The 115,343-nt window shown below is 59.9% G+C and carries 96 protein-coding genes and 5 pseudogenes (2 of these 101 cut by a window edge); 38 read left to right on the top strand and 63 right to left on the bottom strand.

What is annotated here, in order from left to right:
• The 8 genes from AAEZ06_RS13825 to AAEZ06_RS13860 form a co-directional block, all read left to right on the top strand.
• Positions 1–143: the final stretch of a DUF58 domain-containing protein gene (locus tag AAEZ06_RS13825; RefSeq protein ID WP_149412612.1), read on the top strand. It extends 790 nt beyond the left edge of the window; only the last 143 of its 933 coding nucleotides appear in the window; its start codon lies off the left edge, out of view; it ends in the stop codon at positions 141–143.
• On the top strand, positions 140–634 hold the full coding sequence (locus AAEZ06_RS13830) for a DUF4381 domain-containing protein (protein WP_149412613.1): 495 nt from the start codon (positions 140–142) through the stop codon (positions 632–634). Before AAEZ06_RS13825 ends, AAEZ06_RS13830 begins: the two co-directional genes overlap by 4 nt.
• Positions 627–1,727 (top strand): vWA domain-containing protein, encoded by a 1,101-nt coding sequence (locus AAEZ06_RS13835; protein ID WP_350614806.1) that lies wholly within the window; start codon positions 627–629, stop codon positions 1,725–1,727. Before AAEZ06_RS13830 ends, AAEZ06_RS13835 begins: the two co-directional genes overlap by 8 nt.
• Positions 1,724–3,463 carry a VWA domain-containing protein gene (locus AAEZ06_RS13840; RefSeq protein ID WP_350614808.1) on the top strand — a complete coding sequence of 580 codons (1,740 nt, stop codon included), beginning with the start codon at positions 1,724–1,726 and terminating at the stop codon, positions 3,461–3,463. Before AAEZ06_RS13835 ends, AAEZ06_RS13840 begins: the two co-directional genes overlap by 4 nt.
• Complete coding sequence (locus tag AAEZ06_RS13845; RefSeq protein ID WP_149412616.1) at positions 3,460–5,100, top strand: BatD family protein; 1,641 nt, start codon at positions 3,460–3,462, stop codon at positions 5,098–5,100. Before AAEZ06_RS13840 ends, AAEZ06_RS13845 begins: the two co-directional genes overlap by 4 nt.
• A gap of 128 nt (positions 5,101–5,228) precedes the next feature.
• Positions 5,229–6,470 (top strand): exonuclease SbcCD subunit D C-terminal domain-containing protein, encoded by a 1,242-nt coding sequence (locus tag AAEZ06_RS13850; RefSeq protein WP_350614810.1) that lies wholly within the window; start codon positions 5,229–5,231, stop codon positions 6,468–6,470.
• Positions 6,467–10,105, top strand: coding sequence for an SbcC/MukB-like Walker B domain-containing protein (locus AAEZ06_RS13855; protein WP_350614812.1), 3,639 nt, complete (start codon positions 6,467–6,469; stop codon positions 10,103–10,105). The genes AAEZ06_RS13850 and AAEZ06_RS13855 overlap by 4 nt, the downstream gene beginning before the upstream one ends.
• On the top strand, positions 10,102–10,710 hold the full coding sequence (locus AAEZ06_RS13860; RefSeq protein WP_149412619.1) for a glutathione S-transferase: 609 nt from the start codon (positions 10,102–10,104) through the stop codon (positions 10,708–10,710). Before AAEZ06_RS13855 ends, AAEZ06_RS13860 begins: the two co-directional genes overlap by 4 nt.
• A 292-nt stretch (positions 10,711–11,002) precedes the next feature.
• Here the strand turns inward: AAEZ06_RS13860 and AAEZ06_RS13865 are convergent, their stop codons facing one another.
• From AAEZ06_RS13865 to AAEZ06_RS13885, 5 genes are all read right to left on the bottom strand, one after another.
• Positions 11,003–11,182: a hypothetical protein gene (locus tag AAEZ06_RS13865; protein WP_149412620.1), complete on the bottom strand. Its 180-nt coding sequence runs from the start codon at positions 11,180–11,182 to the stop codon at positions 11,003–11,005.
• Between the two features lie 155 nt (positions 11,183–11,337).
• Positions 11,338–12,513, bottom strand: coding sequence for a lactonase family protein (locus tag AAEZ06_RS13870; RefSeq protein ID WP_149412621.1), 1,176 nt, complete (start codon positions 12,511–12,513; stop codon positions 11,338–11,340).
• Positions 12,500–12,796, bottom strand: coding sequence for a DUF5629 family protein (locus AAEZ06_RS13875; protein WP_149412622.1), 297 nt, complete (start codon positions 12,794–12,796; stop codon positions 12,500–12,502). Before AAEZ06_RS13875 ends, AAEZ06_RS13870 begins: the two co-directional genes overlap by 14 nt.
• A gap of 118 nt (positions 12,797–12,914) precedes the next feature.
• The gene (locus AAEZ06_RS13880; RefSeq protein WP_149412623.1) at positions 12,915–15,290 is read right to left on the bottom strand and encodes an efflux RND transporter permease subunit; all 2,376 of its coding nucleotides are present in this window, start codon (positions 15,288–15,290) and stop codon (positions 12,915–12,917) included.
• A 19-nt stretch (positions 15,291–15,309) separates the two neighbouring features.
• Complete coding sequence (locus AAEZ06_RS13885; RefSeq protein WP_350614975.1) at positions 15,310–16,362, bottom strand: WD40/YVTN/BNR-like repeat-containing protein; 1,053 nt, start codon at positions 16,360–16,362, stop codon at positions 15,310–15,312.
• Between the two features lie 358 nt (positions 16,363–16,720).
• Here AAEZ06_RS13885 and AAEZ06_RS13890 point away from each other — a divergent pair, with 358 nt between their 5' ends.
• The gene (locus AAEZ06_RS13890; RefSeq protein ID WP_350614816.1) at positions 16,721–17,836 is read left to right on the top strand and encodes a Gfo/Idh/MocA family protein; all 1,116 of its coding nucleotides are present in this window, start codon (positions 16,721–16,723) and stop codon (positions 17,834–17,836) included.
• 53 nt (positions 17,837–17,889) lie between these two features.
• Here AAEZ06_RS13890 and AAEZ06_RS13895 read toward each other — a convergent pair.
• A pseudogene (locus tag AAEZ06_RS13895) lies at positions 17,890–18,927 on the bottom strand (AMP-binding protein); the annotation flags it as partial.
• Between AAEZ06_RS13895 and AAEZ06_RS13900 the strand changes: the two are divergent.
• Positions 18,883–20,088: a serine hydrolase domain-containing protein gene (locus AAEZ06_RS13900; protein WP_350614818.1), complete on the top strand. Its 1,206-nt coding sequence runs from the start codon at positions 18,883–18,885 to the stop codon at positions 20,086–20,088. The pseudogene AAEZ06_RS13895 and the gene AAEZ06_RS13900 sit on opposite strands and share 45 nt — an antisense overlap.
• 463 nt (positions 20,089–20,551) lie before the next feature.
• Positions 20,552–20,881, top strand: a complete 330-nt coding sequence (locus AAEZ06_RS13905; RefSeq protein WP_149412626.1) for a DUF6388 family protein — start codon at positions 20,552–20,554, stop codon at positions 20,879–20,881.
• A gap of 5 nt (positions 20,882–20,886) precedes the next feature.
• Here AAEZ06_RS13905 and AAEZ06_RS13910 read toward each other — a convergent pair.
• From AAEZ06_RS13910 to tssA, 17 genes and pseudogenes are all read right to left on the bottom strand, one after another.
• Positions 20,887–21,335: pseudogene (locus AAEZ06_RS13910) on the bottom strand (protein kinase domain-containing protein); the annotation flags it as partial.
• Between the two features lie 230 nt (positions 21,336–21,565).
• The gene (locus AAEZ06_RS13915) at positions 21,566–22,573 is read right to left on the bottom strand and encodes a serine/threonine-protein kinase (RefSeq protein ID WP_350614820.1); all 1,008 of its coding nucleotides are present in this window, start codon (positions 22,571–22,573) and stop codon (positions 21,566–21,568) included.
• Positions 22,570–23,298 carry a PP2C family protein-serine/threonine phosphatase gene (locus AAEZ06_RS13920; RefSeq protein ID WP_149412720.1) on the bottom strand — a complete coding sequence of 243 codons (729 nt, stop codon included), beginning with the start codon at positions 23,296–23,298 and terminating at the stop codon, positions 22,570–22,572. Before AAEZ06_RS13920 ends, AAEZ06_RS13915 begins: the two co-directional genes overlap by 4 nt.
• Positions 23,298–26,825, bottom strand: coding sequence for a type VI secretion system membrane subunit TssM (gene tssM, locus AAEZ06_RS13925; RefSeq protein ID WP_178114415.1), 3,528 nt, complete (start codon positions 26,823–26,825; stop codon positions 23,298–23,300). The genes AAEZ06_RS13920 and tssM overlap by 1 nt, the downstream gene beginning before the upstream one ends.
• 13 nt (positions 26,826–26,838) lie before the next feature.
• The gene (gene icmH, locus AAEZ06_RS13930) at positions 26,839–27,714 is read right to left on the bottom strand and encodes a type IVB secretion system protein IcmH/DotU (RefSeq protein ID WP_149412628.1); all 876 of its coding nucleotides are present in this window, start codon (positions 27,712–27,714) and stop codon (positions 26,839–26,841) included.
• 5 nt (positions 27,715–27,719) lie between these two features.
• Positions 27,720–29,051: a type VI secretion system baseplate subunit TssK gene (gene tssK / locus AAEZ06_RS13935; protein ID WP_149412629.1), complete on the bottom strand. Its 1,332-nt coding sequence runs from the start codon at positions 29,049–29,051 to the stop codon at positions 27,720–27,722.
• 2 nt (positions 29,052–29,053) lie between these two features.
• Positions 29,054–29,554, bottom strand: coding sequence for a type VI secretion system lipoprotein TssJ (gene tssJ, locus AAEZ06_RS13940; RefSeq protein WP_149412630.1), 501 nt, complete (start codon positions 29,552–29,554; stop codon positions 29,054–29,056).
• Between the two features lie 5 nt (positions 29,555–29,559).
• Positions 29,560–30,756 (bottom strand): type VI secretion system-associated FHA domain protein TagH, encoded by a 1,197-nt coding sequence (tagH, locus tag AAEZ06_RS13945; protein ID WP_350614824.1) that lies wholly within the window; start codon positions 30,754–30,756, stop codon positions 29,560–29,562.
• Between the two features lie 17 nt (positions 30,757–30,773).
• A complete protein-coding gene (locus tag AAEZ06_RS13950) occupies positions 30,774–30,914 on the bottom strand; it encodes a type VI secretion protein (RefSeq protein WP_149412632.1) in 141 nt (46 codons plus the stop codon).
• An 87-nt stretch (positions 30,915–31,001) separates the two neighbouring features.
• The gene (locus tag AAEZ06_RS13955; RefSeq protein WP_350614826.1) at positions 31,002–32,519 is read right to left on the bottom strand and encodes a sigma-54 interaction domain-containing protein; all 1,518 of its coding nucleotides are present in this window, start codon (positions 32,517–32,519) and stop codon (positions 31,002–31,004) included.
• A 10-nt stretch (positions 32,520–32,529) separates the two neighbouring features.
• On the bottom strand, positions 32,530–35,142 hold the full coding sequence (gene tssH / locus AAEZ06_RS13960; protein WP_350614828.1) for a type VI secretion system ATPase TssH: 2,613 nt from the start codon (positions 35,140–35,142) through the stop codon (positions 32,530–32,532).
• Positions 35,143–35,155: 13 nt separating this feature from the next.
• On the bottom strand, positions 35,156–36,163 hold the full coding sequence (gene tssG / locus AAEZ06_RS13965; protein WP_149412635.1) for a type VI secretion system baseplate subunit TssG: 1,008 nt from the start codon (positions 36,161–36,163) through the stop codon (positions 35,156–35,158).
• Complete coding sequence (gene tssF, locus AAEZ06_RS13970) at positions 36,127–37,914, bottom strand: type VI secretion system baseplate subunit TssF (RefSeq protein ID WP_149412636.1); 1,788 nt, start codon at positions 37,912–37,914, stop codon at positions 36,127–36,129. The genes tssG and tssF overlap by 37 nt, the downstream gene beginning before the upstream one ends.
• Before the next feature lie 161 nt (positions 37,915–38,075).
• Positions 38,076–38,483, bottom strand: coding sequence for a type VI secretion system baseplate subunit TssE (tssE, locus tag AAEZ06_RS13975; protein ID WP_149412637.1), 408 nt, complete (start codon positions 38,481–38,483; stop codon positions 38,076–38,078).
• Between the two features lie 14 nt (positions 38,484–38,497).
• Positions 38,498–39,973 (bottom strand): type VI secretion system contractile sheath large subunit, encoded by a 1,476-nt coding sequence (tssC, locus tag AAEZ06_RS13980; protein ID WP_149412638.1) that lies wholly within the window; start codon positions 39,971–39,973, stop codon positions 38,498–38,500.
• 28 nt (positions 39,974–40,001) lie between these two features.
• The gene (gene tssB / locus AAEZ06_RS13985; RefSeq protein WP_350614831.1) at positions 40,002–40,505 is read right to left on the bottom strand and encodes a type VI secretion system contractile sheath small subunit; all 504 of its coding nucleotides are present in this window, start codon (positions 40,503–40,505) and stop codon (positions 40,002–40,004) included.
• A gap of 32 nt (positions 40,506–40,537) precedes the next feature.
• The gene (gene tssA / locus AAEZ06_RS13990) at positions 40,538–42,094 is read right to left on the bottom strand and encodes a type VI secretion system protein TssA (RefSeq protein ID WP_350614833.1); all 1,557 of its coding nucleotides are present in this window, start codon (positions 42,092–42,094) and stop codon (positions 40,538–40,540) included.
• Positions 42,095–42,816: 722 nt separating this feature from the next.
• Between tssA and AAEZ06_RS13995 the strand changes: the two genes are divergently transcribed.
• The 6 genes from AAEZ06_RS13995 (at position 42,817) to AAEZ06_RS14020 (ending at position 49,987) form a co-directional block, all read left to right on the top strand.
• A complete protein-coding gene (locus tag AAEZ06_RS13995; RefSeq protein ID WP_019824892.1) occupies positions 42,817–43,335 on the top strand; it encodes an Hcp family type VI secretion system effector in 519 nt (172 codons plus the stop codon).
• A 108-nt stretch (positions 43,336–43,443) separates the two neighbouring features.
• On the top strand, positions 43,444–45,519 hold the full coding sequence (locus AAEZ06_RS14000) for a type VI secretion system Vgr family protein (RefSeq protein ID WP_350614836.1): 2,076 nt from the start codon (positions 43,444–43,446) through the stop codon (positions 45,517–45,519).
• On the top strand, positions 45,516–46,364 hold the full coding sequence (locus AAEZ06_RS14005; protein WP_350614838.1) for a DUF4123 domain-containing protein: 849 nt from the start codon (positions 45,516–45,518) through the stop codon (positions 46,362–46,364). Before AAEZ06_RS14000 ends, AAEZ06_RS14005 begins: the two co-directional genes overlap by 4 nt.
• Positions 46,361–47,155: a hypothetical protein gene (locus tag AAEZ06_RS14010; protein ID WP_350614840.1), complete on the top strand. Its 795-nt coding sequence runs from the start codon at positions 46,361–46,363 to the stop codon at positions 47,153–47,155. The genes AAEZ06_RS14005 and AAEZ06_RS14010 overlap by 4 nt, the downstream gene beginning before the upstream one ends.
• The gene (locus AAEZ06_RS14015) at positions 47,152–49,473 is read left to right on the top strand and encodes a lipase family protein (protein ID WP_350614842.1); all 2,322 of its coding nucleotides are present in this window, start codon (positions 47,152–47,154) and stop codon (positions 49,471–49,473) included. Before AAEZ06_RS14010 ends, AAEZ06_RS14015 begins: the two co-directional genes overlap by 4 nt.
• Positions 49,474–49,489: 16 nt before the next feature.
• The gene (locus AAEZ06_RS14020; RefSeq protein ID WP_350614977.1) at positions 49,490–49,987 is read left to right on the top strand and encodes an Hcp family type VI secretion system effector; all 498 of its coding nucleotides are present in this window, start codon (positions 49,490–49,492) and stop codon (positions 49,985–49,987) included.
• 56 nt (positions 49,988–50,043) lie between these two features.
• Here AAEZ06_RS14020 and AAEZ06_RS14025 read toward each other — a convergent pair whose 3' ends face one another.
• The 12 genes from AAEZ06_RS14025 to AAEZ06_RS14080 form a co-directional block, all read right to left on the bottom strand.
• The gene (locus AAEZ06_RS14025; RefSeq protein WP_149412647.1) at positions 50,044–50,865 is read right to left on the bottom strand and encodes an aldo/keto reductase; all 822 of its coding nucleotides are present in this window, start codon (positions 50,863–50,865) and stop codon (positions 50,044–50,046) included.
• Positions 50,866–51,022: 157 nt separating this feature from the next.
• Positions 51,023–51,721 carry an NAD(P)H-dependent oxidoreductase gene (locus AAEZ06_RS14030; RefSeq protein WP_149412648.1) on the bottom strand — a complete coding sequence of 233 codons (699 nt, stop codon included), beginning with the start codon at positions 51,719–51,721 and terminating at the stop codon, positions 51,023–51,025.
• A gap of 9 nt (positions 51,722–51,730) precedes the next feature.
• Positions 51,731–53,359 (bottom strand): ABC transporter ATP-binding protein, encoded by a 1,629-nt coding sequence (locus tag AAEZ06_RS14035; protein ID WP_178114414.1) that lies wholly within the window; start codon positions 53,357–53,359, stop codon positions 51,731–51,733.
• Positions 53,360–53,361: 2 nt separating this feature from the next.
• Positions 53,362–54,189, bottom strand: coding sequence for an ABC transporter permease (locus AAEZ06_RS14040; protein WP_149412650.1), 828 nt, complete (start codon positions 54,187–54,189; stop codon positions 53,362–53,364).
• A gap of 3 nt (positions 54,190–54,192) precedes the next feature.
• A complete protein-coding gene (locus tag AAEZ06_RS14045) occupies positions 54,193–55,152 on the bottom strand; it encodes an ABC transporter permease (RefSeq protein ID WP_149412651.1) in 960 nt (319 codons plus the stop codon).
• A 70-nt stretch (positions 55,153–55,222) separates the two neighbouring features.
• The gene (locus AAEZ06_RS14050) at positions 55,223–56,809 is read right to left on the bottom strand and encodes an ABC transporter substrate-binding protein (protein ID WP_350614846.1); all 1,587 of its coding nucleotides are present in this window, start codon (positions 56,807–56,809) and stop codon (positions 55,223–55,225) included.
• A gap of 22 nt (positions 56,810–56,831) precedes the next feature.
• Positions 56,832–58,442, bottom strand: a complete 1,611-nt coding sequence (locus AAEZ06_RS14055) for a 5-guanidino-2-oxopentanoate decarboxylase (RefSeq protein ID WP_502948031.1) — start codon at positions 58,440–58,442, stop codon at positions 56,832–56,834.
• A gap of 8 nt (positions 58,443–58,450) precedes the next feature.
• Positions 58,451–60,550, bottom strand: a complete 2,100-nt coding sequence (locus tag AAEZ06_RS14060; protein WP_149412654.1) for an acetate--CoA ligase family protein — start codon at positions 60,548–60,550, stop codon at positions 58,451–58,453.
• 18 nt (positions 60,551–60,568) lie between these two features.
• The gene (locus AAEZ06_RS14065; RefSeq protein ID WP_350614850.1) at positions 60,569–61,729 is read right to left on the bottom strand and encodes an acyl-CoA dehydrogenase family protein; all 1,161 of its coding nucleotides are present in this window, start codon (positions 61,727–61,729) and stop codon (positions 60,569–60,571) included.
• A gap of 66 nt (positions 61,730–61,795) precedes the next feature.
• Positions 61,796–62,587 (bottom strand): enoyl-CoA hydratase/isomerase family protein, encoded by a 792-nt coding sequence (locus AAEZ06_RS14070; protein ID WP_350614852.1) that lies wholly within the window; start codon positions 62,585–62,587, stop codon positions 61,796–61,798.
• A gap of 157 nt (positions 62,588–62,744) precedes the next feature.
• The gene (locus AAEZ06_RS14075) at positions 62,745–63,383 is read right to left on the bottom strand and encodes a TetR family transcriptional regulator C-terminal domain-containing protein (protein WP_149412657.1); all 639 of its coding nucleotides are present in this window, start codon (positions 63,381–63,383) and stop codon (positions 62,745–62,747) included.
• Positions 63,384–63,470: 87 nt separating this feature from the next.
• On the bottom strand, positions 63,471–64,241 hold the full coding sequence (locus tag AAEZ06_RS14080; RefSeq protein WP_350614854.1) for a class II aldolase/adducin family protein: 771 nt from the start codon (positions 64,239–64,241) through the stop codon (positions 63,471–63,473).
• A gap of 131 nt (positions 64,242–64,372) precedes the next feature.
• On the opposite strand from AAEZ06_RS14080, the gene AAEZ06_RS14085 reads away from it, so the two are divergent.
• Both AAEZ06_RS14085 and AAEZ06_RS14090 read left to right on the top strand, forming a co-directional pair.
• On the top strand, positions 64,373–66,328 hold the full coding sequence (locus AAEZ06_RS14085) for an oxidoreductase (protein ID WP_350614856.1): 1,956 nt from the start codon (positions 64,373–64,375) through the stop codon (positions 66,326–66,328).
• Positions 66,329–66,901 carry a cupin domain-containing protein gene (locus tag AAEZ06_RS14090; RefSeq protein ID WP_350614858.1) on the top strand — a complete coding sequence of 191 codons (573 nt, stop codon included), beginning with the start codon at positions 66,329–66,331 and terminating at the stop codon, positions 66,899–66,901.
• Between the two features lie 70 nt (positions 66,902–66,971).
• On the opposite strand, the gene AAEZ06_RS14095 is transcribed toward AAEZ06_RS14090, so the two are convergent.
• Positions 66,972–68,009, bottom strand: a complete 1,038-nt coding sequence (locus tag AAEZ06_RS14095) for an AraC family transcriptional regulator (RefSeq protein WP_350614860.1) — start codon at positions 68,007–68,009, stop codon at positions 66,972–66,974.
• Positions 68,010–68,267: 258 nt separating this feature from the next.
• On the opposite strand from AAEZ06_RS14095, the gene AAEZ06_RS14100 reads away from it, so the two are divergent.
• Entirely contained in the window at positions 68,268–69,167 is a 900-nt protein-coding gene (locus AAEZ06_RS14100; RefSeq protein WP_350614979.1) for a SphA family protein, read from the top strand.
• 124 nt (positions 69,168–69,291) lie between these two features.
• On the opposite strand, the gene AAEZ06_RS14105 is transcribed toward AAEZ06_RS14100, so the two are convergent.
• The 6 genes from AAEZ06_RS14105 to AAEZ06_RS14130 all read right to left on the bottom strand — a co-directional run bounded on the left by AAEZ06_RS14105 (position 69,292) and on the right by AAEZ06_RS14130 (position 73,830).
• Positions 69,292–70,500 carry a DSD1 family PLP-dependent enzyme gene (locus AAEZ06_RS14105; protein WP_178114419.1) on the bottom strand — a complete coding sequence of 403 codons (1,209 nt, stop codon included), beginning with the start codon at positions 70,498–70,500 and terminating at the stop codon, positions 69,292–69,294.
• A 68-nt stretch (positions 70,501–70,568) separates the two neighbouring features.
• Positions 70,569–71,897: a D-arabinono-1,4-lactone oxidase gene (locus AAEZ06_RS14110; RefSeq protein ID WP_350614981.1), complete on the bottom strand. Its 1,329-nt coding sequence runs from the start codon at positions 71,895–71,897 to the stop codon at positions 70,569–70,571.
• Between the two features lie 85 nt (positions 71,898–71,982).
• Complete coding sequence (locus AAEZ06_RS14115; RefSeq protein WP_350614862.1) at positions 71,983–72,348, bottom strand: c-type cytochrome; 366 nt, start codon at positions 72,346–72,348, stop codon at positions 71,983–71,985.
• A 126-nt stretch (positions 72,349–72,474) separates the two neighbouring features.
• Positions 72,475–73,308 carry an arylamine N-acetyltransferase family protein gene (locus tag AAEZ06_RS14120; RefSeq protein WP_149412666.1) on the bottom strand — a complete coding sequence of 278 codons (834 nt, stop codon included), beginning with the start codon at positions 73,306–73,308 and terminating at the stop codon, positions 72,475–72,477.
• Between the two features lie 118 nt (positions 73,309–73,426).
• On the bottom strand, positions 73,427–73,630 hold the full coding sequence (locus AAEZ06_RS14125) for a DUF6021 family protein (RefSeq protein WP_149412667.1): 204 nt from the start codon (positions 73,628–73,630) through the stop codon (positions 73,427–73,429).
• A gap of 23 nt (positions 73,631–73,653) precedes the next feature.
• Complete coding sequence (locus tag AAEZ06_RS14130) at positions 73,654–73,830, bottom strand: hypothetical protein (RefSeq protein WP_178114413.1); 177 nt, start codon at positions 73,828–73,830, stop codon at positions 73,654–73,656.
• A 150-nt stretch (positions 73,831–73,980) separates the two neighbouring features.
• On the opposite strand from AAEZ06_RS14130, the gene AAEZ06_RS14135 reads away from it, so the two are divergent.
• Positions 73,981–74,502, top strand: coding sequence for a DUF3087 family protein (locus AAEZ06_RS14135; protein ID WP_350614865.1), 522 nt, complete (start codon positions 73,981–73,983; stop codon positions 74,500–74,502).
• Between the two features lie 9 nt (positions 74,503–74,511).
• On the opposite strand, the gene AAEZ06_RS14140 is transcribed toward AAEZ06_RS14135, so the two are convergent.
• Entirely contained in the window at positions 74,512–75,654 is a 1,143-nt protein-coding gene (locus AAEZ06_RS14140; protein WP_350614867.1) for an MFS transporter, read from the bottom strand.
• 319 nt (positions 75,655–75,973) lie between these two features.
• Positions 75,974–76,837, bottom strand: coding sequence for a Dyp-type peroxidase (locus AAEZ06_RS14145; protein WP_149412670.1), 864 nt, complete (start codon positions 76,835–76,837; stop codon positions 75,974–75,976).
• A 139-nt stretch (positions 76,838–76,976) separates the two neighbouring features.
• On the opposite strand from AAEZ06_RS14145, the gene AAEZ06_RS14150 reads away from it, so the two are divergent.
• Entirely contained in the window at positions 76,977–78,602 is a 1,626-nt protein-coding gene (locus tag AAEZ06_RS14150) for an NADP-dependent glyceraldehyde-3-phosphate dehydrogenase (RefSeq protein WP_149412671.1), read from the top strand.
• 140 nt (positions 78,603–78,742) lie between these two features.
• A complete protein-coding gene (locus tag AAEZ06_RS14155; protein ID WP_149412672.1) occupies positions 78,743–79,822 on the top strand; it encodes an FUSC family protein in 1,080 nt (359 codons plus the stop codon).
• Between the two features lie 74 nt (positions 79,823–79,896).
• Here AAEZ06_RS14155 and AAEZ06_RS14160 read toward each other — a convergent pair whose 3' ends face one another.
• Entirely contained in the window at positions 79,897–83,610 is a 3,714-nt protein-coding gene (locus AAEZ06_RS14160) for an Ig-like domain-containing protein (RefSeq protein WP_350614870.1), read from the bottom strand.
• A gap of 468 nt (positions 83,611–84,078) precedes the next feature.
• A complete protein-coding gene (locus AAEZ06_RS14165) occupies positions 84,079–84,834 on the bottom strand; it encodes a TetR/AcrR family transcriptional regulator (RefSeq protein WP_149412674.1) in 756 nt (251 codons plus the stop codon).
• Between the two features lie 357 nt (positions 84,835–85,191).
• Here AAEZ06_RS14165 and AAEZ06_RS14170 point away from each other — a divergent pair.
• The 4 genes and pseudogenes from AAEZ06_RS14170 (at position 85,192) to AAEZ06_RS14185 (ending at position 89,625) form a co-directional block, all read left to right on the top strand.
• Positions 85,192–85,892: pseudogene (locus AAEZ06_RS14170) on the top strand (ABC transporter ATP-binding protein).
• On the top strand, positions 85,889–87,088 hold the full coding sequence (locus tag AAEZ06_RS14175) for an ABC transporter permease (protein ID WP_149412675.1): 1,200 nt from the start codon (positions 85,889–85,891) through the stop codon (positions 87,086–87,088). Before AAEZ06_RS14170 ends, AAEZ06_RS14175 begins: the two are co-directional and overlap by 4 nt.
• Positions 87,081–88,355 (top strand): annotated as a pseudogene (locus AAEZ06_RS14180) (TolC family protein). Before AAEZ06_RS14175 ends, AAEZ06_RS14180 begins: the two are co-directional and overlap by 8 nt.
• Positions 88,345–89,625 (top strand): annotated as a pseudogene (locus AAEZ06_RS14185) (efflux RND transporter periplasmic adaptor subunit). The pseudogenes AAEZ06_RS14180 and AAEZ06_RS14185 overlap by 11 nt, the downstream one beginning before the upstream one ends.
• On the opposite strand, the gene AAEZ06_RS14190 reads toward AAEZ06_RS14185, so the two are convergent.
• The 11 genes from AAEZ06_RS14190 to AAEZ06_RS14240 all read right to left on the bottom strand — a co-directional run bounded on the left by AAEZ06_RS14190 (position 89,612) and on the right by AAEZ06_RS14240 (position 100,663).
• Positions 89,612–91,051, bottom strand: coding sequence for an FAD/NAD(P)-binding protein (locus AAEZ06_RS14190; RefSeq protein ID WP_149412676.1), 1,440 nt, complete (start codon positions 91,049–91,051; stop codon positions 89,612–89,614). The pseudogene AAEZ06_RS14185 and the gene AAEZ06_RS14190 sit on opposite strands and share 14 nt — an antisense overlap.
• 11 nt (positions 91,052–91,062) lie before the next feature.
• Complete coding sequence (locus AAEZ06_RS14195) at positions 91,063–91,830, bottom strand: ABC transporter ATP-binding protein (RefSeq protein ID WP_149412677.1); 768 nt, start codon at positions 91,828–91,830, stop codon at positions 91,063–91,065.
• A 3-nt stretch (positions 91,831–91,833) separates the two neighbouring features.
• Positions 91,834–93,174: an ABC transporter substrate-binding protein gene (locus AAEZ06_RS14200; RefSeq protein ID WP_149412678.1), complete on the bottom strand. Its 1,341-nt coding sequence runs from the start codon at positions 93,172–93,174 to the stop codon at positions 91,834–91,836.
• 24 nt (positions 93,175–93,198) lie between these two features.
• Positions 93,199–94,248, bottom strand: a complete 1,050-nt coding sequence (locus tag AAEZ06_RS14205; protein WP_350614874.1) for a branched-chain amino acid ABC transporter permease — start codon at positions 94,246–94,248, stop codon at positions 93,199–93,201.
• 4 nt (positions 94,249–94,252) lie between these two features.
• Positions 94,253–95,134: a branched-chain amino acid ABC transporter permease gene (locus AAEZ06_RS14210; RefSeq protein ID WP_350614876.1), complete on the bottom strand. Its 882-nt coding sequence runs from the start codon at positions 95,132–95,134 to the stop codon at positions 94,253–94,255.
• Entirely contained in the window at positions 95,131–95,904 is a 774-nt protein-coding gene (locus AAEZ06_RS14215; RefSeq protein WP_350614878.1) for an ABC transporter ATP-binding protein, read from the bottom strand. The genes AAEZ06_RS14210 and AAEZ06_RS14215 overlap by 4 nt, the downstream gene beginning before the upstream one ends.
• On the bottom strand, positions 95,901–96,869 hold the full coding sequence (locus tag AAEZ06_RS14220) for an acyl-CoA synthetase (protein WP_350614880.1): 969 nt from the start codon (positions 96,867–96,869) through the stop codon (positions 95,901–95,903). The genes AAEZ06_RS14215 and AAEZ06_RS14220 overlap by 4 nt, the downstream gene beginning before the upstream one ends.
• A 95-nt stretch (positions 96,870–96,964) precedes the next feature.
• The gene (locus AAEZ06_RS14225; RefSeq protein ID WP_149412683.1) at positions 96,965–98,344 is read right to left on the bottom strand and encodes an LLM class flavin-dependent oxidoreductase; all 1,380 of its coding nucleotides are present in this window, start codon (positions 98,342–98,344) and stop codon (positions 96,965–96,967) included.
• On the bottom strand, positions 98,344–98,736 hold the full coding sequence (locus AAEZ06_RS14230) for an acyl-CoA dehydrogenase (RefSeq protein WP_350614882.1): 393 nt from the start codon (positions 98,734–98,736) through the stop codon (positions 98,344–98,346). Before AAEZ06_RS14230 ends, AAEZ06_RS14225 begins: the two co-directional genes overlap by 1 nt.
• Before the next feature lie 12 nt (positions 98,737–98,748).
• Entirely contained in the window at positions 98,749–99,945 is a 1,197-nt protein-coding gene (locus tag AAEZ06_RS14235) for an SfnB family sulfur acquisition oxidoreductase (protein ID WP_149412685.1), read from the bottom strand.
• A 154-nt stretch (positions 99,946–100,099) separates the two neighbouring features.
• A complete protein-coding gene (locus tag AAEZ06_RS14240; protein ID WP_149412686.1) occupies positions 100,100–100,663 on the bottom strand; it encodes a helix-turn-helix domain-containing protein in 564 nt (187 codons plus the stop codon).
• A gap of 92 nt (positions 100,664–100,755) precedes the next feature.
• Between AAEZ06_RS14240 and AAEZ06_RS14245 the strand changes: the two genes are divergently transcribed.
• From AAEZ06_RS14245 to AAEZ06_RS14275, 7 genes are all read left to right on the top strand, one after another.
• Positions 100,756–101,685 carry a DMT family transporter gene (locus AAEZ06_RS14245; RefSeq protein WP_149412687.1) on the top strand — a complete coding sequence of 310 codons (930 nt, stop codon included), beginning with the start codon at positions 100,756–100,758 and terminating at the stop codon, positions 101,683–101,685.
• A gap of 181 nt (positions 101,686–101,866) precedes the next feature.
• Complete coding sequence (locus AAEZ06_RS14250; protein ID WP_350614885.1) at positions 101,867–104,788, top strand: monovalent cation/H+ antiporter subunit A; 2,922 nt, start codon at positions 101,867–101,869, stop codon at positions 104,786–104,788.
• A complete protein-coding gene (locus AAEZ06_RS14255; RefSeq protein ID WP_149412689.1) occupies positions 104,788–105,132 on the top strand; it encodes a Na+/H+ antiporter subunit C in 345 nt (114 codons plus the stop codon). Before AAEZ06_RS14250 ends, AAEZ06_RS14255 begins: the two co-directional genes overlap by 1 nt.
• Positions 105,129–106,811: a monovalent cation/H+ antiporter subunit D gene (locus tag AAEZ06_RS14260; RefSeq protein ID WP_149412690.1), complete on the top strand. Its 1,683-nt coding sequence runs from the start codon at positions 105,129–105,131 to the stop codon at positions 106,809–106,811. Before AAEZ06_RS14255 ends, AAEZ06_RS14260 begins: the two co-directional genes overlap by 4 nt.
• Positions 106,808–107,296: a Na+/H+ antiporter subunit E gene (locus AAEZ06_RS14265; RefSeq protein WP_149412691.1), complete on the top strand. Its 489-nt coding sequence runs from the start codon at positions 106,808–106,810 to the stop codon at positions 107,294–107,296. Before AAEZ06_RS14260 ends, AAEZ06_RS14265 begins: the two co-directional genes overlap by 4 nt.
• Positions 107,293–107,571 (top strand): K+/H+ antiporter subunit F, encoded by a 279-nt coding sequence (locus AAEZ06_RS14270; RefSeq protein ID WP_038846025.1) that lies wholly within the window; start codon positions 107,293–107,295, stop codon positions 107,569–107,571. Before AAEZ06_RS14265 ends, AAEZ06_RS14270 begins: the two co-directional genes overlap by 4 nt.
• Entirely contained in the window at positions 107,568–107,936 is a 369-nt protein-coding gene (locus tag AAEZ06_RS14275) for a Na+/H+ antiporter subunit G (protein WP_350614888.1), read from the top strand. The genes AAEZ06_RS14270 and AAEZ06_RS14275 overlap by 4 nt, the downstream gene beginning before the upstream one ends.
• A gap of 329 nt (positions 107,937–108,265) precedes the next feature.
• On the opposite strand, the gene AAEZ06_RS14280 is transcribed toward AAEZ06_RS14275, so the two are convergent.
• Positions 108,266–108,703, bottom strand: a complete 438-nt coding sequence (locus AAEZ06_RS14280) for a DUF3995 domain-containing protein (RefSeq protein WP_149412694.1) — start codon at positions 108,701–108,703, stop codon at positions 108,266–108,268.
• A 93-nt stretch (positions 108,704–108,796) separates the two neighbouring features.
• Here AAEZ06_RS14280 and AAEZ06_RS14285 point away from each other — a divergent pair, with 93 nt between their 5' ends.
• Complete coding sequence (locus AAEZ06_RS14285; protein WP_149412695.1) at positions 108,797–109,186, top strand: DUF2946 domain-containing protein; 390 nt, start codon at positions 108,797–108,799, stop codon at positions 109,184–109,186.
• Between the two features lie 93 nt (positions 109,187–109,279).
• Positions 109,280–111,406: a TonB-dependent receptor gene (locus AAEZ06_RS14290; RefSeq protein ID WP_350614891.1), complete on the top strand. Its 2,127-nt coding sequence runs from the start codon at positions 109,280–109,282 to the stop codon at positions 111,404–111,406.
• Positions 111,407–111,451: 45 nt separating this feature from the next.
• Here AAEZ06_RS14290 and AAEZ06_RS14295 read toward each other — a convergent pair whose 3' ends face one another.
• From AAEZ06_RS14295 to AAEZ06_RS14305, 3 genes are all read right to left on the bottom strand, one after another.
• Positions 111,452–112,468 carry an ABC transporter substrate-binding protein gene (locus AAEZ06_RS14295; protein WP_149412696.1) on the bottom strand — a complete coding sequence of 339 codons (1,017 nt, stop codon included), beginning with the start codon at positions 112,466–112,468 and terminating at the stop codon, positions 111,452–111,454.
• A gap of 126 nt (positions 112,469–112,594) precedes the next feature.
• Entirely contained in the window at positions 112,595–112,792 is a 198-nt protein-coding gene (locus tag AAEZ06_RS14300; RefSeq protein WP_149412697.1) for a hypothetical protein, read from the bottom strand.
• Complete coding sequence (locus AAEZ06_RS14305) at positions 112,792–113,241, bottom strand: hypothetical protein (RefSeq protein WP_178114417.1); 450 nt, start codon at positions 113,239–113,241, stop codon at positions 112,792–112,794. The genes AAEZ06_RS14300 and AAEZ06_RS14305 overlap by 1 nt, the downstream gene beginning before the upstream one ends.
• 796 nt (positions 113,242–114,037) lie before the next feature.
• Between AAEZ06_RS14305 and AAEZ06_RS14310 the strand changes: the two genes are divergently transcribed.
• Together AAEZ06_RS14310 and AAEZ06_RS14315 are read left to right on the top strand one after the other, a co-directional pair.
• Positions 114,038–114,268: a hypothetical protein gene (locus AAEZ06_RS14310; RefSeq protein ID WP_149412699.1), complete on the top strand. Its 231-nt coding sequence runs from the start codon at positions 114,038–114,040 to the stop codon at positions 114,266–114,268.
• 84 nt (positions 114,269–114,352) lie between these two features.
• Positions 114,353–114,586: a DUF2789 domain-containing protein gene (locus AAEZ06_RS14315; protein ID WP_149412700.1), complete on the top strand. Its 234-nt coding sequence runs from the start codon at positions 114,353–114,355 to the stop codon at positions 114,584–114,586.
• A 10-nt stretch (positions 114,587–114,596) separates the two neighbouring features.
• Here AAEZ06_RS14315 and AAEZ06_RS14320 read toward each other — a convergent pair whose 3' ends face one another.
• Positions 114,597–114,800: a hypothetical protein gene (locus tag AAEZ06_RS14320; RefSeq protein ID WP_149412701.1), complete on the bottom strand. Its 204-nt coding sequence runs from the start codon at positions 114,798–114,800 to the stop codon at positions 114,597–114,599.
• 122 nt (positions 114,801–114,922) lie between these two features.
• On the bottom strand, positions 114,923–115,343 hold the end of the coding sequence (locus tag AAEZ06_RS14325; RefSeq protein WP_149412702.1) for a methyl-accepting chemotaxis protein. 1,184 nt of this gene lie beyond the right edge of the window; the window shows 421 of its 1,605 coding nt (coding positions 1,185–1,605); its start codon lies off the right edge, out of view — the gene reads right to left on this strand; its stop codon occupies positions 114,923–114,925.

The raw sequence follows: 115,343 nt of genomic DNA on the forward strand, positions 1-115,343 counted from the left end.
CCCAGGCCGAAGCACGTAGCGCGCGCTGGGAGTTGCTCGCGCAAAAGCTGCGGATATTGCTCATGCCTTTGAGCACCCAGAGCGAAATGATCGAGCAGTTGCGCGAATACCTTAACCCGCAACGTCCGGGCAAAAAGCAATGAACGGCCTTGAACAGCTGCAACCGCTGATCGCCCCGCCGCCCATCGGCTTCTGGCCGCCAGCGCCAGGCTGGTGGCTGTTGCTGCTGCTCATCCTGCTCGCCGCCTGGGGCCTGTGGACGCTGCGCCGCTTCCTGCCGACCAAGCGCCCGCTGGCCCGTGCCGAACAGCCCCTCGACCCGCTGCGCATCGCCGCCCTGGCGGAACTGGCGCTGATGCCCAAACCCTACGACGGCGCCCCGGCCGGTGCCTGGCTGCAGCAACTCAACGGCCTGCTCAAGCGCCTGTGTCGCAACGACTACCCCTATAGCCAGAGCCACACCCTCAACGGTCGCAAATGGCTGGCGTTCCTCGACAACCGTTGCCCGGCCGCCGGGCTTACACGCTGGATGGTACTGGTGGAAGGCGCCTACAAGCCAGAATGCAAACTCGACGACAAGGCCATCGCCGGCCTGACCCAGGCCGTCGACACCTGGATTCGCAAACATGTTTGAGTTCGCCTGGCCGTGGATCTTCACCCTGCTGCCATTGCCCTGGTTGCTGCGAATCATCCTGCCAACGGCCGACAGCGGCGAGCCCGCCCTGAAAGTCAGTTTCCTCGGCGACCTGGAAGGCCTAGCGCGCCGCCGTGCCCGAGTGAATCTGCCAGGCTGGCGCCAGCAAGCGCCGTTCGTGGTCCTGTGGCTGCTGCTGTTGACCGCCGCCGCACGCCCGGAATGGCTCGGCGAACCCTTGCCGATAGCCGCCAGCGGTCGCGACTTGCTCGTGGCGGTGGACGTGTCCGGTTCAATGGACTTCCCCGATATGCAGTGGCAGGACGAAGATGTCAGCCGCCTGAGCCTGGTCAAGCACCTGCTTGGCGACTTCCTTGAAGGCCGCGAAGGCGACCGCGTCGGCCTGATCCTGTTCGGCAGCCAGGCCTACCTGCAAGCGCCGCTGACCTTTGACCGACGTACCGTGCGCACCTGGCTGGATGAGGCCCGCATTGGTATAGCCGGGAAAAACACCGCCATCGGTGATGCTATTGGCCTGGCCCTCAAACGCCTGCGCCAGCGGCCGGCACAAAGCCGGGTGCTGATCCTGGTAACCGACGGCGCCAACAACGGTGGCCAAATCGACCCGCTGACTGCTGCCCGCCTGGCCGCCGAAGAAGGCGTGAAGATCTACCCCATCGGCATTGGCGCCGACCCCGAACAAACCGGCACCCTGGGCATGCTCGGCCTCAACCCGAGCCTGGACCTCGACGAGCCGGCCCTCAAGGCCATTGCCGAGGACACTGGTGGCCGCTACTTCCGGGCCCGCGACAGTGAGGAACTGCAAGCAATCAAGGAAACCCTCGACCAGCTTGAGCCAGTGACTCAGCAACCCACCCAGGCCCGCCCGGCCCAGGCGCTCTACAGCGGCCCACTGGCCCTGGCGCTGATCCTCAGCATGCTGCTGGTCATCCACGAACGCTGGCCGGACAACGCCCTGCAACGGCTTTTCAACCGACTTGTACAAAAAATATTCAGCAAGCGCCACTTTCTGCAACAGCACCCTGAATGGCGTCAGCGCCTCAAACGCTTGCGTTTGCGGAGGCGTCGATGATCACTTTGTGGCCGCACTGGTTCCATCCCTGGTGGCTGTTGCTGCTGCCGGTGCTCGGCTGGTTACTGTGGCAGTTATGGCATCGACAAAAGCGCGCCGGGCGCTGGCAGATGATTCTGCCGCCGGCCTTTCACGCGGCGTTGCTCAGTGGCGGCAATGGCCGAGAAAGTAAATCACCGTGGCTGTTGCTGGGCCTGGCCTGGCTGCTGGCGGTGCTGGCCTTGCTCGGCCCCAGTTGGCAGCGTGTGGAGCTGACCAGCCAAAAACCCGCGGACCCGCTGGTGGTACTGCTGGAGCTGACCCCGGAAATGCTCGCCACCGACAGCCCACCCAATCGCCTGGAACAGGCGCGGCGCAAGTTGTTCGACCTGCTTCAGGCCCGCAGCGACGCGCAGACCGCCATCGTCGTCTATGCCGGCAGCGCCCACACCCTGGTGCCGCTGTCGGATGACCTGGCCACCAGCCACAATCTGCTGGAAGCCCTGCGTCCCTCGATCATGCCCGAGGCCGGCCACCGCGCCGACCTGGCCGTGGAAAAAGCCTTGAGCCTGCTTAAGCACGGCGGACTGGGCCAGGGGCGCTTGCTGCTGATTGGCTCGTCGCTGTCCAAACAAGAACGCCAGGGCATTCGCCTGCTACTGCAAGGCAGTCAAGCACCGAGCCTGTCGGTCCTCGGCATCGGCAGCCGTGAAGGCACCCCGGTGACTCAAGAGAGCGGCGAGTTCCTCAAGGACGATCAGGGCGCAATCCTGATACCACGCCTCGACAGTCCGACCCTCAAGGCCTTCGCCAGCGAAATGGGCGGTCGCTACCGGCAAGCGCGCCTGGACGACAAGGACCTGCGCAACCTCGGCCTGCTCGACGGCCCGCAAGCCTTGCGCAACGACGGCCAGCTACTGCAACTGGACACCTGGGCCGACCAGGGTTACTGGCTACTCCTTCCGCTATTGCTGCTCGCCGCCTGCGCTGGCCGTCGTGGCTGGCTGTTCTTCCTGCCCTTGCTGTTGCTGGGCGCACCGCAGCCAAGCTACGCCTTCGACTTCCAGGACCTGTGGCTGCGCCCGGACCAACAGGGCCAGTACCTGCTCAAGAAAAAACGCCCCAGCGAGGCCGCCGAACACTTCGAAAACCCGCAATGGCAAGGCGTGGCGCTGTACGAAGCCGGTGACTATGCCGGCGCCGCCAAGCGTTTTGCCGAAGGCAGCGACGCCTATTCCCATTACAATCGCGGCAATGCCCTGGCCAGGAGCGGTGAGCTGGAAGCGGCCCTGGACGCCTATGAACAGGCTCTGGAAGCCCGACCGGACTTACAACCGGCGCTGAAGAACAAGGCCCTGATCGAAAAACTGCTACAGGAAGAACCAGAGCCCGAACCCGACAAGCCCTCCAAGAACGAGGATGACGAAACCACCCAACCCGGCCAGACTGCGCAACCGGGCACCAGTGGCCAGAGCGCATCCGGCGGCGAACAATCCACACCCGGCAGCGGCCAGGCCGGCAGCAGCGATACGCCGCCCGGCGATACGCCGCCTGCCGGCGGCAACGAAGTACCGGGCAGCGAACTGGGTGACGAACAAACCACCACCCCACCCTTGCACCCTACCGGCAACCCGCTTGACGGCGAGCACCGCCAGGCCCTGGAACAATGGCTGCGGCAGATCCCGGACAACCCCGGCGAGCTGCTGCGACGTAAATTCTGGTACGAACAGCAACAACATCAGGACAAGACTCGATGAGCCGCTGCACCGCCCTTCTCCTCTCACTCGCGCTGTGGGCCTGCCAGGCCCAGGCTTCGGACCTAGTCGCCAGTGTCGACCGCAGCCGCCTGAACTCCGGGGAGACGGTGGAGCTGACCGTGGAATCCAACGACGTCACCCTGTTCGGCAAGCCGGACCTGTCGCCCCTGGAGCTGCTGTTCGAAGTACGCGGCACCCGCCAGGTCAACCAGCTCACCACCTTGGGCACCGACAATCATGCGACCACCCGTTGGATCATCACCCTGTTACCCAAGGTCAACGGCACCGTAGTGATTCCATCGTTGCAGCTCGGTGAGGTCAAGACCCAGCCGATCACCCTGCAAGTCATCGAAACTGCCAGCCAGAACACCAAGACCCAACTGGCGCCGATCTTCATTGACGCCAGCCTCGACCAGAGCTCGGTGTACGTCCAGGCCCAGGCCCTGCTGACCTTGCGCATCTACCATTCGGTGTCGCTGTACGACGACAGCAACCTGACCCCGTTGCAGATTCCCGATGCCCGTACCGAGCAACTCGGAGAGTCGCGCACCTACGAAAAAGTCATCAATGGCATTCGCCATGGGGTGATCGAGATGCGCTATGCCATCTACCCGCAGCACAGTGGCGAGTTGCTGATTCCGGCGCAGATATTCAGTGCAACTCTGGTGGAGCCGCGCCCCACCCAGGACGCCAGGCCCCAGGGGCCGAAACCCGGCAAGCTGATGCATGTCAGCTCATCCGAAATCCCCCTGAAGGTCAAGGCCAAGCCCGCCCTGTACCCGGCCGATGCACCGTGGTTGCCGGCCAGCAGTTTGAGCCTGAGCGAAAGCTGGAACCCGGAACCGGACCACGCCCAGGTCGCTGATTCCCTGACCCGCAGCCTGACCCTCAAGGCCGAAGGCCTGTCCAGCTCGCAACTGCCACCGCTGCCAGTCACCGAGATCAACGGTTTGCGCCGCTACCCGGACCAGCCAGTGCTGAGCAACCAGAACAGCGAGCGTGGCGTGATCGGCAGCCGTGAAGACCGTGAAGCCCTGGTGCCCAACCGGGTCGGCTCCCTGGAGCTGCCGGCAGTGGAAGTGGTGTGGTGGAACACCCACGAAGACCACCTGGAACGCACCAGCCTGCCGGCTCGCACCGTACAGGTGGCGAACAACCCGAGCCTGGTGGTGGACACCCCGGCCACCCCGACGGTGATCACCGCACCGGACAATGAGTCACTGTGGATCTGGCAACTGAGCAGCCTGATCCTGGCCTGCACCACTCTGCTGGGCTTCGGCCTGTGGTGGCGTGCCCGCTGGCAGCCGGCGATCCTGCGCGCCGCACAAACTGGACCGAGCCCGCGCACCCTGCTGGACGATCTCAAGCGTACCAGCCAGGCCAACGATCCTCAGGCTACTCGTCAGGCTTTGGATGCCTGGGCCCGGCAACAGCCGGAAACCCTGGCGGACATGGCGGCGCGGTTTGTACCGTTGTCTGATGCTTTGGATGGCTTGAACGGCGCCCTCTACAGCGAGACTGGCCAGTATTGGCAGGGTGAGGAATTGTGGCGGGCGGTGAAGGCAATTCCGATGGCCGAGCGGGCGCAGGACCCGGTGACGGACAACACCAGCTTGCCGCCGTTGTATCCCAAGTAGTGCCTGGCTTTAGAACCAGATGCCGCCTGGGACGCTCCGCGCAAGGCTTGAGTACTGCGCATGGGTGCAAGCGTGCAGGCATTTACGGGTAAACTCCCCTCCTTTTCATCTTCTTCACGGAGTTCGCCTTGCGTCTGTTCCACACCTCCGACTGGCACCTTGGCCAAAACCTCCACGGCCAGGAACGCGACTTCGAACACGCCTGTTTCTTCGACTGGCTGCTGGGCCAACTGGGCCAGCACCGCCCCGACGTGCTGCTGATCGCCGGCGATATCTTTGATACGGTTAACCCGCCGCTCAAGGCCCAGGAGCGTCTGTATGACTTCATCATCAGCGCCCACGAACAAAACCCCGCGCTGACCATCGTGATGATCGCCGGCAACCATGATTCCGGCTCGCGCATCGAGCTGCCCGCGCCGTTGATGCGCCGCCTGCGCACCCATGCGCTGGGCCAGGTGCTGTGGCTGGATGATGGGCAGCTGGATGTGGAGCGGCTGCTGATTCCCTTACCTGCAGCAGACGGCACGATTGCCGGATGGTGCCTGGCCCTGCCCTTCCTGCGTCCGGCGCAAGTCACCGGCGCTCACTTGGGTGACGATTACCTGCGCGGCATTGGCCAGGTCCATGAATGGCTGATCGCCGCAGCCAACGCCAAGCGCCAGCCGGGCCAGGCGCTGGTCGCCATCAGCCATGCGCACATGGCCGGTGGCTCGGTCTCGGAAGACTCCGAGCGCAGCCTGATCATCGGCAATGCCGAAGCACTGCCGGCCAGTCTGTTCGATGCCAGTGTCAGCTATGTCGCCCTCGGTCATTTGCACAAGCCCCAGCGGGTCAATGGCGAGGAGCGCATTCGTTATTGCGGCTCGCCGATTCCGCTGTCGTTTTCCGAAATCGGCTATCAGCACCAGATTCTCGATGTGCAACTGGACGGCGAGACGCTGGTCAGCGTCGAATCCCGCCTGATTCCCCGGGCAGTCAACCTGCAACGCCTGGAAGCCGCGCCCTTGGCCGACATCCTCAAGCAACTGGCGGACTTGCCCGACATCGATCTGCTGGCCGAAACCCAACGCCAGCCCTGGCTGGAAGTGCGCGTGCGCCTCGACGAGCCCCAGCCCGACCTGCGCCAGCAAGTGGAAAACGCCCTGCAAGGCAAGGCCGTGCGCCTGGTGCGTATCGCCGCCGAATACGCAGGCTCAGGTAATTGCGAAGACAGTCATGAGGATCGCCTGATCGAACTGGACCAGCTCACGCCCCAGGAGTTGTTCAGCCGCGCCTGGCTGGAAAGCTACGGCAATGAAGTAGACGAACAGACCTTGAAGGATTTCGCCGTGCTGCTCCAGGAAGTGCAACAGGCGGGTGAACAACCATGAAGATCCTCGCCATTCGCCTGAAAAACCTTGCCTCCCTGGCCGGCCCCTTTGAAATCGACTTCACCGCCGAGCCCCTGGCCAGTGCCGGGTTGTTCGCCATTACCGGGCCTACAGGCGCCGGTAAAAGCACCTTACTCGACGCCTTGTGCCTGGCGCTGTTTGGCGCGGTGCCAAGACTGGGAGATACCGGACAGGCGAAAATGCCCGATGCCGATTCGGATATTTCCATCGGTGATCCGCGCACGCTGATTCGTCGCGGTACTGGTGGCGGCTATGCCGAAGTGGATTTTGTCGGCGTCAGCGGTCGGCGCTACCGCGCGCGCTGGGAAGCCAACCGCGCCCGTGACAAGGCCAGCGGAAAACTGCAAAACAGCCGGCAAAGCCTGATCGACCTGGACAGCGAGCAACTGCTGGCCAGTCAGAAAACCGAATACAAAACCCAGCTGGAACTGGCCCTGGGCTTGAACTTCGAGCAATTCACCCGCGCCGTGCTGCTGGCGCAAAGTGAGTTCAGCGCCTTCCTCAAGGCCAATGACAACGAACGCAGCGAGCTGTTGGAAAAGCTCACCGACACCGCGCTTTACACCCAACTGGGCCGGCGCGCCTTCGACAAGGCCAAGGACGCCAAGGACGCCCACAAGCTGCTGCTCGACCAAGCTACCGGTGTCACGCCGCTGCCTGCCGAAGCTCGCGTCGAACTGGATCAATGCTTCAACGAAGCCCAGCAGCAACTCAAGACCCAACAGGCTCAGCTCAAGCAGCTTGAGCTGCAACACACCTGGCTCAAGGAATTGCGCGAATGGCAGGAACGCCAACAACACGCCGTTGAGCAACTGCAACAGGCCGAACAGGACTGGCTGGGGCAAAACCAGCAACGCCTGGACTTGAGCCGCCTGGAACAACTCGCGCCGCAGCGTCACCACTTCGCCCGGCAAACTGAGCTGACCACCCAACTCAACCCACTGGCGCTACAGATTGCGCAGCACCTTGAACAACAGAGCACTCTGCACTCCCGCCAGGATCAGTTGCAACAGCAGCAAGCCGCTGCGCAAGCGGCGTTGACCCAAGCGCTGAAACAGCAAAGCGACGCCGTGCCACTGCTGCGCCAGGCCTTCGACGAACAGAGCACCCTCGCCCGACTGACCAACGACTTAAGCCAAAGCGAGGCGCACAAGCAGCATACCGAAGCCGCCTTCACCCAGGGCCAGGCCACGGTAAACAGCCTGCTCGACCAACAAAAAAAGGTCGTCACACGCCTGCAACAGCTCGCGGCACAGTTGGAGCGCAGCGCCACCCTCGCCTCCCTGGGCAACGCCTGGACTGCCTACCGCGACAGCCTGCAAAAGCTCATGCTGACCGGCAATCGCCTCAACAAAGGCCAGGCCGAACTGCCGCAACTGGAACAACGCGCAACCACGCTCGCCGACAAACTGGCAGAACAACGCAACACCCTGGACCTGCTGTACCACGAAGCCGGCGCCGAGCCCCATGCCGTGGCCGAGCAGATTCAGTTGCTGGGCAGCCTGTTGCAGGACAACCGCAAGCAACAGCGGGCCTTCGAGGATTTGGCGCGGCTGTGGGACAGCCATCAAAGACTGGAAAAGCGTGCAGACGACCTGAATGCTAACCAATTGGCAGCCAAGCAACAGCGCGAAGAATTCAACCGGGTAGGCATCCAGGCCAAGGCTGATCTTGCCGTCGCGGAGCAAACTCTTACCGTCATCCTGCAGCTGTTGGAGCGCCAGCGCTTGGCTCGGGATGTCAACGTTCAGACATTGCGTGAACAATTGGAGTCTGATCAACCCTGCCCGGTCTGTGGCAGCATCGATCATCCCTATCACTCATCTGACGTCTTGCTCAGCAGTCTTGAACGCCACGACGAAGATGAAGTGAGCAACGCCCGTCAATCGGTTGATGTGCTCAAAGAAAAAGTAGACGCGTTGCGCACAGAGCTGGGAGAACTGATCGCCCGGCAAAAGGAGCTTTTACGCCAGCAACAGGATGTCGCGACAGAACAGCAAGCCCTGGCCCCCAGCATCGAAGCCCATCCGCTCTCGGCGGCACTGCTCAATCAGGACGCCGCCAAACGCGATGCCTGGCTGAGCCAGCAGTTAAGCCAACTCAGCCAAAGCATCACCCAGGACGAACAGCGCCAGGGCGCCCTGCTCAACCTGCAACAAAACGCCGGGCGTATGCAGCAACAACTGCAAGCCGCCCAGGACGCCAGCCAGCAGGCCCGCCAACAGCTAGTGGACCAGCAACGGGAACTGGCCAATGACCGCGAACGCCTGGACGAAGAACTCAGTGCCTTCGCCAGCCTACTCCCGGCCGAGACCCTCGAAGGCCTGCGCAGCGAGCCTGCGGCCACGTTCATGCAGCTTGATCAGCAGATCAGCCAACGCCTGGAACAACTGGACCACCAGCGCGAAGAACTCGCCGAACAGCAACAGCGTCAACAGACCCTGGAAAAGGAACAGGTCCAACAGACGCACCGTCAGCAACAGTTGGACGTGGCTCAACAACAATTGGTCGACCTCAGCGCCCAGCAGCAAATCGCCCAGGAAAAACTCACTCAACTGCTGGGCGAACATACCCGCGCCGAGCACTGGCAACAGCATCTGGACCAGGCTGTCGAACACGCGCGGCGCAGCGACAGCCAAGCCAATCAGCAACTGCAAGACACCGCCAGCCAACTGATCCAATTGGCCGCCGATCTCAAGGCCCAGCGGGAGCGCCAACAGGCGTTGGAGGCCGAGCAGCAGGCACTGAGCGCAAGAGTCGCCGACTGGCGCGCCCTGCACCCGGAACTGAATGACGACGGTTTGGCGCAGTTATTGAAGGTGGATGATCAACAGTTCACGCAACTGCGCCAGCAGCTGCAACAGAGCGAAAAAGCCGTCGAACAAGCCAAGGTGTTGCTGCAAGAACGCGAACAACGACTCAAGGATCACCAGGCCCTGCATAACGACAACCTTGATGTAGCCCAGCTCGACAGCGCCCTGAACGAACTCAACAGCCAGCTCTCCACGGGCGAAAAGCACTGCGCCGAACTACGCGCCCAGCAAGCCGAAGACCAGCGCCGCCAGGACGCCAACCAAGCCCTGGCGCTTACGACAGCCAAAGCCTATGACGAATGGCAGCGCTGGGCTCGGCTTGAGACGCTGATCGGTTCAGCCACCGGCGACAAGTTCCGCAAGATCGCCCAGGCCTACAACCTCGACCTGCTGGTACACCACGCCAACGTGCAACTGCGCCAACTGGTGCGCCGCTACCGCCTCAAGCGCGGTGGCAGCATGCTCGGCCTGTTGGTGCTGGACACGGAAATGGGCGACGAAACCCGCTCGGTGCATTCACTGTCCGGGGGCGAGACGTTCCTGGTGTCGTTGGCCCTGGCGTTAGGGCTGGCGTCGATGGCATCCAGCACCTTGAAGATCGAATCGCTGTTTATCGACGAGGGCTTCGGCAGCCTTGATCCCGAGTCGCTGCAATTGGCGATGGATGCCCTGGATGGCTTGCAGGCTCAGGGGCGCAAGGTGGCGGTAATTTCCCATGTGCAGGAAATGCATGAGCGAATTCCGGTGCAAATCCAGGTCAAGCGTCAGGGCAATGGCTTGAGCACCCTGGAGGTCAAGTGATCGGGGCTGCGCTGTATTCGTTTCGCCGCTGCCCCTATGCCATGCGCGCGCGGATGGCATTGCGTTACTCGGGGCTGGCGGTGCGGATTGTCGAGGTCAGCCTCAAGGCCAAACCAGCCGAGATGCTGGCGCTGTCGCCCAAGGGCACGGTTCCGGTGTTGTGCATCGACGGCCGAGTGATTGATGAAAGCCTGGCGATCATGGGGTGGGCCCTCGCGCAGAATGACCCTGATGATTGGTTGCTCAAGGACGATCCGGTGGCACGGGCGCTTATGGCTGAGCTGATTGAAGAGAATGACCAGGGGTTCAAGGTTCACTTGAATCGCTACAAATACTCCGAGCGCTACCCGGATCAGCCAATGGAGCACTACCGGGCCGAAGGTGAAGTGTTTTTGTTGAAGCTGGAGGCCTTGCTGGCCGGGCGGGAATACTTGCTGGCCGGGCACTTGAGCCTGGCGGATGTGGCACTGGCGCCGTTTGTGCGGCAGTTCGCGCATGTGGATCGGGAGTGGTTTGCCCAGGCGCCCTATCCGCGGTTGCAAGCTTGGTTACAGCGGTTCCTTGAGTCACCGTTGTTCATCGCCGTAATGGCAAAACCCCTGTAGGAGCGCAATGCTGTTCACTTAAGAAAATCTTGAGGTGAGCAAGAAACCTGTGGCGAGGGGGTTTACCCCCGTTGGGTCGCGAAGCGGCCCCAAAATGGGACTGCTGCGCAGTCCAACGGGGGCGAGCCCCCTCGCCACAAATGCGGATGTACCTGAAGCGCTGTAGGAGCGAGCTTGCTCGCGAAGGTCGTCAACGATAACGCGTGCAGTCTGAATCAACGCGGCGTCCTTGAGTTCTTCGCGAGCAAGAACTAGGCGTCCCCCTCGCTCCTACAGGAGTCAGGAAAAGCGCTCAGTTCTGGATTTTGTGGTCCAGCGCTGCGTAGAAGTTGGCGCTTTGTTGCAGGTATTTTTGGGTGTAGGTATTGGTACTGGATTTTTTGCCGCTGATTTCAACACTGGCGCTGGCAGGCAGGGCCACGCTAGCGGAGATAGCAGAAGCGGCAATGATCGAGAATAGATTGAAGTTCATGTCGGTAACCCTTGTGTTCGGTTGGCTTGGTGGCCTGTGAAGGCCTTGAAGCAAACTTACGCCCGGGGGCTTACGCGCAGAAACTCTTTGAAACAGTAGCTGTTATCACTGACATTAATAGAAGGAGGCAGGCCCCGCATGGCGGGGCCTGTGGCTTATTGTCGCACCAGAAACTTGATGTCGCTGGGGGCGTCGATCGGCAATTTCTGCACGGTTTTACCCAATAGGCCGGTCTTGGCATCACGCTCGACCACCACGATTTCATTACTTTTCTGGTTGGCGATCAGCAAGAACTTGCCGCTGGGGTCCAGGGCGAACTCCCGGGGATGATCGCCTTCCACCGAGCGTCGCTGGATTTCCTTCAACTGCGCAGTGGCCAGGTCGATGGCAAATACCAGCATCTGGTTGGCGGTGCCACGGTTGCTCACGTAAAGGAACTTGCCGTCGCTTGAAGTGTGCAACGCTGCACCGGCCTTGTCCGAGACCGGTTGCCCGGCAGCGAAGTCGACCAATTGCTTCTGGGTCAGCTTGCCATCCTTGTAGTCGAACACGGCCACTTGCGCGCTCATCTCGGTGGTCAGCCAGGCGTGCTTGCCGTCTGCGGAGAACAGCAGGTGACGCGGGCCGCTGCCCGGTGGCAGTTGCACAAACGCAGGGTCGGCCGGGGTCAGTGGCAGTTCATGGTTGGCCTTGGGATCGTAGTGGTAGGCAAAAATCTTGTCCGCACCCAGGTCCTGAACAAACACGTACTTGCCATCCGGCGAGGACACCACCGAATGCACATGGTTGGACGCCTGGCGCTCAGGATTGACCCGGCTGGCCGGGTGCGCGCTCAGTTGAACAGGTGGCGACAGCTTGCCGTCTGCGTCCACCGGCAGGATGGCGAGGCTGCCACCCGGATCTTCCAGTACCGAATAGTTGGCGACAAACAGAAAACGGCCATCCGCAGCAAGGCTGGAATGGGTCGGCTCGTTGCCCAGGCTCTGCACCTGATTAATCAGGGTCAACGAATGGTTTTTCGGATCAATGCTGTAGCTACTGACACGACCGACCAGATCTTTCTGGCCGGGGCCGTTTTCATTGACCACAAACAGGCGCTTCTGGTCCTTGGACAAGGTCAGCCAGGACGGGTTGGCCGCCTTGGCGGCCAGCACCGGTTTGCCGTTGAGCTGGCCGGTGCGGCTGTCGAACTGCAGGCGGTAGATCCCTTCGCTGGTGCCTGCGGTGTAGGTGCCCACCAGCAACTCAAAGGTGTCGACCGGCGCGGCCTGCACCGACATCGCGCCGACACTGCCGGCCATCAGCAAGGGCCAGAATTTACGCATCATCATCCGCTTCATCCTCGTCGTTATTATTGCCAGTGAAGGCGCTCAGGCAGACCAGGCGGTGCTCACCTGTATCACCCGTGATGGTCCAGCTTTGCAAGGTCTGATCAAAGGTCGCGGCGTTGATCTGCTCCAGGCTGAAATTCCAGCGTTTGTTAACCCGACCGTCCATGCACTCGATCAGCAAGTGCTGGTCATCCAATGTGAAATCAAAGGCGTGCAGGCCGTCGATTTCCAGCATGTCGCTGGTGGAAAGGGTTTTCAGCAAGGTGGCAGTGTCGGCAGTCATAACCATCAATCATCAAGAGGAAAGACCTCATGATAGGTCAAATTGTTGCATCGACCTAAGATGGCGCAATGCAAAACGCCGTGGCACAGGCCACGGCGTTTTGGGTGACGGCAATGTATCAGTGGGCAAACAACGAATTGCCCTTCTGCCCCGCCAGCTTCTCCGGCTTGATCAGGAACCGCGCCAGCGCCGGCAACAGCCACAGCGCGCCGAACATGTTCCACAGCAGCATGAAGGTCAGCATCAGGCCCATGTCAGCCTGGAACTTGATGGCCGAGAAAATCCAGGTTGCCACGCCAATCGCCAGGCACAGGCCGGTAAACAGCACGGCTTTACCGGTGGACTTGAGGGTCTGGTAATAGGCTTCCTGCAATGGCAACCCGGCCCGCAGGAAACTTTCCAGGCGGCTGTAGATGTAGATGCCGTAGTCCACGCCAATCCCCACGCCCAGGGCCACCACCGGCAGGGTCGCAACCTTGACGCCGATACCCATGAACGCCATCAGCGCGTTGCCCAGCACCGAGGTCAATACCAGCGGCAGCACGATGCACAGGGTCGCCGCCCAGGAGCGGAAGGTGATCATGCACATGGTTGCCACGCACAGGTAGACCAGGATCAGGATGGTCAGCTCGGATTCCTTGATCACCTCGTTGGTGGCCGCCTCGATCCCGGCGTTACCGGCGGCGAGGATGAATTCCAGGCCGTCCTTGTTGTTCTCCTTGGCGAAGTCCTGCACCGCATGCACCGCGCGGTCGAGGGTTTCGGCCTTGTGGTCGTTGAGGAACACCAGCACGGGCGCAAGCGAGCACGTGTTGTTGTACAGGCCGTCGGCGCGGGCAATGGAATTGTTCAGCACGTCGGGGTTACGCGACAGGGTTTCCCATTTCAGGTTGCCCTCGTTCATGCCCTTGATCATCTGCTTGGATACGGTCACCAGGGAGATCGCCGACTGCACGCCCTCGGTGTTCTGCATCTTCCACATCAACTGGTCGATGGGCGCCATGGCTTCATAGCGCGAACAGCCCTCAGCCTTGGTCTTGACCATTACCACCAGCACATCGGAGCTGGTGGAATAGTTGCTGATGATGAAGTTGTTGTCCTTGTTGTAGCGCGAATCCGGACGCAGCTCCGGTGCGCCCTGGTCGAGGTCGCCGATTTTCAGGTTCTGGCTGTACCAGAGGCCGCCACCAAAAGCGATCAGTGCCAGGAAGATCGACACTGGGGCCACTTTGGGGCTGGCGAATTTCGACAGCAGGCGCCAGAAACTATGCTCGCGGACCGCATCCTTCTTGCTGCGCTCGATGGCGCGCTTGCTGATGCCAACGTAGGAAATCGCTACCGGCAGCAGGATCAAGTTGGTGAACACGATTACCGCCACACCGACGGACGCGCCAATGGCCAGTTCGCGAATCACCCCGATATCAATGATCAGCAAGGTGATAAAGCCCACCGCATCGGCGAGGATCGCGATCATCCCCGGCAGGAACAACTGGCGGAACGTACGGCGGGCGGCGGTCAGGGCGTTGTCGGCATCGCTCGATTGCAGGGCGATACCGTTGATCTTCTGCACACCGTGGGAAATGCCGATGGCGAAAATCAGGAACGGCACCAGCATCGAGTAGGGATCAAGCCCGAAACCCAGGGCATGCATCAGCCCCAGTTGCCAGACCACCGCCACCAACGTGGTGATCAATACCGCGATGGTGCTGCGGATACACCAGGTGAACCAGTACAACAGCACCAGGGTGATGACGAAGGCGATGCCGAAGAACAGCACCACCATGATCAGGCCATCGATCAGGTCGCCGACTTTCTTGGCGAAGCCGACGATATGGATTTGGACGTTGGGGTTCTGTTCCTGGAACTTGGTGCGGATCTTGTCTTCAAGCTCGTGGGAAAACTTCTGGTAGTCCAGGGCCAGCAGCTTGCCCTGATCAGCCGGGTCCGGGTAGGACTCCATCAACGGTATATCCACGATGCTCGACTTAAAATCGTTGGACACCAGGCGCCCGACTTGGCCGGACTTGAGCACGTTATTGCGCAACTGGTCGAGGCTTTGGGGGGAGCCGTTGTAGCTTTGCGGGATCACTTCGCCGCCGGCAAAACCCTCTTCGGTCACTTCGGTCCAGCGTACGCTGGGGCTCCACAGGGACTTGAGGCCGGAGCGGTCGACGCCGGAGATGTAGAACACCTCGTCGTTGATCTGACGCAGGGTCTCCATGTACTCCTTGGAGAAGATGTCGCCGTCCTTGGCCTCCACCGAGATCCGTACCGTGTTGCCCAGGTTCGCCAGGTCGTTACGGTGCTCCATCATCTTCTCGATGAAGGGGTGTTTGAGGGGGATCATTTTTTCGAAGCTGGTGGACGGCCGGATTAGCGTCGCCTGCCAGAACAGGAAGATGCTGACCAGCAGGCAGATGACGATCACTGCCGGGCGGTTGTTGAAAATCAGGCGTTCCAGAAACGTCGCCTTGTCGTTGTGATGACTGCTCATGTAGATCCCCGCCTTCTTATTATTTTGCCTGGGCTTGCTGGGTCAGCTCAGCGCCGGTTGCCGTGGCCGCGCGAACGCCGCCCTGCCCCACCAGAATCAAGTTGCCATTGCCCGCCGCCGTAACCGCCGATAACGAAATGCGGTCCGGGCGATTGAATACGCTGAAGGTCAGGCCATCGTCGTGGCTCACCACTACGCTGCCACCGTTGCCGACCACCACCAATGAGCCATCGTCCAGCAGGGTCGCGCCTGACAAGCCGAACTCCAGGGCGCCACGGGCGGCCTGCAACTCCACCGGCTCCCAGGTGCTGCCAAAATCCGTGGACCGAAACAGATTGCCGCGCAAGCCGTAGGCCAGCAGGGTTTGCGGCTGCGCGGTGCCGATCACACCAAACAGCGAGCCCTCATAGGGGCCTTCAAGTTTTTCCCAGGTTTGCCCGTCGTCGCTGGAGCGGAACATGCTGCCCTGCTCGCCGACGATAAACAGGCCGGCGTCTTTGACGAACGCGATGGCGTTGAGGTGGTACTGGTCTTCGTTGTCCAGGCGGTCACTGACGTCGTGCCAACCCTTGCCGCCATCGGTGGTCTCGATCAGCGCGCCATAGGCGCCCACGGCAAAACCGTGATTGGCGTCGTTGAACCAGACATCCAGCAACGGTGCTTCACGGGTCAGGTCTTCAAATTGTTGGGTCCAGGTCGCACCGGCGTCGGTCGTGGCGAGGATCTTGGCGTCATGACCGACTGCCCAGCCGTGCTGGTCATCGGCAAAAAATACCGCGGTGAGCAATTGGCGGGTCGGCACCTTGGCCTGGGTCCAGGTGGCACCCTTGTCGTCGGAATAGAGAATGTGCCCGCGATCACCCACCGCCACCAGGCGCTTGCCTGCGTGGACGACGTCAATCATCAGGCCTTTGGCGGCCTTGGCCGATTCAATGGCAAACACCGCCGGGGCGGCGGTGTCGGTTGCAGCCTGGGCGACGGTCGACAACGCGACTACCCCCAGCAGCGAGAGCGCTGTGGCCAGCAACGCGACCTTTCGCGACGCTCGCGGGCGGCAAAAAACCTCACCCATGACAGGCTCACTCATAGACCTTTCTCCCATTTATTATTGTTAGGTCGTATCGCCTTCCGGGGCTTCCTGGGCCAGGACATCGTCCTGAAACCTGCAATCTAGAGCCACTTGAGGAAGCAGGGGTCATCCTAGCGGGCTTTCGAATCGTCTGACAATCGGCGCTACGTTATGTTTTGTTAACTAAAGGCCTTTTGCCTGCGAGCTGAATATAGCTGCATTCGCAGCAATGATGCGCCCCCCTTGCCACAGAGGATATTTTTGCAGCAGAAAATGAATTTTTATTCCATGTATTGATATTTAGGAATATTTATTCCATTAATAACCTCCCTGAAAACAATAATCCAAAAGGACCACGGCTATGCGCGAGCTCGGAATCGGCCTGATCGGCACAGGCTTTATGGGCCGTGCCCACGCATTAGCGTTCAACAACGCTCGCGCGGTATTTGACTTGCCGGTCACCCTCAGGCTTGCAGCCCTGGCCGATGCCGACACCGACCGCGCCCAGCGTTGCGCCACGGCTTGGGGATTTGCCCAGGCACACGGCGACTGGCAGCAGTTGATCAATGATCCAAAAGTGGACGTGGTCGCCATCACCACCCCCAATCACCTGCACTACCCCATGGCCATGGCCGCCTTGGCGGCGGGCAAGACTGTGTATTGCGAAAAGCCCCTGGCGGTCAGCCTGGAACAAGCCGATGCCATGCGCCGTGCCGCCAACCAGGCCGCCGTGGTGACGCGGGTGGGCTACAACTATCAGCACAACCCGATGATCGCCCTGGCGCGGCAGATGATCGACAACGGCGAGTTGGGGGAGATCATCAGCTTCCAGGGCGAATTTTGCGAAGACTTCATGGCCGACCCGGCGTCGCCCTGGTCATGGCGCTGCGAAGTGGAACATGCCGGTGGCGCCCTGGCGGACCTGGGCAGTCATTTGCTGGCGATGGCGCGGTACTTGGTGGGCGAGGTGCAAAGCGTCTGTGCCGACACCCATACCGTGCATGCTCGACGTCCAGCCAGTGCCGGTAGCGCAGACCTGCGCCAGATTGCGGTAGACGATCAGGTCCACGCCCTGCTGCGCTTTGCCAATGGCGCTCGTGGGACGATCAGCAGCAGCTGGCTCAAGCACGGCTACAAGAACCACTTGAGTTTCGAGATCAGCGGCACCCGAGGAACATTGGTGTTTGATCAAGAACGGTTGAATGAACTGCAGCTGTTTCGTATCGGTCAAGAAGGTTTCCAGCGTTTATTGGCCGGCCCTTCCCTGCCCGGCTATGCGGCGTTCAGCCCGGCGGCGGGGCATCAGCTGGGGTACAACGAGCTCAAGACGCTGGAAGTGCATGAGTTGATTATGGCGCTGGCAGGCCAAGGCGCTGCCGGCACTGACTTTGAAGCAGCGTGGCAAGTGGAGCGGCTGGCGACGGCGATTCGGTTGGCGGCGCGGGAAGAACGCTGGGTCAGGATTGATGAAGTTTGATTGATCGTTCCCTCTGCATGGGAACGATCAACGGGGTCGTTGCCGTGTTGTGTTTAGCGCAGCGCCCTGCGCAACACCTTCCCCACCGTGGTCTTGGGTAACTCCTCGGTGCGAAACTCCACATACCGTGGCACCTTGTACCCCGTCAGGTATTCCCGGCAATGGGTGAGGAGTTGTTCCTGGGTCAGGGTCGGGTCCTTGCGCACCACGATGATTTTCACTCGCTCGCCCGTCACGGCGTCTTCAACCCCAATCGCCGCCACTTCGCCTACGCCTGGGTGCAAGGCCACGACGTCCTCGATTTCATTGGGGTACACATTGAAGCCCGAGACCAGGATCATGTCCTTCTTGCGGTCCACCAGGCGAATGTAGCCCTGTTCATTCATCACCCCGATATCACCGGTGGACAACCAACCCTCGGCATCCAGCACCTCGGCGGTTTCCTTGGGGCGTTGCCAGTAGCCCTTCATCACCTGCGGGCCGCGTACTTGCAACTCGCCCTGCTCGCCGATGTCGGCCAGTTCGCCGTCTTCACGCAGAAAACGCACCCAGGTCGAGGGCAGTGGCACGCCGATGCTGCCGGTAAATTCCATCTCGCGCATCCGTGAGATGTCGATGGGGCTGATGCTCACCACTGGCGAGCATTCCGTCAGGCCGTAGCCTTCGATGATCGCCAGCCCGGTGACTTCCTTCCAGCGCTTGGCAACCGCCGTGTGGGTCGCCATGCCGCCAGCGATCACCATGCGCAAGTCGGAGAAGTCCCGGGCGCAAAACTCCTTGTTCTCCAGCAAACCATTGAACAGCGTGTTGACCCCGGCGATGCCGTTGAAGCGTTCCTTGCGCAGGATCATCTGCACCCGTTTCACGTCCCGTGGGTTGGCAATCAAGATGTTGCGCCCGCCCAGGCACATGAACATCAGGCAGTTCACTGTCAGGGAAAAGATGTGGTACAGCGGCAACAGGGTGACATTGGTTTCCTGCTGGTCCTAGTCCAGTTGATCGCCTACCCACGCCTTGGCCTGTAATAGGTTGGCGATGATGTTGCGGTGGCTGAGCATCACGCCCTTGGCGTCCCCGGTGGTACCCTGCGTTTTGAAGACGGCAGCTATTTTCGCTTCCCGGCGATGCGTTGGAGCGTCGCCAACTTTCGCCAATTGATGCCCACCGTTAACGTCTCCCGGGGTCTCGGTGCCCCCCTGACGCTGGCGGAACAACTCGATCCGCAGATCGACGCCTTGGCTGTTCTGCCTCTGGGCGCCAGCCGCACGCTGACCTGGCGGCAGACACTCGACGCCACCTACACCGACGGCATTGTGGTCCTGCATCGCGGGGCCATCGTCTATGAACGCTACTTCGGGGTACTCAGGGCTGAAGGGCAACATGCGGCCATGTCGGTCACCAAATCGGTGATCGGCACCCTGGGCGCCATGTTGGTGGCAGATGGCAGTCTCAGTGCCGAGAAAAAGATCGTCGACTATATTCCCGAGTTGGCCCATTCGGCCTTTGGCAGCGCCACCCTGCGCCAGGTGCTGGACTTGACCACCGACCTGGACTACAGCGAAGACTATGCCGACCCCAACGCCCAAGTCTGGGCCCATGCGCAGGCCGGCAACCCGTTGCCAAAACCCAAGGACTATACCGGGCCGCGCAGCTATTACGAGTCCCTGCAGACGGTTCAATTGGGCGGCAAACATAGTCGTGCCTTCGGCTACAAGACAGTCAATACCGACGTGCTCGGCTGGGTGATCGCCCGAACCACCGGGCGCAATGTCGCGCAACTGCTCAGCGAACGTATCTGGAGTCGCCTCGGCGCTGAACAGGACGCCTACTTCACCGTCGACTCCATCGGCACCCCCTTCGCTGGCGGCGGTCTGAACACCGGGCTGCGAGACCTCGCACGGTTTGGCGAAATGCTACGTAACGGCGGGCGTTTCAATGGCCAACAGATCGTCCCTGAAGACGTGGTCACGGATATCCAGCGAGGCGGCGACAAACAGGCGTTTGCCCAGGCAGGTTATGAGCAGTTGAAAGGCTGGAGTTATCGCTCCATGTGGTGGGTGAGCCACAACCCGAATGGCGCCTTCATGGCACGGGGCGTCCATGGCCAGAGCATTTATATCGATCCCAAGGCCGAGATGGTCATTGTCCGCTACGCCTCCCACCCCATCGCCGGCAATGCCGCCAACGATGGCGTGACCTTGCCTGCCTTTGAAGGGATGGCGCGCTTCTTGATGGCGCAGCCCCGATATTGAGAGCATATAATGGCTTTTTGGAGCCAAATCCCACCCGATCAGGTCATGAGCTTCACAGCCCCATAAACCAACAGGCCTCCGTCTAAATGAATCGAGTCGGCGACCAACCATAGATTTTCGGGAGGTGGCATGCCAGCCTCCCCTGCGCCCTCAAGGAGATGTATTAATCATGCAAGGCAGGCTTTCAAATCGTGCACGACCGCTGTGTCTCACTGCGGTGCTATGGTTGTGTGGGGTGGCGTTACTGTTTTTGATCAAGGCCGTTATCGAGTCGGTAGACGGGCCCATCGGCGAAACCTGGATTGACTTGACTCTGGTGCTGACTGCCTACCTGTTTTTCTTTTTACTCGCTCCCCTGCAAAACTGGATTTCGCACCGGTCACGCAAACGCGAAAGACGCAAAAGCCGCTCACATCAAACCTCGGAATAAGGTTTAACAACCTGTTAATCCTGGAGTAGATCCTTGTCCCAACCTGGCGAAAACCACCAGCGTGCCCTGGATATTTTTTTGGACGCGCGACCCGAACTACGCACCGAACTGGACACCTTGAATCCGCTGGCCGCCCAGGCCAAGAAGGAAACAATGGCGCAGTACCGCGCCGAGCGCTTGCATGAGGCATTTGAAGCAGAGGCAGAACGCCAGGGCCTGTTTTCCTGGGAACTGACGCTGCAACTGGTCGCACACTCACCCCAGGAATTCGAGGCCCAGCGTCTGGAAGTCCACAGGGAAGTCGCCCAGATGGCAGGCCTGAGCTGGGATGAATACTGCCAACTCCACGGGTTTGCTGGTTGACAGGCTCAGCTGGCATGGCTGTTAAACCAGCGACGAATCCGGGAGAAATCGCGGCGCATGACCTCTCGCAACTCGGCAACGGTCATGGTTCTTTGGTGTGGGTCAACCGCCAACGCCGCACGCAATGCCGGCCAACAGTACCGGGGGAGTTGGCCTGGGTACAGGCAATCGCTCGCTGGAGCACTGAGTCAACACGCCTTGAAAAGGCCGCAACCCCTGCGCCAGCTCATAGAGTAAGCACGCCACCGCGTAGAGGTCGGCACTCGCACTCCGGCGCGGCATAGGCCGGCGTCCAGGCATTGAAACGACTGCGACTCAAGCCAGGCAAACCTGCCGACACCTGCGCGGCGGCCTGGCCGAGGCCAAAGTCAAACAGTCGCAGCCCCTCCTCCCCGACCATGACATTGCCCGGTTTCACATCGCCATGTAACACGCCTTGCTGGTGGGTCAAGGCTGGCATTTACGGTCACACGCCGCCGGGCAACCGGGGACCGCTTCCAATTGCCCGACGTCACGCACAAAACCACTCATCTCTTTGACTCGGCGACTGCGTAGCCAGGTAATCCATTGGGTTAGATCACTGTGAAGTTCGATAGATAAGTAATGCATCGCATAGTCGTCTAGGGACAGGCTGAAGTGCATTTAGTTAGAACTGTTGAACATTGTTTGCTCCCTGTTCGGTAGTCATCCGTTACGCCAATGCATCAAGCGTTGCAGCCAAGACGGAGTGACGGTGAAAGCGTCACGCAATTGTTTGGCAGTGATCGTTCGACCCGCCACGTCGAAAGCCAACGCTGTACGCAAGGCTGGCCAGCAATGTTTTGGCAAGTTCTCAGGTGCTAGCAGCTCGCGCTCCAGATGCTCGTCGCGGTCCTGGATCGAGGGCAAGCGGCGGAACGGGGGGTTGCCTCCCGCCAGCTCGTAGATCACACAAGCCACGCTGTAGATGTCGGCGCTGGCGGACAGTGGCTGGCCTTCCAGTAACTCCGGAGCGGCGTAGCCGGGAGTCCAACCGTTGAAACGTTCGCGGCTCAGGTGCGGCAGACCGGGCAGGATGCCTTCCTCCGCTTGGCCAAGGCCGAAGTCAAACAGGCGCACGCCTTCTTCGCTGAGCATAACGTTGCTGGGTTTCATATCACCATGCAGCACGCCGCGTGCATGGGCGTAGGCCAGTGCATCGAGCAACGGCAGCGTGATGTCGCGCAACTCTTCCCATGGCAGACCCTGGGGCCGCCCGCAGAGTAAGTTGTCCAGGGTCAACCCACGCATGAGCTCCATGGTAATAAAGGCGCGCAGGCAATGGGTGTCCACTTCAAAGGTGTGAAAACGCAGAACGTTGTCGTGACGCAGCCGTCGGGTCAGGGCGAACTCGTTGTACAGCAACGCGCTGGCGTCCGGCGACTCGGCAAATTCTTCGCTGAGAACTTTCAGCGCGACGTAAGGGTCGGGATCGCCGAACTGTTCGCTCAGCAAGTCCCGTGCACGGTAAACCGCGCCCATACCACCGGCACCGAGCAGTCTCTCGATGCGGTAGCGGCCTGCCAGTACGTCAGGCATTTCACCGATGCTGGCCTTGGCGGGCATCAGCGCAACCTCTGCCTTGTGCGACTTGGCGAACGCAAAGTAGGTCAGGTTGCGGTCCTGTTCTTCGCTCACCAGCAGGTCGTCAATCGGGCGCATAAGTTCAGTCATTGGCGGATGACCACAGCTGTCAGGTTGTCCCGGGCCGAGCCACGCAGTGCACCGTCAAACAAACGCTTCAGTGCAACCTGCGGCGCGGTCAGGCTCAAGGCGTTGCCGAGTGCATCGCTACTGAGCCCTTGATACAAACCATCGCTGCAGAGCAAAAATGCATCGCCGGGATAGACCTCAAGCTCCAGCACATCCAGGGTCAATTGCTCGGCTGCCCCGACCGCGCGGGTCAAGGCATATGCGGCAGGATGGGCCTTGGCCTGCTCGACGCTCATTTGTTGTGCGTCGATCAGTTGTTGTTGCAGTGAATGATCTTTGGACAGCTGATACAAACGCTGGCCACGCCACAGATAGCAGCGGCTATCGCCGGCCCAGATGCAGGCCGCGCGATTGCCTTCCACCAGCAACGCCACCACAGTGCTGCCCATGATGCTGTCGTGGCGCCCGGTGGTGACGGTCAACTCCTGACCCAAACGACGGTTGAGCCAGTGCAGGCACTGGCGGATGCCTTTGAGTCGTTCGTCGAAATCATCCTGTACCGGCAATTCCGCCAGGCTGGCGACGATCAACTGGCTGGCGATATCGCCCCCCTGATGACCGCCCATACCGTCTGCGACCACCCACAGCCCCTGCTGTGGAGCGTCCAGGAAAGCATCTTCGTTGCGCGCCCGAACCTTGCCGGCATGGGTGCGCGCAGCGCTACGCCAGGGACTGGCCACCAGTATCAAAGCTGCACCGGCATGCGGAAGTTGCGCAGCACGCCCATATCGAACGGGTTTGGCGTGCGCTGGCTGGTCAGTAAGTAGTTGGCGCGTAGGCCTCCTACGTCAGCCTTGAGCACCAGCACGTCACGGCCGGTCAGGTATTCGGTCTGCATCAAATCAAACAGACGGAACAACGACCAAGGGCCGGTGTTCTTCTCGATACCCAGCGGGCGGCCGACAATTTTGTCGAGCACCAGGCTGGTACGACCGTCTTCAGCGTCGGCCGGCCACTTGAACGACACAGGCACGATCGGTCCATGGCGGTACTCAATGGTCTTGTCACCAAACTTGAACTCGGAACGGCTGACAGTCGAGTCGAGGGTGTAAGGCTCCAGTTTGAACTGCACCTGAGGCTCGGTCGGGTTGTCGGCGAAGAAGCTCTGGCGGATCACGAGCGCGGCGGCCATCTGATCAAGGTAGACCTTGGAAATCGGCAGACTGTGACCATCGACGCTGCGCATGCGGTAGTTACCCGGATCACCGCTGACAAACGGACGCAGGTAGCTGTCGAAGAAGCGGTCGGCAATCCCCTGGGCCTTGAAGAACTCGCGAAAGTCGCTGATTGCCACGTCACTGGCGCTGTGGGCGCTGAACGGATAGCGCTTGCTGATCGCCTTGCCGTAGAAGCTGTACAGCTCACTCTGATAGCGCTGATTCAGATATCGATAGGAATCGCTGAGTACCAGACGCCAGGTATCTTCAGCCAATACGTTGAACCACACACTCACCGGGCGCGGCAGACGGCCCGACGCATTGCGCAGGTTGCTCAGCGCATCACGCTGACCACCCATGCGGGTCTTGGCCATTTCGAACGCGGCTTGCTCCGGAGAACTGGCACGGGCCAGGCTAGCCATCTGCATTTGCAGGTCGTTGAGGGCGGTAAGGGCCGGGGTCAGGTCAGCGGTTGGGCCGTTGTTGTCATCCAGCAAGCTGTGCAGCGACTCAAAGCGACTTTGCAGGGATTTCTTCGCGGTGTCCGGCAATTTTTTCACCAGGGCGTCAGCCGCCTTGCCGGCCGCAGTGACCGCTAATTTTCCGAGTTTACCGCCCTTGTCTGCCAGTTTTCCTGCCGCATCGGCGGCTTCATCTGCCGTGTCAGCGACCACTGGGAAACGGGTGTTTTCACGTACTTGCACCAGCAGTTGCAGAATCGGCGAATTGGCAGATGTCAGGCCCGCCAATTGCTCGGCGCCGTCACTAAAATCGTTGATGGCCGGCAGCGCGATCCGGCCCACCGCTTCACCCCAGTAGTTGGCGTAGTCGCGAAAATACAGCTGCTCGAGTTCGACCATCAGGCGACGTAAATCCATACCGCTGATACCCGAGCCTTCACCCAGTACCCAGTTGTCACTTAGGATATCGGTGACCAGCATCGAGCCCTGCACCGAAAAATACTGCTGATAGCCTTGTTGAGTGTAGAACCCCGGGATCACGTAATCGGTGCCAACAAACAGCGCTCCCTGTGGACCGAGGTGTTGGCTCAAACGGTATTCCGGCAGGTTACGGGCCTGCTCGCGCAGCATCCGATACACCACGTTGGCCAGGGACTCACTGCGCAAAACCTGACGTGCCTGAACCACCAACTGATCATTAAGTGAATAGATAAACGGCTGTTTCAGCAAGCGTTCGAAGTGGCTGTTCAAGCCGTTTTGCACCGCGGTGTTGCCGGTGTATCGCTGGGACCATTCGGCAGCGACCCAGTCCTTGAGCCAAGGCGCGTCGCGGCGATCCTTCATATTCAGCATCAGGTACGCACGCAAGCTATTGAGCAGGCGTTCGCGGTCCTTCATGTTGGCGCGAATCTGCCCTTCTAGCAGGGTCGCCACCCGTGGCAATAGCTGTCCTTCAAGCTCACGTTCATAGGCAGTCTTAACCACCGGATTAACGTCTTCACCTTGATACAGACCGCCACGCTCGTGGTAACCCACGTCACCTTTTTTTGGGAACACCTGAGTAGCCGCGTAACGGGTGTCGAGGGTCTTGAGCACCGCCATGGTGTCATCACGGGTGGTGAGGGGCGAGTTCTGTTGGTTCCAGGTTTGTGCCAGGTTACGCAGGTTTTCCAGGCGCTCGTAGTTCGCGGAGAAACCGCCCGCCCAGAGCATACCAAATAGCGCCAGTGCGGCCAGTGCGCCCACGTACAGCGCACGCTGGCCCCAATGGATGCGGCTGCGTTCGCGTTTGTCCAGGCCTGCAAGATCGGCCTCGGGGAAAATTACCCGGCTGAGTAAATGGTGGATGAAGCGCGAACGGCCACTGCGCAGCGTCGGCAGCACGCCGACGTTCATGCCCAGGTTGGCACCGATGCTGGCGGTGGTTGCGTCCATTTCCTCAGTCAGATGTGGGGCGCTGGTCAGGTAAAAACCGCGCAACTGGCTGACACGCTGGTAGCGGTTGCCGGTGAACGCCATATCGACGAACAGGCACAGACGCTCGCCGATTTGCCCCAGTTGATGCGGGAAGTCGAGGATGCGGCCACGGCGCTGGGTGTCACGCTCCTGGTGTATGCGCGTGATCACCTGGCTGTTGAGGCGATGCAGCAACGCTCCGAACTCAGTGCGCAGCACGGTCACATCAGTGCCGCTCTGATCCTTGCGGAAACTGGTACCGAGCACCTGATCGCTTTCTTCACGAGTCAATTGGTCGAAGAACTCATCGAAACCGAGCAGGCGATCCGCCTTACTTAATACAAGGTAAATCGGCACATCAACGTGCAATTTCTGATGCACGTCTTGCAGGCGCGCACGCACCTGGCGGGCCAGGGCGTCAAGGTCCTGTTCACTGCCGTTCAGCAGGGTTTCCACCGGAATGGTCACCAGTACACCGTTCAGCGGACGATTGCGGCGACGCTTGCGCAGCAGATCGAGCAACGTGCTCCAGGCACTGCCATCGACTTCGGCATCCGGCTGGGTCAAGTAACGGCCAGCAGTGTCGATCAGCACGCCGTGATCGGCGAAGTACCAGTCGCAGTGTCGGGTGCCGAGGGTGTCGCGGGTCAGTTTTCGGTCGATCTTGTTGATCGGAAACTCAAGCCCCGAGAAGTCCAGTAAGCTGGTTTTGCCACTGCCCTGCGGGCCAATCAGCAGGTACCACGGCAAATCACTGCGCCAGCGCTCGCTACGGCCGCGATACAGGCTCGACGTCTTCAGGGTTTTCAACGCGTCTTTGAAGCGCGTCTTCAACTCTTTCTGCTCTTCGTCGATCTGCTCTTCGCGGCGGATACGATCCTGGCCGTCTTCGCTTTCCTCGCCCGCTTTTTTGCGCACGCCAGCGCGCCAACTGACAAAGACCATGGTCAGGCCCCAGATCAGGAACAGCACACTGATGGTCAGCAAGCGGGAGGTCGAACCTTCCCAGAACTTGTAGTCATCAACCGCCAGCAGCGGCCCGGCGAACCACACCAACAGCGCAACAAACAGCACCAGCAGCAGCGTCCAAACCCAGGTCTTGCGCAAGAATGCGCCAACTTTCTTGAAAAACTTTTTCATCACACGTCCCTGTTTACGGCTGCGACTGCGGCAGGGCCGCGGCCGGATCAAACGGCTGATAAGGTTGCAGAACGGTGTCGCGCTGCTCGCCCAGTACCCAGGCGAAGCCCGAATACATCATCACCAGACAGACGAAGGTAAACAGCACCACCATCCACACCGGCACGATGCGCACCAAGCTACGGCGCTGATCGTTCAGGCCTTCCCAATGCGGTGACAACTCGCGTGGCGTATCGCCGCGCAACTGGCGGATCTGGCGATACAAGGCGTCGCGGATGCCTTCGAGTTCGAGCATCCCGCGAGCTTGTACGCGGTATTTGCCTTCGAAACCCAAAGATAGGCACAGGTACATCAACTCCAGCATCGGCAGGTGCTTGACCGGGCTTTTCGACAAGCGATCGAGTAACTGGAAAAACTTCTCACCGCCGAAGGTTTCGTTGTGGAAGCTGCTGAGCAGGCTCATCTGCGACCACTCGCTTTCGTTGCCCCACGGCGTGGTGACAACAGCTTCGTCAGCCACGGTGCAGAGCACGTAACGGGCGGCCATCACCTGGCTGCTTTCGGCACCATTGTGCAGGGCACTGACTTCAAACAGTTTCAGCCCGGTGGTCAGTCGCTCGTTGAGCACGTGCATGTTTTCATGGGTTGCGCTGTGCTTGAGGCGCACTACTTCCGACAACAACTCAGAGGCAGCAGCCACCAGCGAGTTCAGACTGATATTGAACGCTTCGGCCGGGCGCAAGCGCGCAGCGTATATCATGCGTTCTTCGAGCTGCTCGAAGCGTGGCGGCGCAGCGAAGTCCGTCAGCGGACTCGACGCCGGACCGTGGCCCTGACGGTCGAGCAGGACGGTTTTATCGTCCTGGCTGTATTCCGTATCCTTGATCATGTCGGTCAGTTCCTGATGGCCCAAAATTTCAGTTCAAGCTCGGCGAATTCGCCGGACACGTGGAACGCGAAACCGCCGGAGCGTTCGAGTTGCGCCAAGTCTTCGGAGCTGAGTTCGAGAATGAAATAAGTTTTGTTGGAGTGGAACGCAATCTGCCGAGGGGCCACAGGCAACGGTTTGACCTTGATGCCTGGTAGATGCAGGTTGACCAGTTGACGGATACGCTCCACCGGGCCGACCTTGAGGTGCGCCGGCAAGCGATGGCGCAATTCTTCGGAGTCGCAGTTGGCACTCGCCGCCAGCACAAACGAGGCAGAACCTAGCAGGTTATGGTCGTGCAACGGCGAGACGATGATCCCGTATTGACGCGCTTGCAGCTCCAGCTCAATGGCGTGCTGTTCCAGCACCATCGACAATACCTGACGGATCGCGTCCATCAATTTACGGAAGCTTGCTCCCTGATCGCTGTGCTGATAACGGCTGTCCAAACGAGGCCGCTTACTTTCACTGGAGAAGGTCGCCAGATCGCCGAGCATGGTCAGCAGCGTTCGGTACAGCTCTTCCGGATGAACCTGTTCCAGGCTGAGGTAGTGACGCAGGAGTAGTTCGGTACGGTTGATCAGTTGAAGCATCATAAAGTCGCCGACTTCCGCGCCACCCACCTTGCCATTGGAACGGATCCGGTCAGCAATGGCGTCGCCGCGGTTGCCGAGCATGCTAATCACTTCCTTGAGGCAAGACAGCAGGTAGCTGGAGGCATGCGCCTGGATGTAGGTTGGTACGAATTCCGGGGCGAGGCTGATCACGCCGTCCGGCGTGGTATCGAGTACTTCGCAGATTTTCAGCTTCACGTACGCCTGATCGCTCTGCTGCTCGCCGAGCAATAGCTTGAAGTCCGGGCGGGCGCAACTGACCTGGCTGGCGGAGTCGTCGCCAGCGTTGGAGTCGGCTACTTCCGCTTCGTACGCGGTATAGCGCGCCAGCACGTCGGACTGCTCCGGCCGACGGGCTTCGACATGGTTGCCGGTGACCAACGGCAGAGCCAGATAGATTGGCGTGTTGCCGGTGTTCGGCGGCACGTCTAGGGCCAGCGGTTCAGTATTACCACCCAGTTCAAACAGGCTACCGTCCGGCAGAATCCCCGATGCCTGGCTGATCACCAGTTTGCCCATGTTAAGGAACTGCAAGTCGATGTCCAGGTTGAGGAAGCCCCAGATGTAGCTGCCCAGTAATTGGGTGCGGGTCTTCATCTGGTGGTCGTAGTAGCGATCGTTGTGCTGGAAGTGCTGCGGACGCAGCAACATGCCTTCCTGCCAAATGACTTTATGGGAGTTCATGGTCAGTCAGCCGCCTTGACTAGCAATTCATGGGTGTTGCGAATTCCGCTCTGGTCGAGGATCAGGTCGGCGTCGGTGACTTCCACCGGGGCGACTTGTAGGGTGTAGCGCCATTTGGTATCCGGCAGGTCGCGGTAGGCCGCGAGGACACCGACGTAGCGGCTACCCTCCTCGACGCTAAGCTTGAGTTCGACGGTTTCGCCCGGACGCAGCTCCAGCTCCTCGGTCGACACCATGTCCGGAACCAGGGACTCCTTGGCACGCTCGTACAGGCTGAAAAAGTCTGCGTTCTCGAACGCCGCCGGGTGCTTGAGTTCGAACAGGCGAACGACAATCGGCGACGGACGACCGTTGAGGTCCGGGTTCAACTGATCGCTGGCCGTCAGCTTCAGGTTGAGTTTGGTGACGTGGGAATATGGCGATAGCGTCGAGCAACCGGCCATCAGTGCCAAGGTGGTCAGCGCAGTCAGCACCTTAAAAAAATCAGTCGAGCGGCCAGACATGCGCATCATCCTTGGTGGTCGGTGTGGAGGGTGGAAATCAGGCGGATCTGTTCTTCGTAGGCCTGAGCAAAGTCGCGGGCCAGCAGGCGCTCGCTCCAATCATCATCCTGGCGCAAAGCCTGGTGATAGCGCCCATAAGCTCTCCAGCGACTGCCAGAGGTGACCAGCAACGGCTTGTTGTCACGCTCGAAACGCAGGGTCAGTTGCTGTGGTGAGAAATGCTCCAGGGTGCTGCGAACCGCTGCACGACTGGCGGTCAGCAACGCGACCTGATGCGCCTGCAAATCACGGAACGTACGAGAGATCGCCTGCTCGGCCGGCAACTGGCCCAACTTGTTCGGCTGCAACAGAATGCCCAGCGCTTCACCGGCATCAACGGCGAATTTCAGAGGGTTTTTCTGCGTGCCTTGCACGGTGGTCTGAGCCAGGCGTAGTTCATTCTTCAACTCGCTGCGGGTGCGCAGGCTCTGCTGCAAACCGCCGACGCTTTGCTTGAGCAGGCGTGCGGCGTTGAGCGCGAGCGCTTCCTTGGCGTTGTGGTCGAGGCCTTTGAAGTCCACGCCCAGGGCAGCACCAAAGTGATCCCAGAAGCTTTCACTCTGACGCTCGACGGCTTTCGGCGCCGGGGCGGGCGCAGGTTCGGCCGGGGCATTGATCAGCTCCGGCACCATCAGGCTTTCCATGTCGATGCGCGCATAGTCGGCGCGCTGACGGGTGTCTTCCGGCGCCGTGCTTGGCGAGATCAGCTCGTCGATTTCCGAATACACACGTTCCTGCTGGTCTAGAGCATTCAGCGGGTCGAGGTCGAGGAACGCATCATCAGGAATGATACTGCCAGCGGCTTGCGGACGACCGACCTCCACATCGGAAGTCGCCAGGGCGTGAACTAGCCGTGCACGGATCTCGAAATCACCCAGCACGTATACGCTGCCGTGCTCGATACGTACCATATCGCCCTTGTGCAAGCGTGCGCCGCTGGCACTATTCTGGATTCCGTTGCTGCTGGTATCGGTCAGGAAAAACGTGCCTTCGCGGTAGCTGATCAACGCGTGATGGTTGGACAGGTGACGCTTGCGGTCCGGAATGATCCAGTCGCAATCTTCCCCCCGACCAATCACGCCGCCGGCCTGTTTGAAGGTCTTCTGGCACAACTGCGTAGGTACGAACTGCTTGGTGTTCAGCATTTCGAAAACCAGTTCCATGGTGATGCTCCTTGCGGTCACTTGCCGCGATTGACCGCCTGCGGATCGCCCAATGGGCGATAGGTGTTGTCGTTGTATTTGTAATTGCCGCTGCAGCCGCCGAGGCCACATAGAACGACAACTGTCAGCAGGACGGCTTGCCAGTGACGAATAGACATCAGAAGGTCTCCAGGGGCGGCACAAAGTGCCGGCCCTTACGGTTAAGGCTGTTAAAAGCGGGGGGATTGAAATCGAGCGTATTGGGCCTACCCATCGACATTTCCCACGTTGATGTTCAGGCGTCCGAGGCGGTAGAGGAATGTGCGCCGTGGTAGACCGAGCTCGCGAGCGGAGAGGGTTTGATTACCGTCGTTCTTACGCAGGCAATCGATCAGCAGGCTGCGCTCAATCTGCTCCAACCGTTCGCGCAAGTTCAGCCTTCCGACCTCAGGTATGGTGTCCATACGCAGGGAGAAGTGCTCTACCAGCAACTCGCCGCCTTCGCAGAGAAGCACCGCACGTTCGACCAAACCCTTGAGTTCACGCACGTTGCCGGGGAACGCGTAGCTGGCCAAAAGATCCAGCACTCCGTTGGACCAACTCACCTCATCGCGCTGCAAGAACGTACAGGCCTTGTCGGCGAAGTGCCGTGCCAAGTCGAGGATGTCGTCTTCGCGTTGACGCAAGGCCGGTAGTTCAATAGGAAACTGCGCGAGACGGTAGTACAAATCCTCGCGAAACTTCCCTTGGCTGACCAGCTCCGATAAGTCCCTATGTGTCGCGGCAATGATGCGCACGTCAATCTTGTGGGTATCGTTGGAGCCCAGCGGACGAACCTCGCCCTCTTGCAGCACCCGCAAAAGCTTGGCTTGCAGCGACAGCGGCATGTCACCGACCTCATCAAGCAATAAGGTCCCGCCGTTGGCTGCGTCGAACAGCCCGGATCGGTCACGGTCGGCTCCCGTGAAGGCGCCTTTGCGGTAACCGAACAGCTCGCTTTCCAGCAGGTTTTCCGGGACCGCCGCGCAGTTCTGCACGATAAACGCCTGGGAGCGACGCGGTCCGCATTCGTGGATAGCCCGGGCAACCACCTCCTTGCCAGTACCAGTTTCGCCACCCAGCAGCACGGTGTAGGGGCTGTGCAAGACTTTGCTGATCAGCGAATAGACCTGGCGCATCGCTGCGCTTTTACCCGTCAGGCCATAACCGCTGGCGCTCGGAGCGGCGAGCGGTGCCGGCGATGCGCTGCCGCTCGGCCGTCGTAAACGCTGCAGCAAATGCAAATGGCCCAGCACGAACGAGCCAAGTCGACCAACCGAATCGGCGAAGCCTTGCAGTTCGATGTGCTGATGACTGGCACACAGCAATAACCCTTCCACAGATTTCTGCTGATTGACCAGCGGCACGCACAGCAGTGATTGCCATGGCCTCGCCTGGCTCGGCAGAAAACTGGTCTCGTGCAGACTGCCGCTCAATTCACCAATGAACACTACGCGGTTCTGGCACAGCGCAAATTGCAGCAGTTGCTCGCCGTTGTAGTCCGCTGGCAAGCTAGCCGTTTCACGGGGTTGCAGGTTGCCATTGAGGCACTCCGCATTCATCCCGAGGCAGGTATGGGTAGCGTCCAGCAGGTACAGTTGTGCCAACTCACAACCGCTGAGCTCGGTCAGACAGCGCACGAAGTCACCCAGCAGCGCAGTTCCATCCGTCGCTCGCGACAGACTGGCGAACTGCGCAAATAAGGCTTCGGCATAGAGCAGTGGTTGCGGTACTTGACTGAACATCACACCCACCTCAGGCAAACTCGCAGATCACGCTGGCGTTGCCGTCAAGCGTTGCGTGAACGCGCTTGAGGCTTTCGCCGGTGGCCATCGCGTCCAGCAAACGGTCAGCCACCAACGGCAGCACGTGCAGGTCCAGCAAATAGTCGATCAGGCGTGCGCCGCTGTCGCTTTGGGTGCAGCGTTCGGCCAGGTGATCGACAAGGTCCTGTGAGTAAGTGAAGTCGAGCTGACGACGGTTCAGGCGCTCGCCTAGACGATCGAGTTTGATTTCGATCAGCTCGCGTAGCACCGACCCACCGACCGGGTAGTAAGGCACCACACGCATCCGCGCCAACAGTGCCGGTTTGAAGTACTTGCTCAGCACCGGGCGAATGGTTTCTTCGAGAGTTTCAGCCGATGGCCGTGCGCCGTTTTCGCAGAGTTCGCTGATGTGGTCGCTGCCCAGGTTAGAGGTCATCAGAATCAGCGTGTTGCGAAAGTCGATCTCGCGCCCTTCGCCATCGTTAGCTACGCCCTTGTCAAAGATTTGGTAAAACAGGTTGAGCACGTCCGGGTCAGCCTTCTCGACTTCATCGAGCAGCACGACGGAATACGGTTTCTGTCGTACGGCTGCGGTGAGCATGCCGCCCTCGCCATAACCGACGTAGCCTGGTGGCGCACCGATCAGGCGCGAAACGGTATGCTTCTCCTGGAATTCGGACATGTTGATGGTGGTAATGAAGCGATCACCGCCGTACAACAAATCAGCGAGGGCCAATGCAGTTTCGGTCTTGCCGACGCCACTTGGGCCAACCAGCAGGAACGCACCCACGGGTGCATCGGGCTTGTTCAGGCCGGCGGCGGTAGCGCGCATCGAGCGATCAAGCGTGTGAACGGCTTGTTCCTGACCACGAATGCGGGCACGTAGGTCAGCAGCGAAGCTGGCAACCTTGGCATTGTGCTCAAGGGCCAGCTGCGCCAGGGGTACGCCGGTCCAGGCGCTGATCACTTCAGCCACAAGCCGCGGACAGACCTCGAAGCTCACCAGTCGCTCTTTGACTTGCAACTCGGTCAGCGCTTTGTGAGTTTCGTTGAGCGCGGCTTCCAGCGTTTCGACGCTTTGCGCTTCTTCTACCGGCAGGGTTTCGATTACGGTGCCTAAGACGGCTTCACGAGCCTTGGCCAGTTGTTGGCGCAGCTCCAACAGATGCTCAGCCAATTTTTTCTGTTCGGTCCAGAGGGTTTCCAGCGCGACCATTTCGGATTCAGCTTCTTCCAGGCGTTCTTCCAGCGCATCCAGCGCTTCGTGGTCGATCAGCAGACCGGCCTCGGCATCGCGGCGCAGGGCCTGACGTTGGCGGCCACCCTCTGCCAGCTCACCACGCAGCCGTTCCAGGCTTTCCGGAGCGGCGGCGAGGCTGATGCGCACACGGGCACAGGCGGTGTCCAGTACGTCGACAGCTTTATCTGGCAGTTGACGACCCGCCAGGTAACGAGCGGACAACTCGGCAGCGGCGACCACCGCGTCATCACGCAAATAGATACCGTGGCTCTTCTCGTAAACCTGAGCCAGGCCACGGAGGATGGTCACCGCCTCGCTGACGGTTGGCTCGTGCAATTGCACCGGCTGGAATCGACGGGCCAGCGCGGGGTCTTTCTCGAAGTACTTTTTGTACTCCGCCCAGGTAGTCGCAGCGATGGTGCGTAACTCTCCTCGGGCCAACGCTGGCTTAAGCAGGTTGGCGGCGTCGGAGCCACCGGCATTGCCGCCCGCGCCGATCAGGGTATGGGCTTCGTCGATGAACAGGATGATTGGCCTCGGCGACGCTTTGACTTCATCAATCACGCCTTTGAGGCGACGTTCGAATTCCCCTTTGACGCTAGCGCCGGCTTGCAACAGGCCCATGTCCAGAGACAGCAACTCGACGCCTTTCAACGCTTGCGGCACTTCACCAGCAGCAATACGCGAGGCCAGGCCTTCGACGATGGCCGTTTTACCGACGCCAGCTTCGCCGACAACAATCGGGTTGTTCTTGCGGCGCCGAGCAAGGATGTCAACCATCTGCCGGATCGCGCCGTCGCGGCACAACACCGGGTCGAGTTTGCCGTCGCGGGCCTGCTGGGTCAGGTTGTGGGTAAAGCGTTGCAGCAGGAATTCACTCGACACGTTCAATTTACCGGTGGCCGACGGCTCTTTCTGGGATAAAGCGAACTCTTTCAAGCGGTCGATATTCAATTTGGCCAGCAACAGCTGGTAGCGACTGCCGGCGTAGCGCATCGGGTTACGTAGCAACGCGAGAATCAGTGCAGCCTGTTCGACCTGGGTCTGGCCCAGTTCAAGGTTGGCAACCAACAAGGCGTCTTGCAGCCACTGCACCAGTTCCGGGGCGAACACCGGGTTGCGCGAAGCGCTGTGCTCGACCCGTGATTGCAGTGCTGCACTGAGTTCACCAGCGTCTACTTCAGCATCCAGCAGCGCACGGGCAAGCAAGCCTTGCGAACGTTCCAACAAACCCAGCAGCAGGTCTTCGACGAGGATCTTGCTGCCGCCACGAGCCACACAGCGTTCGGCGGAACTTTCCAGGTCACGACGGGTTTCGGCATCCAGCGCCTGGATGAGTTGTTGCAGGTCTACGTTGATCATTTGTCATCTGCCCTTAATGAATTTTGCTGCCCAGAGTCACCACACCGTCCGCTTTTTCGCGGCCGAGCCAACTGGTCCACCCCAGGCGACAAGCGTTCTGCTCACCGATTCGCAGTTCGCGGATTTCTTCCTGGCGCAAGACCAGGCGAATGTCGTAATCGAGCGGGTCACGCAGGGTGAACCGCACCAGCGCACACAGCGGCTGGTAGCCGAAACCGATCGGCAGGAATTCGTGAAAGCGCAGCCAGTCGAGTTCGCGAATGTGAATCCGGAATTTGCCGCTGCGGTCGCGCACGTGTTCGCCCAACACTAGATCTTCACCTAGCATGCTGTTGGCGCGGCCCAGGCGATTGCGCTGCTCGTCGAGGATTTCCACGCTACGCTCGATGCACTGCTCGATGGTCAGCTCGGCGTGTTTGAAGTAGTAACGCAGCACCGCTTCGATCAGCGCCGCCGAGTGCGCCCGCAAGCTGAGTAGGCCGAGGTACGGCAGCAGGCGTTTCCAGTTCAGTTCCTGGGCCTTGCGAATCTCTTCGCCGCCCAGGCCAATCAGGGCAAAAAGCTGTGCGGAGAACGGGTCGAGGGCACCACTCTGGAAGCTCGCGCGGTAGCGGTACTTGCGCCAGATCGGCAGCATCAGCCGTTGCAGGCGATGGTGGAACAGGTCAAGGAAGTTACGGGTCGGGTTGCCGTCTTCGCTATCGCCCAGTGCCTGCTCGCCATAAAACGCCGGCAGCGGCGACCCGGAGCCCACCAGGCCAATCAGGTTGAAGCGCAGGCGCGCGCGCATCTGCCCGTGCTCATGGAAAAACTCCACACGATCAACGTCACTGCCCGGGAAGCCCAGGCTCGGGTTGGCCTGGAACTCCAGCTGGTCGTACAAATCGTCCTGGCTCAGGTACGGGTGCGCCTCGCGCAGCCGGTCAACCACCAGCAGCACGGCCTGAAACAGCGAGTACTCGCGTATACCTCGGGTCAGCGCGCTTAAAGAAGCGGCTGGAGGCCCATACGGGGTGTCCATTGGTACACCTCTCCCTGTGTGCTTTTTACCCGCAGTTCGTGAAACGAATTGAGACTGGCGTAAAGCGCGAAAAACTCGTTAAGAACAGAGGCGAACACGAACAGGTCGCCCTCGCCGATATACCCTTGCGGGTCGATGGTCAGTTCCGTGCGCAAACCACGTACCGGTAGCCCGCGATGCAGGCGGTCGACATGGTGATGCTTGATGGACTTGAGTCCACCCAACAGGCGCCTGCTGACCTTTTCTGCCTGCTGGTCGTAGTAACGCGGCAAGTCGTAGGTTTCGAGAATCACCTTCAAGGCGTTGACGTCAGCCAGTGACAGGTAGTTGAGCGACATATTGCTGATTAACTTCCACAGAAAGTCATGGGTCAGCGGCGGCGCGAAGCTCGACGTGGCCGGGGTGATATTACGAAAGCTGAGAAAATCCGGGGTCTCTTCGCAGGCTTGGTTAATGTCGCCGAGCTTGAGCTTGCGCGGTAGGTTCTGGTTGGTGCACATCAGCTCGATCGACAGGGTTTCGTGGGCTTCGGTGTGGCGGATGCCGAAGCTCAGGTAAGTGTCGAGGCCATCGTGCAGCGAGGAAGAACGCTGGCGAATGCTGTAGTGAGGACGGCTGTTGGGTACGTCGAAACTAGGATCGTGCTCGAAGGATTCGAACGGAACATACTCCTGATAACCAAGGCCACCAGGTTTCCAGCCAGTCACGGTTTCCACCGAGAACACACCGCAGTTTTCCAGGTCGTACTCGGCGGGTAGCAGCAGGTACTCGTCCTGCTTGCCGTCAAGACGGATCGGCAGTGCATCGTGAGTGAACAAATTAACGATGGGTGTACAGTGAAGCTTCACGTTGTCCAGGGTCGGACGCATGCGCAGGACTCCACTCTTGCGAATGTCGAAACGCAACTCCAGACCGCGCACCTGCGCGAGGATGTCTGCCGGCAAAGCCTTGAGTAGGTCCAGGCCGTTGATATCGACAAACAGGAATTTGTCCTGAAAGGCAAAATACTCTTGTAGGTAGCGGTAGCCACGGAAGGTGTTCAGCGGGTACGGGATCAACGCTTCTTCTTCAGCAAAACCCACCGGCTGCACGCGGTCGCCGGGCATTTTGAACGCCATTGGCGTGCCGTTGACGCCATTAATGGGGTTGCCGGCGCCGTCCAGCGGGATCAGCTCGATGCCTTCCAGGTTACGCAGCAGGCTCAGGTACAGCATCTGGCTGATGTAACGCTCGCCGGCAAAGTGCAGACGCAAGCGGCTCAACTCCAGCTCACCGAGGTGACCGTCGGCGCTCATCTCCAAACGCAGGCTCAACAGTGAGCCGTCGCCCTTCACCGAGTAGTTCAGCGCAGTTAGGTCCAACGGCAGGACTTCAGTCGGATAGCAGGTACGAAATCGGCAACGCACGTCATCAATCGGAACGCTTTCCACTGGTGTATCGCGTTCGACCATCAATGCCGGACCAGAACGTTTCAACGGATCGAACTGCAAAATGCTGAACGACGGCAGCGGCCGCATGTAGTTGGGCCACAGCAGTTGCATCAGAGAATGGCTGAGCTCCGGTAACTCGTCATCGAGTTTCTGGCGCAGACGCCCGGTCAGGAATGCAAAACCCTCCAGCAATCGCTCCACGTCTGGATCCCGTCCGGCTTGGCCGAGAAAAGGCGCCAACGCTGGGCTACGCTCGGCAAAGCGACGACCTAACTGACGAAGTGCAGTGAGTTCGCTTTGGTAGTAGTGGTTAAAGGACACGGGGCACCTGCCTGGTATTAGATCTCATGAAAAACCTGTCCTAAATGCCAGGCTGCCGAAGAAATCACCTACGGGCACACTGTCGAGATAGCCCTGCACTTCACCCATCTCGATGATTATTCGAGTCCTACCTTTTTGGACGTCAGGGCATACGAGACTCATTAGCTGACCTTGACTTGACCGCTGCCATCTAGGCACGCGGCGAAACTGACCTGGCGCTTGAAACCATCAACTTCCAGCAGGCCTTCGATGTTGAAGGACAGGCGAAGCTGATCGTGATCACGCGGCAGGGAGATGACACGCACATTGCTCAGGCGTGGCTCGTAGGCTTCGATGAAATTTTCGATGGCCAGACGGGCCTGACTCAGGGAGTCGTGCAGGCTCAGACGCATGTCATTGAGATCGGGTAGCCCGTAATCGGACAGCGTTTGCACGCTGCCCGCACGTGTGCTGAGCATCTTGGCCAGATGGGCAGCCACGGACGCCATGGCGCAGACCTCGCGGCTCCAGCCGACGCGTTTATCCGCGTCGCCACCTAGGCGTTCGAAAAAGCTGCCGTATCCAGTCATGAGTTAGGCTCCGCTTACTCTTTGTCCAACTTGCCAACCAGCGACAAGGTGAAATCGGCCCCCATGTACTTGAAGTGCGGGCGCACGTTCAGGCTGACGCGGTACCAGCCAGGCTCGCCTTCAACATCACTGACGATGATCTGGGCAGCGCGTAGTGGACGACGGCCACGGACTTCGGCGCTTGGGTTTTCCTGGTCGGCGACGTACTGGCGGATCCACTTGTTGAGTTCAAGCTCCAGGTCGGTACGTTCCTTCCACGAACCGAGTTGCTCGCGCTGCAGCACTTTCAGGTAATGGGCCAGGCGGTTGACGATCATCATGTACGGCAGTTGGGTGCCGAGCTTGTAGTTCAGCTCTGCAGCCTTGCCTTCTGCGCTGATGCCGAAGAATTTCGGCTTCTGCACCGAGCTCGCGGAGAAGAACGCCGCGTTGTCGCTGCCTTTGCGCATGGTCAGGGAGATGAAGCCTTCCTCAGCAAGTTCGTATTCACGGCGGTCGGAAACCAGAACCTCGGTAGGGATCTTGGTTTCGATTTCGCCCATGCTTTCGAAGTGATGCAAAGGCAGGTCTTCAACCGCGCCACCGCTCTGCGGACCAATGATGTTCGGGCACCAGCGGAATTTTGCGAAGCTGTCGGTCAGCTTGGTGCCGAACGCATAGGCGGTGTTGCCCCACAGGTAGTGTTCGTGGCTGTTGGCGACAGTTTCTTTGTAGACGAACGATTTGACCGGGTTTTCTTCCGGGTCGTACGGATTACGCAGCAGGAAACGCGGCACAGTCAGGCCAATGTAACGGGAGTCTTCCGACTGGCGGAAACTCTGCCATTTGGCGAATTGTGGGCCTTCGAAGTGATCTTTTAGATCCTTCAGGTCCGGCAGACCGGTGAAGCTTTCCAGGCCGAAGAACTTCGGGCCGGCCGCAGCAATGAACGGCGCGTGAGACATACAGGCAACGCTGGACACGTACTGCATCAGCTTCACGTCCGGCGAGCTTGGGGACATGAAGTAGTTGGCGATAATTGCGCCAACCGGCTGACCACCGAACTGGCCGTATTCAGCGGTGTAGATGTGCTTGTACAGGCCAGACTGCATCACTTCCGGCGAATCGTCGAAATCGTCCAGCAGGTCTTCTTTGGAGACGTTGAGAATTTCGATCTTGATGTTTTCGCGGAAGTTAGTGCGATCAACCAGCAACTGCAGACCACGCCACGACGACTCCAGGGACTGGAAAGCTGGGTGGTGCAGGATTTCGTCCATCTGGCGGCTGAGCTTGGCATCGATCTCGGCGATCATGCGATCAACCATGGCCTTCTTAACCGGCTCACCATTATTCTGCGGCTTGAGCAGCTCCTCGATGAAGGCCGATACACCGCGCTTGGCAATGTCGTAGGCTTCGTCGTCCGGTGTCAGACGGGTTTCGGCGATGATGCTGTCAAGAATGCTGTATTCGCCGTTTTCTTTGCTCTTTTGCTGTGCTGCGCTAGTGCTCATTGTGTTGGCTTCCTTGGCTGATAGAGACTCAGGCGTCTTGCGCTGCGGCGTTCAACCCCAGCTCACCCAGTACGCGACCGCGGGATTCGTCGTCGGCGAGAACGCCTTCGATAGCTTTGCGGAACGCAGGTGCATTACCCAGCGGGCCTTTGAGGGCCACCAACGCGTCGCGCAATTCCATCAGTTTTTTCAGCTCAGGCACTTGCTCGACCAGCGAGGCCGGGTTGAAGTCCTTCATCGAGCTGACGCGCACTTTCACCGCCAGTTCTTCAGTGTCGCCTTCTTCCTGAAGACGGTTCGGTACGCTCAGTGTCAGCTCCAACTCTTGCTTGGCCAGCACTTCGTCGAAAGTCATTTTGTCGATACTGATCGGCTTGCGATCTTCGACTTTGCGTTCGTCTTTGCGGTGGGTGTAGTCACCGATTGCCAGCAGTTTCAGCGGCAGTTCAATCTCTTCCTGAGCACCGCCAGTGGAGGGTTTGAAGGTGACGTTGATGCGTTCTTTGGGGGCTACCGAGCCTTCTTTGGCCATGGCTTTTCTCCTTGCGGTTGTGGCCCTGGGGCCTATTCGAGTACCACTTCGAGATCGAGGTGGCACAACCTGCGATAAATCTCTTCTTTACGCTCTCGCACAGCATGGTTCTGCGGTAATAACTCGCAGCAGCTATGCAGCAAGTGCAGCACTTCGAGCACAAGATCGGGCTCCCAGGCTTGCAGACCTGAGTCGTATAATGTTTGGTCGAGAGTTTCGAGCTGAGTCTTGGCCAGTTCGTATTTCTTGGCTGCGAAGCACAGCCGGGCTAGGGCAAACTGCCAGAAAAAACGAACTCGTCCGCCGTGAGCGCTTTGCAGGCCCTGCTTGAGGATCTGCACGGCAGCCTTGAGACCGTCTTTGCGCAAGATCGGCAGGACTTCCTCCAGGGCCAACTCCCAGGCCAATTGGGTGTCGGTTGCTTCAACCTTGCGTGGTGCACTGGAGGTTTGCAGGTGCGGCGTGACGTTGGCACTGATCCAGGCGCGAGTGGCCGGATCTGCGAACGGGGTACCGTTGTGGAAGCGCAGTTCGATGATGCCGGGCAGGCGCTGAATAAATAACGCGAAGTGAATTTCCACTTCGCGCATCGCCATCTCAGCGTTCAGCCCTTGCAAGCATTCCCAGACCATTCGCTGGCCATCGAACCAGAATGGCGCCTTCGCCAAGCTCGCCTCCAGCTCCACGATCAGGTCTGCGTATTTGGCTTGATCATAGCGATTCTGATAGGTCTTCAGTTTGTCCTCCGGCAGACCGCGCAGCGCTGTGATCTGCTCGGTGTTGCGCTCGGGAATAGCATCGATGGGCAGCCACAACAGCGTGCGATTGAGGCGTAGCGCACGCAAGTCGGTGGCTTTCTGCTTGAGCCACCAGGCGCATAATGGACGGGCGTTTTCTTGCTGAGCGCGCAAGGCCTTGTGGGCCTCTTTCTCGTTGTCGATCGGCTCGCCAGGGGCAAACAATTGCGTAGCAACCTGCTTAACCTGCGCAACCGCAGTACCCACCATGCCAGGTTCTGGCTGGTTATCAGCGGCGCGCTGGACCATGTTTTTCAGGCGGCGGGAGATCGGCAGTAGCAGTGGCGCGTCATCGCCGAGGTGTTCAGTGCAGACGGTATCGAGACCTTCCAGGCGCTCCACCATCCGGCGGAACATAGGCAGTTGCTCTTTGATCGCGATATTTTCGTTCAGCACCTGCTCAAGACGCGGCACCAACCAACTGAGGGCAGCTGCGCGGGTGCGAGCCTTGCTCGGGTGAATCTCAGCCCAATGGTTCTCACACAGATGCTGCAGAAGTCCGAGGCCAGCCAACAGCCCCGGGAAGGATTCGCGCTGGTACAGGCCCCAAGTCAACCAAGCACCAACTCGTAAATCCTTGGACTGGGTGCCGAGCAGGCTTTCGCTGTTTTCGCAGATTTTCAGCCAGTCAATCTGACCACTTTCGTGCATGGATTGGGCCTTACCCAGCTCGCTTTCCAATGTTTCATACTCGCTCGAAAAACGAACGTCCTCGCCCGTAAAAGCCTCTTTGGAAATAGAGGTTTTCGCGAGGTCAAGATAATGAGCAGAAAGTTTGCTGGAGTAGGACATCCATGACCTTTAATTAAAATTACCACGCCACAGCCATTGGAGTTGCAATGGCGTTAGATAGCAAAAGAATGATGAAGCCTTTAAATCTTTCATTGCATGTGCGCTTTCATGTACGCGCAGCGCAATCATCGGAAATCATATTTCAAGGAATTTTATTTATAAAAGTCAACACCATCGCACTAATGCTTAAGCACTTGCCTGCCTAGCCTAAACAATTGAAATACAGCTACATCCCTCCCTAGCGCGCCCCTTATTTTTACGATCCTATCTGACGACTTGAGAGCTTCCCGAAAATAAATATGATGGACGCACCATACACGCATCGCGATAGATAAAGATGTAGGACTATTCTTAAAGTGCACGAGGAAAATTCCTACAAGCCTAATGCTTTCTGGATGCTGCAACTACCGCGCGACATTACATCGCCGTCATGCGCCAAAAGTTGCACGCTAAATTGTGGACAACACTGTGGATAGATCTCTGCAGAGCATATATTTCATTATGTACAGACAAGTGCGCAATAAGTTGCACAGCACTGCGCAACTTATTGCGCACTTTTATTGATGATTCCTATGTAAGTAATGAGTTAAATCTACGACTTTTCAGTCATGATGTTGATAGATAAGGACTTTAATTTCGCTGGCATAAATTTTGATGGTAGTTTGTCGCCTGCAACGCAAATATGCCTGTGGGCTCCTATATTTTCAGCACGGAGAGCATCCATGGCTACGCCAGCGTATATGTCCATCACGGGTACCAAGCAAGGTCTGATCACCGCCGGTGCCTTCACCGCTGACTCGGTCGGCAACACCTACCAGGAAGGTCATGAAGACCAGGTCATGGTTCAGGGCTTCAGCCACGAAGTGATCATTCCTCGCGATCCGCAATCGGGCCAACCGACCGGCCAACGCGTTCACAAGCCTGTCAAAATCACCAAGGTGTTCGACAAGTCCTCACCACTGCTGCTGGCTGCGCTGACTTCCGGCGAGCGCCTGACCGAGATTACCATCCAGTGGTATCGCACCTCGGCAGCGGGTACTCAAGAGCACTACTTCACCACCAAACTCGAAGACGCGATCATCGTCGACATCAAGGACTACATGCATAACTGCCAGGACCCGTCGAACTCGCACTTCACGCACCTGGAAGACGTTGAGTTCACCTACCGCAAAATCACCTGGACCCACGAAGTGTCCGGCACCTCCGGCTCTGATGACTGGCGCACCCCTGTCGCAGGCTGAAACTGACTAGCTGTTTCGCGGCATCGACCGTTTCTAACGGTTGATGCCGTTTATTACGTTTAAGGTGGGCGTCGCGTTTTGCCTCCTCTCTCAGCTAAGGATAAGCGTATGTTCGCGGCGGCCAATGCTGCACACTTCACGTTACTGATTCCCTCTGTTCGCAACGAGTTCAAGGTGCTGGCCTTTAAGGGTACCGAAGCCATCAGCAGCTTGTATGCGATCCAAGTTGAACTGGTCAGCGAGTCCCCTGATTTCGATCTGGAGAGCCTGCTCAGCCAGCCGGCTTTTCTCCAGTTTGGCCTGAATGGGGAAGGTATTCATGGGCGTATCGAAGATGTTTTTGTGGGTGAAACGGGTAAGCGTCTGACCCGCTATCACCTGACCTTGGTGCCTGCTCTGCACTATTTGCAGTTCAGCCACAACCAACGGATCTTCCAGCACCTAACGGTGCCACAAATCATCGCCCAGGTACTCAACGGACATGGCATCCAGGCCGATGCGTATACCTTCCATGTCAGCACCAGTCCAGAGCGCGAATACTGTACCGAGTACGGGGAAAGCGACTTCGAGTTCATCCAGAGGCTGTGCAGTGAAGATGGAATTTCGTGGCACCACCAGCACAGCCAGGATGGCCATCAGTTGGTGTTCACTGACGATCAGACCTATTTCCCCAAGCTGGGGGGCACACCGTATCAGCAAGGCTCCGGCCTGGCCGCGGATCACCCAGTCGTCAGCCAGTTCTCCATGCGTTTCAGCACCCGCACCAGCACGGCGACGCGTCGGGGCTATGATTTAAAACGGCCCAGTTCGTTGTTGGAAAGCCAATTCACTGCCGAGTTCACTCCGGCTCTCGAAGACTACCGTTACCCGGTGCTGATCGAGAATGAAAAGCGCGGCAAACAGATTGCCCGGCAGGCCCTGGAGCGGCACCGTACCGACTACCAGTTGGCCGAGGGTAAAAGCGACCAGCCGATCCTGCGCAGTGGCCACTTCTTCGACCTGACCGAACATCCGCGTCAGCAGTGCAACGCGTTGTGGCTGCTGCTGAGTGTGACGCACTCAGGCAAGCAACCTCAGTCACTGGAGGAGGCGATCACCAGCGACGTTAAACCCGAAGACGGCTTTACCCAAGGTTACCGCAACAGCTTCAGCGCGATTCCCTGGGACGTGTTCTACCGTCCACCTTTGGTTGCGCGTAATACAGTGCTGGTTAGCCAGACCGCCCGAGTCACCGGCCCAGCAGGGGAAGAAATCTTTTGCGATGAATACGGGCGGGTTAAGGTCGAGTTCCATTGGGACCGCGCCGAACTGGGCAGCGACAAGAGCAGTTGCTGGCTGCGGGTATCATCCAGCTGGGCGGGGGAAGGTTTCGGTTCGGTGACCATACCGCGCATCGGCATGGAAGTTGTGGTGACCTACCTGGAAGGTAATCCCGACAATCCGTTAATTACCGGTTGCGTGCCTAACAAGGTCATGCCTGTGCCGTACGCCTTGCCTGCGAACAAAACCAAAACGGTCCTGCGTAGCCATAGCTCGCCGCACAGTGGTGGTTACAACGAATTGTCGATTGAAGACCGCGCTGGGCGGGAGCTGATCTACCTGCGTGCTCAGCGTGACATCGAACAGGTGATCCTCAACGACAGCGACACCAAGATCGGTAACGACCGCAGCGAGCAAATTACTCGCAACAGTCACAGCCTGATCAGTAATGATCGCTTTGAGCAAGTGGACAACAACAGTTCCAGCTTGATCAAGGGTGACGAACTGCACACCACCCAAGGTCTGCGTAACACGGTGATCGGTGGTAACGAACTGATCAGCATCACCGGTAATAGCAGCACTACGGCAGACGGTACGCTGGTGATTCAGGCCGGTACACAAGCCCATGTCTCCGCCGCCAACGTGGTGATCAATGCCGGAATGAGCTTGACGCTCCAGGCAGGTGGTCAACACATCCTCATCACCGCAGGCGGAATTTTCAGCAGCGTGCCCATCGTCCAGGGAGGTGCGCCCGTAGCAGGTGTTCCTTCGCTTCAAGCCGCACAGGCGCTGGTCAGCGCACCACAGGCGATTATCGCTAATCCGCTGTCCATCTTGACCGCCGCCAAGCAGCAAGCGGCGGACTACTGCCCGCTCTGCGAGGCCTGTCGTGATGGCCTATGCAGCATTGGAGAGAGTGCATGAATACCCTTGAACAATGGCTACAGGAGCAAACCAAGCAGGGACGACACCTTTACTTGGTACTGGACTCTGATGGCCAACTCGACGAACGCAATGCGTTGGTCAGCGAACTTGGAGTAGACCAGTACCGCAACTTGTATATTGGTACACCGGCTGACTCATTGGCGAACGTTGCACCCTACCTATTTCACTTAGACGCGGCAGAACATCCGGTCCTTCAGGCCCTGCTCAATACTCCAGACCGTCACTGGGGTTGGCTTGCCAGTGGCGCAAGCTCCGACCTCGATGCGTTGGCCGCCCATTGGCAGAACCGCCTGGTTACGGGTGAGCGGCCGAACCAAGCGCTTTATCGCTTTCACGATAACCGCGTACTTGGGCGTGCACTGGCCTATCTGCAACCCGAGCAGCGTGCGGACTACCTCGGCCTTATGACCAGCGTGTGTTACTGGCAGGCTGAGCAGTGGACTGTCATCGACAATCCCAATCCCGGTGTTCATTCCCTGCCGACAGACCCCGCCTGGTGCCATACCCCTACGCCAGAAGCCACACTCAAGAGCATACAGTTCGACAATACGCGCCGTTACCTGGTCCGCGAACACACCGATAAGTTGCTCGATCTGGCCCAACAGCAAGACATTGATACCTGGCTACGCGGCCAGCTCGACCTAGCGCACACATGGGGCTGGCAGGAACCCGACAGCATTCATTTTTTGCTGATGCATAGCTTGCAGGCGTCGGGTTACACCCCACCCAAGACCTGGCTACCCCAGCCAAACGAAACCCCGGCGATGCACTTTGACCGGGTTTATCAGGAAACGCTGTATTGGCAGGGAGATGCCCCCGTATGAAACGCGTCATTCACAGTTTAATTCTCGGCAGTTGCCTCGCCCTGACCGTCGGCTGCTCAGCCACCGGAAAGTCCAACACCTTTACCTTTACCGCCGACTTGCCACCGGGATTTGCCTACGTCGCGTCCGTGGCCTACGTGCCCGTTCCTGGTCAATCCTGCAACCTGGGTAAGCGTGACAACCTAAAGTCACAGTTCAACCGTGAGTGGCGAACTGAATACAAGCCTGATGCGCAGATTGAAATACACCGGACCCGCAAAGGCTGCGAGTTGATGCTGCACAGCATTGAGCTCGATATCAACGCGGCCTACGGGAAAGACCGAGGCGACTTCAGCCGTGACTCCGGGTTTGTCGCAGTAAGGGATTATCTCGACTCTCACGAGAAGGGCACCTTCAATGCTGCTGGCGAAAGTCAGTTTTCCGGGCAGTGTCAGTGGTTTTTTCGCACGATTGGCCCTCAGCGTTACATCACCAAAATCCTCTACTGCAAAAGCACCGACGCCCAGGGCAATGTCACTAAAGGTCGTCCGTTTGCCGCGTACACCCTCGATCAGCTACCGGGCAAAACCGTGAAGCTGAAGATCAAGCTGGCTGATGAGGAAAAGCCCGCTATCGGCGACACTTGGGTCAAGGTACCCGGTGGCTGGAAGCGTTGTATGGGCGACAATTTTGAAGACCAATATGCCTTTTGCTATGGCAATTACAAAGACTTCAGCACTTTCAAAATGGTGGATGAACGCGTCTGCACCATTTATCCCGGCTGCACCGAAAACAAGGAGGTTACTCCATGAGCGTTGTTCCCCTGAAAGACGGTGACAAACCGTCCTTTGACGGCCGTATTCATACCTGCCCGTTACGTGGGCACTCGACCAGTTTTCAATTGGTGGATGAACAGGGTGATGGCAAACCCTATGCCGGTTTGGCCTACGAGGTCACCGATTACGAAAATGCCAGCTACACCGGCAAACTGGATGCGTCCGGCTCCGGCAAGGTGGATAACCATTATTGCGGCCCGGTGGTGCTCAAACTTAATCAGCCATACCAGGGAAGCGAAAAGGCTTATACGTTTTTGCGAGAACGACCACACTACCCGCTGCCCATCACCGAGCTGCAAGTGCGTGCCGAAAAAACCCGTTTTTTCAATAAGTCTGGCTCCCGCACAGATGCCAATCCGGCACAGAGCGAGGCGAATACCTTTTACCAGGTTGAAGTGCGTGAACTGGTGGACCATATGGCGCATCTGCCACCTATAGTGGAGCGTCGTTTTCCACCCAACACCCATGTATTTTCGTTATTTCGGCCGGAGTCGCAGGCAAAAAACTCTAAGGTCCAGCAGACCGGCTTTTTAGATGGCGGGAAGAACGTTGTCATCACGCCAAACGACTTGGCCATAGCGGAGCTGGGATTTGCACCGCCTGCACGCACACCACGAGGCGTCGCCCTAATGCCGAACCGGCACACCGTGCTGGAGGTGCGCCCACTGCGCGCCCTGCGCCCAATGCTGTCGCCTAGCAATGATTTCTGCGCGCTCAACCTCTACCAACTGGCGCTGATGTCGACCCTGAGTTACAGCGACTTTGCTCAGCAACCCCGTTTCCATCCGGTAGAAACTGACAGTGTGAGCTTTCCCTTACAGCCGAGCATCGGTAATTGGTTTGCTGACGCTCTTCCAAAATTTGAAGAGCTTTGGCAGGTCGACGCGGCGCAGGCTGGGGGGAAAGCCTATTACCCGTTGTATGAGGAGGTGCCGTACTCCAAGCGCCTGGAGGTGGTCCCCTTCGACCCAGAACTGTACTCGGAAGTTAATAGCCCAAGCCTGGGTAAAAAACAGGAAAATCCGGCCAGAATTCACTCTTTTGATGACAGCGTAACTGACGAAGGTACCGATACGCAAGCCTTCATCACTCACCACGATACGCTGATTTTGATCTCTATACGGGGCACCGCCGGTGGGGCTGATGCGCTGCGCGACATGGATGCCAATCAAGTGCCCTTTGGAAAATGGCCTGGCAAGGTGCATAGCGGATTTTATGACGCGGCCAAGGTGGCCTATGACTTTATAGTCCTTTACCTGGAAAAGTTTTACAGCGGACAAAAGCTGGTCATCACTGGGCACAGTCTGGGCGGGGCGATTGCCTTGATAGTGTCTGAAATGCTACGACGTGATAAACGGTATGCAGCAGACATTGTGCTTTACACCTACGGTGCCCCACGGGCCGGTGACAAAGTTTTCGCTGAGGGGGCTAAGCCCCTGATTCACCACCGCATAGTCAACCACAACGACCCGGTGCCAAGCGTTCCATCGACATGGATGAATACGTCCACCAAGCGGGAGTACATCGCACAGGGTGTCGTGACGGTGCTGAACCCAGCTGTCGGGGTGTCATGGTTTGTGTTGGGCATGATAAACATCCTCGGCGAGCCCTACACTCACCACGGCAAACTGCGACACTTTATGCCGGTCTACTTTAAAACAGGCGTGAAGTCCTCAATCCTCTGGAAGCCAGGTTGCAGCACCATCAACGATCACGGTTGTGCGGTAGCGCTGAAGGCAACTGACGGCCTGCCTGATCGCGGCTCATTCCTGAGACAAGTAATTGATAATGCCGACCACAAAATGGTCGTCAGCTACATTCCAAACTGTTGGGCTAGCCTGCGCCGCTGGCAGGATGCTCAGACGTCCAATTGCTCATTGGTTACTGACGATGAGTTTAAACAGGTGGATGAGGCATTAAAGAATGCCAAGCGGCAATTACTCACCTTGGAGAGCCGTCTGGCTGCAAGCTCTGAAAAATTTAAAGATACGAAAACGGCGGAGAAGGCCGCTCTTCAACAAGAATTCGACAACATCGAAACTACGCGGACGCGACTGGGAAAATTACGGGCTGACCGTATCAGTGAGGCCGATGTGTATGGTTTGTTCGCGGGACTGCCCGAACTGATTGAGGACGATTTGCCTCGTTGGAAAGCTCATGCGCAGAACAGAAGGCAGGAGCAGTTGGCAATGGCCCCGCCAGCAGCCGACGATGATGAGCGGGCGATAGCAGCCATTACGGGAGGGCACACTGTGGGAGCCCCCTACCTTTTGGATATTGATTCGATTGCCTAACGTTTAACCCGCATACCTGTCCATTACTCGCACCAAGCAAGGTTTGATTACGGCAGGCACTTTCACCCAGGACTCAGTAGGCAACATCTATCAGGAAGGCCATGAAGACCAGATCCTGGTCGAAGCCTTCCAGCATCAAGTGATCATTCCCCGTGATCCGCAGTCCGGCCAGCCTACAGGGCAGCGGGTACACAAGCCGCTGATGATCAGCAAGGTGTTCGATAAATCCTCCCCACTGCTGTTCAGCGCACTGACCTCCGGGGAAATGGTCAAATGCCGCCTTGAGTGGTACCGCACCTCTGCTGCGGGTACCCAGGAACACTACTTCAACATTGAGTTGGAAGACGCGATTATCGCCGACATTCAGTCGCGGATGCCGAACTGCCAGGACCCGAACAATGCCCACTTCACTCACTTGGAAGATGTGCACTTCACCTACCGTAAAATCGTCTGGACCCACGAAGTCTCCGGAACTTCAGGTTCAGATGACTGGCGCAGCCCGGCAGCAGGCTAAGCCCTGGTAAAAATGAGACGGCATCGCCACGCGCGATGCCATTTCATACCCCAGTTTCACACCATCGCCAGCGGATGCTTGCGCTTTGGTGCACCGAACACACGGTCAATAGCCTCCAGGTCATGCTCGTCGAGAATCAGTTTCGCCGCAGCGGCATTGAGCCGCACGTGCTCAGGCTGCACGGCCTTGGGGATGGCGATTACGCCTTGCTGGCGCAACACCCACGCCAGGGAAACCTGGGCAGGCGTTGCCTCGTGACGATGGGCGATCTGCTTGAGGGTCGGGCTGGACAGCAACTCGCCTCCCTGGGCGATGGGGCAGTACGCCATCAGCGGCAGGTTGTGTTGCTGCCACCAAGGCAACAGGTCGAACTCAATGCCACGTTCTTCGATGTTGTACAGCACCTGATTGACGGCGCAGGCCGGGGATGCCAGTTCCTGGAGATCATCCAAGTCGAAATTGGACACGCCCCAACGGCCAATCTTACCGGCTTCACGCAGGCGCTCGAACGTTTCTACCGTTTCTTCAAGGGGGTATTGCCCACGCCAATGCAGCAGATATAGATCGATATGGTCGGTGCCCAGGCGCTGAAGGCTGGCATCGCAGGCACGAGGAATGCCTTTGCGGCTGGCATTGTGGGGGTAGACCTTGCTGACCAGGAACACCTGGTCTCGCCGCCCGCGAATCGCCTCGCCGACCACTTCTTCAGCGCCGCCCTCGCCGTACATCTCGGCGGTATCGATCAGGGTCATGCCCTCGTCAATACCCAACTGCAGCGCAGCCACTTCTGCGCCCCGCTGTGCGGGATCTTCACCCATACGCCACGTCCCTTGGCCGATAACAGGGACAGGAGTGCCAGCCAGATCAATGGTGCGCATGAAAACCTCCAAATGAGTTCGCGATGTAACAGTGTGGCACTGCATCGGCAAAAGGGTTCAATGGAGTTCCCGGGGCAAGCCCCGTATGAGAACGACTACATCGTCCTGCCTTGCCCCCCACTGCGGGAGCGCGCAAGCCTGCCCGCCTTAATCGCTGTCATAGCGGATAAAGCGCTTCGTCAAACTGCGCCAATCTCGCAAACACCAACGGCTGGTCATTTGCCAACCCTTCAAGCCGCTGCTGATAAGCGCTCAAAAACTCCCCTCGCGCCTCAGCACTGATATACGGCACATGCCAGGCCACAAATGGCTCCAGCACCTCAAACCCGACATACGCCAGCGTGCCGCGCAAAATCGGCCGCAGCATATCCTCCAGCGGCCCATGAATCGCCCCCTTGCCAAACATGTGTTCGCGCCCGCCCAGGGTCACGGTCACCAGGGCTTTCTTGCCGCTGAGCCCGCCCTGATCATAGAAACGCTTGCCGCCGTAACACACACCCGACACCAGCACCCGGTCGATCCAGCCCTTGAGCATCGCCGGTGCGGAAAACCAGAAGATCGGGAAGTTGAGTATCAGCAGATCCGCCCACAATAATTTGTCCAGCTCCTGGCGGATATCCGCCGCAATAGACTGGTTCTTGACCCCCAGCCGTTGCTCCAGGGCATACACCAGGTAATCGGGATTCTCCCGGAAGGTGAAGTCCTCGGCACTGGCTACCGGGTTCCAGTTCATGGCGTACAAATCGCTGACCTTTACCTCATGCCCCTGGGCTTGCAGCGTATTTACCGCCTGGTCGCGCAAGGCGGCGGTAAAGGATTTCGGCTCGGGATGGGCGTGAACAATCAACACATTCATACAAGCTCCTCAAGAAGTAATCGCGGCGCGTTTGGCCAGCAAGTGATCAAGCCAGTCAGGGTCCATTTCCGGCTCCGATGAAAACAACAGGCCGGTGTAGTCCTGATACGGCGCAGTGAAAATCGCGCTGCGACTGCCCTGGTCCACCACTCGCCCGCGCTGCATCACCACCACTTCATCGGCAATGGCCCGCACGGTGGCCACATCGTGGGTGATAAACAGGTAGGCCACGCCCAACTGCTGCTGGATGCGGTTGAGCAGCTTCAGCACGCCTTCGGCCACCAGTTGGTCCAGGGCTGAGGTCACTTCGTCGCAGATGATCAGTTGCGGGTCGGCCGCCAAGGCGCGGGCGATGCAGACTCGCTGCTTCTGGCCGCCAGACAGTTCACGGGGCTGGCGCTCCATGAAAGTCGCAGGGTCCAGCTCGATCATCTCCAGCAACTCGGCCACACGGGCACGCATGGCGCGGCCCTTGAGGCCGAGGTAGAAGGTCAGCGGCCGGCCGATGATGTCGACGATGCGTTGGCGCGGATTCAGTGCGGTGTCGGGAATCTGGTAGATCATCTGAATCCGTCGCAACTGCTCCTTGCTGCGCCGACGCAAGTCCGCCGACAGCGCTTGGCCGTCATACAGCACTTGCCCGGACGTGGGCGGCAACAGGCCAGTAATCAGCCGCGCCGTAGAACTTTTGCCGCTGCCGGACTCACCGATTACCGCCAGGGTCTGGCCGCGATACAGGCGCATCGACACGTCGTGCAACACCGGTTGATGGCCGTAGCTGGCGCAGGCCTGGCGCACTTCCAGCAGCGGCGTCTGCTGCACCGGACACGGCTTGGGTTCGGTGCGAAAGCTGCGCACCGCCCACAGGGATTTGGTGTAGTCCTGCTGGGGATCACTGAGCATGGTGCGGGTCGCCGCCTCCTCCACCAGCTTGCCATGGCGCAGCACCATGATGCGGTCGGCCATCTGCGCGACCACCGCCAGGTCGTGGCTGATATAAATGGCAGCGCTGCCAAATGTTTTCACCGCGTCACGAATGGCCGCCAGCACTTCGATCTGGGTGGTGACATCAAGCGCAGTGGTGGGTTCGTCGAAGATTATCAGGTCCGGGTGGCAGGCCATGGCCATCGCTGTCATCACCCGTTGCAGTTGCCCGCCGGAGACCTGGTGCGGGTAGCGTTGGCCGATCTGTTCCGGGTTAGGCAGGCGCAGTACGCGATACAACTCCACCGCCTCGCGCTCGGCCTGAGCGCGGCTTATGCCGCCATTGATCACAGCCGTTTCCACATGCTGGTCGATCAAGCGGTGCGCGGGGTTGAACGAGGCAGCAGCGCTTTGCGCGACATAGGCGATGCGCAACCCCCGCAGCTTGCGCAGGGCTTCGGGCTTGGCCTGCAACAACGCAATGCCATCGAAACACACTGAGCCGCCAGTGATGCGGCAGCCATCGCGAGCATAACCCATGGCGGCCAGGCCGAGGGTGGACTTGCCGGCACCGGACTCGCCGATCAGCCCCAGTACCTCACCGCGCTGCAAGGTCAGGTCGATACCCTTGATCAGCGGGTGCCAGGCATCTTCGTAGTGGCCTTCGATGTGCAGGTCGCGGATTTCCAGCAGTGGCTTTTCGTTGACGTTCATGCTCAACACTCCTTGAGGCCGCTGGATTTATGCAGCATCCAGTCAACGACGAAGTTCACGCTAACGGTGATCAGCGCTACCGCCAGGGCCGGCAGCAACGGGCTGATATCGCCGAAGGTGATCAGCACAGCGTTGTCACGGACCATGCTGCCCCAATCGGCGGTGGGCGGTTGAATGCCCAGGCCGAGGAAGGACAACGCGCTGATAAACAAAAACACGAAGCAGAAACGCAGGCCAAACTCGGCAATCAATGGCGCGGCAGCATTGGGCAGCACCTCGCGAGTCACCAGCCACCACAACCCTTCCCCGCGCAGCCGGGCAGCCTCGACGAAATCCTGGACCACTATTGTCATCGCCACGGCGCGAGAAAGACGAAACACCCGCGTCGAGTCCAGCAGCGCGATCACCAGCACCAGCGAAGTGGCATTGGTGCCGACCACGCTAAGGATCAGCAAGGCAAAAATCAGTTGCGGGATTGCCATGAGGATATCCACCACCCGCGATAAACCCTGGTCGATCCAACCGCCCCTGATCGCCGCGATCAAGCCGCTCAGGCCGCCCAGCAGAAACGCCAGAACGGTGGTCAGAAAGGCGATCCCCAAGGTGTTGCGCGCGCCGTACACCAGGCGACTGAACATGTCGCGACCCAGGTTATCGGTGCCCAGCCAGAACTGACCGCTCCAGGGCGCAAAACCCTCGCCCACCACCTGGGTTTCGCCATAGGGCGCAAGCATCGGCGCAAACAGCGCCACCACCACGTAGAGCAGGATGACCAGCAGGCCGAACTTCGCGCTCAACGGTGCCTTGGCCAGTTGTTTGATCAGGCTCATGGTCTACCCCTTCGGATGCATCAGGCGTGGGTTGCTGGCGATGGACAGCACGTCGGCGCTGGTGTTGAGCAGAATGTAGGTGGCGGCAAAAATCAGGCTGCAGGCCTGCACCACCGGGATGTCGCGCTTGGCCACCGAGTCCACCAGCAACTGGCCCAGGCCCGGGTAGACGAACACCACTTCGACCACCACCACGCCCACCACCAGGTAAGCGAGGTTCAGCGCCACCACGTTGACGATAGGCGCCAAGGCATTGGGCAATGCGTGGCGCCAGATGATCCGCAACCGGCTGATGCCCTTGAGCCGGGCCATTTCGATGTAGGGGCTGGCCAGCAGGTTGATCAAGGAGGCGCGGGTCATGCGCATCATCTGCGCGATCACCACCAGGCTCAGGGTTGCGACCGGCAGCACTGAGCGTTCGAGGATGGTGCCGAAGGACGCATCCGGCGCCAGGTTGGACAGGCTGGGGAACCAGCCGAGTTTGACCGAGAACACCAGGATCAGCAGGTAGGCGACGAAGAACTCCGGAAACGACACGGCACTCAAGGCTGAGGTGTTGAGCAAACGATCGAACCAGCTGTTGCGGTACAACGCGGCAAGCATGCCCAGCACCAGCGCCAGGGGCACCGACACCAGCGCGGCCAGTACCGCAAGGCGCAAGGTATTGCCCAAGCGGGAGCCGATCAATTCGGCGATGGGCCTTTGGTTGGCCAGGGACGCGCCGAGATCTCCTTGCAGCAGGCGCAGCAGCCATTGCACGAAGCGGCTCAGCGGCGGCAAGTCCAGGCCCAATTGCGCACGGAAGGCCGCGACGGTTTCCGGGGTGGCGGACTGGCCGAGCATGGCCTGGGCGATATCGCCGGGGAGTAGGCCGACGGCGAGGAAGATGATCACCGACACGGCGAACAGCGACAGCAGGCCGAGGGCCAGACGTTGGAACACAAGTTTTAGCAGACTATTCATCGCAGGGTGCCTTGAAAGGGATAGAGCTTCTGTGGCGAGGGGCAAGCCCCCTACTCTCAAGCACAAAAAATCAGGCTTGCCACCACCGTTCAATCACCCGCAAGCCATCCAACTCCCCATAAGGCGCGGTCAACGGGCCATGGCTGACCCGGTTCGAACGGGCCGCCACGGAGCTGGCAAACAGCGGCACAATCGCCCCGCCGTCGTCCCGGCACAGGGTCTGCATTTCGTTGTACATCTCCTGGCGTAGCGTCGCGTTCATCTCACCACGCGCAGCGTTGAGCAACTGGTTGAAACGGGTGTTATCCCAATGGGTTTCGTTCCACGCCGCGCCCTTGGCGTAGCCGATGCTGAACATGCGGTCGGCGGTCAGGCTGCTGTACCAGAACGAGGTGGTGAACGGCTGCTTCATCCAGACGTTGGAGAAAAACCCGTCCGCGGGTTCGCGCACCACGTCGATATCAATACCGGCTTGGCGCGCCTGCTCCTTGAACAGCACCGAGGCGTCCACCGCACCGGTGTAGGCGGCGTCGGACGCTTGCAGGCGTACCTTGAGGGTTTCGACGCCGGCTTTGCGCAGGTAGAAGCGCGACTTGTCCGGATCGTAGCCGCGCTGCTCTAAAGCACTGTTGATAAAGCGGCTGCCGGGCTGGATCGGATGGTCGTTGCCCACCAGGCCATAGCCGTGCAACACCGAGGCCAGCAGGGTTTCGCGGTTGATCGCATACTTCATGGCCATGCGAATGTCGTTGTTCTTGAACTCATTGCTGTCGCACAGCATCGGGAAGGTGTAGTGCTGGGCGCCCTTGGTTTCTTCGATGATCAGCTTGGGATTGCGCTTGAGCAGGGCCACTGTTTTCAAGTCGACCTTGTTGATCACATCCACTTGCCCGGTGACCAACGCGTTGACACGCGCCGCACCGTCGGCAATGGCGATCAGCTCGGCACTGGCGAAGTGCGCCCTGCCCGCTTTCCAATAGTCGGGGCTGCGTTCCAGGTCCATGCGCACGCCGGGGTCAAAGGTCTTCAGGCGATAGCCGCCAGTGCCAATCCCGGCCTGCCAGTCGGCGGTACCCTCCTTGGCGGGCATGATCACCAAGTGGTAATCGGCGACCACATAGGCGAAGTCGGCATTGCCCGAATGTAACTCGAACACCACAGCGTCCAGGCCCTTGGCGCTAACACTGGCGACGTCGCCCAGCACGGTCTTGGCCGCCGATGTGGACTTGTCCCCCAGGTGATGGTTGATCGAGGCCACCACGTCTTCGGCAGTCAGGGGCTTGCCGTCGTGGAAGGTCACGCCCTGGCGCAGCTTGAAGGTCCAGATACGCGCATCGGGGGTGGACTTAAACTGCTCCGCCAGTTCGGGAATGGCGGTGCCATCGACGGCAATTTCAGTGAGGGTGTTGTACACCGCCGAGAAGCCGACGAAGGTGAAGGTATCGCTCCAGGAACCAGGGTCACGCGAATCGGTGGTGCTGCCGCCGGCCAGCCCCAGGCGCAGCACGCCACCGGGCTTGGGAACGGCGTCCTCGGCAAAGGCGTGCAGCGGCAAGCCCATGGAAAACGCTGCCGCCACGGCACCGGCCACGGCGCTGTGCTTGAGGAAGTCGCGTCGATGCATCGCTTGAGTCATTTTGTTGTTGTTATCGCTCATGGTCTTGCTCCTCTAATAGAGTTCAACAGGCGCAGGCATGCTTTAACTCGATCAATGTCACGCTGTTGCGCTTGAAACCGTTACGCAAATCCGTCTGCAGCTCGTCCAGGTTCTGGGGTTGATTCACCGTGCAGCCGAACGCTCGCGCCAGGGCAGCGAAGTCCGGGTTGCGCGGCAGGACGCCAATGGGCTCGATATCCAGGCCCAGCATGTCGTCGCGAATCTGCCCCAGGGCGTCGTTGTTCCACAGCAACACCACCAGCGGGCTGTCCAGTTCCTCGACGGCGGTAGCCAGTTCCTGGGCGGTATAGAGGAAGCCGCCGTCGCCCACCAGTACCAGCCCGGGCCTTTGCGGCGCGCCGAACTTGGCGCCGATTCCCGCCGGCAAGCCGTAGCCCAGGGTGCCGTAGCCGGTGGGATGCAGCCAACTGCGCGGCGCGTTGCTGGGGAAGGCGTAATTGCCGGTGTAGGCCAGTTGGGTCATGTCGCTGCTGATAAAGGCATTGGTCGGCAGCTCGGCGGCAACGCGGTCGAGAATGGCCTGGTGGATCGACTGCAAGGGGCCATGCCCGGACATGACCGCCTGGCGTAGCGCCGCAACAGCCTTGATCGCTGCATCGGCGTTGCGCGGTGCGCACGGCAAGCGTTCCAGCAGCGCCAATGCCGTGTGCCGAGCATCGCCGTGCAGGGCCACGGCGCAGGGATAAAAGTCGTTGAATTTGCGCGGATCAATGTCCACCCGCAGCAGCTCGGCGTTGAGCGGCAAACGCTCGCGCCAGTAGTCGGTGTCAGCCATTTCGGTGCCGATGGCGAGCACCACATCAGCCTCGCTGATCAGTTGCCAACCGGGTTCGACACACAGGGTCGAACCGGCGTTCAACGGATCGCCCACAGGCAACAATCCCTTGCCGGCGACGCTCGTGAAAAACGGCGCTGCCAGTTGTGTGCTCAAGCGTTGCAAGGCCTCGGCAGCCAACAATGCACCGCCACCGGCGATGATCATCGGCCGCTTGGCCGCCCACAGCTTCGTTGCGGCTTGGTCAAGGATTTCAGCCGACGGCACGCCACGTCCCGGACGGCGTACCACCTCATTGCTCCAATCGCGATTGATGGACGCTGACAACACATCCAGCGGCACCGAAATATGCACCGGACGTGGCCGCTCACTGTCGAACACCGCGTAGGCACGGGCGATCAGTTCAGGCAGGTCCTCGGTGTTCAAGGCCACCGCAGAGAACGCGGTGATGGGTGCGGTCATGGCGCGCTGGTCCTGGGTTTCATGCAGGCAGCCCCAGCCCTTGCCCAGGCTGGCGGTGTGGTTGACGCTGGAAATCACCAGCATCGGGATCGAGTCGGCATAGGCCTGGCCAATGGCGGTGGCGGCGTTGGTTACGCCGGGCCCGGTAATGATGAAGCACACCCCCGGCTTGCCGCTGACCCGCGCATAACCGTCCGCCATAAAACCCGCGCCCTGTTCGTGGCGGGTCAGGACATGGCGAATGCCGCTTCCAGGTAAGCCGCGATACAGCTCCAGGGTGTGCACGCCGGGAATACCGAACACGGTGTCGACGCCGTAGTTGGCCAGCAATCGCACCAGGGCCTGGCCGCCCGTCAAGGTTGTGCCTTGCATCATTATCTCCTTCAAGCCTGGCCGAGGCGGATCAACGCGTCGACCGCCGTGGCGCCCTGGGCATTGACCAGCAATGGGTTCACATCCAGCTCCAGCAACTGCCCGGCGTTGGCGCAGGCGTAATCGGCGACGGCGCGGATCGCTGCCACCAGGGCGTCCATATCCGCCACCTCACGACCGCGAAAGCCTTGCAGCAACGTAGCGCTGCGCAGGCTCAACAGCGCGTTGCGGATCGCATCGTCAGTGGTCGGCAACAACAGGCTGCGGCTGTCCTTGAGCAATTCCACCAGAACCCCACCGGCACCGATCACCAGCGCCAGGCCGAAGTCGTTCTCGCGCTTGATGCCGACAATCAGCTCGGCCAACGGTGGCATGGCCATGGTTTCCAGCAGCAGTTGATCGAACGCCACATCCGGCGCGTAGGCGCCGATTTGCACACGCATATGCGCCAGGGCAGCAGTCAAGGCCAGGCCGTCCTGCAGGTTCAGCACCACGGCGCCGGCTTCGGTTTTATGGGGCAACTGCGCACTGACAGCCTTGAGTACCAGCGGGTAGCCGAGCACCTTGGCGTCGGCGATGGCGCGTTCGGGAGTGCTCAAGACACTGGCCGGCGTGGATAGCCCAAAAGCCCGCAAGGCTTGCTTGGAATCCCATTCATTCAGCACTTGCCCCTGATGGTTCAAGGCTTGTGGGCACAACAGCTCCAGGGTCGATTCGCCCCGCGCCAGCAGGACTTGGCGATTGCTCTGGTAATGGGCGATCCGGCCCCAGGCGGCAAGCGCGTCCTCCACGCCTTGCAAGGCGGCGACACCTTGAGCATGCAAGCGCTCACGGGCATGGGCGGGCAGTAATTCGGGAAAGGCCGAAGTGACAAAACCGGTCTTGCTATGGCGAACCAGGGCCGCGCAAAACAACTCCAGCAGCAGGTCGCATTCCTTGCGCTCACCGGTAAATGGCGCCGGGTAATCGAGCACCAGCATCGCTGCATCAGCTTCGGTGCGCAGCGCGGTGTCGAGCATCGCGTTGAGCGCGTCGCTGTTGCCCCAGATCGCCGTGGTGAAATCCAGCGGATTGACCAGGTTGGCATAGCTGGGCAGCACCTGCGCCAACTCGACACGCTGGCCCTCATCGAGCTTGGGCAGTGCGAGGTGATTGCGTTCGGCGTAGTCGGCAATCAACCCTGCGTCACCACCGGAACAGGCCAGCGCGATCAGGCTACTGCCCGCCGGCAGGTTGCCACAGGCCGCCGCTTTCAGGGTCTCGACAAAACTCACCGGCCCGCTGACCCGAATCACCCCAAGACGGGCAAACAGGCTGTCGTACAGCACATCGGAGCCGGACAACGAGCTGGTATGACTCAAAGCCAGCTCGGCGCCGATCTGCGACACGCCGGTTTTCAGGGCGATGATCGGGATGCCTTTTTCCAAGGCCTTGTGAGCGGCGCGGGCGAATCCCGGCACATTCTTCAAGCCTTCCAAATGCAAGCCGATGGCGGTGACGCGCGGCTCATCCAGCAGCACGTCCATCAGTTCGGCAACGCCCAATTGCGCCTGATTACCCACCGAAGCCATATAGGCCACCGGCAGCGAGCGGTCGCTCATGGACAGGTTGTAGGCGAAGTTGCCGCTCTGGGTCAGCACCGCCACGCCACGCTCTACCGGCTTGCCGCCATGGGCCACCGGCCACAGCGCCGAGCTGTGCAGGTAGTCGAGCAATCCGTAGCAATTGGGGCCGAGCAGTGCCATGTCGCCGGCCGCCTTGAGCAGTTGTTGCTGCAAGGCCTGGCCCTCGGCGCCAGCTTCGGCAAAGCCTGAGGCGTAGCAGATGGCGCCGCCGGTGCCGATGGCGGCCAACTCGCCGACGCAGGTCAGGGTGAGTTCGCGGTTGGTGGCGATAAACACCGCGTCCGGGCCGCACGGCAAGTCGGCAACGCGGCGCACACAGGGAATACCGTCGAGGCTGTCATGCTGGGGATTGACCAGCCACATCTGCCCTGCAAAGCCGCCTTCAGCGCAGCGCTTGAGGGCTCGGGCCATGCTGCGCCCGCCGACGAAGGCCAGGTGGCGAGGCGCCAGCAGGCGCTTGAGGTTGTCGCGAATCGTCTGGGACATGAGCGTTCTCCGACCCGGTCAGCGCAACAGGGGCCGCAACAGTTCGCGGGCGATGATATGACGCTGGATTTCCGAGGTGCCTTCCCAGATCCGTTCAATCCGTGCGTTGCGCCAGATGCGCTCCACCGGGCCTTCGTCCATCAGGCCCATGCCACCAAAAATCTGCACGGCCTCGTCGGCGACCTTGCCCAGCGTTTCGCTGGCAAACAGCTTGGCCATGCCGGCTTCGCCGTCGGTCATGCTGCCCTGATCCATTTTCCAGGCGGTGTGCAGGGTCAACAGTTCAGCGGCGCGGATCTGCGTGGCCATGTCGGCAAGCTTGAACGACACGCCCTGATAAGTACCGATGGGCTGGCCGAACTGCTTGCGATCCACCGCCCATTGCAGCGAGAGGTCCAGCGCGCGCTGGGCCTGGCCGACGCAGTTGGCGGCCACCATCACTCTGCCTGCGGTCAACCAGGCATTGGCTACGTCCCAGCCCTTGCCCACCTCACCCAGCACTTTGGAGGCCGGCACGCGGCAGTCATCGAAGAACATTTCGTAGGTGTGATAACCACGGTTGCTCACACACTTGGGGCCTCGGCGGATGGTCATGCCGGGGGTGTCGCGGTCCACCAGAAATGAAGTGACTGCGTTGCGCTGGCGACCGTTGTGTTCGTAGGTGTCGGTGACGGCAAAGACAATGGCAAAATCGGCGTGCCCGGCGTGGCTGATGAAATGCTTGCTGCCGTTGATCACAAAGTCATCGCCCTTTTGCACGGCGCGGGTCTTGATCGCATTGGCGTCGGACCCGGCGCCCGGTTCGGTGAGGGCGAAGCAGTCGATCTTCTTGCCTTGAATACAGGGCAGCAAATAGTCGTCAATTTGCTTGCCAGTACAGGCCATAAGGATCTTCGACGGCCGGGCGACAAACACATGCAGCGCCCAGGAGACCTTGGACAATTCCCGTTCGATCAGCGCCTGGGACAGGTAATCCAGGCCGCCGCCACCCACTTCTTCGGGCATGTTGAAGGCGTAGAAGCCCGCCGCGATGGCCTTGTCGCGGATCTGCGCGGCCAACTGCGGCGAGACCTCGTCGGCGCGGTCCACCGCTTCCTCAAAGGGCAACAACTCCTTGGCAACAAAACTGCGTACCGCGTCCACCAACATGTCTTGTTCTTGGCTTAGTTGGAAATTCATGGCGCTACCTGTCGATAGAGAGAGGACAGCTACAAGCCCCAAGCTTGAAGCTTGAAGCGTTGAAACTCAGTTACCGTTGAATCGCGGCGGGCGCTTTTGCGTCGCCGCGCGCAAGGCTTCGGCGCCGTCCGCGCTGCGTCCACACAACAATCCGGCGGCCAGTTCAGCCTCCAGTTGCTCGGGCAGGTTGCGTGCGGCACCTTCGCGGATCAGGGTCTTGGTCTGGGCAAATGCGAAGGTCGGGCCGTTGGCCAAGCGTGCAGCCAGCTCAGTGACGTGAGTGTGCAATTGCTCATCGGCGCAGACTTCCCCCACCAATCCGGCAGCCAGCGCACGATCGGCACTCCACAGCTCGTCGAGGAACAACAGGCGCTTGGCCTGTTCGCTGCCGATCAGTCGTGGCAAGTGCCAGCTGGCGCCGGCGTCGGGGGAGTAAGCCATGCTGGTGTAGCCGGCCTTGAACCGTGCCGACTGCGCGGCGACCCGCAGGTCGCAACATAGGGCCAGGTCCATGCCGGCGCCGACGGCGGTGCCGTTGATGGCTGCGATGGTGGGTTTGTCGAGGGTGTACAGACGGGTCATCAGGGCGTGGGCGGTTTCGGTCCAGCCGTAGCTTTCAAGGGCGCCACGAGCTTGGGCTTCGGCCCACTCAGCGAGGTCGGCACCGGCGCAGAAGCTGCGACCGCTGCCGGTCAGTACCACCACGCGCACGGCAGGGTCGCTGTTGAAACCATCGAGCAAAACATGCAGGTGCTTGAGGGTCGGGATATCCAGGGCATTGCGCTGGGCGCCGCGATTGAGGGTGAGCCAGGCGACGCCCGCTTCGACCTGGATGAGCACTGACGAGTCGATAGTCATGGGTTCCTCGAATTATTTTAATTGGCTTGAGGGGTGCGACATGGGGCGATACTAAACGAGTGTTCAGCAAGGAGGCAATCGGCAAAATGCTCTGTCGTTGATTTTTTTTTGAGGAGGGTACCGGCCTGAACATTGCGTCCAGGCGGCGAAGGAGTTCTTAGGCTTTGAGTTGAAACCGCTGACGACCGCCAGCCTGCAGGCCGTCGACCCAGGCTTCGCAAATCTGGATGCCCTGCTCAGGGGTAAACGTGCCGGGATTGAGTCCCGACTCCAGCCACAATCCGTCGAGTAACGCGCTGAGGGCAATGGCTGCCAGGTCCGCATCGAAGCGCTCCCAGCCATGCTCTTGGGCCATGTCCGCCAAGGCCGAGCGCATGATGGTGCGGTACTCGCCGTAAGAATGTTCGTGGGCCAGATTGATGGCCGGTGCGGTCTTGACCGCCCCCCAGAACGCCAGCCAGGCATCCAGCAGTTGCGGGTCGAGCAATTGCGGGGAAAAGGAGCCGCGAAAAAACGCCGACAACCGTTCCCGCGGGCTGGGCGCTGCCTTGGCCATGGCATCGCGCAACAGGTTCATGACCTGGCCGGTGATGGAGCGATAGGCCTCGGCCACCAGTTCGTCCTTGCCAGAGTAGTGATGGCTGATCAGCCCTACCGATACCCCAGCCTCGGCGCTGATCTTGCGGATCGATGCGCCCTGGAAACCGTGGCGCTTGAGGCAGACCAGCGTCGCCTGGACCAGATTGGCCTTACGCAACTCCGGCTCCATACGAGAGAAACGGGATTCCTGGGTCATGTAGCGGTTCCCTTCGGTTAAATCAGTGGGTGGCACGTTCTGCGGCTGAACGACTGTACAGCAACCACCCACGGGGATTAAACCGCCTCAGGCACGCAAACCCGGCGATACCCGATCCAGCAGGCGCAATAACGCGGCCCAGGCCAATTGCATGGCATCCGGATCGCTCAGTTCACCCTCCTCCAACGGCCGACCTGGATCGTTAAACTGCCGTTCGGTGTACGCGCACACCTCGGCCGACGGCAACACCAGCTTGCCGCAGGCCTGGGCGGCGATTTGGATATCACAGGCCTTTTCCAGGTAATACATGCGCAGGAAGGCCTGGCTGACGGTTTCCCCCACCGTCAGCAAACCGTGGTTGCGCAGCATCAGCACCGGCTTATCCCCCAGGTCGCGAACCAGCCGCTGCTGCTCATCGAGGTCCAGGGCCACGCCTTCGTAATCGTGGTAGGCGACCTTGCCGTAGAACTCCATGGAGATCTGGTTGACCGGCAGCAGTCCGCATTCCAGCGCTGCCACCGCACAACCGGCCCGCGTGTGGGTGTGTAACACGCATTGGGCGTCTTCGCGGGCGCCATGAATGGCGCTGTGGATCACGAAACCTGCCGGGTTGACGGCATACGGCGATGGCTCCACCGCCCGGCCATCCAGGCCGATTTTCACCAGGCTGGACGCGGTGATCTCCTCGAACATCAACCCGTAGGGGTTGATCAGGAAGTGATGTTCGGGGCCGGGAATGCGCACTGAAATATGGGTGAAGATCAGGTCACTCATACGAAAATGGGCGATCAGCCGGTAACAAGCGGCGAGTTCTTCGCGCAGGTGTTGTTCGGTCGGGTGGCAGCCACGGTTGGTCATTTTTGTTCTCCATGCGGGTGGGTAACGTGGCCGAAGCTAATCCAGCCACCAGTAAAAAAACAAGTTGATTTTTTACTGGCGCTCACCTCCTATAGAAAAATAACAATAACAGCGCCTGGAGTATCCGCACCATGTCGCCCCATGCTTTCCCCCTCCTGTTTGAACCCCTTGCACTTCGGGGTAAACGGCTTAAAAACCGCATCATGTCCAGCGGACATGACACCTCGATGCCCACCGATAATCGGGTTAACGAACAGTTGATCGCTTATCACCGGGCGCGGGCCGAGGGCGGTGTCGGGCTGATTGTGTTGCAGGTCGCTGGCGTGCATGACAGCGCCCGCTACACCGCTCATGTGCTGATGGCCACTGACGACAGCTGCATCGACGGCTACCGGCAATTGGCCGAGACCTGCCATGCCGAGGGTACTGTGGTGCTGTCGCAGATTTTCCATCCGGGTAGGGAAATCATGGAGTCGGCCGATGGGTTGCTGGCGGTGGCGTACTCGGCGTCAAGTGTGCCCAATGAACGCTTTCGAGTGATGCCCAGGGCCCTTGATCAACGGATGATTGACGACATTGTCGCCGGTTATGGCGCTGCGGCCAGACGCCTGCACCAGGCCGGAATCGACGGGGTCGAGGTGGTTGCCAGCCATGGTTATTTGCCGGCGCAATTTATCAACTCACGGGTCAACCGGCGCACCGATGACTACAATGGCGACCTCGACCAGCGCCTGCGTTTCTTGCGGGAAATCATCGCGGCTGTTCGCGCGACGACTGACGAGCAGTTCATCATAGGCCTGCGTATTTCAGCCGACGAACGTGACCCCGAAGGCCTGAGGGAAGACGAATCCCTGGCCGCCGTGCAGTTACTGCAATCACAGTTGGATTACGTACACATCGTCGCCGGCACCTCGGCCTCTCTCGGCGGTGCCATCCATATCGTACCGCCCATGGCGATTGCCACGGCGTATCTGGCCAAGGAAGCGGCGACGTTCAAGGCCGGCCTGTCGATTCCGCTGTTTGTCACCGGGAGGATCAATCAGCCTCAGGAAGCCGAACTGATATTGGCGCGGGGGCAAGCCGATGTGTGTGGCATGACTCGCGCATTGATCTGCGACCCGCAAATGCCCAACAAAACCGACGCTGGTCGTGTCGAGGATGTACGGGCCTGCATCGCCTGTAATCAGGCGTGTATCGGGCGCTTTCACAAGGGGTTGCCCATTTCCTGCATCCAGCATCCGGAGAGTGGGCGTGAATTACAGTTTGGCCAGATTCGGGCGGCCACGGCGCGCAAGCGCATCCTCGTGGCCGGTGGCGGCCCGGCGGGGATGAAGGCGGCTGCGGTGGCGGCGCAGCGCGGTCATGAGGTCACATTGTATGAAGCCAGTGGGCAACTGGGCGGGCAAGTACTGCTGGCGCAATTGCTGCCACGGCGCAGCGAGTTCGGCGGCGCCAGCATCAATCTTCAGCGGGAGATGGCATTGGCCGGGGTGCGCGTGGTGCGCAACACCCGGGTCGATCGGGCGTTGGTGGAGCGCGAGCAGCCAGACATGGTGATCATCGCCACCGGCGCCGAACCTTACTGGCCGGCCTTCGAACGCGGCGGTGAGTTGCAGGTGGTGGATGCCTGGCAAGTGTTGCGTGATGAAGTCCAGCTCGGTCGTTCGGTGGTGGTGGTCGACTGGCGTTGCGACTGGATCGGCCCTGGCATTGCCGAGCGCCTGGTGCGCGCCGGTCATCAGGTGCAACTGGCAGTCAACGGTACCCATTGCGGGGAAAACCTGCCGCTGTACGTGCGCGATCAGTTGGCCGGCGAGCTGCATCGGCTAGGCATCCCGATCATCCCCTACGCCCGTCTGTACGGCTGCGATGACACCACCGTGTACCTGCAACACACCGCCAGCGCCGAGCCGATGCTGCTGGAAAATATCGACTCGCTGGTGTTGTGCCAGGGGCATCAGCCAGTGGACACTCTTGGCGCACAATTGGAAGGCCTGGTGGACTTCAAGCGCATTGGCGACTGCCTGGCGCCGCGTACCGCCGAAGAGGCCATTTATGAAGGGTTGAAGGTGGCGTGGGAAATTTGAATGAGTAACGACGAACCTCAGCAACTGTTCCTGGGTACGCGTATCCGCGGACTGCGAAAGGCTCGCGGCCTGACCCTCACGGTATTGGCGCAGATGAGCAAACTGACCGCCGGCTACATCAGCCAACTGGAACGCAACCTCGCCTACCCCTCGATCCCGGCGCTGTTCAACATCGCCCGCAGCCTGGGGGTGACCATCCAGTGGTTCTTCGCCAGCGAAACCACCACAGCCCCGCAAGACCAGGGCTACGTGGTGCGTAAAGGCACGCGGCAGAGCATTTACTATGAAGACGGCATTGTTGACCAACTGCTGACGCCCCAGCCCAACCGCCAGTTGGAGATGCTGCACTCGCGCTTCCCGCCCGGTACCTACAGCCAGCAAAACTACAGCCATGAAGGTGAAGAGGCCGGTTACGTATTGAACGGGAGGTTTGAGTTGTGGATAGGCGAGCGCCATTTTCAGCTCGACGAGGGCGATAGTTTCAGCTTTCCAAGCAGCGAACCCCACCGCTACGGCAACCCTGGCAAGGTGGATGCAGTGGTGATCTGGGTGATCACACCACCGACGTTTTGAGCCGCATCTGCCTGGTACTGTCGTGCGTACTGACCACCTTTATCCTTTGCTTGCCCAAACAGGGCCGGCACTACGCCAACCCTCCTCCCTCACCCCGAAACGCGCTGGGACTCAGCCCCGTCCACCGTTTGAACGCTCGTCGAAAACTGCGTACGTCGCTGTAGCCCACCTCTTCGGTAATGCGCTCGATGGACAACCCCGGATTGCCCAGCAGGCCCATGGTGCGCGCGCGACGCACCTGCTCCAGCAACGTCTCAAAGGTCAGCCCGTGTTCGGTCAAGCGCCGACGCAGGGTACGGCCACTCATGTTCAAGTCACTGGCGACCTTTTCCAGCTGGCTGCCCTGCAGGTCACGAGAAATCGCCCGCTCCACCGCCTGGATCAAATCCATCTTTTGATGCAGCTGGGCGCTTTCCAACTCCAGCAACTCCAGGGCCTGACGTAACGCCAGGGCATGGTGATTGGGCAGGCGCACGTCCAGCCAATGTCTGGCCAGGACCATACGGTTGTGCAGACAACCAAAGCGTACATCCGCGCCAAACAGCCGCGGATACTCGGCGGCATACAGTGGCGCTGCGTGCATGAACTCCACCCGTAGTGGAATAAACTCAGCCCCCACCAGCGCCCTGCCATAGACCATGATGCTGGAGAAGAACTCTTCAGCGGCAAATACCTGTACCTCGGCGTAGGGCAACAGGCATTCAACGTCGACAAACACCTCATTCACTCCTTCATGGATGCGCGAGGTGGCGATGCCGCCGGAGGTGTGCTGGTGCCGCTCGCCGACGGCAAAGGCATCGCGCAGGGTCTTGCACAGGGAAATCACATGCCCCAGCAGGCCCAGGGTGCCCAACACATTCTGATTGCCGACACACAGCCCCAGGCCCTGATCCGGCAACACCTTCAACGCCCGCTGGATCATCGCCACCGCCTGGCGATAGGAAATGCGCTGGGCCGGGTCATCCAGGTCGCCCAGGGTAAAGCCCAGGCCACGGCACAGGTGCTCGGCACTGGCACCCTTTTGCGCGACGACTTGCCCCAGGGTTTGCAGGAGAAACGGCGAGACCAGGGCCAGTTCATAGTGCGGATCAACGGCTTTGCTTTGCATGAATCTTCGATTCCCGACTGAGTACTCGGTTCTTGTTTTAGAAACATCCTGACAATCATAGGCGCTTGCCAGGATCGCCGCACTCTGCATGAAAGCTGTCCGCCAAAGTCCCCCTATCTGGCCGCCAATACCCTGCCCCGCCGGGCGCCAAGGGCTTATTTCTATGGGCAAGGCCCATGAAGGTCTGCTCCCCCAACAATAATAACGAGCCCATACATGAACCCGACCTGTGCGCTTCACCCTCTGCACCTTGCCCTGATGGCACTTATCAGCCTGCCGGCCCTGGCCACGGAAGGCGGCGTGGACAACATCGGCACCGGCACCGATGGCTTTTACATCCTGCCGCTGGACGTCAACAACCTGCCAGACCACATGTTCGCCTTCAACCTCTACTACAACCACTTCGAAGCCAAAAAACTCAATATCAGCTCCCTCGGCGGCAAGGTGCCTGACGTCAAGATCAAGTCCGACGCAATTATCCCGCGCCTGGACTACCTCAGCCCGCTGCGGGTATTCGGCGGCCGGCTCGGTGGCTACATCGCGCAGCCTTACCTAAAGCAACAAGTGGCGCTGTTCGGCATGTCCGACCAGCGCGAAAGCATGGGTGACACCACACTGGCGCCGATCATCCTGTGGGATATGGGCAAAAACCTGACCCTCGCCGCCGCTGTGGAGATCACCCTGCCCACTGGCGAATACGACGCCACGCGCCTGGCCAACACCAGCAACAACTTCTACACCTACAAACCGCTGTTTTCCGCGACCTGGCTGCCCAACGAGCGCACCGAACTGTCGATCAAGACCACCTACAGCTTCAACAAGGAAAACCACGACACCGATTACCGTTCGGGGCAGATTTTCCACTTTGATTATTCGGCCAGCTATAAAGTGACCGACAACCTGAGCCTGGGCATCAACGGCTACTACCTGAAGCAAACCACCGACGATAAGCAGTACGGGCGCACGGTGACCAATATCTTTGGCGAGGACGTCGATGACGGCGTGCGGGGCCAGGTGTTTGCCATTGGCCCGGCGGTGTATTTCACCTTTCTCAAGTACGCCAGTGCCGAGGTGCGCTGGGCCAAGGAGTTTGATGTGGAGAACCGGCCGGAAGGTGACATGTTGTGGGCCAAACTGACGATTCCATTTGCGCTTTGACTGGGTACGGTCAATGTGGGCTTGCCTGCAATGCAGGCAACTCGGTCTGTCAGTTACACCAAGGTGATGCCATCGCAGCAGTACGGTGATCCGATAAGCCAACCCCCGCCTTTGACCGAGTCGCTCAGGTGTAGACCGGCCAGCTTTCAACGATCTTCCCGCCCCTTACCGCCAGTAAATCGCCAAACTGCAGCAACACACACTCAGTCTGGGTCGGCCGCAGAAACACGTGATCCTCCACCGCCAACCCCACCGCAGGCGAGCCGTTGACCATCTCCTGATTGGAGCTGCGGCCATACAGCTCGTTACTTTTCAGCCCCGAGGGAGACTCGAACTCGGCCATCCAGTTGCCGCCATAGATAAAGAACGTGCCGCGCTGGTTGCTGTCCCACCAGGAGAACAGCCTCGACTTGTCATCCAGCGCCGGGATGTTCACCGCACCGGTACTTTTCAGCACGGGCGTGGCGATGTAGGCCGCCGGGACGTGCTCGCTCAAGGACGGCAAGTCGTAATGAGTCGGCTTGAGCAACGCGGTGCCCACCGAGACTTCGCTGCTCAGGCGTTCCTGTTCGTGGATGCGATAACTCGGACTGCCGGCGGTATTGAGGGTCAGGCCGTCACGCCACAAGGGCGCAAAGTGCTGGCGGGTGTAGTCGACATAGCCGTTGTAACGCTGCATGACCTTGTCGAACAGCGCCTGGGGCGAGCCGAGAATCCCCGGCACGCCCATGCCGACAAACGGGTCGTAGCCCATGAAACCGGCAAACTCCAACTGCTGCGGATGGGCGCTGATCAGTCCCAACATCTGCCCCAGCACGGCATCATCACTGATCCCGCCACGATGCAGGCCAACATCCAGTTCGATATTGACCCGCAGCCTCGTACCCAATCCCTGGGCCAGCGCCAGGTATTGCTGCAACCGCTCAGGGGTGTCCAGCAACCACTGCAATTGCCGGGACGGCTCGAACGGGCCTTTGTGAGTTTGATAAAATAACTGCGCTGAGCGCACCGGCAACGGCTTGCCCATCAGGATATCGGCATCAGGAAATACCAGGGCATCGTGATTGAGAAACGGCTGATGAAACGACATCAACCGCTGGGTGCCGGCACGCTTGGCAATGTAGGCCAGCAAACCCGGCGACGGCAGAGATTTCTCCACCAGGCGCAAGTGTTTGCCACCCCGCTGAACCGACTGCATGACCACATCGATATTGTGATCCAGGCTGTCCAGGTCAATCAGCATCACCGGGCGCATCGGCCCATGGGCCTTGAGTTCTTGGTTCAGCGTGCGGAAATACTCGCTGTACGGGCCGCCGTGATCATTCGGGCGCAACAACGCTGCACCACCCACCAGCAAGGCGCCTGCACCGACGGTACCGAGCATGAAGTTTCTACGGTTCATCAGGCCACTCCCAGAATGGATGACAGGTGTGCATTGAGAAATTTGCCGCTAGGGTCCAGTGCCTGTCGTACACGGGTGAACTCCTCCCAGCGTGGGTACAGCGCTTGCAGGTTGCGAGCGTTAAGGGTGTGCAACTTGCCCCAGTGAGGCCTGCCGGCGTACTTCCAGAAGATCGGCTCCACCGCCGCAAAGAAATTGTGATGGTCCATGGTGTAGTGCTGGTGCACGGAGATCGAACAACTGTCGCGCCCTTCAAACATGCTCAAGGGAATGTCGTCGGCCTTGACGTAGCGGTACTCGATGGGAAACCAGGTGCGCAGGTCCTTGTCGTTGATCAGTTTGAGGATTTCCCGCAGGCAGGCAGGGCCTTGCTCGGCGGGAACCGAATATTCCATCTCGTTGAAACGCACATTGCGCACGTTGGCATAGACCTCATACGACTCGGCCACCCGGTCCTGGAAACTGGCGAAATAGCGCAGGCTGTTGAGCAGGGTGCGCCGGGCGTCGGGGAAATCGCTGCCGTATTTGTCGAGCTTTTCGATGATCGACACAAACGCGTTGCCGCCCTCCTCGGCCGGATCGATCGGTGGGGTTTCGGGGTCGGTGGTTTCGTTGAGGGCGATGGATAAGGCGTAATCGGAGTGGGTCACCACCAGCATTTCCCAGTGCTGGTTTTCCCGGGTGTTTTTCTCCACATCCTCCAGCAGATCGCAGGTTTTGGCGATCCATTGCCGCTCTCGCAGACGATACGGTGCGCGGTTTTTCAGGCGCACTTTGGTTGCCACGCCGAGGGCGCCGAGGGACACCCTGGCGGCATTGAACACCTCGGTATGTCGATTGGCATCACAGTCCAGTACCTCGCCTTGGGCGGTCACCAGTTGCAGGCCGGTGATATGGCCGCTATAGGAGGTAAAGCCGATGCCTGTGCCGTGGGTCGAGGTAGCGATGGCGCCAGCCAGCGTCTGGTAGTCGATATCCGCCATGTTCGGCAAGGCCTGGCCGATTTCTTTCAGCGCCGGGCCCATGCGCGACATCGGCGTGCCGGCGCCGAAGATGGCTTGCAGGCTGCCGGCATCGTGATCAAGCAAACCGTTGAAAAAGCTCAGGGACAGCAGTGTGCCGTCGGTGGGCACCAGGGCGCTGAACGAGTGGCCCGAGCCCACCGGCCGCACCTTGCCCGGCGCCTGGCGAATCACCTGCACCAACTCGTCCAGGTCCTTGGGCGCCAGGCGCGCCAGCGGCAGGCAACTTTGCGCGCCAGACCAGTTACGCCAGGGAATCAGCCGCGGTGCACGGGCCAGTTGCGCGAGCGCCGGGTTGCTGCTCAACGCCATGAAAGCGCCCGTCAGCGCCGCGCGCTGCAACAGTTGACGCCGTGATAGGTCCATCACCATGCCGCTTACCTCGTTGTTGTTATTGTTGTTGCCCGGACATGAAACTGATCAGCGCCAGGAACTGCTCCTCGGAACACTGCATGCACAGGCCCATGGGCGGCATACCGTTGTAGCCGTTGATCGTGTGGTCCAGCAGCGTGTCGGCCCCCTGGGCGATGCGCGGGCGCCAGGCAAGGTCGTCGCCGGTCAGCGGTGCGCCGGATGCCGGATTGGCGTGGCACAGCTTGCAACTGGTGTCGTAGACCTGGGCCAGGGCTGACTCGGTCGGCATGGCACTGGCTGCCGTGGCGCGTTCAGGAGGATGTTTCGATTCGTCGCCGCAGGCCGTCAGCAGGCCGATAAAGGCCAGCAGCAGACTGATACGACAGGGGTTTATTACCCGCATAACCGCCCTCTCTCTTATGGTGTGGAAAGTCAGATCCACACTAAGGCAGGGGCAGCACCGCGTTGAGGGTATTGGGGGACATAAAGGGGGACTTCAGCGGCCAGGCTTGAGCGGGTGACAAGCAGCTCAAGTTGCCGTCAGCAACCGCGTAAGGGCTGTGCGAAGTTGAGGGTGTTCGGGCAAGCGAATGCCGAAGCTGTCCTGCAGCAGCGCCAGCAGTTCGTCCGCGTCCTGGATCGAGCGTTTTTCGCTGTCGCGGTCCAGGTAATGAATCGCGTAGTTGCCATTGTTCAACGTACGGCGCAGACCCGGAGCGATCAGCGCCACTTTCAACTGGCCTATAAACGGTGAGTCGGGGTGGGTGCAGACGTACCAGTTGCCGACCTCATAGTCGATGTGCGACTGCTGCTGCAGGTCGAATACATAGAGCCCGCGCCACTCCCCGGCGACCTGGGCCCACAGGGTATAGCTGTCCTGTTCCAAGGTCAGGCGGTAGGGTTCATGTGCGGTGGCCTGGGGCGCTTCGCTGTCCAATTGCAACGGGCTGGTCGGCACCATGCCACCAAAACCGACATCACTGATATAACGCACACCGTCCACAGTCACCAGGCTCAGGCGGTGAGTCCGGGCGGTGAGCGCATCGGGTGGGCCACCTATCACCACCCTCCCGGTAATGCCACGGGCGTCAAACCCCAGCTCTTGCAACAACGCCAGAAACATTTGGTTCAGTTCGTAGCAATAGCCACCGCGCCCATCCAACAGGACTTTCTGCTCGACGCGGGCTAAATCAATGGGCACTGGCACACGCAACAGGGTCGACAGGGTTTCAAAGGCGAAGGTGCTGACATGGCGCAACTGCAACTGCGCCAGGGTTTGCAGGGTCGGTGCCGGCGGCGTGTCATAACCCAGGCGTTGCAGGTACAGACGACTGTGAGTCAGGCGAGGCGAATCCAGGGACATGGCGCAATCCTTGAGCGCGAGGCGAAGGCATCACTAATACCCTGAACCGGGTCGCTTGCCAATTGTGATCGGTATCAACACCCGCTAGGTAAAGCCCCGCTCTGTGGCGGGGCCGTGTTCAGGTTTTCAGATCGCCAAGAGGGTCGTAGCCCGGCGTCTTGGCGGGCTTTTCTTTTTCGTCCAACGGCGCAATCGCGGGGCCCACCGGGTCAACCTGAGGGTCGGCCAGATCCGGCGAGTCGGGGTCAAAACCCAACTCGTCAGCGCCGCTGGAATGTTCCGATGAGTGCGGGCCATCGGGGGTTTTCGAATTACTGGTCATAGTCACCTCCTCCACGCGCCGGGTTACAGCGGGCGCGCCTTGTCATGCAGATTATCCAGGTCCTCGTCGACCCGCTCCTCATCCTTCTCACGCCTGGCCGGGTCATTGGGCCGGTAGGCGTCGTTATCACGTTCCACTTCTCCAGGAAGAATCGGCTCGTCGGGATTTTGCGTACCGGGCTGCTGCTGATACCGGGTCATGGTCCACCTCGCTTGAAGTCCGTTGCACACAGACTTTAGAGAAACCGCTGCACGCCATCGTTCAACCTGATTTCCCTCCTGCCCGTTGAAGCGTGAGAAGATGCCGCGCTGTGGCATACCCCTACTTCCCTTATGGAGACTGCACCCCGGATGTTTGAGATCAAACCCTGCGTTCCACAAACCTATCGCCAGCAGACCCGCCGCAGCACGCTAATCGTCGCCGTGATATTCGTCTTCCTGGCGATGCTGCTGTCGACCCTGGCCGTGATGCTGTTTGGCGAACCCGGTGGCGACAACTTTCGCTTCAATGTCGGCGGGGTCGTGGCCGGGGTGTTGCTGACAGTGGCGCTGGTGCGCGGCCCGTTCTGGTCACACGCCTGGCTGGCACCGGCACTCTATGGCTGGCAGCTCAAGCGCAGCCTGATGCGCGTGACCAACGTCATGCACAAGGTCACCGAACAGGTGCAGGCCAATGATCCGGAGGCGATCAAGCTACTGCGCTTCTACCATTTGGGGCTGACGCAGATGCATGCACTGGACGCCAACTCCAGCGCCCAGGCGCAGTTGGTGGGGGAAATGGACGCGCACAAGGCGAAGATGCAGGCGCTGGGGATCGAGACCGAGCAAACACGCCTGGACCCGGCGTGGCTGGCAGCGGTAAAAAACGCTTGAGGTTTGCATTCAGACCGTCAGATTTGAACCAGCCTGTGAGCGCCAGCAGAACACCGCACTGACGGCAATCGCAGCGCCCGCCACGCCAAACACCCAGGGCGCCGATGCCACCGGCAACAGAAAACCCGCCAGCAACGGCCCAAGGCCGGCACCGATGTCGCGCCACACCGCGTTGGACGCCAGGGCTGAAACCCGCAGGGCGCCGGGATTGCGTTCCGCCACCAGGGTCGTCACCAAAGGTAATTGCAGGGCCCGCAGCACCAGCACCGCAGCAGCGCCAACAATCACCCAATAGCTGCCAAAAGCCCACAGGGCCAGGGCACTGAGGAAGGAAAACAGCAGCAACATCGCCGTGGCACCAAAGCGCTGTGCCGCGCGACCGCCCAAGGGGCTCAGGAGCATTTCCGAAACATACCGCAGCGCCATCAACGCGCCGGCAATCAACACCGCATCACCGCCGAGGATTTTTTGCGCCTGCACCGATAGGCCGAAAATAAACAGCCCGTCCAGCGCCACGCCTTCGATAAACGACCACACCGCCACGCTGTCCGGCAACCGGAAACGGCGGCCTGGGGTACCGTGCAAATCATGGCCGGCAGTCGGTAGGCCACGAGCAAGCCACAAGCCAATCAAGCAACACACCGCCAGAATCAGAAAAATCGGACGTGGCCCCGCCCATAACGTCAGCAGGCCGCCAAGCGGCAAGGCCAGCATCGGGCCAAGAGCAATAAACGCTCGGGAACGCCCGGCGCGGCGCGATGCTCCAGAGGGCTCAGAAGTCGCCAGCACTTGGGTCGACAGGTTCAACGCGGCAAAACACAGGCCCCATATCAGCCGCAGCCCCAGCAACGCGGCAAAACCACTCAAGAATGAATTGCCCAGGGCGCAGACGGCGGCTGCGCCGGCAGCGAGCATGCAGGTCAGGCGATCGCCCCGCAGGGCATAGAAGTTGAGCACATACCGATAGCCGAAAATCCGCACCAGCCGGTTGGCCGCCAGCAGCACCCCGGCCTGGGCCAGGGTAATGCCGAACGCCTGGGACTCCATGGGCAGCAAGAGATAGAGCAATACGTCACTGGGCAGGCACAAACTCAAGGTCAGCGCGGCACGGCGGGAGGTGGAGTCAGCGTTACGTTGGGTCAGGCTGGGCATAAAGCTGAAACATTCAGAATTATTTAGATGGCCACGTTAGCGTTCTTCCACGGTGCCTTACAAGGGCCAATACCGGGTTAAGCGGGACCAAACTGCAACAGGCGCAAACCACTGGCGACTCAGCCCACCGAGGCCAAGGCGTCATCAAAAAGCCGGTAGCCACCTGCAACAAAAACGGCAAGGACACGAACGCCAGGCCTTGCCGTAGTTGTCGAGCCCCAGCGAGGCTACGTCAGCCACACCGCCGCCCTCGGATCAGCCCCCAGCACCCAGTCGCCCCCAACGCAGCCTCGCTAAAGCTTGACCGTGCACAGAGCCTCTACGGGAATACTGCGCGCAGGTCCAAATGCCCATCCTTGAGCGGCGGGCACCAGTAGTAACCGCCGGTCAACGGCTTGCTGATGCGGTACAAGCCATCGACGATGCCGTCTTCCAGGCCGCTCATGCGGCGTAACTGTGCTTCAAAGGCATCGAAGGAATGACCGAATGCCAAAAACATCAAGCCGGCCTGGCCGTTCTCTGCCCAAGGCATGGAGCGGCGCACCACAAAGGCTTCAGGGGTAAAGCTTTCCTGCGCGGTGCGTTTGACATGGGCAGTCTCGGGCGCGTCTTCCAACTCTTCGTTGTCGCCATGGCGCCGGCCGATGATGTGATCGCGCTCCTGGGCCGGCAACGCGGCGAAGCCATCCAGGTCGTGCTGCCATTGCTGAATCGCAGCAAAGCTACCGCCGCCATTGGCCACAGCCGCTTCGACGGCGGCGTCATCATGGGGGTTTTCGGTGCCGTCTTCGTAATCGGTCAGGTCAAAACCAGTCTTGTAGCGAAAGCCTTCAGTCATCTGCACCAGGCGAAACGCCGGCGCCAGGGCTTTTTCAAAGGCTCGGCTGCGCATCAGCAATTCGCCGCGATCAACGCCATGCAGCCAGCACCATAGGGCCTGTTGGGTCGACGGGTTTTCAGCGCCTGGGCCGCTGACATGAGGGAACGCTCGTAGCCCTTCAACCTGGGCACCGAGGGCTTTTACCAGCGGCTCACCGAAACCCATCACTACCGTCGCGTCAGCCAATTGCACCAGCGCATCGAGCGCAGCGGGCACGGCGTCAATGGACTCCACGGCAAAAAACAGATGGCGTGCCTGCAAAGGCACCGGTGCGGCAAGAATGCCCGGCTGGTAGTGACTCATGTGAACTCCTTCAAGAAAGCCGCGCAGTTTACCCCTCGCGGCGCAACTATGCGCAGGACAAAACCTCAAAACCTTGCAACTCGGCCCTTTGATGGGTGAATCTCTAACCACGCTGTGCAACCACTCCTGGGGTAGCGATATGTCCACCGATAACCTGCTCGCCAATCTGTTTCCCGCCGCCGCCGACATTCCCGAGCAATTCCGTCTCGCGGCACCCATTGAACAGCGTGATTATCTGGTGGACGGCCAGTTGCGGGTATGGGACGGCCCCCTGGCCCAGGTGCGCAGCCCGGTGCAGTTGCATGGACCCGATGGCGACACGCCGGTGATCATCGGCAGCACCCCGCTACTGGACGCCGAAACGGCGCTGACCGCACTCGACGCCGCCGTGCGCGCCTATGATCGCGGCCAGGGCAGTTGGCCGACCATGCGCGTGGTGGAACGCATCCAGCACGTCGAAGCCTTTTTACGCCGTATGCGTGAACAGCGCGATGCGGTGGTGAAATTACTGATGTGGGAAATCGGCAAAAACCTCAAGGACTCGCAGAAAGAGTTCGACCGCACCTGCGACTACATCACCGACACTATCAACGCCCTCAAGGAACTCGATCGCCGCTCCAGCCGCTTCGAGCTGGAGCAGGACACCCTAGGGCAGATTCGCCGGGTGCCTATGGGCGTGGCGCTGTGCATGGGGCCTTACAACTACCCGTTGAACGAAACATTCACCACGCTGATCCCGGCGCTGATCATGGGCAACACCGTGGTGTTCAAGCCGGCCAAGCTCGGCGTGCTACTGATCCGTCCGTTGCTGGAGGCGTTTCGCGACAGCTTCCCGGCCGGGGTGATCAACGTGATCTACGGCAGCGGCCGGGAAACCGTCAGCGCGTTGATGGCCAGCGGCAAGATCGACATCTTCGCCTTTATCGGCACCAACAAGGCCGCCAGCGACTTGAAGAAGCTGCACCCGCGCCCTCACCGCCTGCGCGCGGCGCTGGGCCTGGATGCGAAGAATCCCGGCATCGTCTTGCCCCAGGTCGACCTGGATAACGCCGTTAGCGAAGCGCTTACCGGCTCGCTGTCCTTCAACGGCCAGCGCTGCACGGCACTGAAAATCCTCTTTGTGCATGAGGACGTGGTTGAGAGTTTTATCGCGAAATTCAATCAGAAGCTACTGAGCCTCAAGCCCGGTATGCCCTGGGAAGACGGCGTGTCGCTGACCCCGTTGCCAGAGCCGGGCAAGGTCGACTACCTGCATGCGCTGGTAGCCGATGCCCAGGCCAAAGGCGCCCGTGTGGTCAATGCCAATGGTGGCGCCAGTCGCGGTTCATTTTTCTACCCGGCGGTGCTGTACCCGGTGAACACCGCGATGCGTATCTACCACGAAGAACAGTTCGGCCCGGTGGTGCCCATCGTGCCCTACCGTGATCTGGATACGGTGATCGACTACGTCCTGGAATCGGACTTCGGCCAGCAACTGAGTATCTTCGGCACCGACCCGACTGAGGTGGGCCGACTGGTGGACACCTTCGCCAACCAGGTGGGCCGGATCAATATCAACGCCCAGTGCCAACGCGGGCCGGACACCTTCCCGTTCAACGGCCGCAAGAACTCAGCCGAAGGCACGCTATCGGTGCATGATGCGTTGCGGGTGTTTTCGATCCGTACCTTGGTTGCGACCAAGTTCCAGGACAGCAACAAGGAATTGGTCAGCGACATCCTGCATAATCGCGCGTCGAGCTTTTTGACTACTGATTATATTTTCTGAAACCACACCACTATTGTAGGAGCGAGCTTGCTCGCGAAGGACTCAAGCACATCGCGCGTATCCAGACAACACGCGTTATCGTTGAAGATCCTCGCGAGCAAGCTTGCTCCTACAGTGATTTCGAGACGCCCACAAAACCGATGAAGCTCTTTTCCTCCGTCCGTCTACCCAACTTCGTCCGCCGCCTGCTGCGTCCCCTGCTGGACCCCTACCGCCGCTACCGCCACGCCAGGCTGATCCATTCGGTACGGGTGTCACTGGGGCTTTTGGCTTCGATCCTGTTAACCACCGGCCTCAACCTGCCCCATGGCGAATGGGCCTCGGTGACCATGCTGGTGGTAATCGGCGGCCTGCAGCACCACGGCAACATCGGCAAGAAAGCCGTCGAGCGAGCCTATGGCACGCTGATCGGCGCCACCGTCGGTTTGTTGCTGGTAGCGCAACAGGCGTATCTGGGCCAGCCGCTGCTGACCTATCTGCTGATGTCAGTGGTCTGCGGTTTCTTCTCTTATCACGCCATCGGCAAGGGCGGCTACACCGCTCTGCTGTCCGGGATCACCGTGTTCATCGTCGCCGGCCATGGTGATAATCCGCTGGCCGATGGACTGTGGCGCACGGTCGACATTCTGATCGGCATCTCCCTGGCCCTGGCGTTTTCCTTCGCCCTGCCGCTGTATGCCGTGTATTCGTGGCGCTATAACCTGGCCAGTGCCTTGCGCGATTGCGCAGCGATCTACAGCCGGATCATCAGCGGCCAGTCGGTTACTGACGATGATCATCTCAAGCTGCTTAACCGCTTGAATGCGGCGATGGTGAAACTGCGCTCGCTGATGCCGTCGGTGTCCAAGGAAGTGCGGATCTCCATGACGAAGCTGGATGCTATTCAACGCCATCTACGGATGTGCATCAGCACCCTGGAGATCCTCGGCAACACCCGGCCGGACCCTCGGGATGAGCAGGCCACGGCCCGGATGCAAATAGCCCTCAAGGCTGAGCATCGGCAGATTCGGGTGCAATTGATCGGCATGGCGCGGGCCTTGCAATCGGGGGCGACGGAGCGGTTGGAGCGGGCCAGTTCGGTTCCCGATCCCGACACAGCATTGGAGACACCCATCCACAGTGCGCTGGATGGGTATCGGCTATTGACGGTGCAGTTGGCGGCGAATGTGGATGGGATGCGGGGGCTATTGGTGAAGAGTTCGAGGCAGTGGAGGATTTGAGGGTATAGGCGCTGTAAAAAAACGGGACAGCCTACGATTAAATAGGGTGTCCCGTGAATGGCCTGCAAAGGCTGTTATCTGAGCCCTACCCCCAGGAGTCGGTTACCCACCCACTGTTTGAAGGTCCCTTCTGCCCCCGTATTGATGTTCCGCCCGTACCAGTAATCGAAAAACAGAAAATTATGGGACCACGTGCTGGACCAATAAAGCCCATTGCCCATTGGCCAACTATTGCCATAAGCGGCGCTTATCTCACGCAGTTCATTAAGAGAGGCCAGGCGCACGCCTTGACTTCTGGCCCTGTTGTCGATGTCGGTCTTGGTGCCCCCTCCCAAGCCATAACACAGCACGACGCCGCCGACATAAACGACATAGCTCCTCGTTTGCGCCGGCACAGAAGAGTCACGCACGGTAATCGTCGCCGATCCGTTGCCTCTTACAGTGACATACCCCGTGGAGTCCACGACTGCCACGCCGGTGTTGTTCGAGGAGTAGGTGTAACCCAGAGTGCCACCCGATGCTGTATGTCGAATCGAGTTGCCGGAGTTAAACGCCGGCAAGCTAGCCTGGTTTCCCGGTATCAGATAAGTACGCCCATTGAGGGACACCGCATTCGAGTTAAAGACCAAGGGGCTGGTGAGCCGCACGGTGTAGACCGTACTGGGGAAAATGATCGCACGGGACTCGTCCTCACTCCCGTCATATGTCACTTTCAGCGAGACGGTGACGCTACCATTGTTAGGCACACCCAATAACCAGGAGCGAAGCAAGGGGATGTTCGCCAAACCGTTGGCTTGCTGAATGGCAGTTATAGGGTGCCCTTCCAGCAAAACCTGGGTCACAAGACCTGGGCTGGTCACTCTGAGCCAAACACGTTGCCCTGTTACGCTCAAGCGCCACTTTTGCGCGGAAACAATGGCATCTGCGGTCAGGGCAGGCGGGTTGAGCGAACCACCATGAGGCGTGTTATTGATCAGCGCCATGGACAAGCTGCCTGACGCGATGGTACCCACGATGACCGTCTGCTCTTCGGAAAACGCAGTTCCGCCTCTGCCCAACTCCACCGTGTACTGCAGGCGGATAGTGCTATTTACGCTGGTTCCAAGAATGACATTACCGATATTAAAGGTCACCGTACCCCCATCAAGCCCGTCCTGGGTGCTGATGACAGGCATGGAGCCGTCGGCATAGATCCAGTGCAAGGTTATTCTGTCGGTTCCTCCCGCGTTCATGTTCGGGTAACTCACCAGAACCTGGCATTTGTTCTCGACCACAAGCGGGTTAATCGACACCTGCGGCCCGGTGGCAGGCGTGGAGTCCTTGATTTGAGGATGCGGGTAGGTGTTTTTCTCCATTTGAATCATGTGATGCCGAACGTCAAACAACACCGCATTATTGAGGTCGCCGCTGTGGTCGAATGTGACCCAGAAACTGATGGTCAATTCAGACCACTCCTCCAGGTTGCGCAACGCCAGCACCGGAGTCTCGCTGGTGATACCGTTGCTCACCTCGCTATCGTCAACGTCGCGGCCCCGATACACGTAGTTGTCGTATGCAAGCCCGGTGTTGCGAGTACCTTGATAACGCAACCACATGCGCTGGCCCAGGTGCGCGTACATCCAGGCCGGCACGCGAGTTTCGTCGAAGTCTTCGAGCAATGGAATTTCCAGCACCGCGTTGTCGCCGATACTGTCGATCAATGGGCCAGGAAGGTTGTGCAATGTCAGCAAGCGTAGGGTCAGCACGGGCGACGGGGTCGGATAACCGTTGCGGATCACCTGAAAGGAAACATGGATATCACGGCCATCGGGGTGGATGTTAAAGCCAATTGCCTCGGTCGGGATCGTGAAGTCGATATGGCCGCCGACCTGGTTCTCCTTGACCTCATAATGGGTGCCTATACCAGGAAGTCCTTTCCAGCAAACCTGGACTTTATCGCCAGCCTTGATGTGTTCGTACTTGATCCGCACCGTCGCACCGCCCGGCCAAGTGAGCGCGGGGTCAAGCTCATCAGGTTCGGTGGTGGCTTGCAGTACCTCAGGCAAAAACAGCTCGCCCAATGCGGTCCCGACGGTCACACGCAGCTCATCGGAGTATTGAGTAACTCCGAAGCGATCAATCAGGTAACTGACCGTGAGCGTGCCGTCCAGGTTGTCAAGAAACAGTTGCCTCGGGATATCCAAAACCAGCGGATTGTGGTTCAGGTACAAGGTGTATTCAAACTGCTGCTCACCACTAAGCGAGCCTGTGTATTTGACGATGACCAGATCACCCATTTTGAAATCCGTACGCAACTCAAGGGTGCCCACACTGCCAATGGTAGCGGGATCAACATTGCCGTTAATCGCATCAAGGATAATCGGCGCCGGCAAGTCCCGAGGTGGACGGCCGATTTGCACCCACAATCGTTCTGACTCTCGTGCACCGATGGCACCCGTGACGACATAATGCACATTGGTGTCACGCAAGCCCTCGAAACGCATGTAATCGGCATTCGGAAAATCTCGGGTTCGTATATGTATCCCTGCGAGCCGCGAAGACGAAACCCGCTCTATGGAATTGTCCTGGCGATACCCCTGGATGGTGACCTCCAGGTTATCGCCAGGACTGCCTGGCGGCTGGTAATCAGGCATCTGCGCAGTAATGCGCACAAGGTCCGGCTCAATGAATGGACCATGGGCCTCTCTGACCGAGGGCCGAGGCAATGCATAACGAATACCGGCGATCGTAATCGTGGTATTCCTTGAGGGCAGGTCATCCTCGCCGACCCTTTGCCGAACATAAGAGACCGTCATGGTGCTCTGAATGAGGGACCTGACCAGCTCGTTCCTGATCGGGAATTCGTAATACTGAGGAATTCTATCGACCCGCTGCAACATGGATTCACTGACGAACGCTCCATCAACGGTCGTGCCGTGCACCGTGAGCAAAATGAAGTCCCCCACCCTGAAGTGAGGACTGTTGCGCGCAACATTCACCTCGGCATGCGCAGGCTCTCTGCCAAGTGCATCGGCGTCCAGTACCATTGTGTCCTCGTCAGCCTCGACGACATACGGCTCTTCAAGCAGCTCCAGATCCAGGTCCACTTCTACAGGTACTGGCTTGCACCAGGGCTGCAGTTCACCCGAGCGATTACGCACCTCGTCATACAGGTAGAACTGCACGACAAAATGGCCGCTGCCCGCCAGTGCGATAAAATCGGGATCAATCACGAACTCCAGGTCCAGGTCCACCTGGTCGGGGGTAATCGGCGGGACGTCATAACGATGTTCTCCCCAATAGAACATCACCAGGTCGTTAACTCGCATGTTCTCCCATTTCTTGATCGTTGCCTTGACACCCCTTGCAGCGACGACAGCGTCAATGAAGGTATCCGATAGAGTCAAAACCAGTTTGGAGTGCCAATTTTCATGGGGCCGGTCGTCAGCACCGCCTGGCCGCGTATCCTTGATAAACACGACTTGAAGTGGCGAAGTGCTGAGTTGAGTGCTGCCGACCCTTTCAACCTCACCGTATACATCCGGTATAAAGCCCAACGGCACCGTGGTTCGAGGGATATTCAAGAAAAATCGCTGGTTGGCAACGTCTCCAGGCTTCACCGTATCCTCGGCCATGACAATGCCGTTCATCCGTATCCGATACGTGTCCCCAACATTGATACTTTCCCAACGCTCTAAGACGTAATCCAGCCCTTCTTCGAGATGGCGAATGCCCACGCCGTATGCCGCGCCATCTACAGGTGTGACCTGTTGGGGCGATGTGTAGGGGGAGTCCAAATCTTCAATCATGCTAAAGCCTGCACGAGTATCCGATTTCTTCACCGTGGCAGGTTTCTTTGTTATGGGAGTCGGTCTTAGAGCGGCGGGCTTTATCGGCATGATTGCTCTCCAAATTAAACAGCGTGTAGACAGAACACGCGCCAAGAGAAATCAAACACCCGCCCCATGGGCACGTCTACCTGTCAGAATTGACAGTCGCGACGAATGGTAGACCACGATGACGTATCCAGAGAAAGTTACTTTCAACATAAACGCCACACACTCACGCTTTCTCTTACATAGTTTTCACGCTTTATTCACATCCACGGCCGTAGTGTGAAGCCTCATCCGTTACAAATGCTTCACATCAAGCCCGCCGCCCCAGCGGGCTTTTTTTTGCCTGGGTTTTACTTGGATAGAGTGGGGAGTGGTAGCGGGGGTTGATGAAGTGCACGACTGGCTACCGCTTGGCCGGCTCCGGGCGGAGCCGGCGGGCCATCAGCGAGCGGCTTTGCTGGCGTTGGGAGCCGCCCCCTGCTCGCGGATCGCCCGCTGGGTATCAAGCACCCGCGCCAAGGCCATTTCGGCCTCGGGGCTTTGCTGCGGCACGCGAATGGCCGCCGAGACCAGAGTGATCAGCTTGGCCATGACTTCAGCATCGGTGGCCGGACGGCCCAGGCTCATGGAGTTCATCAGCAAGCGCAGTTCGGTCCCGGCCATCACCCCGGAGATCGCCTTGAGGGCAAATTGCAGGCGCACCCCCAATTCGTTACGCGGCAGGTCCGGCAGTGCCAGGGCGAATGCTTCAAAGAAGCGCTGGAACACCGGCTGATAGTGCACCTTGAGGTACTCCTGGATAAACGGCGAAGTGTCGCTGTAGACCCGGCCCAGGAAACGAATAAAGGAGCGCCCTTCACCGCTGGCCGGATCGCTGCGCTCCAGGCCCATGGCCGGGGCGAACAGCACGCCGAGCAGGGTGTCGCAATCGAGCGGGCCATCAGATTCGGCCTCGCATTTGTCGAGCAATTGCAAACGTTGTTCGTTGAGCGGTTCCAGGCGCTGCATCAGCAGCGTCTTCATAAGGGAGTCTTTGTCCCCGAAGTGGTAATTCACCGCAGCGAGATTGACTTGCGCCTTCTCGGTAATCTGCCGCAACAAAACGGCGTCATAGCCGTATTTGATGAAAAGAGCCTCTGTCGCATCCAGCAATCGAGTCTTGGTAACGTTTGGAGCGCTGGGTTTCTTCGCGACCATAGGGGTTCCACATGGAAAGGGATGTTTTAAAAAAAATTGGATTTTTTATACCGGGGCCGCTGTTGAAAGCAAGTAGTGACACTGCACCATATTACCCAAAGGCCCTATCAGCCACCTTCTTGGGGGTGATCCGAGGTGTTTCACAACACCCTGCGGCGCCTCATTGTCCCATTTTCGACAGGTGAAACCGCTCTATCTCTCTGGCTGGCGAAGCGAGTAGATCAAGGTTACTATTCAAACAATATTTTAAAAACAAGAAATAAAACCAGTCCGTGACGCATGCCAGGCAGCGCCTGAACTTGTTACAACAATTTTCGGGAGCGTAGGAGGAGCGTCGAGACTGCAGGCGTAGTCATGATGACAGAGGCCCCCACGCTCCCAGGCTTCATTTCCCTGCAAGGCATCGGCAAAAGCTACCAGTTGGCCGGGCAACACCTGTCCATCCTCAATGATGTCTGCCTGTCTATCGCCAGCGGCGACAGCTGCGGCATCCTCGGCGCTTCCGGTTCCGGCAAAAGCACCCAGCTCAATATCCTCGGCCTGCTGGATCTGCCCGACTGCGGTCAATACCGCTTTGCCGGCCACAATATTTTCAGCGCCAACCCCGACCAATTGGCGGCGATCCGTAATCAGCAGATCGGCTTCGGCTTCCAGAGTTTCAACCTGCTACCGCGCCTCAGTGCCCTCGACAACGTCGCCCTGCCCCTGAGCTACCGCGGCGTGTCATGCCACGAATCGGTCGAACAAGCCCTGCGCATGCTCGACCAGGTAGGCCTGGCCGAGCGCGCCCACCACCGACCTGCCGACTTGTCCGGCGGCCAGCGCCAGCGGGTAGCGATTGAGCGTTAGTAGGGAAGCCGTCAGTGATCCTCGCTGACGAACCCACCGGTAACCTCGACAGCCACACTGCTCAGCAGATCATGGACCTGCTGTTGGCCCTCAACCGCGAACAACAGGTGACGCTGATCATCGTCACCCACGACCCACACATCGCCGAACGCCTGAATCGCAAGATCCTGGTGCGCAACGGCGTGGTGCAAGAGGCCGGACGTCTATGAGCCTGCGGGTCGAACAGAGCCTGAGCCAATTGCTGCACGAGGCGCTCGTCAGCCTGCGAACCCTGGGCAAGCGCTCGATCCTGGCCCTGTTGGGCATCGTCATCGGCAGCTCCTCCGTGGTGGCGCTGATCAATATCGGCCACAACGCAGCCGAAGATGCCGCGATGATTTTCAAGGACATGGGCACCGATACCCTGGTGGCGCAATTTCCCCCCAAAGGCAGCAGCAGCGTTTCGATGCCCCCCAGCCTGGACCTGGAAGCGGTGCGCAAGGCCGTGCCGGAAATCGCCCATATCGGCGCAATTTCGTCGTTCAGCGGGCCTGTCGTCTTCCAGGGTCGCACCGCCAACGCCGGCCTGATCGGCAGCACCCCGGACCTCAAGGACGCCATGCGCCTGTCGCTGCGTGAGGGGCGCTTCCTGTCCAAGTTTGACGCTGGCGAAACCTACGCCGTGATCGGCGACCAGACCGCTCAGGCATTGAGTGTTCCCGGCGACCCACTGCAACTGGGCGACCATGAGCGAATCAATGACTACCTGTTCCTGATCGTCGGCATTCTTCACAACCAGCCCCGGTCGATGCTGATTCCAGTGCAGGCCAACGAATCGCTGTTCATTCCCGCCCAGGGCATGCGCCGCATCTATTCCGCGCCCCAGGTCAGCAACGTGGTTATCCGCGCCACGCCGGGGCAGGACATGGAACGCATCGCCGCAAACGCCGCAGCAGCCCTGAGAACCCAGCTCACCGACCACGATGTCGACATTCAGGTGCCCCAGCAAATTATCGACGGCATGACCCGGCAAAGTCGCACCTTCGCCTATTTATTGCTGGCCTTGGGCGCTATCTCCCTGGTAGGAGGCGGTGTCGGGGTGATGAACGTAATGCTGATGAACGTTTCCGAGCGCCGTCGCGAAATCGGCATTCGTATGGCCCTGGGCGCCCGCCAGCGCGACATCCGTAACCTGTTCCTGCTGGAAGCGGTGACCCTCACCGCCGTCGGTGCCCTGTGCGGGGCAGTAGTGGGCATGACCGCTGCCTATCTCTACGCCTGGCTATCGGGTTGGCAGTTTTCCCTGGCCGTCGCCGCCTTGCCACTGGGCGTGGGTATCACCTTGCTGGTGGGGTTGTTTTTCGGTATTTACCCGGCGGTCTCGGCGTCACGGTTGCAGCCCGTAGAGGCCTTGCGCGATGAATAAACGGCTGCTGCTGATGATCGCCCTGGTCAGCCTGCCCAGCTTTGCGGCCGACGTGGTGATCCGCTCTTCGGCCCCAACCACTACCCGCAGCGCCTACGATCGCAGCGTGTCCCTCAATGCGCAGATCACAACCCTGACGCTGGGGACGCGGTGTATCTGGGCTTGCGCAACAACCCCGGTATTCGAAGCGCCTACCTGCAACGAGTGGCGCAAAAATTCGACCTGCGGGTAGCCGAAGACACCTTCAACCCCAAGCTGATGCTTAACAGTTATTACCGCAGCGCCCAAGGTTCCGATGACCGCGCCCGCAACGCCAACCTGGCACCCGCCGCCACCCTGCTCGGTGAGTACGGAACGCGGCGGAGCATGGCCTGGACCTGGCAATTATCCAGCCACTGATGCGCGGTGCCGGCTGGGACGCCACCACTGCTCCGCTGCGCCTGTCACGTCTGTCGGAGCAGGCCAACCGCTTGAACCTCAAGGCCAACGTCGCGCAAACCATTAGCCAGATCATCGCTACCTACCGGGAGCTGTTGCGCGCCCAGGAACAACTGAGCATCACCCAGGAGGCGCTGAAGCGCTCCAACACGTTGCTGGACGTGAACAAGGCGCTGATCAATGCCGGGCGCATGGCCGAGTTCGAAATCGTCCAGACCGAAGCAGACATCGCCACCCAGCAACTGGGCGTGGAAGAAGCCCAGAACCAACTGGGCATGAGCCGTCTGGCACTGCTGCGTCTGTTGGCCCTGGACCTGTCGACACCCATCCCGCCACCGAAGCCCTGGAGGCCTCGCGCATGGACATCGACAAACACCAGGCCTTCAACTTGGCGCAGAACCAGCAGCCGGAATACCTCGCCACCTTGCTCGGCAGCCAGCAGGCCGACCTCAACCTGGTAATGGCCAAGGATTCCGGGCGCTGGCAGGTCGACTTGGTGGCCGGGGCCAATCAGCTGCGCGACGCGTCCAATAACGACTTCGGCAACACCAATAATCGACATTGGGACAGCTATACCGCAATCCAGGTGCAGATTCCCATCGGCGATATCAGCACCCGCCAGGCCGAAGTCCGCGCGCGGATTGAACGGGACAAACTCAGCACCGGACGCTCCACCAACTTCCAGGTGCTGAGTTTCGAAGCCGACCTGCGCAACGCCGAAAACTCGCGGCTCAACGCACTGATTGCCTATTTAAATGCCCAGACCCAGCTCGAGCTGACCCTGGGCATGACACTGGAAAGTTGGGAAATCGCCCTCAATGACTACTAATAAAAAACGCCTGCTGGGCGCCGCGATGATTGTGCTGTTGGTGGGCGCCGGGATAACCGTCATCAGCTATCGAAGCCCCGCCGCTGATCAAACCGGCAGGGCTGAGCAGTGGCTGGTGGTAAAGACCGATCCACTGGTGCACCAGATCGGCCTGGTGGGCAAGATCGAGCCCGACACCACCCTCACCCTCACTGCGCCGTTCGATGGCAACGTGCAAGCTAATCTGGTGGAACAGGGCCAACGTGTGGACGCCGGCCAGATGCTGCTGCGCATGGACCCGGCGACCCTCGAAATACAACTACGCGAAGCCCTCTCCGCCCAGCTCAAAGCCCGGCGAACGGTGTAGGAAATGCAGGACTGGGACAGCGGCCAGCAAGTCAGCCGTAGCCTGCGTACTGCCGAGATGTCTACCGGCAATACCCAGCGCAAACTCACCGAAAGCGAAAACCTGTTCAAGCGCGGCATCATCGCGCGCAACGAACTGGACGACCTCAAGCAGCAGGCCCAGCAGCAACAGCTGGACATGGTAGCGGCACGCGGCGAACTGCAACAGGCCATCGATCAGGGCAAGGGCGAATACCGGCAGATTGCCGATATGGAGCTGACCAACGCCACAGTGAAATACGACGCCTTGCGTATCCCGCTTGATGGCAAGGAGGTCAAAGCACCGCTCTCCGGCATCGCCGTACCGGCGCTGGGGAGCAATAGCCCACAAGGCGGGGGCAACAGCAGCGCACCGGTGCAGGTCGGCAGCAAGGTCGGCCAGGGCCAGGTGCTGTTCGGGCTGGCAAATATCGAACGGCTGAAGATCGTCGCCAAGGTTTCAGAGCTGGACATCAACCAATTGCACCAGGGCCAGGCGGTAGAAGTGATGGGCGATGGTTTCGACGGCGAGCGCCTGAGCGCAACCGTCAGCGTGGTCAGCGGCCTGGCCATCGCCAGTGACAGCCAGGGCAGCGCGCAGTTTGCGGTAACGCTGTCGATCCCCAAACTGACTGCGCAGCAATTGCAGCGGGTGCGCCTGGGCATGAGCGCGCGACGGACCATTGTCACCTACAGCAATGACCAAGCGATCATCGTCCCGGTCCAGGCGATCAACCGCGACGCTACTGGGGTGTCAGTGGAGTATCGGGCGGCAATGGATAAGCCGGTGGAGCGGGTGACGGTGACCACAGGGCAATCCACTTCCGAGGGAGTTGAAGTGTTTGGGCTCAAGCCGGGGTTTGTAAAGGTGGGCGCCCCCATCCCCGCCGCCCCTACGCGAGATTAGCCGGAGCGCCTTGAGCCAGCCGGGTCGCCAACGCCTTGGCCTGGCTCGCTACATCGGTCACTGCCGTGCTCTCCCACCACATGCCCCTAAGCGGCGGCCCCATGGCAAACAGGCGCTGGCTAACCTGACCGTGGGCATCGAGCACGGCGCCTGACGTATCCGCCGTAATCCCCAGCGCCAATGGCCCCGGTTGAATCAACCCACGCGCCAGCAGTTGCCGAGGCAACGGCCGAGCCACCCGGCGCCAATCGTATTCGATACCGCTGGAGTTGATCAGCGCAGCACCGCTGACCTGCATCGTTTCCTGCTCACCGCGACGGCGCAGGCGGATGGTCACTTCACCCGCCTGGGACGGTTCCAACCCCTTGAACGAGGCAGCCTGGATGCGCAACCGCCCTTCCCCGTGCAGGCGCGCCACCAGTTCGGCGCTCAAGGGTGGCGAGCGGTGGTGATGGCTTTCCCACCAGGGCCGTACATGACGCACGAACTGGCGCTTCTGGCGCTCGCTGGCCTGGCTCCACAGGCGGCCGATATGGGAGCGCACGGTATCCAGCGGCGCTTGCCAATCGATGCCTTGCTCCAGCGCCTCCTGGCACTGGCGGCGCACTTCACGCAGGAGTTGCCGAGGGCTGCGAAGGCGATGGTCTTCGCCAAGGAAGTCCACCCAGCTCGGCGGTTGCCGGCGCACATGGGGCAGCAAACCATGGCGAGAAAACACCTCGATCGGCCCTCGATGCCCGGACTGTTCCAAAGACACCACGGCGTCGACCATCGTCAGGCCGGAGCCGATAATCAGCACCGTCGATGGTGGGTCCAGTTGGGTCATGGCCTGCACGTCCCACGGGTCGACGGCTGCCGCATTCAAGCCGCAGGAGGAGGTCTGCGGCGTACGGGCAGCAGGGAACATGCCGGTGGCCAAAACAGCAAAGGCGCCGCGCAGTTGCTGGCCATCGCTCAAGGTCAGCAGCGCCGAATCTTCATCCACCTGAAGATCAATCACCTCGGCGCGAATATGTTCCACGGTTGATTGCGAAAGCGCCTGGGCTTCAGCCAATCGTTGCTGAGCATACAACCCAAAAATCCCCCGGGGCGGGAACAGCTCGCTGACGGGCACATGTTGCTGGTCCGACTCCGGCCAACCGCCCGCCGCGATGTGTTCGGTCAGCCATTGGGTCAAATCATCGGCGTTGTCCGGATCGACGCTCATGCGCGCCGCGTTGCCGTTCAAGGTGTGCCCCAGCTCCACGGCGCTGTAGGCCTCGCCGCGCCCCAGTTCACTGCGCGGCTCGATGATCAGGATCTGCCGTTTGCCCGGCAGGCGCAGCAGTTGCGCGGCCAGCAAGGTGCCGCTCAGGCCACCGCCAATCACCAGCACATCGGCGTTGCGGATGGCGCTCGTCGCCTGTCCGCGTTCAGTTTCAGTCATCAAATGCGCCCTTACTGTCTGCCCAGGTAGATGTCATGCAAATCGCCCCGCGCCAGCAGCTCACTGGCGCTGCCGCTGAGAACCACCCGCCCGGTATCGAGCACGTAGCCTTGAGAGGCATAGTTCAGCGCGACGTTGATATTCTGCTCGGCGATCAAAAAACTCATCTGCTGATCCCGATTGAGTTGCCCGATGATTTCGAAGATTTCCTGGACGATCATAGGCGCCAAACCCATCGACGGCTCGTCCAGTAGTACCAAAGTAGGACGGGTCATCAACGCCCGGCCGATGGCGACCATTTGTTGCTCGCCGCCGGAGGTCAATCCGGCGCGGGTATGGCGCTTGGTCTTGAGCCGAGGGAACCAAGCGTAGATGCGTTCCAGGTCCTGTTCCATATCCTTGCGGCTCAAGCGCCGCACGAAGCCGCCGCTGCGCAGGTTATCCTCCACCGTCAACTGGCCGAACACGTGGCGGCCTTCCAGTACATGGACCATGCCCTGGCGCACCCGCTGGCTGGGATCGACCCCGGCCAGATTGCGCCCCTGATACTCGATCACGCCCCGGCTGACCTCCGCCCGCTCGGCTCTCACCAACCCGGAGATGGCCTTGAGGGTGGTGCTTTTACCGGCACCATTAGCGCCGAGCAAGGCGACAATAGCGCCTTTGGGCACACTCAAGGACACCCCGGCCACGGCGAGGATCGCGCCGTCGTAGATCACTTCGATGTCCTTGACCCCGAGCAGGGTCTGGCTCACAGGTTCAGCGGCGGGCTGGCTCATGGCTTATTGGCCCCCGGTGCAGGTGCGCGGCGTCAGGCCTTTTTCCTTGGCGAAGGCGGCAGATTTTTCGTCGATCAGCGGGCGCAACAGCGCACGATCGGCGGCGATCCAGTCGCTGACCAGGGTCCAGTTGGCGCCGTCCCATTGCTGCACCCGCGCCGAACCGCCGCCTTCATGGTCACTGCAGGACAGCTTGAGATTTTGCATCAGGCCCAGGTAGCCCATGTCCTTGAGGCGCGCGTCGTCGATGTTCAAGTGCTCCAGCCCCCAGCGGCCTTCTTCACCGTTGAGCGGGCGCTTGCCAAACTTGGCCTGGCCGGTGCGAATCGCTTCCACGGCCACCGCGGCGTTCACCAGGCCTGAGTTGTAGTAGACGCTGCCGAAGTTTTTCAGGTCCTTGAGATCGCTGTGGCCCTTGTCGAGAACGTATTGTTTGAGGCGCTTGTGGATCTCAAAATCCGCGCCCGCCGGATAAGGCGTCAACGCCAGGTAGCCCTTGGCGGAAGCGCCTGCAGGCAATACGTCCTCACTGGAGCTGGCCCAGATATCGCCGATGATATGGTCCACCGGGAAGCCAAAACGCGCGGCGGTCTTCACCGCTACCGGCGTCGACACGCCCCAGGTACGCAGGAACACCCAGTCCGGGCTGGCCTGGCGGACCTGGCGCCACTGCGCCGACTGCTCGTTGCCGGGATCGGCCACCGGGATCTGGATATTCTCGAAGCCGTACTTCTCAGCCAATAACTTCAACGGCCCAAGGGTTTCCCGACCGTAAGCCGAATCGTGATAAACCGTGGCGATTTTTTTGCCCTTGAGCTTGTCGAAACCACCTTCACGCTGGGCGATGTAGTTCACCAGGGTCGAGGCCTCGCTGTAGAAGGTCAGCATCACCGGGAAGTTATAGGGGAACACGGTGCCGTCGGTGGCTTCGGTGCGCCCGTAACCGAGGGTGATCAGCGGGATCTTGTCCACTTCCGCCCGTTCGCTCAGGGCGTAGGCCGCCGGTGCGCCGTTAGGCTGGTAAACCGCAACCGGCGCGCCGTCCAGGCCATTCTTGAAGCGCTCGTAGCACTCGATGCCCTTCTCTGCTGTCCATTCGGTCTCGCATTCCTGCCACACCAACTTGACGCCGTTGATGCCGCCTTCGACCTCGTTGATATAGCGCAGGTAATCGATCATCCCGGCCCACACCTGCACGCCGCTGGAGGCATAGGCGCCGACGCGATAGGTGGCCAGGGGAATGAATTGCTGGTCGGGCGAGGCCACGGCCTGTGGCACCGCGCCAGCCAATGCCGCCAGCGCAAAGGCTGCGCTGGCCAGGGAACGTTTCAAGGATGCACGCATGGAAATTCTCTTATAAGGACGGATTCAGAAACGCAGCGGCCACTGACGCAGCCGTTCGCGAAGGTTGTGCAACAGGCGAATCAAGCCCTCGGGTTCCTTGATCAGGAACACGATGATCAACGCGCCAAAGATGATTTTCTGCAGGTTCTGCAACTGCCCGGCATCCACCGAACCACCGAACAGCGCCTGCCCGGCATGGCTGAGAAAGATCGGCAGCAAACTGATGAATGCCGCACCGACAAAGTTGCCGGCAATGCTGCCCATGCCACCGATAATGATGATGAACAGGATCTGGAACGAGCGATTGATATCGAAGCTGCTGGCGCTGGCCGTGCCCAGATAGGCGAACGCCCATAGCGCGCCGGCGATGCCGAGGTAGAAGGAGCTGACGGCAAACGCCAGGCGCTTGTAGCGCACCACCGGAATGCCGACCACGGCGGCGGCGGTATCCATGTCACGGATCGCCATCCAGTTGCGGCCCACCTGACTGCGTACCAGGTTGACGGCGGTCCAGGTCAGCAGCAACACCGTCACCAGCGTCAGCAGATAGCGGCCCAGCGGCGTGTTGAGGTCGTATCCAAACAGCGCCAGCTTCGGCGCAGAAATGGTCCCGGACGAACCGTAGTTGTAGAACCACGAAAATTTGACGAACAACCATTCCAGGAAAAACTGCGCCGCCAGGGTGGTGACCATCAGGTAGAAACCCTTGATCCGCGAACTAGGCAGGCCAAATAACAGCCCCACCAAGGCGCTGATAACGCCACCGCCCAGCAGCGCTACCGGCAGGCCCAGTTCGGGCAGGCGCAGCAGAAAACCGTAGGTGGCGAACGCGCCCACAGCCATGAAGCCAGCCGCGCCAACGGAGGTCTGTCCGGTGTAGCCGGTCAACAGGTTCAGGCCCAACCCGGCCAAAGACAGCACCAAAAACGGGATAAGGATCGCATTGAGCCAATAGTCATTGCCCCACAGCGGCACGACGACAAAGGCCAGCGCCAACAGGCCAATCAGGCCCCAGGGCAAGCGACGCTGAATCAGTTGCAGCGGCGCGGTTTGATGGGCAACAGGAATCGACATGGCTTCAGACTCGCTCGATGGCGCGCTCGCCAAACAGGCCGGCGGGACGGATATACAGGAAGGCCAGGGCCAGGACATAAGCGAACCACGGCGTGATGCCGCCGCCGATCAGCGGGCCGATATACACCTCGGCCAAATTCTCCGCAGCACCGACAATCAGCCCGCCGACAATCGCCCCGCCAATCGAGGTAAAGCCGCCGATAATCAACACCGGCAAAGCCTTGAGCACCACCAGCGACAGGGAAAACTGCACTCCCTGACGCGCGCCCCAGAGCAAGCCGGCCACCAGCCCAACGATCCCGGCCACCGCCCAGACGATCTGCCAGATGCGGTTGAGGTTGATGCCAATGGACAGCGCCGCAGTGGTGTCATCGGCCACCGCCCGCAGGGACACGCCGATGCGGGTCTTGTTGAACAGCAGCGCCAGTACCGTCACCAGCACCACGGCAGCGGCGGCGGCGATCAGATCGAACTGGCTGAGCATCAGGGGCCCGAGAAACAGCGGCACGTCGTCGATGCCCAGGTCCAGTGCGCGCACTTGCGAGCCCATCAGACCCTGGGCCAGGCCCTCGATGATGAACGACAGGCCGAGGGTCGCCATAAATAGCGTGATCTGCGAACGGTTCACCAATGGCCGCAGCACCAGACGCTCAATCAGCAAGGCGCCGACGATCATCACCATCACCGTCAGCAACAACGCCAAGGCAAACGGCACACCCTGATCGTTCAGGCTGACGAAGGTCAGGGCCGCGAACAGCAGCATCGAACCCTGGGCAAAGTTGAACACGCCGCTGGCCTTGTAGATCAGCACAAAGCCGATGGCGACCAACGAATACATGGTGCCGGCGAGCAAGCCACCCAGCAGGGTTTCGAAAAAGAAGGTCATGGCGTGGCCACTCCCAGGTAAGCGGCGATCACGTCGGGGTTGGCCTGGACTTGCGCCGGGGTACCGTCACCGACCTTGCGCCCGTAATCGAGCACTACCACATGGTCGGACAGGCCCATGACCACGCCCATGTCGTGCTCGATCAACACCACGGTGGTGCCAAGGTCGCGGTTCACGTCGGCGACAAAACGGGCCATTTCCTGTTTCTCCTCGGCGTTCATGCCGGCCATGGGTTCATCCAGCAATAACAGGCTCGGCCCGGCAATCAGCGCGCGGCCCAGTTCCACGCGCTTTTGCAGGCCGTAGGACAGGTTGCCCACCAGCACATCGCGATGGGCTTGCAGTTCAAGAAACTCGAGGATTCCCTGGGCGCGCTGGCGGAAGGCTTCAGCTTCGCGGCGCGCCCGAGGCAAGCTGAGGGCCTGTTCGATAAAGCTTGTGCGCATATGGCGGGACAGGCCGGTGAGGATGTTGTCGAGCACGCTCATCTTCTTGAACAGCGCGTTGTTCTGGAAGGTGCGGCCAATACCTCGGCGTGCTGCGCCCAGCGGGTCGATGCGGTGAAAGTGTTGCTGCTCAAAAACGATCTCCCCAGCGTCAAAGCGATAGACACCGTTGAGCACGTTGAGCAACGAGCTTTTGCCGGCGCCATTGGGGCCGATCAGTGCGCAGATCTCGCCACGCTGTACGTCAAAGGACAAGCCGTTGATGGCCTTGACCCCTTTAAACGCCAGGGAGATGTCGCGTACCTGGAGAATGGTTTCGCTCATGCAATTTCTCGTTTGAATTCGGCCAGCCACTCGGGCGTCGCCGTACTGTGCCGGTTGCTCGGGGCCTGCCAGATGGACTGCAAGCGCTGGAACCCCAGGAGCCGGCGCACGCGGTTCTTGATCAACCGACGCAGACCGCTTTGCGGGTGGGCGATGGCCCAGTCACACAGACGTCGGCGCCAGGTGCCCTGGGGGGCTAGGCGGCTTTCGATTTCATCGGCCAGTTGTTGCAAACGCGCCGGGGATAACAGCAAGCCGGTGGGTGCCACTTCGCTGCGATCGCGCCGAGCCGAAGCGCGGCTCTCCGGGAAGGCCAGGTTCTGGCCACTGCCGAGCCATTGCTCCAGCACCACCGCCAGGCCGCCTTGCCAGTGGGTGCCCTCCTCGCTCCACAGCGCGGTCTCGGCGCTGGATTGCCACCAGCGATTGAGGCGTTGCGCGGGGTCTACAGGGCCGAGCAATTGAGCGAACGCCAACACATCGTTCCTCGGCGCTGCTTGCTCACTGATCAACAACTGCGGTGCCGCGCTGCTGCCGGCCACCGCCAGCCAGTGCTGCAATTGCTGGCGGCCCTGGACATAGGCGTGAGTTGGGCGAATACGCCACAACTGTTTATGCAGGGCACCGGGCTCCAGGTCATCGGCCAGGGTCAACGTCTGCCCGCCGATAGACTGGGCGGCCAGGGCCAGCAGCAATAGGTTGGGCTCGAAGGCACCGCTCAGGGCCAGCCGCGAATATTCGGTAAAGCCCTGCTGGCGCAAACCATCGGCCAAGCGCTCGACATCCCGCAGGGCATCGATCCAGCGCCAGGCATACCACTGGCCATGGCGCTTGTGGCGCAAGGCGCTGTGCAGCGGGGTGACCTGGGCCCAGTGGTGCAACTGCTCCAGGGCCTTGGGCAAGACGGTGACCCATTCGGCGGGCCACTCCACATCCAGCACACGTTTGAGTTCGTGCACGCTCATAGGGGTAATGCTCCTATTGGTGGTTAAGCGTGCGGTGGTCCGCTGGCCGGAATTTGATGATCGTTCCCACACGGAGCGGGGGAACGATAATGCAGTTAGATAGCGGTGGCTTTGAGGTCTCGGTAGCCGGCGCCTGGATGGTTCTGCGGCAACCGTGCCCCTTCCCCAAACAACTTCTCGCGAAGCGTGCCTTGGGCATATTCCGTCTTGTACACCCCGCGTTTCTGCAGCTCCGGCACCAATAGTTCCACGGCGTCGATAAAGGTCTCGTGGGTCAACGCGTACGCCAGGTTGAAGCCGTCAACGTCGGTCTCCTCAACCCATTCCTGCAACAGATCGGCAACAGTCTCGGGACCGCCGACAAACAGTGGGCCAAAACCGCCAATCCCCACCCAATCTGCCAACTCATTAGGCGTCCAGACCTTGTTCGGGTCTGCCGTGGAGAACGCTTCCACCGCCGATTGAATGGCGTTGGTGTGCACATGTTTGAGCGGTTCATCGGGTTTGAACTGGCTGAAGTCAATACCGGTCCAACCGGAGATCAGCGCCATCGCCCCTTCGTAGCTGACATAGGATTTGTAATCGTCGAACTTGGCCTTGGCCTTGGCGTCGGTTTCGCCAACGATCACCGTCTGCAAATTGAAGATCAGGATTTTCTTCGGATCGCGCCCTGCTTCGGCGGCCCGGCGGCGGATGTCGGCGACGGTCTTTTTCAGCAGGACTTTCGACGGTGCGGCGACGAACACACATTCGGCCTGTTCGGCGGCAAACTGCTTGCCACGGCTGGAAGCGCCAGCCTGGTACAACACCGGCGTGCGTTGTGGCGACGGTTCACACAGGTGAATCCCCGGCACCTGGAAGTGTTTACCGACGTGCCGGATCTCATGGATCTTGCTCGGGTCACTGAAGATCCGCCGCTCGCGATCCCGCAGCACCGCGCCGTCTTCCCAACTGCCTTCCCAGAGTTTGTAGCAAACCTCAAGGTATTCCTCGGCGTAGTCGTAGCGGGCGTCGTGTTCGGTCTGGGCTTTCTGGCCAAGGTTCTTGGCGCCGCTTTCCAGGTAAGAGGTGACGATGTTCCAGCCGACGCGGCCCTTGGTCAGGTGGTCGAGGGTGGAGAGGCGCCGGGCGAAGGGATAGGGATGTTCAAAGGACAGTGATGCCGTAAGGCCAAAACCCAGGTGTTCGGTAACCAGGGCCATCGGCGCGATCAAGGACAAGGGATCATTGACCGGCACTTGGGTGGCCTGGCGAATCGCCGCGTCCCCGTTGCCGTTGTAGACGTCATAGATGCCCAGCACGTCGGCGATAAACAGCCCGTCGAACTTGCCGCGTTCGAGAATTTTCGCCAGGTCGGTCCAGTACTCCAGGTCCTTGTACTGCCACGAGCGGTCTCGCGGGTGGGCCCACAGGCCCGGTGACTGGTGGCCGACACAGTTCATGTCGAAGGCATTCAAGCGAATTTCACGGGACATCAAACAGCACTCCTGACGCGGGGTGGCACCACGTTATTGAGGCGGTAGTTGCCGACAATCTGGTATTTCCAGCGCAATGGGTCATCAAGGGACGGCGGTAACGCAGTGCGCTGGCCGGTCAGTTCAAATTCGGCATTGCTGGCGGCGAGCAAGGCCTCGCTGCTGGCGATCTGGGCTTCGGTGAAGGCCACATCGATTTCTGCAGTGCTCTGGCCCTGGGCCTGGATGAGTTCGGCGCGCTTCAGCAAGGCGGCGGCGACATCGATGCGAATCAGCAGGTCGCCAAAACGGCTGATCACATAGGGATCGTCGCTTTTTCGAACAAAGCGCAGGGTGCTCTCCAGCAGTTGGCGGGCCTGGTCCAAAGGGGTGGGCTGCGTCAGTGCATTCATTGAATAGGTTCCTCAGTTCCAGGCATGGCGCGCAGGCTTGACGCCGTTGAGCAGGAAATTGCCGATCAGGTGGTATTTCCAGCGCACCGGGTCATGCAGCGTATGGGTGCGGGCGTTACGCCAAAAGCGGTCGAGGTTGTGTTTACCCGATACCGAACGAGTGCCGGCCAGCTCGAACAGCTTGCTGCTGGCGAGCAAGGCCGTTTGCGCCGACAGCACTTTGGCCTGGGCGACGATCAACGAGGCGTTGGCCACGGTGTCTTCATTGGGTTCGGCCAGGGCGAGGTCTACCGCCTTACCGGCTTTGGCGAGGATGGCTTCGGTGCCATGGACCCGCCATTCCAGGTCGCCGATGGCAGCGATCGTAAACGGGTCTTGCCAGCCGTGTTCCTGCTGGCTGTCGATCCACGGTCGGGCCTGGCGGGCGTAATGCTTGGCTTGCTCTAGCGCGCCGACTGCGATGCCAGTGTCCACGGCGGCCTGGATGATTTGCGAGATCGGGCCGTTGGCGGTGGGTTGGTCGAAGGCCAGGTGAGCGGGAATTACCGCGCTCAGCGGCACCGTCACGCCGTCGAGGGTTACGCCGCCGCTGGCGGTGGTGCGCTGGCCGAAGCCGTCCCAACTGTCGACCACTGTCAGGCCTGGGGCGTCCCGTTCGATAAAGGCGATAAAGGCGTGGCCCTGCTCGTTGACGCCAACGGTCGGCACGATGTGGGCGAACAGGGCGCCGGTGCAGTAGAACTTCTCGCCGTCGATCTGCGCGCTGTCGCCGTCAAAGCGGATTTGCGTGTCGAAGGTCCCGGCGTTCTTGCTCTTGGCTTCAGAGAAGGCATTGCCGAAGCGATAGCCCTGCAACACCTTGGCGAAGTAATGCTGCTTCTGCGCCTCGCTGGCGGTTTGCAGAAGAATATCGACGACGCCCAGGTGGTTCTGCGGGATTTGCCCCAGGGAGGGATCGGCAACGGAGATCAACTTGATCACCTCGGCCACCGTTACATAGGACACCTCGGCGCCGCCGTAGGCTCTGGGAATGGTGATGCCCCACAGGCCGCTGGCGGAGAATTCGTCCAACTCCGCGACGGGCAGGCGCCGCTCGCGGTCGCGCACGCTGGCGTCAACAGCGAAGCGCTCGGCCAATGCCGTGGCGACAGCGATAGCCTCGGCGTCCGTGCGAATGATATGAGCAGGGTGTAGAGGTTGGGCTGACATGGGCCGACTCCAGGCTCCAGAGAGATACCGGAGCAATTGCAGGAGTCGTGCCTGAATTTAACTATCAATAAAATCAGTATGCTACATAACAAAAATAGAAATTGACGTAGCCTCAAACCAGCAAAGTGTCCAACCACTGTTGCCTCGTGAACAGTTAGATCACCACATTGCGCACAAACCGCGCCGCCACTTCACCGTCATTGCGATAGCTATGGGGCTGGTGGCTGGCGAACATGTAGAACTCTCCGGCGCTGATCTGATGTGCTTCCTCACCCAACATCAGGGTCAGACACCCCTCGAAGACAAACAGCTGCTCGCTCCAGCCTTCCAGGTCGGGATCGGGGCAATAGCGATCACCGGGTTCCAGGCGCCACTCCCACAGTTCGACTTCACGCCGGGCGGTGGCCTTGGCCAGCAACACGGCTTTGCTGCCGTCGATGTCCCCCGCCCACGCCAGTTCATTGATGCGGCTATGATCACGGGCGTCTGGGGCCTGGATCAGGTCGCTGAAGGCCACGTCCAAGGCTTCGGCGACGCGGTCCAGAGTAGACAGGCTGACGTTCTTTTCGCCGGCCTCAATGGCCACCAGCATCCGGCGACTGACGCCGGACTTTTCGGACAAAGCCGTCTGACTCAACTCGGCGGCGTGGCGCAGGCGACGAACGTTCTGGCTGACGTGCTGCAGGACCGAGGCTCGTTGCGGATTTTCTTTGTGCACTATATTGCTCACTCGGTTGAATTGCGCAGTATACTGCCCAGCTGCGGCGCATTGTGCGTTCCGCGCCCTTCCTGTGCAAGACCAGAGCCGCCATGACCTCCTCTACCTCCTCCCTGCGCGTTTCCCGTTTCAGCAAAGCCGAATGCGTGCTGGTGCTGATCACCATGTTTTGGGGCGGCACCTTTATCCTGGTGCAACATGCCATGACGGTGAGCGGCCCGATGTTTTTTGTCGGCCTGCGCTTTGCGGCGGCTACTGTGGCGGTGGGCCTGTTCTCGCTGCGCAGCCTGCGGGGCTTGACCCTGTTTGAACTGAAGGCCGGGGCCTTTATCGGTGTGGCGATCATGTTTGGCTATGGTTTGCAGACCATTGGCCTGCAGACGATTCTGAGCAGTCAGTCGGCGTTTATCACCGCGCTGTATGTGCCTTTCGTGCCACTGTTGCAATGGCTGGTATTGGGTCGCCGTCCGGGGTTGATGCCGAGTATTGGCATTATGCTGGCGTTCGCCGGGCTGATGCTGTTGACCGGCCCTGCGGGCGCGTCGCTGAATTTCAGCCCTGGTGAAATTGCCACTTTGATCGGGGCCATTGCGATTGCTGCCGAGATCATCCTGATCAGCGCCTATGCAGGCCAGGTGGATGTGCGCCGGGTCACGGTGGTGCAACTGGCCACCGCGTCGGTGTTGTCGTTCCTGATGGTGGTGCCCATGGGCGAAGCGCTGCCGGGGTTTTCCTGGTTGCTGCTGTTCAGCGCCGTGGGCCTGGGGCTGACCAGCGCAGTGATTCAGTTGGCAATGAACTGGGCACAAAAAAGCGTTTCGCCGACCCGGGCGACCTTGATTTATGCCGGTGAGCCGGTGTGGGCCGGCGTGGTGGGGCGGATTGCCGGCGAGCGGTTCCCTCCAATTGCCATGCTGGGGGCGGTGTTGATTGTGGCGGCAGTGATTGTCAGTGAAATGAAGAGGGGCAGCCAGAGGAGCGCCGATTCGGAAAAAGAGTTAGAGCAGGAAAACCAGGGTTGATGTCTTGAGCTGCAAGCTGCAAGCTCCAAGAAGTACGCGTACCGCTCTTATCATGCGCTTTGAGGCTTGCAGCTTGTAGCTGCCTTCTGCCCCTCTTGTAGGATTCTGCCACAGGTTGCCATTTGGTGATCCAGAATCCGGCACGTATGATGCATCCCAAACTCCCGCAGATTAGAAGCCTATGTCCCTGATAGTTCTACTGCTTCTGCCTTTTATCGGCAGCTGTCTAGCGGCCTTGCTGCCGCACAACGCACGTAACACTGAATCCCTGCTGGCCGGCCTTGTTGCCCTGGCCGCAACCGTACAAGTCGCCCTGCTCTACCCCCAGATCGCCGACGGAGGCGTGATTCGCGAAGAGTTCTTCTGGCTGCCCAGCCTGGGACTGAACTTCGTACTGCGCATGGACGGCTTTGCCTGGCTATTCTCGATGCTGGTGCTGGGCATCGGCGCCCTGGTTTCGCTGTACGCCCGCTATTACATGTCGCCGGACGACCCGGTGCCGCGTTTCTTCGCCTTCTTCCTGGCGTTTATGGGCGCCATGTTGGGCCTGGTGATTTCGGGCAACCTGATTCAGATCGTGTTTTTCTGGGAACTGACCGGCCTGTTCTCGTTCCTGTTGATCGGCTATTGGCATCACCGCTCCGATGCGCGCCGCGGTGCCTATATGGCGCTGATGGTGACCGGTGCGGGTGGTTTGTGCCTGCTGGCGGGGGTAATGCTGCTCGGCCATGTCGTCGGCAGCTACGACCTGGACCTGGTGCTGGCTGCCGGCGACCAGATTCGAGCCCATGCCCTGTACCCAACCCTGCTGGCGCTGATCCTGATCGGCGCCCTGAGTAAAAGCGCCCAATTCCCCTTCCACTTCTGGCTGCCCCACGCCATGGCGGCGCCCACACCGGTCTCGGCCTACCTGCACTCAGCAACGATGGTGAAGGCCGGCGTGTTCCTGTTGGCCCGACTGTGGCCGTCGCTGTCTGGCAGCGAAGAATGGTTCTGGATCGTCGGCGGCGCTGGCGCCATTACCCTCTTGCTCGGCGCCTATTGCGCGATGTTCCAGAACGACCTCAAAGGCCTGCTGGCCTACTCCACCATCAGCCACCTTGGCCTGATCACGCTCTTGCTGGGTCTCAACAGCCCGCTGGCAGCTGTCGCAGCGGTATTCCACATCCTCAACCACGCCACCTTCAAGGCGTCGCTGTTCATGGCTGCGGGCATCATTGACCACGAAAGCGGCACCCGTGATATCCGCAAACTCAGCGGCCTGATCCGCCTGATCCCGTTTACTGCCACGCTGGCCATGGTCGCCAGCGCCTCCATGGCCGGCGTGCCGCTGCTCAATGGTTTCCTGTCCAAGGAAATGTTCTTCGCCGAAACCGTATTTATCTCGTCGACCGCCTGGGTAGAGATCGCCCTGCCGGTGATCGCCACCATCGCCGGCACCTTCAGCGTTGCCTATGCCCTGCGTTTCACGGTGGATGTGTTCTTCGGACCAACCGCCACCAACTTGCCCCACACCCCGCACGAACCGCCTCGCTGGATGCGCGCGCCTGTGGAACTGCTGGTGTTCACCTGCCTGCTGGTAGGGATTTTCCCGGCCCAGGTGGTCGGTTCGATCCTCGCGGCGGCCGCACTTCCCGTGGTCGGCGGCGTGCTGCCTGAATACAGCCTGGCCGTCTGGCACGGCTGGAACGCGCCAATGATCATGAGCCTGGTGGCCATGTCCGGCGGCATCGTGCTCTACCTGCTGCTGCGTAAACAGCTCAAGCAAGGGCGCTTCAAGTACCCGCCGATCATCAGCTACTTCAACGGCAAGCGCATGTTCGAGCGCAGCCTGGTGGTGATGATGCGCGGCGTGCGCAAGATCGAAAAACGCATCAGCACCAAGCGCTTGCAGCCCCAATTGTTCCTGCTGGTGCTGGCCGCGGTGATCGCCGGATTGATCCCGATGCTCAACAGCGGCATCACTTGGGGCGACCGTCCGAAGATCCCTGGTTCCATCGTCTTCGTCACCCTGTGGTTGCTGGCGATCGCCTGCGCCCTGGGCGCCGCCTGGCAAGCCAAGTACCACCGGCTGGCGGCCCTGACCATGGTCAGCGTCTGCGGCCTGATGACCTGCGTCACCTTCGTCTGGTTCTCGGCGCCAGACCTGGCCCTGACCCAACTGGTGGTGGAAGTAGTGACCACCGTGCTGATTTTGCTGGGCCTGCGCTGGCTGCCCCGACGGATCGAAGAGGTCTCGCCGCTACCCGGCTCCTTGCGCAAGGCGCGCATCCGCCGCCTGCGGGACTTGCTGCTGTCCACCGTGGTCGGCGGCGGCATGGCGCTGTTGTCCTACGCGATGCTGACGCGCCAGACCCCCAACGATATTTCCTCGTTCTACCTCAGTCGCGCCCTGCCAGAAGGCGGCGGCACCAATGTGGTGAATGTGATGCTGGTGGACTTCCGAGGCTTCGACACCCTAGGGGAAATCACTGTGCTGGCGGCCGTGGCGCTGACGGTATACGCCCTGCTGCGCCGCTTCCGCCCCCCCAAAGAAAGCGTGCAATTGCCCGCGCAACAGCGCCAGTTGGCTCCGGACGTGGCGACCGATCTGGTCAACCCGCGCCAGGCCAGCGACACCGCCCTGGGCTTTATGATGGTGCCCGCGGTGCTAGTGCGCCTGCTGCTGCCGATTGCGGTGGTGGTGTCGTTCTACCTGTTCATGCGCGGCCACAACCAGCCGGGCGGCGGCTTTGTCGCCGGTCTGGTGATGTCGGTGGCATTTATCCTGCAATACATGGTGGCCGGTACCCAGTGGGTCGAGGCGCAGATGAGCCTGCGGCCGTTGCGCTGGATGGGCGTTGGCCTGTTATCGGCGACCTTGACCGGGCTTGGCGCGCTGGCGTTCGGTTATCCGTTCCTGACCACCCACACCCTGCACTTGAGCCTGCCGGTGCTGGGCGATATCCATATCGCCAGCGCGCTGTTCTTCGACGTTGGCGTGTACGCGGTAGTGGTCGGCTCGACGCTGTTGATGCTCACCGCCCTGGGTCACCAATCGGTACGTGCCCATAAACCCAGCAGCCAGGCGAAAGCCACTGCGACGCCAGGAGGAGCCGCCTGATGGAAGAAGTCATCGCAATTGCCATTGGGGTCCTGGCGGCCTCAGGCGTCTGGCTGATCCTGCGGCCACGGACCTTCCAGGTAGTAATGGGCCTGTGCCTGTTGTCCTACGGGGTCAACCTGTTCATTTTCAGCATGGGCAGCCTGTTTATCGGCAAGGAGCCGATCATCAAGAACGGCGTACCCCAAGACCTGCTCAACTACACCGACCCCCTGCCCCAGGCACTGGTGCTGACGGCGATTGTGATCAGCTTCGCCATGACCGCGCTGTTCCTGGTGGTCTTGCTGGCATCCAGGGGCCTGACCGGTACTGACCATGTGGACGGTCGGGAGCCTAAGGAATGAGCTGGATGAACCAATTGATCATCGCGCCGATCCTGCTGCCGTTGCTGACGGCAGCGCTGATGCTGATGCTCGGCGAGAAACACCGCCCCCTCAAGGCACGAATCAATCTGTTCTCCAGCATGATCGGCCTCGGCGTCTCGGTGCTTTTGCTGTACTGGACCCAGCAGGACGGCACCAGTTCTATCGGTGTGTACCTGCCGGCCAACTGGCAGGTGCCGTTCGGCATCGCGCTGGTGGTGGATCGGCTGTCAGCGCTGATGCTGGTGCTCACCGGGATCATCGGCGTTAGCGCCCTGCTGTTCGCCATGGCCCGCTGGGACCGCGCAGGCGCCAGCTTTCACGCGTTGTTCCAGATCCAGTTGATGGGCTTGTACGGTGCGTTTCTCACCGCCGACCTGTTCAACCTGTTCGTGTTCTTCGAGGTACTGCTGGCAGCGTCCTACGGCCTGATGCTCCATGGCTCCGGTCGGGCGCGGGTGTCGTCGGGGCTGCATTACATCGCGATCAACCTGTTGGCGTCGTCGCTGTTCCTCATCGGCGCGGCAATGATCTATGGTGTCACCGGCACCCTGAACATGGCTGACCTGGCGCTGAAAATCCCCCTGGTGCCCGAAACCGATCGCGGCCTGCTGCATGCCGGCGCAGCGATCCTGGCCACGGCGTTCCTGGCCAAGGCCGGAATGTGGCCGCTGAACTTCTGGCTGGCACCGGCCTACTCCGCGGCCAGCGCGCCGGTGGCCGCAATGTTTGCAATCATGACCAAGGTCGGCGTGTACACCGTGCTGCGCCTGTGGACCCTGCTGTTCTCTGGCCAGGCCGGCGCTTCGGCGTACTTTGGCGGCGACTGGCTGATCTACGGCGGCATGGCAACCATCATCTGCGCCGCCCTGGCAATGATCGCCGCGCAACGCCTGGAACGCATGGCCAGCCTGAGCATCCTGGTCTCGGCGGGCATCCTGTTGTCGGCGATAGGTTTTGCACAACCGGCGCTGACCGCGGGCGCACTGTTCTATCTGGTCAGCTCGACGCTGGCATTGAGCGCGCTATTTCTGCTGGCAGAGCTGATCGAACGTTCTCGCTCCGCCAACGAACTGCCCCTGGACGATGAGATCGAAGCGTTGCCTCGGACAGTCGAGTCCCTGCATCCGCCACGAGGCACCAACCTGGACGATGAACAGAAAGCCGTGGTCGGCCAGATGATCCCCTGGACTGTGGCTTTCCTCGGCCTGAGCTTTATTGCCTGCGCCCTGCTGATCATCGGCATGCCGCCGCTGTCGGGGTTCATCGGTAAACTCAGCCTGCTTAGCGCACTGATAAACCCACTGGGCCTGGGCAATGCCCCGGAAGAGCCGATCCGCCCGGCCGCCTGGGGCTTGGTCGCGCTGTTGATCTTCTCGGGGCTGGCCTCGCTGATAGCCTTCGCCCGGCTCGGCATCCAGCGCTTCTGGACCCCGGAAGAACGACCGTCACCGCTGCTGCGGCGCTTCGAGTGCGTGCCAATCTTCGTCCTGCTGGCCCTGTGCATCGGGCTGACCTTCAAGGCCGAAACGCTGATGCGTTATACCCAGGACACCGCCGCCAGCCTGAACAACCCCGAGCAGTACGTCATGGCCGTCATGGCCACCCGCCCGGTTCCGAGCCCAGAGGCCCGTGCCGCCGCGCTGGAGGTGCAGCAATGAAGCGTCTGTTTCCTGCCCCATGGCTGTCCTTGGCGCTGTGGTTATTGTGGTTAGTACTGAATCTGTCCATCAGCCCCGGCAACCTTCTGCTGGGGGCGATCCTGGGCTTTTGCGCACCGCTGATGATGGCGCCGTTGCGGCCGCTGCCGATCCGCATTCGCCGCCCTGGGGTGATCATCCGCTTGTTCTTCCTGGTGGGTCGCGATGTCGTGGTGTCCAACCTGCTGGTAGCCTGGGGCGTATTGACCTGCGGTTCGCGCCCTCCCCGGTCGCGCTTCATCAAAATCCCCCTCGACCTGCGGGACGCCAACGGCCTGGCGGCGCTGTCGATGATCACCACGGTGGTCCCCGGCACCATCTGGTCGGAACTGGCCCTGGACCGCAGCATTCTGCTGCTGCACGTGTTTGACCTGGATGACGAAGCGCAGTTTATCGAGCACTTCAAGCACGCCTACGAGCGGCCCTTGATGGAGATCTTCGAATGAGTGCCCTGCTCTCCAATGCGATCCTGCTCAGCCTGTTCCTGTTTTCCCTGGCGATGGTCCTGACCCTGGTACGCCTGTTCAAGGGCCCTTCGGCCCAGGACCGAGTGTTGGCGCTGGATTATCTGTACATCCTGGCGATGCTGATGATGCTGGTGCTGGGCATTCGCTATGCCAGTGACACTTACTTCGAGGCGGCGCTGCTGATTGCACTGTTTGGCTTTGTGGGTTCGTTTGCCCTGGCGAAATTCCTGCTGCGTGGCGAGGTGATTGAATGATCAATGTGGGCGCGCTGCCGCTGTGGGTCGAGATCCTGGTGGCGATCTTATTGGTACTCAGTAGTCTGTTTGCGCTAATTGGCGCAATTGGGCTGGTGCGGATGAAAGATTTTTTCCAGCGCATGCACCCGCCGGCGCTGGCTTCAACGCTGGGGGCCTGGTGTGTGGCGCTGGCCTCGATCATTTACTTTTCGGCGCTCAAGTCCGGGCCAGTGCTTCATGGCTGGTTGATTCCGATTTTGCTGTCGATCACGGTGCCGGTGACGACGCTGTTGCTGGCGCGTACAGCGTTGTTTCGCAAGAGGATGGCGGGGGATGATGTGCCAGCCGAGGTGAGTAGTCGCAGTTCTGAGAATGGGGGGTGATGGGCGGTTTTTTTGGTTTTACTGAGTATATATCCGTTATTTTAGTCAGGGCGGATTAGGGTTACGCCCTTACGGCGTGTCACTTTGCAAAAGCGGCAAAGTAACCAAAGCGCTCTTGCCCCACCACTTGGTGCCTCGCTTAGGCTCGGCATGCCCTCTCTCCGGCATCGTGGTTAACGGGGCGCCTTAGATCAAGATCAAAAGCAAAAGCACGGCGGCCTGGTAGCCGACCTGAGTGGTGAGAAACAAGAGCGGATCTACTGCCACCTGGAGCGAGCTTGCTCGCGATGGTCGTTAACTATAACGCGGGCTTCCTGGCTGTCAGCCCCCTAATTCCAAGCTACAACCAACAGCCCCACCCCCAACACCAAACACAGCGGCGAATAAAAAAACGTATCCAGGCGAGCAAACCGCGACCCACCTACCGTTTTGAAAAAACCTACTAACTCCGAATCGCCAATCGCCCGGGCAAACATGATCACGGCAACGCCACTGATCCCCCATTGCAAGGCCTTATGGCTGATCGGATCAAAATACAGCCCCGCCCGCAAACACACCAACACCGCAATCAACACCAGCCCGGCGGCCACCAACAACGCCCCCAGTGCAGTGAGTTTGAAGGCCGGACGCGGTCCCCTGGAGAACTCTGCGGGCAGCTGCGGTATAGCTGCCGCACTCCCCAGCTTGCCACCGGCCGCCCAGTACACATGCACCATACTGATAAAGGTAAAAATCCCGACAACCCACCGCGCAACGAAAAAGCTCATGGCTGGATATCCCCTAAAAAGTTCGAAATAGGATAGTCCTCCTGAGATTTTTTGTGGGTATTTCGTCGACAGCTGGTGATAAAGTGCCGCCCCATGAAACTCGCCCGTACCGACCGTTCACTCATTGCCTGGATGCTCTATTGCTGCGTCCTGTTCAATGTGTTCGCCTGCAGCATCGGCCATGGGCAAATGGTCGGCATGCAGCTAAATGGTATTGGCGGCCAATTCTGTACGGTCGACCCGCGCACCCAGTCGCCCGCGCCTGCAAGCTCCACCGATGAATCCCTGCCAACCCTGTCCAAGGCTTTTGGCTGCCCGCTGTGCTCCAGCGGCGGCATGGGCCCGGCGCTCAACTCCAGCCTCAATGTCGCAGTCATGCCGCAGCCTCAGGCCCCGCCGGCCGGGGTTGTTGCCAGCGCCGACAGCCCTTCCCGCTTTACCTGGCCTGCGGCTAATCCGCGCGCCCCGCCCGCCTTCGTCTGATTCTTCGCTTTTTGATCTGCACAGAACATGACCTCCCACCGGAGAGCGTGTCCTTGTGCGTTGCTTTCAAGCCAAGCTTTTCAGGATTTACCGATGAAACATTTACCTCTGTTGGCGAGCCTGTTCGGCTGCCTGCCTGTCAGCGCCTGGGCCATTGAACTGGCGTCCACCACCATTGATGGCGAACAAGCCGCCGAGCCGGGCCTGGCCCTGGATCAATCCAGCGGCATGGCTTCGCGCCTGGGATTGAGCGTGCGGGAAACCCCGGCCTCCATCAGCATTGCCAACCGCAACGATATCGAGCGCCGAGGCGCCAAGACCTTCCAGGACGCCGCCAATTCCCTGCCAGGCGTCAATGCCAGCGCACCGCCGGGGTTTGGCGGGTTTATCTCCTATCGGGGCTTCACCAGCAGCCAGATCACCCAGATGTTCAATGGCATCAACGTCGCCAGCGGCCTGGCGCGGCCGGTGGACGTGTGGATTTACGACCGGGTGGAACTGGTGGGGGGCCCCTCCTCGCTGATCAACGGTGCCGGCTCCGTGGGCGGTTCGCTGAACTATGTGACCAAACTGGCCACCCGCGAAGAACAGGTCGTCGAAGGCCGGATCAGCTATGGCAGCTATGACACCACTGGCCTGGCCCTGGGCCTCAATCACGCCCTCACCGAACCCGGCGCCGAGGTGCAGCACTACGCGCGCCTGGATGTAAGTCGCAACACCAACCACACCTACATCGACCGCCAGCAGCGCGACGCCTGGAGCGTGGCGTTTTCCCTGCTCAGCGACCTGACGCCCAACCTGTCCCACACCCTGGCCCTGGAATACCAGGACGAACACGAAGACAGCCCCTACTGGGGCACGCCGGTACTCAATCCCAAGGCCGGCGAGTTGAAGATCGACAAACACAACCGCTTCAACAACTACAACGTGGCGGACGGTCGCTACGAGCAACGGACAATCTGGGCGCGGTCGATCATCGACTACCGGATCAACGACAGCACCAGCCTGCGTAACACCCTTTATCACCTGGAAAGCCAGCGCGACTACCGCAACCTGGAGACGTACCAGTACAACGCCGATAACAGCGCGGTAAACCGCTCCACGGCGTATCAGGTGCGCCATCAGGGCGAACAGGACGGCAACCAGTTCGAGCTGCGCCATGAAGATACGTTCTTCGGCCTGGCGACCACCTGGTCCGGAGGTTTCGAGTACAAGGTCAACAGCACCACCAACAACCCGCTGAACGTGTCGGGCAAGAGCAGCGTGGACCCGAACAACTACGATCCAGGGCACTTCTACGACATTCCCGGCACCCGGCCCGGTTTTATCAAGGACAAGACCACCGAAGTGACCACCAAGGCGCTGTTCGTGGAAAACCGCCTGGGGCTGACCGACAAGTTGTCACTGCTGACTGGCCTGCGCTACGACGCCATTGACCTGGATGTCACCAATCATCGGGTGGCGACGACGACCAGCCCGCGGCACTTCAAGCGCCGCTGGGAACCCGTGACCGGCCGCATCGGCCTGACCTACCAGTTCATTCCATCGGCCAATGTCTACGTGCAATACAGCACCGCCGCCGAACAGCCGTCGACCACCACCCAGGTGTTCGACGTGTCTACCGGCAAGCAATGGGAAGTGGGCAGCAAGTTTGACTACCTCGACGGCCGGGGCTCCGCCACTGTTGCCGCCTACAAGATCGAGCGCAAGGACTTCGCCGTGACTGATCCGCAGGACTCGACCAACAGCATTGCGGTGGGCGCGCAGTCGTCCAAGGGTATCGAATTGGCCAGTTCCTTGCGGATTACTCCCAAGCTGTTGGCCGAGGGCAACTTCGCCTGGGTTGATGCCAAGTACGACGATTTCAATGAAAAAATCGCCAGCGGCGCAGTAGTGTCGCGCAAGGGCAATACGCCAACCAACGTGCCGAAGCGGGTGGGCAATGTGTGGCTGACCTATGACTTTGCACCGGATTGGCAAGGGGGGGTGGATGCGCGGTATGTGGCGTCGGTGTATGCCGACAATGCCAATACGATGACGATGCCGGCGTATACCTTGTTCGGGTCGTTTTTGACTTACAAAGTGGACCGGCACACCTCCGTGACTGGCCGGGTACGTAACCTGACCAATGAGGTGTATGCCCAGTTTGCTCATGTGTCGCCGGCGTATTACTTGGGGTCACCGAGGACATTTGAGGTAGCGGTGCAAACTCGATTCTAAAAAAAATAGAGATCGTTCCCACGCTGTGGGGACGATCTCTAGATGTCATTTCAGACTGGCCTCGACCTTCTGCGCCACATCCTCGGTCAACCAGGCTTTCCAGACCTCTGGGTGCGACTTGAGGAACGCCTGCGCCACTTCACGGGGCGGCGTGTGCCTCTCGCTCATCTCGGCCAGCGCCTTGTTCAGTGGTTCAATCGGAAAGTCGACCTTGGCGAAAAACTCGCAGATCTGCGGGTACTGCTGCTGGAACGGCGTCGACACACCAATGCTCAACTTGGATGCCAGAGAGCGAGTCGGTTTCGGATTGGGGTTATCGGCATCGGTCAGGGTCTTCCAGGCCTCGGCGTCAAACGGTGGCTCTTCCAGTTGGACCAGCTTGAAGCGCCCAATCAGCGGCGTGGGCGACCAGTAGTAAAACAGGATCGGCTTGCCGCGACGGATCGACGAGGCAATCTCGGCATCCAGCGCCGCGCCCGAACCACTGCGAAAGTTCACATAACTATCGTCCAGCCCATAGGCCTTGAGTTTCTGTTTGTTGACCACTTCCGAGGTCCAGCCGATGGGGCTATTGAGGAAACGGCCCTTGGTCGGTGCTTCCGGGTCCTTGAACACGTCCTTGTAGCGCGCCAGGTCCGTTACGCTGCGCAACTGCGGCGCCAGGGGTTTGATGCCCTTGGCCGGGTCACCCTTGACCACGTACTCCGGCACCCACCAGCCTTCGGTGGCACCTTTGACGGTGTCGCCCAGGCCGGCCACTTTGCCTTCAGCCTCGGCCTTGACCCACACCGGGCTACGTCCTGCCCATTCTTCACCGATCACCTGGATATCGTTTTTCGCCAGGGCGGTTTCCAGGGTAATAGTGGTGCCGGGCAAAGTATCGGTGGGCAAGTCATAGCCCTTTTCGACGATAAATCGCAGCACCTCAGTGATCAAGCTGCCACTTTCCCAGTTCAGGTCAGCAAAATGGATCGGCGCCTGGGAGGCCGACACCGGCAGCGACGCCACCGACAGGCTCAGAGTCGTCAGGGAAGCCGCCAACAGCGCTCGAATTGCTTTCATGCCTTTGCACCTCGTGTTTTACACAGCGATAGCGGATGGCTTTGCTGTAACACCGCGAAGCCTCTGAATACTTAAGTCAACTCAACTGTAGTAGAGGTTTCGATGAACAAGGCAGGTCGCTTGCCTTTACGGCAGATTATGCAAATGCTGCAACTCTCGGCGCACCATGCTGGCGTACTCGGCGGGACGTAGTTCGTACAACTGGCTGGCCACCCAGTTCAACCAGGCACCCTGCAAATCACCCTTGCGGGCAAACAACTCGGCCGCCTTCGCCTGGGAGTCCGACAAGTGCTGCTGGTGAAATTGCGCCCGGTCCAGGCTCATTACTCGCTGGCCTTGAAGGTCACGAGTTCACCCTTGCGCCACTTGGCAGCCTTGCCGGTCACGGCTTTCAGGGTTTTGGTCAAACCTTCCTGCAGCTGTTCGTTGGCAGCGAAGACCAGCATCACGTTGTGACCTTCCTTGAACACAATGCCCTGGCCTTCAGCCGAGGAAACAAACGCATAGTCGCCCAGCCCATACACAGTCAACTTGATATCGCGGAACTTGAGTTCGAACTTGCCACCTTCACGGCTCGGCAATACAGCTGCACGAAAATGATCACCCACCTTGAGTTCTAGTCGCTGTTTGTCGTCTACCACCATCGCTGCCTCTGTATCGACTTCGGCGATGTAAATGCCTTCAGGCGTTTGTTCAGTGATGTAGACAAAACGGGATTGAAACTGTTTGACCAACTTTGCGCGCAAATCACCCAACACGAACAATGCGTGCATATCCAGATTACTGACTGCCAAGGAAACGCCCCCACATCAAAAAAGGTGCTACCTGCCCAAGCGGGCAGCACGAAAAAGCGGCCAATACGGCACGGTCATGAAATATGTAACACAGAAAAAGCTGAAAAAAACTCCCACCACGGCGCCGCAAGACCCGTGCAGACGTGCCCGACGGACCTTAAGCGAAGGTCGTCAGGCGTTGCAGGAAATCATAAGTTCAACCTCCAGAGAATACTGGACGATCAACTTCAGAGAATAACCCATTTGAAAATGTAGTTTTCCGACAGCCAAAACGAAAGAAAATACCTTGGTCTGGAACCAGGCGTCGGATGCTGACGGCAATACTAAAACAGCAACACGGGTCAAAACCACCCGAAAGAACTGCAAGCGGGTCAACAGCACCGATCGACAGGAGCTGACCATGCAACTACTTCAACACCGCTCTGCCCTTTCACACGCGGGCTCAGCATTTATCGATGACGGTGTATTCTACAGCCTGGACGCCGATGGCGGGTGCCTGCATTCAGCCATGTATCGGGTAGTGCCCGCAGGAAGAAACTTTTTCCACATCCTGGAAGTGTCCAGCGGTCGAATCAAAGGCTTTCGCCCTGGCCAAAAAACTCGAAGCCCTCATGTACGCACCGACGGTGCTGAGTGCCCAGGGTTGTCGTTTCGTCACATCAACCACTTTACTGCGCCACCAGCCAACAACAACTGCCATACTGGCCCGTCCAATGAAGTTTGCCCCATGCGGCATGGGTTCATCAGCGCAATTACCTCCAAGGGAAGGCTATACGTGACGGAATTTGATATAGGCGAATTTTTCATCCATGGCGAAGCCAGGGAAGTAGACGGCGAATTTCAAGCCGTGATTGTCATGCGGGCAAAGGCACCTCTGACCACGATCACTGCTCACCAGGTGGAAAAGGATCGTTGGTTCAAAACCGTAGACGCTGCCGCAGCGGCCGCCAAGGATGCCGCCCAGGCACTTAAAAACGCCGTCGACTCAGGGGCGCTGACCTCGTAACTGGCCGGACGCAATAATCAGATCGAACTCTCCAGCGCGCAAAACCTCCCATGCATACCGATGACTTCGCCCATGGAGAACGATATGGAAGCGCCAACACATACCCTTGAAAACCTGTTTGAACAGTTGGGGCTGGATGCTTCCCCGAAGATGATCGACAGCTTTATCGGCCAGCATCACTTGCCTGAAGACGTGAAGTTGATCGACGCACCGTTCTGGTCACCACAGCAGGCTCAATTTTTAAAAGAAGAACTGCGTGAAGATGCCGACTGGGCTATCGCCGTGGATGAACTGAACCAGCGCCTCCATCAGTCGTAGTAGGCTGGATTCAATGCAGGCGGTCTGATTGTTCCGCCCTCAGCAGCGCCTGCCAGGCAGCACGGCATTCTTCGGCTTCATCGCGACTGGCGAAGGCCGTGCCGCGCTGTTCACCGTTGAGCAACACCACCCAACAGGCCTTGCGTCCCAGCGCGCGCAGCGTTGGCGGCACACCACTGCCGATCATCACGGCGACATCGACTTTGCTTTGCATTAAGGTTCTCCGCACAGTTAGTTAGCAAGCTAACAATACTGCTCATGCTACGGTTTTCCTCCCGCTGGAAAAAGCTATCTGCGGAATAGCTTCATTACATGGCCGGTAACAATCACCTTCAGTTAACGTCCTTCAGGCTTGTACCCCAATCGTAAACCACCCCAATGCCGGCCCTTGACCATGATCGGCACCGAGAGGTCGTGCATCAACTCGCCGGTATCGCGCGTGTAGGTCTGCAACAACACTGCCTGCTGATGACTGCCACAGCGAATCCCGGTGCGGTCTTCGAACTTGCGCTTGGTGCGGTTGTGCACCGCGTCTACCTGGGCATCACCCGTCAACGCCTGTGAAAAAGCCTTGTTGTGGGTCGGCACATAGCCTTGGGGCGTGCAAGCGATGGCAAATACCAGGCCTTCATGACGGGGTAGCAACGCTTCCTGGATGCTCGGCAAAACCTGGTCGGTATAGCCGTCGAAACGGCTGTGATACTTGCTGGGGCTGGTCTTGGGGATCAGCGTATAGCTGCGGTTGAACAGGTCATCG

This window comes from Pseudomonas sp. HY7a-MNA-CIBAN-0227 (genome assembly GCF_040310325.1).
Lineage (GTDB): Bacteria > Pseudomonadota > Gammaproteobacteria > Pseudomonadales > Pseudomonadaceae > Aquipseudomonas.

Coding starts and splice junctions, on each gene's coding strand:
- AAEZ06_RS14075 (WP_149412657.1), bottom strand. CDS start 63,383: ATGACCCAGGAATCCCGTTTCTCTCGTATGGAGCCGGAGTTGCGTAAG.
- AAEZ06_RS14060 (WP_149412654.1), bottom strand. CDS start 60,550: ATGTCCCAGACGATTCGCGACAACCTCAAGCGCCTGCTGGCGCCTCGC.
- AAEZ06_RS14205 (WP_350614874.1), bottom strand. CDS start 94,248: ATGTCGATTCCTGTTGCCCATCAAACCGCGCCGCTGCAACTGATTCAG.
- AAEZ06_RS13880 (WP_149412623.1), bottom strand. CDS start 15,290: ATGAGCAGTCATCACAACGACAAGGCGACGTTTCTGGAACGCCTGATT.
- AAEZ06_RS14155 (WP_149412672.1), top strand. CDS start 78,743: ATGAAGCTCTTTTCCTCCGTCCGTCTACCCAACTTCGTCCGCCGCCTG.
- AAEZ06_RS13875 (WP_149412622.1), bottom strand. CDS start 12,796: ATGACTGCCGACACTGCCACCTTGCTGAAAACCCTTTCCACCAGCGAC.
- AAEZ06_RS14085 (WP_350614856.1), top strand. CDS start 64,373: ATGTCGCCCCATGCTTTCCCCCTCCTGTTTGAACCCCTTGCACTTCGG.
- AAEZ06_RS13950 (WP_149412632.1), bottom strand. CDS start 30,914: ATGTCTATTCGTCACTGGCAAGCCGTCCTGCTGACAGTTGTCGTTCTA.
- AAEZ06_RS14225 (WP_149412683.1), bottom strand. CDS start 98,344: ATGTCCCGTGAAATTCGCTTGAATGCCTTCGACATGAACTGTGTCGGC.
- tssE (WP_149412637.1), bottom strand. CDS start 38,483: ATGACTGGATACGGCAGCTTTTTCGAACGCCTAGGTGGCGACGCGGAT.
- AAEZ06_RS14130 (WP_178114413.1), bottom strand. CDS start 73,830: ATGACCCGGTATCAGCAGCAGCCCGGTACGCAAAATCCCGACGAGCCG.
- tssB (WP_350614831.1), bottom strand. CDS start 40,505: ATGGCCAAAGAAGGCTCGGTAGCCCCCAAAGAACGCATCAACGTCACC.
- AAEZ06_RS14100 (WP_350614979.1), top strand. CDS start 68,268: ATGGCACTTATCAGCCTGCCGGCCCTGGCCACGGAAGGCGGCGTGGAC.
- AAEZ06_RS14115 (WP_350614862.1), bottom strand. CDS start 72,348: ATGCGGGTAATAAACCCCTGTCGTATCAGTCTGCTGCTGGCCTTTATC.
- AAEZ06_RS14125 (WP_149412667.1), bottom strand. CDS start 73,630: ATGACCAGTAATTCGAAAACCCCCGATGGCCCGCACTCATCGGAACAT.
- AAEZ06_RS14295 (WP_149412696.1), bottom strand. CDS start 112,468: ATGAAAGCAATTCGAGCGCTGTTGGCGGCTTCCCTGACGACTCTGAGC.
- AAEZ06_RS13840 (WP_350614808.1), top strand. CDS start 1,724: ATGATCACTTTGTGGCCGCACTGGTTCCATCCCTGGTGGCTGTTGCTG.
- AAEZ06_RS13845 (WP_149412616.1), top strand. CDS start 3,460: ATGAGCCGCTGCACCGCCCTTCTCCTCTCACTCGCGCTGTGGGCCTGC.
- AAEZ06_RS14030 (WP_149412648.1), bottom strand. CDS start 51,721: ATGAATGTGTTGATTGTTCACGCCCATCCCGAGCCGAAATCCTTTACC.
- AAEZ06_RS13955 (WP_350614826.1), bottom strand. CDS start 32,519: ATGTTCAGTCAAGTACCGCAACCACTGCTCTATGCCGAAGCCTTATTT.
- AAEZ06_RS13830 (WP_149412613.1), top strand. CDS start 140: ATGAACGGCCTTGAACAGCTGCAACCGCTGATCGCCCCGCCGCCCATC.
- AAEZ06_RS14035 (WP_178114414.1), bottom strand. CDS start 53,359: ATGAACGTCAACGAAAAGCCACTGCTGGAAATCCGCGACCTGCACATC.
- AAEZ06_RS14025 (WP_149412647.1), bottom strand. CDS start 50,865: ATGCGCACCATTGATCTGGCTGGCACTCCTGTCCCTGTTATCGGCCAA.
- AAEZ06_RS14010 (WP_350614840.1), top strand. CDS start 46,361: ATGAAACGCGTCATTCACAGTTTAATTCTCGGCAGTTGCCTCGCCCTG.
- AAEZ06_RS13855 (WP_350614812.1), top strand. CDS start 6,467: ATGAAGATCCTCGCCATTCGCCTGAAAAACCTTGCCTCCCTGGCCGGC.
- AAEZ06_RS14090 (WP_350614858.1), top strand. CDS start 66,329: ATGAGTAACGACGAACCTCAGCAACTGTTCCTGGGTACGCGTATCCGC.
- AAEZ06_RS14055 (WP_502948031.1), bottom strand. CDS start 58,442: ATGATGCAAGGCACAACCTTGACGGGCGGCCAGGCCCTGGTGCGATTG.
- AAEZ06_RS14150 (WP_149412671.1), top strand. CDS start 76,977: ATGTCCACCGATAACCTGCTCGCCAATCTGTTTCCCGCCGCCGCCGAC.
- AAEZ06_RS13870 (WP_149412621.1), bottom strand. CDS start 12,513: ATGATGATGCGTAAATTCTGGCCCTTGCTGATGGCCGGCAGTGTCGGC.
- AAEZ06_RS14195 (WP_149412677.1), bottom strand. CDS start 91,830: ATGAGCCAGCCCGCCGCTGAACCTGTGAGCCAGACCCTGCTCGGGGTC.
- AAEZ06_RS14000 (WP_350614836.1), top strand. CDS start 43,444: ATGTTCGCGGCGGCCAATGCTGCACACTTCACGTTACTGATTCCCTCT.
- AAEZ06_RS14285 (WP_149412695.1), top strand. CDS start 108,797: ATGAAACTCGCCCGTACCGACCGTTCACTCATTGCCTGGATGCTCTAT.
- AAEZ06_RS14245 (WP_149412687.1), top strand. CDS start 100,756: ATGACCTCCTCTACCTCCTCCCTGCGCGTTTCCCGTTTCAGCAAAGCC.
- AAEZ06_RS14275 (WP_350614888.1), top strand. CDS start 107,568: ATGATCAATGTGGGCGCGCTGCCGCTGTGGGTCGAGATCCTGGTGGCG.
- AAEZ06_RS14135 (WP_350614865.1), top strand. CDS start 73,981: ATGTTTGAGATCAAACCCTGCGTTCCACAAACCTATCGCCAGCAGACC.
- AAEZ06_RS14015 (WP_350614842.1), top strand. CDS start 47,152: ATGAGCGTTGTTCCCCTGAAAGACGGTGACAAACCGTCCTTTGACGGC.
- AAEZ06_RS14220 (WP_350614880.1), bottom strand. CDS start 96,869: ATGAGCGTGCACGAACTCAAACGTGTGCTGGATGTGGAGTGGCCCGCC.
- AAEZ06_RS14050 (WP_350614846.1), bottom strand. CDS start 56,809: ATGAGCGATAACAACAACAAAATGACTCAAGCGATGCATCGACGCGAC.
- AAEZ06_RS14270 (WP_038846025.1), top strand. CDS start 107,293: ATGAGTGCCCTGCTCTCCAATGCGATCCTGCTCAGCCTGTTCCTGTTT.
- tssG (WP_149412635.1), bottom strand. CDS start 36,163: ATGGACACCCCGTATGGGCCTCCAGCCGCTTCTTTAAGCGCGCTGACC.
- tagH (WP_350614824.1), bottom strand. CDS start 30,756: ATGGAACTGGTTTTCGAAATGCTGAACACCAAGCAGTTCGTACCTACG.
- AAEZ06_RS13865 (WP_149412620.1), bottom strand. CDS start 11,182: ATGAACTTCAATCTATTCTCGATCATTGCCGCTTCTGCTATCTCCGCT.
- AAEZ06_RS14080 (WP_350614854.1), bottom strand. CDS start 64,241: ATGACCAACCGTGGCTGCCACCCGACCGAACAACACCTGCGCGAAGAA.
- AAEZ06_RS13890 (WP_350614816.1), top strand. CDS start 16,721: ATGCGCGAGCTCGGAATCGGCCTGATCGGCACAGGCTTTATGGGCCGT.
- icmH (WP_149412628.1), bottom strand. CDS start 27,714: ATGATCAAGGATACGGAATACAGCCAGGACGATAAAACCGTCCTGCTC.
- AAEZ06_RS14160 (WP_350614870.1), bottom strand. CDS start 83,610: ATGATTGAAGATTTGGACTCCCCCTACACATCGCCCCAACAGGTCACA.
- tssC (WP_149412638.1), bottom strand. CDS start 39,973: ATGAGCACTAGCGCAGCACAGCAAAAGAGCAAAGAAAACGGCGAATAC.
- AAEZ06_RS14095 (WP_350614860.1), bottom strand. CDS start 68,009: ATGCAAAGCAAAGCCGTTGATCCGCACTATGAACTGGCCCTGGTCTCG.
- AAEZ06_RS14145 (WP_149412670.1), bottom strand. CDS start 76,837: ATGAGTCACTACCAGCCGGGCATTCTTGCCGCACCGGTGCCTTTGCAG.
- AAEZ06_RS14315 (WP_149412700.1), top strand. CDS start 114,353: ATGGAAGCGCCAACACATACCCTTGAAAACCTGTTTGAACAGTTGGGG.
- AAEZ06_RS14040 (WP_149412650.1), bottom strand. CDS start 54,189: ATGAGCCTGATCAAACAACTGGCCAAGGCACCGTTGAGCGCGAAGTTC.
- AAEZ06_RS14140 (WP_350614867.1), bottom strand. CDS start 75,654: ATGCCCAGCCTGACCCAACGTAACGCTGACTCCACCTCCCGCCGTGCC.
- AAEZ06_RS14190 (WP_149412676.1), bottom strand. CDS start 91,051: ATGACTGAAACTGAACGCGGACAGGCGACGAGCGCCATCCGCAACGCC.
- AAEZ06_RS13915 (WP_350614820.1), bottom strand. CDS start 22,573: ATGACTGAACTTATGCGCCCGATTGACGACCTGCTGGTGAGCGAAGAA.
- AAEZ06_RS14290 (WP_350614891.1), top strand. CDS start 109,280: ATGAAACATTTACCTCTGTTGGCGAGCCTGTTCGGCTGCCTGCCTGTC.
- tssH (WP_350614828.1), bottom strand. CDS start 35,142: ATGATCAACGTAGACCTGCAACAACTCATCCAGGCGCTGGATGCCGAA.
- AAEZ06_RS14070 (WP_350614852.1), bottom strand. CDS start 62,587: ATGACTATCGACTCGTCAGTGCTCATCCAGGTCGAAGCGGGCGTCGCC.
- AAEZ06_RS14005 (WP_350614838.1), top strand. CDS start 45,516: ATGAATACCCTTGAACAATGGCTACAGGAGCAAACCAAGCAGGGACGA.
- tssJ (WP_149412630.1), bottom strand. CDS start 29,554: ATGTCTGGCCGCTCGACTGATTTTTTTAAGGTGCTGACTGCGCTGACC.
- AAEZ06_RS13885 (WP_350614975.1), bottom strand. CDS start 16,362: ATGGGTGAGGTTTTTTGCCGCCCGCGAGCGTCGCGAAAGGTCGCGTTG.
- AAEZ06_RS14200 (WP_149412678.1), bottom strand. CDS start 93,174: ATGCGTGCATCCTTGAAACGTTCCCTGGCCAGCGCAGCCTTTGCGCTG.
- tssA (WP_350614833.1), bottom strand. CDS start 42,094: ATGTCCTACTCCAGCAAACTTTCTGCTCATTATCTTGACCTCGCGAAA.
- AAEZ06_RS14120 (WP_149412666.1), bottom strand. CDS start 73,308: ATGTCCCTGGATTCGCCTCGCCTGACTCACAGTCGTCTGTACCTGCAA.
- AAEZ06_RS14320 (WP_149412701.1), bottom strand. CDS start 114,800: ATGCAAAGCAAAGTCGATGTCGCCGTGATGATCGGCAGTGGTGTGCCG.
- AAEZ06_RS14280 (WP_149412694.1), bottom strand. CDS start 108,703: ATGAGCTTTTTCGTTGCGCGGTGGGTTGTCGGGATTTTTACCTTTATC.
- AAEZ06_RS14210 (WP_350614876.1), bottom strand. CDS start 95,134: ATGACCTTCTTTTTCGAAACCCTGCTGGGTGGCTTGCTCGCCGGCACC.
- AAEZ06_RS14165 (WP_149412674.1), bottom strand. CDS start 84,834: ATGGTCGCGAAGAAACCCAGCGCTCCAAACGTTACCAAGACTCGATTG.
- AAEZ06_RS13835 (WP_350614806.1), top strand. CDS start 627: ATGTTTGAGTTCGCCTGGCCGTGGATCTTCACCCTGCTGCCATTGCCC.
- AAEZ06_RS14305 (WP_178114417.1), bottom strand. CDS start 113,241: ATGCACGCATTGTTCGTGTTGGGTGATTTGCGCGCAAAGTTGGTCAAA.
- AAEZ06_RS14045 (WP_149412651.1), bottom strand. CDS start 55,152: ATGAATAGTCTGCTAAAACTTGTGTTCCAACGTCTGGCCCTCGGCCTG.
- tssM (WP_178114415.1), bottom strand. CDS start 26,825: ATGAAAAAGTTTTTCAAGAAAGTTGGCGCATTCTTGCGCAAGACCTGG.
- AAEZ06_RS13995 (WP_019824892.1), top strand. CDS start 42,817: ATGGCTACGCCAGCGTATATGTCCATCACGGGTACCAAGCAAGGTCTG.
- AAEZ06_RS14255 (WP_149412689.1), top strand. CDS start 104,788: ATGGAAGAAGTCATCGCAATTGCCATTGGGGTCCTGGCGGCCTCAGGC.
- AAEZ06_RS14175 (WP_149412675.1), top strand. CDS start 85,889: ATGAGCCTGCGGGTCGAACAGAGCCTGAGCCAATTGCTGCACGAGGCG.
- AAEZ06_RS14230 (WP_350614882.1), bottom strand. CDS start 98,736: ATGAATGCACTGACGCAGCCCACCCCTTTGGACCAGGCCCGCCAACTG.
- AAEZ06_RS14265 (WP_149412691.1), top strand. CDS start 106,808: ATGAAGCGTCTGTTTCCTGCCCCATGGCTGTCCTTGGCGCTGTGGTTA.
- AAEZ06_RS14250 (WP_350614885.1), top strand. CDS start 101,867: ATGTCCCTGATAGTTCTACTGCTTCTGCCTTTTATCGGCAGCTGTCTA.
- AAEZ06_RS14260 (WP_149412690.1), top strand. CDS start 105,129: ATGAGCTGGATGAACCAATTGATCATCGCGCCGATCCTGCTGCCGTTG.
- AAEZ06_RS14235 (WP_149412685.1), bottom strand. CDS start 99,945: ATGTCAGCCCAACCTCTACACCCTGCTCATATCATTCGCACGGACGCC.
- AAEZ06_RS14215 (WP_350614878.1), bottom strand. CDS start 95,904: ATGAGCGAAACCATTCTCCAGGTACGCGACATCTCCCTGGCGTTTAAA.
- AAEZ06_RS14300 (WP_149412697.1), bottom strand. CDS start 112,792: ATGAGCCTGGACCGGGCGCAATTTCACCAGCAGCACTTGTCGGACTCC.
- AAEZ06_RS14065 (WP_350614850.1), bottom strand. CDS start 61,729: ATGAATTTCCAACTAAGCCAAGAACAAGACATGTTGGTGGACGCGGTA.
- tssK (WP_149412629.1), bottom strand. CDS start 29,051: ATGAACTCCCATAAAGTCATTTGGCAGGAAGGCATGTTGCTGCGTCCG.